Annotated in this window: 76 protein-coding genes and 2 pseudogenes (1 of these 78 running past the window's edge); 28 read left to right on the forward strand and 50 right to left on the reverse strand. The window is 72.6% G+C overall.

Annotation, left to right across the window (positions count from 1 at the left end; all coding sequences use genetic code 11):
- Window positions 1-325 (forward strand): IS3 family transposase (locus tag BLT23_RS35070; RefSeq protein WP_143036146.1); only part of this gene is annotated, 325 nt, incomplete at its 5' end.
- A gap of 142 nt (window positions 326-467) precedes the next feature.
- Here the strand turns inward: BLT23_RS35070 and BLT23_RS42210 are convergent.
- The 3 genes and pseudogenes from BLT23_RS42210 to BLT23_RS35080 form a co-directional block, all read right to left on the reverse strand.
- The gene (locus BLT23_RS42210; protein ID WP_425434447.1) at window positions 468-1,160 is read right to left on the reverse strand and encodes a cold shock domain-containing protein; all 693 of its coding nucleotides are present in this window, start codon (window positions 1,158-1,160) and stop codon (window positions 468-470) included.
- Window positions 1,161-1,190: 30 nt separating this feature from the next.
- Window positions 1,191-1,394, reverse strand: a pseudogene (locus BLT23_RS41920) (cold-shock protein); the annotation flags it as partial.
- Window positions 1,395-1,490: 96 nt separating this feature from the next.
- Window positions 1,491-2,798 carry a serine/threonine-protein kinase gene (locus BLT23_RS35080; RefSeq protein WP_090058244.1) on the reverse strand — a complete coding sequence of 436 codons (1,308 nt, stop codon included), beginning with the start codon at window positions 2,796-2,798 and terminating at the stop codon, window positions 1,491-1,493.
- 214 nt (window positions 2,799-3,012) lie between these two features.
- Between BLT23_RS35080 and BLT23_RS35085 the strand changes: the two genes are divergently transcribed.
- Window positions 3,013-3,363: a hypothetical protein gene (locus tag BLT23_RS35085; protein WP_090058247.1), complete on the forward strand. Its 351-nt coding sequence runs from the start codon at window positions 3,013-3,015 to the stop codon at window positions 3,361-3,363.
- Window positions 3,364-3,422: 59 nt separating this feature from the next.
- A complete protein-coding gene (locus BLT23_RS35090; protein WP_218133976.1) occupies window positions 3,423-4,421 on the forward strand; it encodes an EcsC family protein in 999 nt (332 codons plus the stop codon).
- 35 nt (window positions 4,422-4,456) lie between these two features.
- Here the strand turns inward: BLT23_RS35090 and BLT23_RS35095 are convergent, their stop codons facing one another.
- The 5 genes from BLT23_RS35095 to BLT23_RS35105 all read right to left on the reverse strand — a co-directional run bounded on the left by BLT23_RS35095 (window position 4,457) and on the right by BLT23_RS35105 (window position 8,392).
- Window positions 4,457-6,091: a PLL family lectin gene (locus BLT23_RS35095; RefSeq protein ID WP_143036147.1), complete on the reverse strand. Its 1,635-nt coding sequence runs from the start codon at window positions 6,089-6,091 to the stop codon at window positions 4,457-4,459.
- Between the two features lie 48 nt (window positions 6,092-6,139).
- The gene (locus BLT23_RS42145) at window positions 6,140-6,268 is read right to left on the reverse strand and encodes a hypothetical protein (protein WP_281248939.1); all 129 of its coding nucleotides are present in this window, start codon (window positions 6,266-6,268) and stop codon (window positions 6,140-6,142) included.
- Between the two features lie 111 nt (window positions 6,269-6,379).
- Window positions 6,380-6,808: a hypothetical protein gene (locus tag BLT23_RS40330; protein ID WP_143036148.1), complete on the reverse strand. Its 429-nt coding sequence runs from the start codon at window positions 6,806-6,808 to the stop codon at window positions 6,380-6,382.
- Window positions 6,809-6,935: 127 nt separating this feature from the next.
- The gene (locus tag BLT23_RS35100) at window positions 6,936-7,232 is read right to left on the reverse strand and encodes a hypothetical protein (RefSeq protein WP_090058255.1); all 297 of its coding nucleotides are present in this window, start codon (window positions 7,230-7,232) and stop codon (window positions 6,936-6,938) included.
- On the reverse strand, window positions 7,229-8,392 hold the full coding sequence (locus BLT23_RS35105; RefSeq protein WP_090058258.1) for an FAD-dependent oxidoreductase: 1,164 nt from the start codon (window positions 8,390-8,392) through the stop codon (window positions 7,229-7,231). The genes BLT23_RS35100 and BLT23_RS35105 overlap by 4 nt, the downstream gene beginning before the upstream one ends.
- A 110-nt stretch (window positions 8,393-8,502) precedes the next feature.
- Here BLT23_RS35105 and BLT23_RS35110 point away from each other — a divergent pair, with 110 nt between their 5' ends.
- The gene (locus tag BLT23_RS35110) at window positions 8,503-9,099 is read left to right on the forward strand and encodes a TetR/AcrR family transcriptional regulator (RefSeq protein WP_090058579.1); all 597 of its coding nucleotides are present in this window, start codon (window positions 8,503-8,505) and stop codon (window positions 9,097-9,099) included.
- Window positions 9,100-9,175: 76 nt separating this feature from the next.
- Here BLT23_RS35110 and BLT23_RS35115 read toward each other — a convergent pair whose 3' ends face one another.
- The 8 genes from BLT23_RS35115 to BLT23_RS35150 form a co-directional block, all read right to left on the reverse strand.
- Window positions 9,176-10,768 carry a hypothetical protein gene (locus BLT23_RS35115; protein WP_090058264.1) on the reverse strand — a complete coding sequence of 531 codons (1,593 nt, stop codon included), beginning with the start codon at window positions 10,766-10,768 and terminating at the stop codon, window positions 9,176-9,178.
- Between the two features lie 50 nt (window positions 10,769-10,818).
- On the reverse strand, window positions 10,819-11,652 hold the full coding sequence (locus BLT23_RS35120; RefSeq protein ID WP_176947066.1) for a phosphatidylinositol-specific phospholipase C/glycerophosphodiester phosphodiesterase family protein: 834 nt from the start codon (window positions 11,650-11,652) through the stop codon (window positions 10,819-10,821).
- Between the two features lie 155 nt (window positions 11,653-11,807).
- On the reverse strand, window positions 11,808-12,713 hold the full coding sequence (locus BLT23_RS35125) for an NAD-dependent epimerase/dehydratase family protein (RefSeq protein WP_090058268.1): 906 nt from the start codon (window positions 12,711-12,713) through the stop codon (window positions 11,808-11,810).
- A 69-nt stretch (window positions 12,714-12,782) separates the two neighbouring features.
- Window positions 12,783-13,163 carry a VOC family protein gene (locus BLT23_RS35130; RefSeq protein ID WP_090058271.1) on the reverse strand — a complete coding sequence of 127 codons (381 nt, stop codon included), beginning with the start codon at window positions 13,161-13,163 and terminating at the stop codon, window positions 12,783-12,785.
- 23 nt (window positions 13,164-13,186) lie between these two features.
- Window positions 13,187-17,617 carry a non-ribosomal peptide synthetase gene (locus BLT23_RS35135; RefSeq protein ID WP_090058275.1) on the reverse strand — a complete coding sequence of 1,477 codons (4,431 nt, stop codon included), beginning with the start codon at window positions 17,615-17,617 and terminating at the stop codon, window positions 13,187-13,189.
- A complete protein-coding gene (locus tag BLT23_RS35140) occupies window positions 17,614-25,809 on the reverse strand; it encodes a non-ribosomal peptide synthetase (RefSeq protein ID WP_090058279.1) in 8,196 nt (2,731 codons plus the stop codon). The genes BLT23_RS35135 and BLT23_RS35140 overlap by 4 nt, the downstream gene beginning before the upstream one ends.
- A 9-nt stretch (window positions 25,810-25,818) precedes the next feature.
- Window positions 25,819-26,853, reverse strand: a complete 1,035-nt coding sequence (locus BLT23_RS35145) for a BtrH N-terminal domain-containing protein (RefSeq protein WP_090058282.1) — start codon at window positions 26,851-26,853, stop codon at window positions 25,819-25,821.
- Between the two features lies 1 nt (window position 26,854).
- On the reverse strand, window positions 26,855-27,427 hold the full coding sequence (locus BLT23_RS35150) for a hypothetical protein (protein ID WP_218133977.1): 573 nt from the start codon (window positions 27,425-27,427) through the stop codon (window positions 26,855-26,857).
- Between the two features lie 338 nt (window positions 27,428-27,765).
- Here BLT23_RS35150 and BLT23_RS35155 point away from each other — a divergent pair, with 338 nt between their 5' ends.
- The 7 genes from BLT23_RS35155 (at window position 27,766) to BLT23_RS35185 (ending at window position 44,871) form a co-directional block, all read left to right on the forward strand.
- The gene (locus tag BLT23_RS35155) at window positions 27,766-32,235 is read left to right on the forward strand and encodes a non-ribosomal peptide synthetase (RefSeq protein WP_176947067.1); all 4,470 of its coding nucleotides are present in this window, start codon (window positions 27,766-27,768) and stop codon (window positions 32,233-32,235) included.
- Window positions 32,192-33,733, forward strand: coding sequence for a histidine ammonia-lyase (hutH, locus tag BLT23_RS35160; RefSeq protein WP_090058293.1), 1,542 nt, complete (start codon window positions 32,192-32,194; stop codon window positions 33,731-33,733). The genes BLT23_RS35155 and hutH overlap by 44 nt, the downstream gene beginning before the upstream one ends.
- Before the next feature lie 11 nt (window positions 33,734-33,744).
- Entirely contained in the window at window positions 33,745-37,053 is a 3,309-nt protein-coding gene (locus BLT23_RS35165) for a non-ribosomal peptide synthetase (RefSeq protein WP_090058296.1), read from the forward strand.
- The gene (locus BLT23_RS35170; protein ID WP_245744514.1) at window positions 37,050-40,052 is read left to right on the forward strand and encodes a type I polyketide synthase; all 3,003 of its coding nucleotides are present in this window, start codon (window positions 37,050-37,052) and stop codon (window positions 40,050-40,052) included. The genes BLT23_RS35165 and BLT23_RS35170 overlap by 4 nt, the downstream gene beginning before the upstream one ends.
- A gap of 108 nt (window positions 40,053-40,160) precedes the next feature.
- Window positions 40,161-42,392: an acyl-CoA dehydrogenase family protein gene (locus BLT23_RS35175; RefSeq protein ID WP_090058299.1), complete on the forward strand. Its 2,232-nt coding sequence runs from the start codon at window positions 40,161-40,163 to the stop codon at window positions 42,390-42,392.
- On the forward strand, window positions 42,380-43,621 hold the full coding sequence (locus BLT23_RS35180; protein WP_143036150.1) for a glycosyltransferase family 4 protein: 1,242 nt from the start codon (window positions 42,380-42,382) through the stop codon (window positions 43,619-43,621). Before BLT23_RS35175 ends, BLT23_RS35180 begins: the two co-directional genes overlap by 13 nt.
- Before the next feature lie 56 nt (window positions 43,622-43,677).
- Window positions 43,678-44,871, forward strand: a complete 1,194-nt coding sequence (locus BLT23_RS35185) for a S53 family peptidase (protein WP_090058306.1) — start codon at window positions 43,678-43,680, stop codon at window positions 44,869-44,871.
- Between the two features lie 39 nt (window positions 44,872-44,910).
- Here the strand turns inward: BLT23_RS35185 and BLT23_RS35190 are convergent, their stop codons facing one another.
- The 21 genes and pseudogenes from BLT23_RS35190 to BLT23_RS35290 all read right to left on the reverse strand — a co-directional run bounded on the left by BLT23_RS35190 (window position 44,911) and on the right by BLT23_RS35290 (window position 71,215).
- Window positions 44,911-45,864: a transketolase family protein gene (locus BLT23_RS35190; RefSeq protein ID WP_245744515.1), complete on the reverse strand. Its 954-nt coding sequence runs from the start codon at window positions 45,862-45,864 to the stop codon at window positions 44,911-44,913.
- Entirely contained in the window at window positions 45,861-46,709 is an 849-nt protein-coding gene (locus BLT23_RS35195; RefSeq protein WP_090058308.1) for a transketolase, read from the reverse strand. Before BLT23_RS35195 ends, BLT23_RS35190 begins: the two co-directional genes overlap by 4 nt.
- Window position 46,710: 1 nt before the next feature.
- Entirely contained in the window at window positions 46,711-47,823 is a 1,113-nt protein-coding gene (locus BLT23_RS35200) for a M20/M25/M40 family metallo-hydrolase (RefSeq protein ID WP_090058312.1), read from the reverse strand.
- Window positions 47,820-48,653 carry a [LysW]-aminoadipate kinase gene (locus BLT23_RS35205; protein ID WP_090058316.1) on the reverse strand — a complete coding sequence of 278 codons (834 nt, stop codon included), beginning with the start codon at window positions 48,651-48,653 and terminating at the stop codon, window positions 47,820-47,822. The genes BLT23_RS35200 and BLT23_RS35205 overlap by 4 nt, the downstream gene beginning before the upstream one ends.
- Window positions 48,654-48,663: 10 nt before the next feature.
- Window positions 48,664-49,689 carry an N-acetyl-gamma-glutamyl-phosphate reductase gene (argC, locus tag BLT23_RS35210; RefSeq protein WP_090058319.1) on the reverse strand — a complete coding sequence of 342 codons (1,026 nt, stop codon included), beginning with the start codon at window positions 49,687-49,689 and terminating at the stop codon, window positions 48,664-48,666.
- The gene (locus tag BLT23_RS35215; RefSeq protein WP_245744516.1) at window positions 49,686-50,531 is read right to left on the reverse strand and encodes a RimK family alpha-L-glutamate ligase; all 846 of its coding nucleotides are present in this window, start codon (window positions 50,529-50,531) and stop codon (window positions 49,686-49,688) included. The genes argC and BLT23_RS35215 overlap by 4 nt, the downstream gene beginning before the upstream one ends.
- A 183-nt stretch (window positions 50,532-50,714) precedes the next feature.
- Window positions 50,715-52,505 carry an ABC transporter ATP-binding protein gene (locus tag BLT23_RS35220; RefSeq protein ID WP_090058327.1) on the reverse strand — a complete coding sequence of 597 codons (1,791 nt, stop codon included), beginning with the start codon at window positions 52,503-52,505 and terminating at the stop codon, window positions 50,715-50,717.
- On the reverse strand, window positions 52,502-54,376 hold the full coding sequence (locus BLT23_RS35225) for an ABC transporter ATP-binding protein (protein ID WP_245744517.1): 1,875 nt from the start codon (window positions 54,374-54,376) through the stop codon (window positions 52,502-52,504). The genes BLT23_RS35220 and BLT23_RS35225 overlap by 4 nt, the downstream gene beginning before the upstream one ends.
- Entirely contained in the window at window positions 54,373-55,809 is a 1,437-nt protein-coding gene (locus BLT23_RS35230) for a cytochrome P450 (protein ID WP_176947068.1), read from the reverse strand. Before BLT23_RS35230 ends, BLT23_RS35225 begins: the two co-directional genes overlap by 4 nt.
- Window positions 55,810-55,954: 145 nt before the next feature.
- Window positions 55,955-56,998, reverse strand: a complete 1,044-nt coding sequence (locus BLT23_RS35235) for a glycosyltransferase family 2 protein (RefSeq protein WP_176947069.1) — start codon at window positions 56,996-56,998, stop codon at window positions 55,955-55,957.
- A 394-nt stretch (window positions 56,999-57,392) separates the two neighbouring features.
- Window positions 57,393-57,596 (reverse strand): annotated as a pseudogene (locus BLT23_RS41925) (MbtH family protein); the annotation flags it as partial.
- Between the two features lie 35 nt (window positions 57,597-57,631).
- Window positions 57,632-58,297, reverse strand: coding sequence for a LuxR C-terminal-related transcriptional regulator (locus BLT23_RS35245; RefSeq protein ID WP_090058341.1), 666 nt, complete (start codon window positions 58,295-58,297; stop codon window positions 57,632-57,634).
- Between the two features lie 36 nt (window positions 58,298-58,333).
- Complete coding sequence (gene cysC / locus BLT23_RS35250) at window positions 58,334-58,924, reverse strand: adenylyl-sulfate kinase (protein WP_245744518.1); 591 nt, start codon at window positions 58,922-58,924, stop codon at window positions 58,334-58,336.
- 19 nt (window positions 58,925-58,943) lie between these two features.
- Window positions 58,944-59,669, reverse strand: a complete 726-nt coding sequence (locus BLT23_RS35255) for a sulfotransferase-like domain-containing protein (protein ID WP_218133978.1) — start codon at window positions 59,667-59,669, stop codon at window positions 58,944-58,946.
- A complete protein-coding gene (locus BLT23_RS35260; protein WP_090058345.1) occupies window positions 59,666-60,937 on the reverse strand; it encodes a DegT/DnrJ/EryC1/StrS family aminotransferase in 1,272 nt (423 codons plus the stop codon). The genes BLT23_RS35255 and BLT23_RS35260 overlap by 4 nt, the downstream gene beginning before the upstream one ends.
- A gap of 40 nt (window positions 60,938-60,977) precedes the next feature.
- Window positions 60,978-61,172, reverse strand: coding sequence for a lysine biosynthesis protein LysW (locus tag BLT23_RS35265; RefSeq protein WP_342713725.1), 195 nt, complete (start codon window positions 61,170-61,172; stop codon window positions 60,978-60,980).
- A gap of 292 nt (window positions 61,173-61,464) precedes the next feature.
- Window positions 61,465-62,388, reverse strand: a complete 924-nt coding sequence (locus BLT23_RS35270) for a ParB/RepB/Spo0J family partition protein (RefSeq protein ID WP_245744520.1) — start codon at window positions 62,386-62,388, stop codon at window positions 61,465-61,467.
- A 770-nt stretch (window positions 62,389-63,158) separates the two neighbouring features.
- Window positions 63,159-64,517 carry an alpha/beta hydrolase family protein gene (locus tag BLT23_RS35275; RefSeq protein WP_090058354.1) on the reverse strand — a complete coding sequence of 453 codons (1,359 nt, stop codon included), beginning with the start codon at window positions 64,515-64,517 and terminating at the stop codon, window positions 63,159-63,161.
- 254 nt (window positions 64,518-64,771) lie between these two features.
- Window positions 64,772-64,975, reverse strand: coding sequence for a hypothetical protein (locus tag BLT23_RS35280; protein ID WP_090058357.1), 204 nt, complete (start codon window positions 64,973-64,975; stop codon window positions 64,772-64,774).
- Window positions 64,976-65,073: 98 nt separating this feature from the next.
- The gene (locus tag BLT23_RS35285) at window positions 65,074-67,716 is read right to left on the reverse strand and encodes a DEAD/DEAH box helicase (protein ID WP_090058361.1); all 2,643 of its coding nucleotides are present in this window, start codon (window positions 67,714-67,716) and stop codon (window positions 65,074-65,076) included.
- 88 nt (window positions 67,717-67,804) lie between these two features.
- Window positions 67,805-71,215, reverse strand: coding sequence for a helicase-related protein (locus tag BLT23_RS35290; protein WP_090058364.1), 3,411 nt, complete (start codon window positions 71,213-71,215; stop codon window positions 67,805-67,807).
- Window positions 71,216-71,520: 305 nt separating this feature from the next.
- On the opposite strand from BLT23_RS35290, the gene BLT23_RS35295 reads away from it, so the two are divergent.
- Window positions 71,521-72,435 carry a phosphorothioated DNA-binding restriction endonuclease gene (locus BLT23_RS35295; protein ID WP_218133979.1) on the forward strand — a complete coding sequence of 305 codons (915 nt, stop codon included), beginning with the start codon at window positions 71,521-71,523 and terminating at the stop codon, window positions 72,433-72,435.
- Window positions 72,436-72,482: 47 nt separating this feature from the next.
- Window positions 72,483-73,310 carry an SDR family NAD(P)-dependent oxidoreductase gene (locus BLT23_RS35300; protein WP_090058367.1) on the forward strand — a complete coding sequence of 276 codons (828 nt, stop codon included), beginning with the start codon at window positions 72,483-72,485 and terminating at the stop codon, window positions 73,308-73,310.
- Between the two features lie 268 nt (window positions 73,311-73,578).
- Here the strand turns inward: BLT23_RS35300 and BLT23_RS35305 are convergent, their stop codons facing one another.
- The 3 genes from BLT23_RS35305 to BLT23_RS35315 form a co-directional block, all read right to left on the reverse strand.
- Window positions 73,579-75,507: a glycoside hydrolase family 44 protein gene (locus BLT23_RS35305; RefSeq protein ID WP_245744521.1), complete on the reverse strand. Its 1,929-nt coding sequence runs from the start codon at window positions 75,505-75,507 to the stop codon at window positions 73,579-73,581.
- 149 nt (window positions 75,508-75,656) lie between these two features.
- Window positions 75,657-76,835: a cellulose binding domain-containing protein gene (locus BLT23_RS35310; protein ID WP_218133980.1), complete on the reverse strand. Its 1,179-nt coding sequence runs from the start codon at window positions 76,833-76,835 to the stop codon at window positions 75,657-75,659.
- Window positions 76,836-77,173: 338 nt separating this feature from the next.
- Window positions 77,174-77,959: an AraC family transcriptional regulator gene (locus BLT23_RS35315; protein ID WP_090058375.1), complete on the reverse strand. Its 786-nt coding sequence runs from the start codon at window positions 77,957-77,959 to the stop codon at window positions 77,174-77,176.
- A 128-nt stretch (window positions 77,960-78,087) separates the two neighbouring features.
- Here BLT23_RS35315 and BLT23_RS35320 point away from each other — a divergent pair, with 128 nt between their 5' ends.
- The gene (locus tag BLT23_RS35320) at window positions 78,088-78,993 is read left to right on the forward strand and encodes an NmrA/HSCARG family protein (RefSeq protein ID WP_090058379.1); all 906 of its coding nucleotides are present in this window, start codon (window positions 78,088-78,090) and stop codon (window positions 78,991-78,993) included.
- Entirely contained in the window at window positions 78,993-79,889 is an 897-nt protein-coding gene (locus BLT23_RS35325) for an NADP-dependent oxidoreductase (RefSeq protein WP_090058382.1), read from the forward strand. Before BLT23_RS35320 ends, BLT23_RS35325 begins: the two co-directional genes overlap by 1 nt.
- Window positions 79,890-79,902: 13 nt before the next feature.
- Here BLT23_RS35325 and BLT23_RS35330 read toward each other — a convergent pair whose 3' ends face one another.
- Complete coding sequence (locus BLT23_RS35330) at window positions 79,903-80,937, reverse strand: GlxA family transcriptional regulator (RefSeq protein WP_218133981.1); 1,035 nt, start codon at window positions 80,935-80,937, stop codon at window positions 79,903-79,905.
- A gap of 70 nt (window positions 80,938-81,007) precedes the next feature.
- Between BLT23_RS35330 and BLT23_RS35335 the strand changes: the two genes are divergently transcribed.
- The 3 genes from BLT23_RS35335 to BLT23_RS35345 all read left to right on the forward strand — a co-directional run bounded on the left by BLT23_RS35335 (window position 81,008) and on the right by BLT23_RS35345 (window position 84,753).
- On the forward strand, window positions 81,008-81,694 hold the full coding sequence (locus BLT23_RS35335; protein WP_090058386.1) for a DJ-1/PfpI family protein: 687 nt from the start codon (window positions 81,008-81,010) through the stop codon (window positions 81,692-81,694).
- Window positions 81,695-81,815: 121 nt separating this feature from the next.
- A complete protein-coding gene (locus BLT23_RS35340) occupies window positions 81,816-82,271 on the forward strand; it encodes a DUF5980 family protein (protein ID WP_143036151.1) in 456 nt (151 codons plus the stop codon).
- A 304-nt stretch (window positions 82,272-82,575) separates the two neighbouring features.
- The gene (locus BLT23_RS35345) at window positions 82,576-84,753 is read left to right on the forward strand and encodes a peptidase domain-containing ABC transporter (protein WP_090058394.1); all 2,178 of its coding nucleotides are present in this window, start codon (window positions 82,576-82,578) and stop codon (window positions 84,751-84,753) included.
- Here the strand turns inward: BLT23_RS35345 and BLT23_RS35350 are convergent, their stop codons facing one another.
- The 7 genes from BLT23_RS35350 to BLT23_RS35375 all read right to left on the reverse strand — a co-directional run bounded on the left by BLT23_RS35350 (window position 84,754) and on the right by BLT23_RS35375 (window position 94,910).
- Complete coding sequence (locus BLT23_RS35350) at window positions 84,754-85,263, reverse strand: ParB N-terminal domain-containing protein (protein WP_143036152.1); 510 nt, start codon at window positions 85,261-85,263, stop codon at window positions 84,754-84,756.
- On the reverse strand, window positions 85,263-85,739 hold the full coding sequence (locus BLT23_RS35355) for an NUDIX domain-containing protein (protein WP_218133982.1): 477 nt from the start codon (window positions 85,737-85,739) through the stop codon (window positions 85,263-85,265). Before BLT23_RS35355 ends, BLT23_RS35350 begins: the two co-directional genes overlap by 1 nt.
- The gene (locus BLT23_RS35360; RefSeq protein WP_176947070.1) at window positions 85,733-86,647 is read right to left on the reverse strand and encodes an NAD(P)H-binding protein; all 915 of its coding nucleotides are present in this window, start codon (window positions 86,645-86,647) and stop codon (window positions 85,733-85,735) included. The genes BLT23_RS35355 and BLT23_RS35360 overlap by 7 nt, the downstream gene beginning before the upstream one ends.
- On the reverse strand, window positions 86,644-88,674 hold the full coding sequence (locus tag BLT23_RS35365) for an NAD(+) synthase (RefSeq protein WP_090058407.1): 2,031 nt from the start codon (window positions 88,672-88,674) through the stop codon (window positions 86,644-86,646). Before BLT23_RS35365 ends, BLT23_RS35360 begins: the two co-directional genes overlap by 4 nt.
- A 311-nt stretch (window positions 88,675-88,985) precedes the next feature.
- The gene (locus BLT23_RS41130) at window positions 88,986-89,132 is read right to left on the reverse strand and encodes a hypothetical protein (protein ID WP_176947071.1); all 147 of its coding nucleotides are present in this window, start codon (window positions 89,130-89,132) and stop codon (window positions 88,986-88,988) included.
- Window positions 89,133-90,473: 1,341 nt separating this feature from the next.
- Complete coding sequence (locus BLT23_RS35370) at window positions 90,474-91,835, reverse strand: alpha/beta hydrolase (protein ID WP_245744523.1); 1,362 nt, start codon at window positions 91,833-91,835, stop codon at window positions 90,474-90,476.
- Between the two features lie 150 nt (window positions 91,836-91,985).
- A complete protein-coding gene (locus BLT23_RS35375) occupies window positions 91,986-94,910 on the reverse strand; it encodes an AfsR/SARP family transcriptional regulator (protein ID WP_090058411.1) in 2,925 nt (974 codons plus the stop codon).
- 309 nt (window positions 94,911-95,219) lie between these two features.
- Here BLT23_RS35375 and BLT23_RS35380 point away from each other — a divergent pair, with 309 nt between their 5' ends.
- The 4 genes from BLT23_RS35380 to BLT23_RS35395 all read left to right on the forward strand — a co-directional run bounded on the left by BLT23_RS35380 (window position 95,220) and on the right by BLT23_RS35395 (window position 100,365).
- The gene (locus tag BLT23_RS35380; RefSeq protein ID WP_090058415.1) at window positions 95,220-96,458 is read left to right on the forward strand and encodes an MFS transporter; all 1,239 of its coding nucleotides are present in this window, start codon (window positions 95,220-95,222) and stop codon (window positions 96,456-96,458) included.
- Between the two features lie 28 nt (window positions 96,459-96,486).
- Window positions 96,487-98,916 carry an ATP-grasp domain-containing protein gene (locus BLT23_RS41450; protein ID WP_218133983.1) on the forward strand — a complete coding sequence of 810 codons (2,430 nt, stop codon included), beginning with the start codon at window positions 96,487-96,489 and terminating at the stop codon, window positions 98,914-98,916.
- 61 nt (window positions 98,917-98,977) lie between these two features.
- On the forward strand, window positions 98,978-99,685 hold the full coding sequence (locus BLT23_RS35390; RefSeq protein WP_090058418.1) for a DUF6875 domain-containing protein: 708 nt from the start codon (window positions 98,978-98,980) through the stop codon (window positions 99,683-99,685).
- Between the two features lie 191 nt (window positions 99,686-99,876).
- Window positions 99,877-100,365, forward strand: a complete 489-nt coding sequence (locus BLT23_RS35395; protein WP_090058422.1) for a ricin-type beta-trefoil lectin domain protein — start codon at window positions 99,877-99,879, stop codon at window positions 100,363-100,365.
- 457 nt (window positions 100,366-100,822) lie between these two features.
- On the opposite strand, the gene BLT23_RS35400 is transcribed toward BLT23_RS35395, so the two are convergent.
- Together BLT23_RS35400 and BLT23_RS35405 are read right to left on the reverse strand one after the other, a co-directional pair.
- A complete protein-coding gene (locus BLT23_RS35400; protein ID WP_090058426.1) occupies window positions 100,823-101,311 on the reverse strand; it encodes a MarR family winged helix-turn-helix transcriptional regulator in 489 nt (162 codons plus the stop codon).
- Between the two features lie 107 nt (window positions 101,312-101,418).
- The gene (locus tag BLT23_RS35405) at window positions 101,419-102,582 is read right to left on the reverse strand and encodes an FAD-dependent monooxygenase (RefSeq protein WP_090058430.1); all 1,164 of its coding nucleotides are present in this window, start codon (window positions 102,580-102,582) and stop codon (window positions 101,419-101,421) included.
- A 253-nt stretch (window positions 102,583-102,835) separates the two neighbouring features.
- Here BLT23_RS35405 and BLT23_RS35410 point away from each other — a divergent pair, with 253 nt between their 5' ends.
- The 6 genes from BLT23_RS35410 to BLT23_RS35435 all read left to right on the forward strand — a co-directional run.
- Entirely contained in the window at window positions 102,836-104,668 is a 1,833-nt protein-coding gene (locus BLT23_RS35410) for a chorismate-binding protein (RefSeq protein ID WP_176947072.1), read from the forward strand.
- Window positions 104,669-105,248: 580 nt separating this feature from the next.
- Window positions 105,249-107,036, forward strand: a complete 1,788-nt coding sequence (locus BLT23_RS35415; RefSeq protein WP_176947073.1) for a non-ribosomal peptide synthetase — start codon at window positions 105,249-105,251, stop codon at window positions 107,034-107,036.
- Window positions 107,037-107,087: 51 nt separating this feature from the next.
- A complete protein-coding gene (locus BLT23_RS35420; RefSeq protein ID WP_090058444.1) occupies window positions 107,088-111,698 on the forward strand; it encodes a non-ribosomal peptide synthetase family protein in 4,611 nt (1,536 codons plus the stop codon).
- A gap of 75 nt (window positions 111,699-111,773) precedes the next feature.
- Entirely contained in the window at window positions 111,774-112,988 is a 1,215-nt protein-coding gene (locus tag BLT23_RS35425; RefSeq protein WP_245744524.1) for a 3-deoxy-7-phosphoheptulonate synthase, read from the forward strand.
- Entirely contained in the window at window positions 112,985-114,904 is a 1,920-nt protein-coding gene (locus BLT23_RS35430) for a chorismate-binding protein (RefSeq protein WP_090058449.1), read from the forward strand. The genes BLT23_RS35425 and BLT23_RS35430 overlap by 4 nt, the downstream gene beginning before the upstream one ends.
- Window positions 114,891-115,343, forward strand: partial view of a flavin reductase family protein gene (locus tag BLT23_RS35435; protein ID WP_090058453.1) — the 5' portion only. The gene runs 93 nt beyond the window's last position; 453 of the gene's 546 nt are visible here — the first part of the coding sequence; its start codon is at window positions 114,891-114,893; its stop codon lies beyond the right edge, outside the window. Before BLT23_RS35430 ends, BLT23_RS35435 begins: the two co-directional genes overlap by 14 nt.

A 115,343-nucleotide genomic window follows, 5' to 3' on the forward strand; every position in this document is an offset into this window, starting at 1 on the left:
CGCCACCCTGCCCGACGGCGCCACACCGCTGGTGCACTCCGACCAGGGCTTTCAGTACCAGCACGCCTCCTGGCGCACCCTGCTCGACGACGCGGGCCTGACCCAGTCGATGTCACGGCGGGCCAACTGCCTGGACAACTCGATGGCCGAGAACTTCTTCGGCCACCTGAAGGCAGAACTGTTCCACCACAACAGGTTCGACACCGTCGAGGAGTTCACCGCGGCACTGGACGACTACATCAGCTGGTACAACACCACCCGCATCTCCACCACGCTCGAGGGCCTGAGCCCGGTCGAATACCGAGCCCAGGCCCTCGCGGCCTAACCTTCAGTTAGCCAGTCCAACCTTCGGGGAGCGGTTCAGGATTGCCCTCAGGAACCGGCCCTTCTCGTGCTCTGTGGTGGCGGAACACGACCTGCGGATCTACCACCCGGGTGGTCGGGCGTCGTAGGGCTGTCCCGGACGGTCAGGCGCGCTCGACGGCGTCGGCCTGCGGGCCCCGGTCGCTCTGCCGGATGCGGAACCGCACCCGCTCGCCGGCCACCAGGGGCTCGCCGGAGACCACCGAGACGTGCACGAAGAGGTCGGGCCCGCCCGCGTCGGGGGTGATGAAGCCGAAGCCGCGGTCGGCGTCGTAGCGGGCCACCGTGCCGTCGCCGGACCGGGCGGCCGAACGGGACTGGCTGGGGGCCGGGGCGGCCTCCACCGGCTCGCCGGCGGCCACGAACCGCACGTCGCGCGCCTGACGGCCCTGGTCCGCGGTGACCGCGGTGAACGAGACCCGGTCGCCCTCGAACGGCAGGTACCGGTCGTCGACCAGGGCGCGCACGTGCAGGAAGACGTCGCCCTCCCCGTCGTCGGCGGCCACGAAGCCGAACGCCTTCTCCTCGTCGAACCACAGCACGGTGCCATCGGCGCCGTCGCCGGGCGCGACGAGAGGGCCCTTGCGGACCCCGGCGTCGAAGCTCAGCGGCACCACGTGCTGGGCCTGCGGCCCCTTCTCCCCCGAGGTGACGACGAAGGCCACCCGCTGCCCTGCCGCGAGGACGCCCCCGGTGACGATGGCGGAGGAGTGCACGAACACCTCCGCGCCCCCGCCGTCGGGCGCGGCGAACCCGTAGCCCTTGGCCGGTTCGTACCAGGAGACGGTGGCGAGCACGCCCAAGGTCGCGCCGGGCGAGGAGTCCCCCGTGACGGTGACGCGCAGCGCCTGCGGACCGCGAGGGCCCTCACCGGCCTCGAACTCCACCGTCTGGCCCTCGCGGAGGGCCCGGGCCGCGCCCTCGCCCTGCACCTGCGAGACGTGCACGAAGATGTCGTCGCTGCCGTCGTCGGGGGCGAGGAAGCCGAAGCCTCGCTCGAGGTCGTACCAACGGACGGTTCCCTGCTGCACGGTGCACTCCTGGTCTAGCGGATGATCGAGGGGTCCAGTGTCCCAGGCGCCGCGGGACACCGCCGCCTCGCTTCCGCCGACCGGTGAGCCGACGTCTCAGTTGACGGCGGAGCAGGTCACGGCCGGGCTGGCGGGTTCAGGACCGGCGGCGACGAACCCGAACGAGGTGGTTCCCCCGGCGGTGAGCACGGCGTTGTGGCCGGCGTTGCTGACGGTCACCGCGGTCGTGTCCTGGGTCAGGGTGCCGTTCCACAGGTTGCCGATGGTGTGGTCCGCGACCGGCTCCCACGTGATGGTCCAGCCGGTCAGGCCATCTGAGCTGGTGTTGCGCACTGTCACCTCGACCTGGTAGCCGCCCGGCCACGAGTTGGTCACCTCGTAACGGGCATCACAGGCGGTCGTGACCGTGGTCGTCGCCGTGGTGGAGCCGGCCTGGGCGGTGCTGCCGGGCCGGTCGCCCTGCACGACGATGCCGATCACGACACCGGCGGCGACCAGGGCGGCCGCACCGGTGACCAGCGCGATCACCCGGCGCGGCGGGTGGCGGCGGACGGTCAGCACCCTCGTCCCGCTCTTCGGGGGCGCGGCGGGCAGCGGCAGTCCCTCCGCGACCGCCGCCAGCAGCTTGTGGGCCTCGGCCATCGTCGGGCGTTGGGCCGCGTCACGACGCAGGAGGCGCAGGAGCACGTCGCCGAGCGGGCCACCCACCCGTGGCGGCTCGAACTCCCCGCGGACCACGCGTTGCAGGAGCGCGTAGGGGTTGTCGTCCACCCCGAACGGCGGCGTGCCCTCCAGTGCCGCGTAGAGGGTCGCGCCGAGGGAGAACACGTCCGAGGCGAACGTCGCCGCCTCGCCCGCCGCCACCTCCGGCGCCAGGAAGGCCGGCGTGCCGACGATCAGGCGGGCGTCGGTCACCGTGCCCTCGCCGACCGCGCGGGCGATGCCGAAGTCGGTGATCTTCGCGATGCCGTCCTCGGCCAGCAGGACGTTGAACGTCGAGACGTCCCGGTGCACGATGCCCTCCGCGTGCGCCGCCGCCAGCGCGGCGGCGACCTGCCTGCCCACGGCCGCGACCACCCCCGGCGGCAGCGCGCCCCGCTCGGCGATCAGCGCCGCGAGACTGCGGGAGGGCAGGTACTCCAGCACCAGACAGGGCTTGCCGTCGTGCTCGACGACCTCGTACACGCTGATCGCGTGCGGGTGCCGCAGCCGACCGGCGACCCGGCCCTCGCGCAGCATCTGCGCCACCGCGTCCGGGGACCGCCGCTCCGTGTTGAGCAGCTTGACCGCGACCACGCGGTCCGACTGCTCGTCGCGCGCCTGCCAGACCACCCCCATGGAGCCCTGGCCGATCGGCGACACCAGCCGGTACTTCCCGGCGATGACCTCACCCTCTTCTGGCACACGCCGACGCTACTTGGCCGAGCCGATCATCGGCCACCTTCGAACGCGCGAGCGGGGTTCGAGAGCCGCACTTGCAGCGTGACGCGACCTTTGCCGTCACGGTTTCCGTGTCCGATATTCCCTCCGACACGAAACCCCGTCGTCGGCGGTCAGCCGTAATAGGTCGGCCTCGTGCGGCGACAAGCAGGCAGTCACCTCACCTCGTGGAGTAGCTGTGCGCACCGCGTCCGTTCTCACCCTCATCGCACTACTCGCTCTGACCGGGTGCAGCGCAGTGCCCACCTCAAGCACCTCCGGCGGCGGGACTACCTCGGTCGCGACTACATCCACCACCAGCTCGCCCGCACCGTCCTCAGCCGGCATCGGACAGACCGTCAGCAACCGAGGGATCACCATCACCGTGACCGAGGCACGTGCGGTGAACTCCGTCCTGATGAACGAGTCCGACCACCGTTCAGGCTCGGGTTATGTGCCGCAAGCGGCTACCGTCATCGGCTGGGGCTTCCAGGACACCACCGGCTTCTCGGGAACGACCAACTTCACCACAGTCCGCTTTGACGCCTGAACTTCGCAGCCGGACAGCCGGCACGACCCAGTGATCACGGTCAAGACAGGGAGCTTTGGTTGACCAGGCACTTCGACCCAGTCGACGACGGCCTCGAATCCATGAGTTCGTACGAAAGACAGGTGTGGGACAGGCTCAACGAGCACTGGGAGCGTCGCGACAGCCGCCGTGGCCTGCCGAACTGGGCGAGCGCTGCCGTCAAACGCACCGGAGAGGTCACGCGAGGTGCCCTGAGCGGTGTCGCGGACGCTGTGCCGGAAGGCGTGAAGCGGCCGATTCGTCAGGCAGGCGGCGCGGTGGCCGGTACGGCCATCAGGCCGGCCCTCGAAGCCGCGACGAGGTTGCTGGAACTGGTCAACGTCTGGGCCGTGGAGCTCAACGATCCGCACAGCCTCGAGAAACTCGCCCGCAAGCGTGGCTTGGAACTGCACAGCTTCACCGACCTGCGGAAGCAGGACCTCAAAGTCTGCGACCGGCTCCTGACGCGCAACACCCTCAAGTGGAGGACCGCCGGGGCCCTCGAGGGTGGCGCCTTGGGCTTGTTGGCGATGGTGCCTGTCGCCGGCATCCCGCTGGCGATAACAGCCGACATTCTCGTCATCCAGGTATTGAGCGCGTCGATCGCTTCGCGCATCGCGTACTCCTACGGGTACGACGCCAAGGACCCGGCCGAGCGGATCTTCATCGAACGCCTGGTGCAGCGATCCTTCGTGGCGCAGGCGGCGAAGGTCAAGCCGTTGCACGAGACGGCACGCGCGGCGAGCGCGGTCAAGGGACGTGTCAGGTGGTCGCCCAAGCTCCGCGCGGATCATCGTCTCCTGGCTGCCCTTGAGAAGCTGATGCAGCAGATAGGCCCGGCCGGCTCCAGAGTCGCTGTGAAGGATGTCGCCAAGGCCCTGCCCGTGGTGGGCGTCCTCATCGGTGCCGGCATGAATGCCGCGATCCTCGGCAACGTGGCGGCCGACGCTCAGCGGTACTGCCAGACCCGATTCTTGTGCGACAGATATGGACTGCCGTTGCCAGCCGCGCTCGCGACGAACCGCGACGATGACGTGTAACGGTCTGCGCGCCGAAAGTGGCCGAGTGAACGGTTTCAGCGTTCGAACGGCTCCCATGCGCTCCATCCGTCACCGTGGCGGTACGAGCGGCTCAAGAGGGTGCCACTCGTGCTGGTGCCGAACAACTCCAAACGCCCACTGGCCGGTGATGAGCAGGTGAGCGCCACGACAGCTTCGTCTCCTGGCAGTGCCGTCCATTCCGGTTCCCAGCCATGGCGGCCGTAGTACAAGGCGAGAACGGCGCTACTGTCCACCGCGACGATGACGTGTTGCCGCGACTGCTGATGCGATCCGGCGGTCAAGGTCCGGACGTGACCAGGAACGTCCATACTGGACCAATCGCTCCAGACACCACCCGCTCTGTACCACCTGTGCAGGAGGTTCCCTGATGCCGTGGCTGCGAACAGTTCCTGGTGACCGGTGGTCCGGTTCATCCCCGCCCAGGCCACCGCACTGATGGGCTCCGGCACGCGGATTTCTCGCCAGGGCGACCATTGCCGAAGTTCACCGTCGGGAAAGCACCGGCTGAAGATCCCGCCTTCGACGGTGACGGCGAACAGGTTCTGCTCGCCGTCCCGCGGTGAGCCCCCGGCGATCCAGCTCACCTGATCGGGAGTGGCCATCACGCGCCACGGTTGCCAGCGTCCCGGCTCTCCCTCGTACCAGCGGTGCACGAGTCCCTGACCACCGGTGACGCCGAAGACCTCCAGATGACCAGGACCCAGGCTGGAACTCGCGACGCGGTGCAGCGGTTCGGGTTCGTCCATCGGCCACCACCCCGAGTCGTCCCACCGGCGCACCAGCCGACCGTGCCGATCGATCGCGAACAACACCGGGTGGCCGTCCCGCACCGCCCCGGCCGCGATGGTGCTCCGTCGAGCCATCCCGGAGACGGACGGGAAGTCCGCCGCGCCCTTCACGTGCAGCCTCAAGTAGCTCATCCAGTCCACGGCCCGGTTGGTGACCAGGTGCTCGCAGGCCCGCAGCAGGGACCGAGGTGAACCGCAGACCACCGCGGCGACCGCCCGAGCCGCGTGCTCCGGCAGACCTTCGGCCACGTCCAGCAGGAGATCCGCGGACGCGCCGAGATCCAGCGGCTTCACCTCGATCACGGGATGAGGCCGCCACACGGCCGTCGGACTGGTGATGATCACGTCGCCCGGCCCGGCCGCGGGAACAAGCCGCCTCACGTCCAGGGGCGAGACATCATCCAGGACCAGCAGCCACCGGTCGTTCTTGGTGGCCAGCACGCCGTGCAGCACGTCCACCGGGTTCACCACGGCGCTTTCACCGGGAGCCAGCACGTTCAGCAGGTTGCGGCACTGCTCGTCCGGCTCACGGCCGCCGATCCACAGCATGGACCCGTAGCGGTCCTGGTGGGCACACCCGTAAGCCGCGGCCAGTGCCGACTTGCCGACGCCGCTCTCACCGGTGAGCACCCGCACGATCGGCTTCGACGGGCGGCCGGTGAAAACATCCGACAGGGCGGCGAGGTCGCCCTCTCGGCCGATCAGGTCCGGGACACCGGAGAAGTCAACCGAGACGAACTCGCGGGACCGTGAGCCGTTGACGACGACGATGCCGTGTACCGATCCCGCCTGCACGATGGCGCCGTACACCGGACCGGTGTTGCTGTTGGCCGTGTCACTTGCAGGGAGATCGCCAGTCATGCCCACCTGTCGATCTGGAGCGCGTGAGCGTTTCCACGTGCTGACCGCCTACCTGATGCCCTGAGTTCTGGCACCCGACAGGTGGACTTCTCCACGAGCGCACTCGTCCTCGGTGCCGTTCTCGTCGGCGAGGGCCAAGACCGAGGTCTCGGCCAGGACGAGGGCGAGACGCCTCACCGCGGCGCAGGTCGCGCGGCCACGGCGAACGGCCCGCCGCACGATCGTGTGCGACGGGCCGCCTGCCGGGTCAAGCCCGGTACGGCTCGCAGTTGTAGCCGCTGTGGAACTTCATCCGGTTGCGCGTGTTGGGCCCGTAGATCCCGTCGGGCGCGGAGCGGAGGTCTGCACGCCCTTCACCGCGGCTTCCGTGCGCGGGCCGAAGCTGCCGTCCCGGTCGAGGTCGCACACGAACTCGCCGCTGTACGGCGCTGCTGGGCGGACTCCGGGACAACACTGGATCAGCCCGCGCTGCAGGCCGGTCACGACGGCGGTGTTCGCGGCCAGCCCGCGACCGGTGTCCACGGCCCAGATCACACCGGCGACGCTGTCGGCGGAGTACGGGGTCCCGGCCGTTCGGGTGCAGGGCCAGCCCATTGAGGAATGCGGCGCCGGGCATTGCGGCGACACGTACGGGTTGCCGGTGGGAGCTTCCAGACGCCGGCGCGCAGCGGTCAGCGAGTTGAGGTTGTAGTAGATGGTCCCGTCGTCGGCGCGCACGTTCCGGTCAGCATCTCGCCGTTCTCGCTGCGGACGAGCGTCGTGACCGCGCCCGATCGCCGAAGGCGTACGAGCGAAGCTCCGGCGAGTTGCGCCACCGCCGCGGCTACGACCAGGAAGGCCGCTCTCATGTCGGATCTCCGGACACGCGCGTGGCCGTGAACGGGACCGTCAGGAAGACCGCCTTCGCTTTGCCCGTCATCGCGTCTCCGTCCAGCGTGGCCGCGCACTTCAGCTTCGCTTTGAGGGGTGAGGTGATGGAGGCGGTGAAGGTGACCTCGACACCCTTGAGCTTGCCTTCACTGATGGGACGGCCGTCGAAGGTGCCGTCCAGGGCGTCGCCCGCCGACCGCAGGACCAGTTCGACGGTGTCCTCGCCGCCCCCGGTGACCATGGTGAGCCGCCACGTTCCGTCGATGTTCATCGGTTGATCTCCTCCTTGAGCTCTCGCATCTTGTCGCCGCCCTCGTGGCTGTCGTCCCGGTCGAACAGGAAGCCGGCCGCGCCGTCGAGGGCGGTGGACCACTCCGCGGAGCGCGGCAGCATCGTCTCCTCGTAAGCGCGCACGGCCTCGCCCACCGTGTCGGCACGACTCAGGGCCATGGCCAGCTCGTACGCGTCGAGCATCGCCAGGTTGACGCCGACGCCCACCGGCGGCATGAGGTGGGCGGCGTCGCCGAGCAGGGTCGCGGTCGGCGAGTGTTCCCAGGTGTGCGCCGCGGGCAGCACGAACAGGGGGCGGTCGACGTACGGGCCGTCGTTGTCGGCGATCAGGCGGAGCACCTCCGGCGACCAGCCGGCGAACTGGTCGAGCAGGTGGGCCCGCAGACCGGCGGTGTCGTCGATGCTCAGCCCCGCCTCCGAGATCCAGTGCAGCGGGGCGCGCTGGACGATGTAGACCCGGATGTGGTCGCCGCTGTTGCGCTGGGCGGCCAGGGCGCGTTCGCCGTCCGTGCCGGTCGCGAGGCCGTGGCCGACCAGCTCGGCGATGCCCGGATGACGCTTCTCGACGTCGTCGAAGCGGGCCTCCAGGAAGTTCACGCCGGTGTAGAGCGGCACCGCGGAGGAGACCGCCGGGCGCACCCGGGAGAACGCTCCGTCCGCGCCGATGACCAGGTCGGTCTCGACCGTGCCGCCGTCGGAGAAGTGCAGCCGCCGAGGTCCGTCGGTGGGGCCGTTGACCGATTGGAGGGCGCGGCCCCACTGGACGGTGCCCGGCTCGAGGGAGTCGAGCAGCAGGTCGCGCAGCACGCCGCGGTCGATCTCCGGCTTGTACCGGTCGTCGGGCTCCGGCAGCTGGCGGAACACCACGTTGCCCTTGGTGTCGAAGCGCCGCATCTCCTGGCCCTCCGGGCGGGCGAGGGCGAAGAACTGGTCGAGCAGCCCGGCCTCGCGCAGCGCCAGCTGACCGTCGTCGGCGTGCAGGTCGAGGCTGCCGCCCTGGTTGCGGGCGTGCACGTCGGCGTCGCGGTCGTAGACCGTGACCGGGATGCCGTGCCGCTGCAGGATCCGGGCGCAGGTCAGGCCGCCGGGGCCGGCCCCGATGATGCTGATCCTGGCCTCGGCCGGTCGGGGGTTCGTCATCGCGTCTTCCTCTCGTGGGTTCGTCGCCCCGTCACCATAAACAGAACAAGACCAAACTTGCAACTGTTCCAAGTTTCGATCGAGCCCAAGTTCGACGTAGACTGGTGGACATGAGCGACTCGGACCGGCGGCCCGCGGGCTTGCGGGAGCGCAAGAAGGCGGCCACCCGCAAGGCGATCGCCGAGACGGCACTGCAGCTGTTCCTGGCGCACGGCTACGAGCAGGTGGGCATCCGGCAGATCGCCGAAGCCGCAGACGTCTCCGTGTCGACGCTGTTCAACTACTTCCCCGGCGGCAAGGAAGCGCTGGTCTTCGACGAGGAGACGGACAACGAGGCGGCGCTGATCGCCGCCGTGACCGACCGCCCGGCGGGCCGGACCATCACCGAGGCCCTGCGGACCTACCTGACCGGCTTCGCCTCGAAGCCGTCCGGCCCCGGCTCCCGGTTCGCCGAGTTCCAGGCGTTCGTGCAGCGGACACCGGCCCTGCGGGAGTACGCCCGCACGATGTGGCTACGCCACGAGGAGGCGCTGGCCCGTGCCATCGCCGCCGAGTCCGGCCGTCCCGCGGACGATCTGACGTGCGCTGCCCTCGCCCGCTTCGCCCTGGAGACGGTGGCCTTCGCCCGCTCCCGTCCTGACCCGGCCGCGGCCTTCGCCCACGCCTGGGAGCTGCTCGACCGGGGCTGGGCGGCGATCACCGCCTGAGCCGGGAGCGCGGCTCGGGCGGACAGCACCGGTGAAACCGAAACCCCCGGCCACCGGCGCCGTCGCGGCGGGCAGGTCAGGTCCGCCGCGCGTTCAACTGGGCGCTGATCTCGGCGAGCCGCTGGTCGAGCGGCGCGTTCCGGGCGTTGTCGAGGCGTTGCAGGACTCGGACGAGTGAGGGGCACTCGGCCATGCGCCTGCGCGCGAGTTCCGTCGCGTCGATGACGTGGGGGAACGGCGCGAGCAACGGGTGGTCTGCCGTGAGTCGTTCGCCGCCTTCGCGTGGCAGGAACACCTGCGACACGGGGTCCTCCATGCCGTCCAGCACCACGAGCGTGTCCTCGGTTCGCTGCCGGGACACGAGGAAGTCCAGCTCCCGCGCCAGTCCCGGGGTGAGCTCCGCCGCCCAGACGACGACCTGGTCGGCGACCGAGAGCAACGTCGAGACGGTGTCGAACCACGTCTCGTCCGGCAGGTAGAGCTTGACCGGGGCGGTGAACTGGCCCCAGTCCTGGCCCAGCTCCAGTTCGGCCGCGGTCGTGCTGGCCACCAGGACCAGCGGCACCGAGACGGCGAGCTCCCTCAACGCGGGCCCCGCGCCGCTCAGGTTGATCACCTGGACGTGGTCGGCCGGCTCGGTGTCGTCCAGCGGGAACTTGGTGGTCCCGGACCGTTCGGTGAGCTCGAAGTTGCGCAGCAGCACCACGAACGGCTCACCGGAGCACAGCCAGCTCCGCACCGCGTCCGCGGACTTGCGGTGCTCGGCCTGGGCGCGGCGGACCAGCCCTCGCATCCGGTTGCGCGGCGCGCCCGCCAGCAGCCAGGACACGAACCCCCGCCCGGAGCGCCGCCGCCGGTCCCAGTGCCGTTGCCGTTCGAGGTAGTCGAGCTTCAGCTGCGGCTCGTCGAGGCGGAACCGGTCCAGCACCCCGGCGGCGTGCCGGGCGCGCAGGAGCCACACGTCGACGTCCTCGGACGAGCCCGGTGGGTCCGCCGCGAACTCCTCGATGATCGCGGCGAACAGCCGGCGGGCCGCGGGCTCGCGGTCGGACTGGAGCAGCACGAGCGCCTCGTTGCCCATCCCGTGCGCCCACCACCCGCGCAGTTCGGGGTCCGTGGCGCCGCGGCACCGTCCGGCGAGCTCGCGCCACGGCGAGGCGAGCGTTTCGATCGCGGCGTGGTCCACCGCGGCGTCCCGGCTGCTCAGCTGCCCGAGGCTCGACAACGCACGGCACACCGCGCGCTCCACCCGCACGTCGTCCGGCGCGCGGACCGCGTCGGCCACGGCGCGCAACACCCGCACCGCGTGTGCGCTGGTCTCCCGGTCGACAGCCCACGCGAGGCACGTGGCGGTCAGCGCCATGACAGTGCGCGCCACGACGTCACCGTCGGGTTCGCGCCCGATGTGCCAGGCCAGCCAGCTCAGCAGCAGAAACCCGTCGGCGGCGCATCCCCGTGCCGACAGTTCCACCGCCGCCTCGAACGTCAGGAACGCGAAGGTGTCCGGATCGCCGTACCCCGAGACGGTCGTGAAGTACCAGCTCCGGAACTGCTCGTCGCCTGCCCGTCCTGCCTCGTGCCGCATCGCGTCCCACCTCGCGATCGCGGCCACCGCGACCTCCGCCACGGTGAACTCGTCCTCCCCCATCACCACACCCCCGGTGGCCATCCTTTCTCAACGCCGTTGAAGAAGGAACCACCGCCGCGGCGACCGCGGGTTCAGCGCAGGAAGGCGGCCAGACCTTCCAGGTCGTCGGTGTTGATGTGGTCGACGTCGGCCGCGACGAGCTCTCGCCAGACCGCGTCCCGCTCGGGCCCCAGCACGTCCGGGGTGGCCCAGAACCGCACCCGCTGCCCGGCCCGGTGCGCGGTCCGCACGATCGACCGCAGCCCGGCCCGCTCGTCCGCGGGCATCGGGCCCGCGCCGGTCCACGAGAACAGCTTGGTCCAGTTGTCCGACACCAGCGGCGTCAGTCGCGCGTCCGAGCCCGGCCCCAGGTCGCTCGCGTCGGCGATCCGGCCGTCGTAGAAGGCGAACCTCGTGCGCTGCGCCTCCATCGTGGCGCGAGGCCGGTTTCCGGACACGACCGCGGTCACCGGGCCGTGCCACACCCGTCCGAACGCGTACCTGGTCCACAGGAACGCGTACCTCGGGCTGCGCAGAAGCTCGTCCAGCGCGGCGTAGGTCGCCTCGCCCTCGGTCTTGATGTCGATCAGGAGCTGGAAGTCCCGGAAGCCGGGACAGACGCCATGGTTGCGCAGAACCCGTTCCCGCAAGGGGTCCAGGTACAGCGACCGCAACGTGCGCGACGGGTCGAGGTCCTCCGGGTCGTGCGCGACGAGCAGCTCGCCGCCGACGAGGTAGATGTCGGCCTCCACACTGGTGAAGCCCTGGGCCAGTGCGTCGAAGAGCGGGCGGGTGTGTTCGTAGTCGTTGTGCGCGTGGGCCCGGGCGAGCGGGCGGACGCGGTCGCGGTCCGGCGCGGCGGCGGCGGGTGCGGCACCGGCGACCAGGCCGAGAACGGTGAGCAGGAACAGCAGGGAGCGGCCCACGGTTGTACCTCCGAAGTCAGGGCGCCGCCACGGTAGAGCACGGAGCGGAACACGGCGTGAACACCGCCGGGTGTTCCGGTGACGTGCTCAGGCCGTCGTCGCCGGTGGCTGTGCGGTTCCGGCGAGGACGGCCGCCTTCGGCGTGACCAGCCGCGTCACGTCTCCCCCGCCATCAGCCGAAGTCCTCGTCCCAGCGGGATCTCCGGCTCCCAGCCGAGCAGCTCCCGCGCCTTGGTGATGTCGGGCCTGCGACGCCGCGGGTCGTCGGTCATCGCACCGACGTGCGTGATCTCGGAGCCGCTGCCGGTCACCTCGATGACCCTCTTGGCCACCTCCAGCACCGTCACCTCCTCGGGGTTGCCGAGGTTGACCGGCCCCGCCTCCGCACTGTCCATCATGGACAGCACGCCGCGCACGAGGTCGTCGACGTAGCAGAGCGACCGCGTCTGCGAGCCGTCGCCGTGCACGGTCAGCGGCTCGTTCTTCCTGGCCTGCGCGAAGAACGTGGGCAACATGCGCCCGTCGCCGGACTTCATCCGCGGCCCGTAGGTGTTGAAGATCCTGACCACGCCGACGTCGAGCCCGTGCTGCTGCCGGTACGCGAACGCGAGCGCCTCACCGAAGCGCTTCGCCTCGTCGTAGACGCTGCGCGGCCCGATCGGATTGACGTTGCCCCAGTAGGTTTCGCGTTGTGGGTGCTCCAGCGGGTCGCCGTAGACCTCGCTGGTGGAGGCGATGACCACCCGCGCGCTGTGTCGTCTGGCTTCCTCCAGCACGTGATAGGTGCCGAACCCGCCCGTCTCCAGCGTGCGGATCGGCGACGCCAGATAGGCCGACGGCGACGCGGGACACGCGAAGTGCAGCACCACTTCGCTGGGCGGCAACCGGAGCGGTTTGCTCACGTCGGCCTGCACGACCTCCACGTCCGGCGGCACGTTGGCGGGCTCACCCGTGCTGAAGTCGTCGATGCAGACGACCTGCACGCCACGCGCCACGAGGGCCTCGCAGAGGTGCGAGCCGAGAAAGCCCCCACCTCCGGTCACCACCGCGCGTTTCACCATCGAATGACCTCCTGATCAACGGCAAGCATGAGGAGAATCGAGATGGCGCAACGGATGCCGGGCTTCGGGTCAGCGCAGGACGCAGAACTCGTTGCCCTCCGGGTCGGCCATCTGGACCCAGCCCTCGTACTCCCGCACGGCCACCGCGCCGAGGGACACGAGGCGGTCGACCTCGGCGGCCGGGTCGTCGGCGCTCAGGTCCAGGTGGACGCGGTTCTTGGCCACCTTGTCCTCGGGCACCAGCACGAAGAAGTAGCGGGGCTGCCCGGGACCTGCCTCCACGAGCACCGTGGGGTCGTCCTCGGGATCGTCGATTCCCTTTTCCTTCAGGCGTTGCAGCTCCTCCTCGTCGTACGGCGCCACCTGGTAGCCGTCCAGGACGGCGGCCCAGAAACGGGCCAGCGACGCCGGGTGCCTGCAATCGAAGACGATGTCGTGAACACGGGACACGGCCGCACCTTAACTGAGAACCCTCATCCGGCAAGCACTTCCCGCACCAGCACCGCCACGTAGGCTTCGGCGAGCCCGCGCACCGCCTCCGGCGGGTACACCTCGGTGGCGTATCTGATCTGAGCGTGCAGGCCGTCGCGGCGGCGCTCCACCGCGAGCGTCAGCTCGAAGTCGGCGTGGCCGGTGTCCACCTCGACGGGCTCGATCTCCACCCCCACCGCGGCGGGCAGCTCCGCCGCGGCCTCCAGCAGGTCGAAGGTCATCGCCGGCGCCTCGGCCGGGGGTGGTGCCTGCTGGTGCTCGCTCGCCTCCGCGATGGCGGCACGCACCGCCCGCACCACCGCGCCGAACCCGGCCCCGCGCGGCACCTCGGGCCGGATCGGCGCGGTGGTGACGAAGTGGCCCACCGTCTCACCCGCCCCGGCCACCACGCGGTTGGCCAGCGGCACGCCGGCCACGACGTCGTCCTGTCCGGTCAGCTCGCGCAGCGCCGTCACGAACGCCGCCAGCAGCACGTGATGCGGTGTGGCGTTCTCCCTGCGCGCCACCGCCGCCACGCCCGCGTCCGTGCCCTCGGGCAGCTCCACGGGGTGCCGCGCGCCGGGTCCGGGCACGATTCCCGGCCGGTGTCCCGGCAGTCTCGGCGCGGACGCGCCCGCCAGCCTGGTCTCCCAGTACCGGGTGGAGCGGACGCACTCCTCGCCGGTGAGCCAGTCGCGTTGCCAGGCGGCGTAGTCCACGTAGCGCAGGGACGGCGGCGGGAGCTCGCCGTCCGCGATGTCGCCGAGCACCAGCAGGTCGCGGGCGAGGATGCCGCGGGATGCCCCGTCCCACAGCACCGGGTGGAGGCTGACGACCAGCAGGTGGTCGAAGTCTCCCAGCCGCACCAGGGTGACCCGCGCCGGCGGTCCGGTGGCGAGGTCGAACCCGTGCCGCACCTCCTCGGCCACGACGCGGAGTGCCTCGTCCACGCCGGCCGCGCCGACCACGGCGAACGCGGGCCGCACCGCCGGGTCGACCAGCTGGACCGGCTCGGGCCCGGAGGTGTCGAACACGGTGCGCAGGGCCTCGTGCCGGTCGGCCAGCCGGTCGACGGCCTCCCGGACCACGTCCGCGTCGAGCCAGCCCCTGATCCGGGCGGCCAGCGGCTTGGCGACCGCGCCCCGCTCCCACAGCCGCCGCTGCTGCCAGGTCAGCGGCGCCCTGGTGGCCCCCGCCGGTGCGGCCTCGGCCGTCGCGACGCCCAGCGCCTCCAGGTGGCGGGCCAGCTGCGCCACGGACGGGCCTTCGAACAGCACCCTCAGCGGGACCCGGACGTCGAAGCGCTCGGCGATCCTGGACTGGAGCCTGGCCAGCTCCAGCGAGTTGCCGCCGAGCTGGAAGAAGCTGTCGTGCGGCGACACCCGGTCCACGCCGAGGACCTCGGCGAACACCTGCTCGCCGAGCTCGCGTTCGAGGCCACCGCCCGCCGCGGCGGCGGGTTCGGCAACGGCCTCCAGCGCGCTCGCCGGATCGGGCAGGGCGGCCCTGTCCACCTTCCCGCTGGGGGTCAGCGGGAACCGCTCCAGCGGTACGACGACCTGCGGCAGCAGGTACGCGGGCAGCTTGCCGGCGAGCCACGAGCGCAGCTCCGCGGCGAAGTCGCCGGTGGTCCGGCCGGTGTGGACGTAGGCGACCAGCTGCTTCGCGCCGCCTGCCGGTTCGTGGACCACTGCCACGGCGTGCCGCACGTCGGGATGGGCCTTCAGCGCCTCCTCGATCTCGCCCGGCTCGATCCGCAGCCCGCGGATCTTGACCTGCTGGTCGGCGCGGCCCAGGAACTCGAGCGTGCCGTCCGGCTGGTAGCGCGCCAGGTCGCCGGTGCGGTACAGCCGGCCGCCCCGGTCGCGCCCGAACGGGTCGGGCACGAACCGGTCCGCGGTCATCCCCGGTTTGCCGAGGTAGCCCCTGGCCAGGCCGGTGCCGCCGATGTGCAGCTCGCCGGGGACCCCCACGGGCACCGGAGCACCGTCCCGGTTCAGCAGGTACACTTGGTGGTTGGGCATGGGCCTGCCGATCGGCGGCATCCGGGTGTACGGGCGGTCCAGCTCCATCAGGGTCATCATCACGGTGGCCTCGGTGGGGCCGTAGCCGTTGATGAGCCTGCGGTGCGGGCGCTGCCATCGAGTGGCCAGCTCTCCGCCGAACGCCTCGCAGCCGATGAACTGCACGCGCAGCGAGGGGACCCCGTCGGGCGGGAGCAGCTCCAGCACGGCGGGCGGGATGTCGAACGTGGTGACCTGCTCGCGGGCCATCAGCGCGGTGAGCGCGACGGGGTCGAGCAGGGTCTCCCGGTCCGGGATGACCAGCCGGGCCCCGGAGCACAGGGCGGCGAAGACCTCCAGCACCGAGACGTCGAAGCACATCGTCGCGAACTGGAGGACGGCGTCGCCCACTCCGATGCCGATGTCGTCCAGCGTCGAGATGATCATGTTCGCGGCGGCGCGGTGGGTGATCATCACGCCCTTGGGCCTGCCGGTGGAGCCGGAGGTGTGGATGACGTAGGCCAGGCAGTCCGGCGTGGGGTCCGCGCCGGTGGCGGACCGGCCGCCGTGGGGCCGGTCCAGCAGGACGAGAGGGCCGTCGTACGCGCCGAGCAGGCCGGTGAGCGCGCTGGTGGTCACCACGACCGGCACCCTGGCGTCGGCGACGACGTCCGCGATCCGGCCGGGCGGGTAGGTGGGGTCGAGCGGTACGTACCCGCCGCCCGCCTGGAGGATGCCCAGCACGCCGACGGGCAGCAGCGCCGAGCGGTCGACCAGCAGCCCCACCGGGGTGTCGGGTCCGACGCCCAGCTCGCGCAGCGCGCCGGCGAGCCGCGCGGCACGCCGGGCCAGCTCCCCGTAGGTGAGCTGGCCGTCCGGCGCGGAGACGGCGACGGCCGAGGGGTGTTCGGCCGTCCGGTCGGCGATGATCCGGTGCAGGCACCGCTCCGGGCGCTCCCGCGCGGTGTCGTTCCAGCCCAGGAGCACCTGGTCCAGCTCGGCCGCGCTCATCAGCGGCAGCTCGGACAGCCGCCGGTCGGGGCCGGCGACGACGCCCGCGAGCAGCGTGCGCAGGTGCCTGGTCATCCGGTCGCGCGTGTCCTGGCCGAACAGGTCGCTGTCGTACTGGACGCGGCCGGTCAGCTCGCCCTCGTACTCGCGCAGGTCGATGGTGATGTCGAACTTGGCCACGCCGTTGTCGACCTCGATGGGCTCCAGCCGGAACCCGCCGAACTCCAGCGCCCGCGGCGGGCTGTTCTGCACGGCGACCATGACCTGGAACAGGGGGTTGCGGGAGGTGTCGCGGACGGGCTGCAGCTCCTCGACCAGGCGCTCGAACGGCAGCTCCTGGTGGGTGTAGGCACCGAGCGTGGCGGAGCGGACCCGGCCGAGCAGCTCGCGGAAGGTCGGGTCGCCGCCCAGGTCGGTGCGCAGGACGAGGGTGTTGACGAAACAGCCGATGAGGTCTTCGGTGGCGGGCACGGTGCGGCCGGCGACCGGTGAGCCCACGAGGATGTCCCGCTGTCCCGAGTAGTGGGCCAGCAGGACGTTCACCGCGGCGAGCACCGTCATGAACAGCGTGGCGCCCTCGGCGCGGGCGAGGTCCTTGAGCCCGGTGGTGACGTCCGCGGGGATCGTCAGCGGGCAGGTCGCGGCGATGAACCGCTGCGTGGTGGGGCGCGGATGGTCGGTGGGCAGCTCCAGCGCGGTGGGCGCGCCCTCCAGCCGGGTGCGCCAGTGGTCGAGCAGGTCCCGCAGCGCCTGGCCGGTGAGACGGCCGCGCTGCCACTCGGCGTAGTCGGCGTACTGGACGGGCAGAGGCGGCTCGACCGGTTCCCTGCCCTCGGACAGGGCGAGGTAGGCGGTGGCGATCTCGCGGATGAGCACGTCGTCGGACCAGCCGTCGGACACGATGTGGTGGGTCAGGTGCAGCAGGACGTGCTCCCGCTCCCCCACCCGGAACAACCGGGTGCTGAACAGCGGACCGGTGGACAGGTCGAACGGCGTGCCCCTGGCCGCCACCGCGCGGCGCAGCGCCTCGGCCTCCGGGTCGGCCTCGCCGCGCAGGTCGACGAGCTCCACGTGGACCGGCGCGCCGGGGTCGACGACCTGCCTCGGCTGCCCGTCGACGGTGATGAACCGCGACCGGAGCACCTCGTGCCTGGCGACGACCAGGCGCAGCGCGTGCTCCAGCAGACCGACGTCCAGCGGGCCGGTGAGGCGGGCGGCGAGCGGGATGGTGTTGTAGGCGTTGCCGGGGCCCAGGAACTGGTCGAGCACCCACAACCGCTCCTGGGCGAACGACAGCACGGCAGGACCCGTCCCGGCGCGGCGGGGGATGGTGGGCGCGGGGACCGCGGCGGTGCGTCCGCGGCGCCACCGGCGCAGCAGTTCCGCACGCGCCGGGGAGAGCCCTTTGTCTCCGATCACCTGGTGTCCTTCCGGTCCGCGTGAGCGGCCAACGAGGTCAGCCGGTCGTCCTCGAAGACCACCCGGATCGGCAGGTCGGTGCCGAGCCGCGAGTTGACCCTGGTGGTCATCCTGGCGGCGAGCAGCGAGTCGCCGCCGAGGTCGAAGAACCGCGCCGAACGGGGAATGGCGGGCAGTCCGAGCAGCTCCCGCCAGACCTCGGCGATCTCGGTCTCGGTGCCGGGCCGGGGTCCCTCCGCGGCGTCCTCACCCGGTCCGCCGACCGGGACGCGGGCCAGTGCGGCGCGGTCGAGCTTGCCCGACGGCGTGCGGGGCATGGCGGGAACGGCCGCGAACGCCGAGGGGACCATGTAGTCGGGCAGTGTCCGGCGCAGGGCCGCGCGCAGCCTGCCGGGGTCCACCGGGCCGTCGCCGGTGTGCCGGACGTAGCCGACGAGGCGTGGACCGGCAGCGGAGGCCACGACCAGTGCGGCGGCCTCGGCGACGCCGTCGACCGCGCGCAGCGCCGCCTCCACCTCCCCCAGCTCCACCCGGTGGCCGCGGATCTTGACCTGGTCGTCGCGCCTGCCCGCCATCCGCAGGCCGCGCGGCGTCCAGCGACCGCGGTCACCGGTGAGGTAGCGCCGGGAGCCGGGCGGGCCCGCCGGGTCGGGGCGGTAGGCGGCCGCGGTGAGGCCGGGCCGGCCGAGGTAGCCGCGGGAGACGCCGACACCTGCCACGACGACGTCGCCGGGCGTCCCCGGCGGCACCGGATCGAGCCCGGCGTCGACGACGCCGACCGTGGTACCGGGCAGCGGACGGCCGACGGTGACGTCGTCGTCGACCAGGGTGGTCCAGGTCGAGCAGAAGCTGTCCTCGGTGGTGCCGTAGAGGTTGACCGCCCGCTCGGGGGCCAGGGCGCGGGCCCGCGCGGCCAGCGGCGCGGGCAGGGGCTCACCGCCGAGGCCGATCGTGCGCACCGACTCCGGCCAGCCGCCCAGGTCGAGGACCGCGGCCATGCTGGACGGGACGGCGGTGACCATGCTGATCCGGGCCCGGTCGGGCAGCACCGGCAGCTCCAGGACGTTCTCGGCGAGCACGGCCGCACCGCCCGCGGCCAGCGGGGCGAGCAGCTCGAACAGCGACAGGTCGAAGCCCAGCGAGGTCGCGGCGAGCACACCGGCGAGCTCCCGCTCGGTGAACGAGGTGCGGGCCCACACGATGCGGGCGAGCGCGCCTCGGTGGGTGACCGCGACACCCTTGGGCTTGCCGGTGGAGCCGGAGGTGTAGAGGACGTACGCCAGCTGCGAGTCGTTGACGAGCGGCGGTGGCAGCGCCCCCGCGGGCGCCTCGGCGACGACCTCGTCCACGGTGGCGAGCGGGACGTCCCAGGTGTCGAGCCAGGTGCTGGTCTCGGGGTCGCAGAGCACGAGCCGCACGCCGGCGTCGGCCAGCACCTCGGCGCGGCGTTCGGCCGGGTCGGTGAGCCGGACCGGCAGGTAGGCCGCGCCGGCGGCGAGGACGCCGAGCAGGGCCACCACCAGCGACGAGGTGCGCTCGTGGCAGAGGGCGACGCGGTCTTCCGCGCCGATCCCGCGGTGCCGCAGGCCGACGGCGAGGCGGTGGACCCGTGCGGCGAGCGCGCCGTAGCTCAGCGCGCCGTCGCGGGCGGTGACCGCGACGGCGTCCGGGGTCCTGGCCGCCTGGGCGAGGACGATCTCGTGCAGGAAGGTCGCGCCGAGCCGCGGCACCGGGCCGCCGTCGCCCCACCGCAGCAGTTCGGCGCGTTCGCCGGGATCGATGAGCGCGGCGCCGGTGGGGACGACGTCCGGGTCGGCGGCCACGGCGGCGGCGAGGCGGCCGAGCCGGGTGGCGACGCCCCGCACCGCGGCCTCGTCGAACAGGGTCGTGTCGTACTCGAAGGCGATCTCCGGTTCCGCGCCCGCGCCGAGCAGAACGCTCAGGTCGAACTTGGCGGTGGTGTTGTCCAGCGGTTCCAGCTCACAGCGCACCCCCTCCAGGGTGAGCGTCACGCCGCGGGGCTGGTCGGCGACCATGACCTGGAACAGCGGGTTGCCGTCCGATCCGCCGGCGGCCAGGTCGCGCACCACGCGGGCGAACGGCACGTCCTGATGGGTGACGGCGTCGCGGATCTGCGTCCAGGTGCGCCGCAGCAGCACGCGGAACGTGGGCCGCCCGGTCAGGTCGGCCCGCAGCACGACCGTGTTGGCCACACAGCCGAACACCTCGGCCTCGGCGGCGGTCGTGCGACCGGAGACCGGAGTGCCGATGCCGAACTCGTCCTGGCCGCTCTGGATCGCCAGGACGGCGGTGAGCAGCGCGGTCAGCGCGGCGAACCGGGTGGTGCGCTCCCGGGCGCACAGCACGTCGAGTGCGGCGGTCGTGGAGGCGGGCAGGGTGGTCCTGACGACGGCGGCCGTCCTGGGGGCGCCGGGTTCGCGAACCCGGTCGGCGGGCAGGCGCAGGTCCGGCAGGCCCGCCAGGCGTCCGCGCCACCAGGCGAGTCCGTCGCCGTCGTCGCCGGTCCACCGCCGCCACTGCTCACCGGCCCAGGCGGCGAAAGAAGGCGCGGGATCGCCCGGCGAGTCCGCCGTGTAGGCCGCGCCGAGATCGCGAGCCAGCAGTTCCAGCGACCACCCGTCGCAGATGATGTGGTGCGCGGCGAAGACCAGCCGGTGCTCGCCGGGGGCCGTGCGCAGCAGCCTGGCCCGCCACGCCGGTCCGGCGGTCAGGTCGAACGGCGTGCGCGCGGTCGCGGCGGCGACCGCCCGAGCCCCTTCCTCGTCCACTTCGGACACCGGGAGCGCGACGGGCCCGGCGGGCAGCACCTCTTGGCGCACTTCGCCTTCGGCGGTGGTGAACCGGGTGCGCAGTCCCTCGTGGCGGGCGACGACAGCGGTGAACGCGCGTTCCAGGCGCGCGGTGTCCAGCGGACCGTGCAACCGCAGGACGCCCGCGACGGTGTAGGAGGTGTCGACCGGGTCCAGCGCCTGGATGAGCCAGAACCGCTCCTGGGTCGGGGACAGCGGAGACGAGCCGGTGGTGCCGGGGGCGGCCGGGCCTGCCGGGACCGCGGTGCCGTCAGCCAGCTGCTCGGCCAGGCCCGCGATGGTGGGCCGGGCGAACAGGCCGCCCAGCGGAACCCGGACGCCCGTGCGGGTCTCCAGGGCGGCCAGCAGCCGCGTGGCGAGCAGGGAGTGCCCGCCGCGCAGGAAGAAGTCGGCGTCCGGGTCGTGCTCGGCAGCGCCCAGCACGGCCGACCAGACCTCGGCGACCAGCCGTTCGGCCGGGGTCATGGCACGGGCGGCGGGCTTCGGTGGCCCCGGGGCCGGGACGTGGTCGAGCGCGTCGCGGTCGAGCTTGTCGCTCGCTGTCCTGGGCAGCCGGTGCACCGTGACGTACTGACGGGGCACAAGTGCCGACGGCAGCTCACGCGCCGCGTGCCCGCGCACCTCTTCGGCAGTGGCCTCGCCCGCGTAGTAGGCGACGAGGGCGGCGTCGGGGCGTCCGGCGTGGTGCACCCGGACGGCGACCTCGCGCACCCCCCGGCACCTCGCGAGCACCGACTCGACCTCGGCCGGCTCGATCCGCACGCCGCGCAGCTTGACCTGCCGGTCGCCGCGGCCGAGGAACAGCAGCTCTCCGTCGTGGCGCGAGCGCACCCGGTCCCCGGTGCGGTAGGCACGCGCGCCGGGCTCCCCGCCGGGGTCGGCGACGAACCTCTGCGCGGTGAGGCCGGGGGCGCCCAGGTAGCCGCGGGCCAGCTTGGGGCCGGTCAGCAGCAGCTCACCGGGTGCCGCCGAGCCGACGAACCGGCCCGCGGCCGTGACGACGTGCGCACCGCACCGGGGCAGCGGACGGCCGATGGCGACCGGGCCGCCGTCCACCGGGTCGATCTCCGCGGTGGTGGAGTAGGTGGTGTCCTCGGCCGGGCCGTACAGGTTGACCACCCGATCCACACCCGCGGCCGCGAGGTCGCGCACGAGCGGCAACGGCAGCGGTTCGCCCGCGAGGTTGGCCGTGCGCACGCCTCCCGGCAGGCCGCGGGTCAGCAGTTCCGCCGCCACGGACGGCACGGTGTTCAGCAACGTCACGTGCTCGCGCTCGCGGAGGCGAGGCAGGTCGAGCGTGTGCTCGGCGAGGACGACCGTGCCGCCCGCGGCGAGCGTCACGAGCAGTTCGAAGACCGACAGGTCGAACACCAGCGGTGTGCCCGCCAGCACCGAGGACATCTCCGCCGGTGCATGGGCGTTCACCGCCCACTCGGCGAGCGCGGCGAGGCCACCCCTGGTCAGCGCCACGCTCTTGGGACGCCCGGTGGACCCGGAGGTGAACAGCACGTAGGCGAGCTGACCGGGGTGGACCAGGTGGTTGACCGGGTCCGCCGGGGCCTGCGGAGCCTCCGGCACGAGCCGGGGCACCTCGGCGGGCAGGAGGTCACCGGCCGAGGTGATCACGACGACGGGCCTGGTCTGCTCCAGCAACGCGCGCCTGCGGGCCTCGGGCAGCGTCACGTCCAGGGGGAAGTAGGCGCCGCCCGCCTGGAGCACGGCGAGCAACGCGACCAGGAGACCGGGGGTGCGGGGCAGGGCGATGCCGACCAGCGCCTCCGGTCCCACTCCGAGATCGCGCAGCCGGCGGGCCAGACCACCGCCCGCCTCGACCAGTCCCCGGTAGCTGAGGACGTGCTCGCCCTGCCGCACGGCGATCGCGTCGGGGGTGGTCCGGGCGTGCGCGAGGATCCTGGCGACGACGTCGTCCGGCTGCCCGTCCACCGCGGGGCCTGCCAGGGGCGCGGGGTCCGGGGAACCGAGCAGCTCGGCGACGCGTGCACCGGGGTCGGCCAGCACGGCGCGGAGCACCGCCACGTACTCGTCGAGCAGCGATCCGGCAGTGCTCCCGGCGAACACCTCGCGGGCGTACCTCAGCGCGACCGCCGTCTCCTCCTCGCCGAGGTCGATCTCCAGCGTGACGCCGACCGGTGAGTCCGGCGACGGCAACGGCACCGACCGCAGGGCCAGCGTGCCGAGTCCGAACGCCGTGCCACCCAGGCCGAGCGCCATCGCGGCGGTCCCCGGCGGGGCGAACCCCGGCGGCTGGTGCAGCACGAACAACGCGTCGAACAGCGGGGTGCGCCCGTCCGGCCGGGACGCGCCGGTCTCCCGCACCACCGTGCTGAAGGGCAGCTCCTGGTGGTCGAGCGCGGCGAGCACGGTGCCGTGCACGCGCACGGCCAGTTCGGTGAACGTCGAGCTCCCGCTCACCTCGGTGCGCAGCGGCAGCGGGTTGGCCAGGAACCCGACGACCGCGCGGGAGCGGGGATCGGTCCGGCAGGAGGCGGGTGCGCCGACGGTGATCGGGGCCGCGGCCGGACCGGCAGGGTCGTGGCCGAACAGCACGGCCTTCCAGCCGGCGAGCAGCAGGCTGAACGGGCTCACGCCGAGCCCGGCGGCGAGGTCGCGCACCGCCTTGGCGGTGAGGTCGGGCAGGGCGCGCGAGACCAGCGCGGTCGCCCGCACCGCGCCGCCGGGCCGCGGCCGGTCCTCGGGCAACGCGGGCACCGGGTGCTCGGTGCCGAGTGCGTCCCGCCACCACCGCCGCGACCGTTCCGGATCGGCGGGACCGGACCGCGCGGCGGCCGGCACGGGAGGCAGCCCGGGGTCTGTTCCCGCCGCCAGCGCCCGGTGGACGACGTCGAACTCGGCCAGCAGCAGCGAGGCCGACCACAGGTCGACCGCCGCGTGGTGGGCGGCGAGCACGAGCAGGTCACCCTCGGCCCGGCGCAGCACCGCGGCGCGCACCAGTGGTTGCGCGGCCAGGTCGAACGGGGCCAGCGCCACCCGGTCGAGCTCGGCGTCCACTTCGGACGGAGACCAGCCGGAGGAGTCCACGACGGACACCCGGACGGCGGTGGGCGGCAGCAGTCGTCCGGTGGGGACGCCGTCGACGACGTCGAGGGCGGTGCGCAACGCCGGGTGCCGCCGGGCGAGGTGCCGCAGCGTGGCCTCCAGCAGAGGCACGTCGACCGGTCCCCCGGCGCGGAACGCGCGCGACAGCACGTTCACCGTGGTGCCGGGGTGCGCCTGCTCCTGGTACCAGGCCGCGACCTGGGCGGGGGTCAGCTCGGCCGGGGAGCCGGTGACGGCGGACGCCGGATCGGCGGGTGCGGGCGCATCGGCAGCGGACTCGCTGGCAGCGGGAGCAACGGCCACAGGAACCGCGGACGCGGACACAGCCGTCGCGGGGTCGGCCTTCGCGCGGTCGGGCGTCGCAGGACCGGCGGGCACAGCCGGGAGCAGGTCCGCGAGCACGTTCCCCAGCGCGTCCAGCGACTCGGCTTCGGCGAGCGCCGCGAGGGGCAGCCGGATGCCCAGGCGCGCGGCGATGTCGCCCTGGAGCTGGGCCAGCAGCAGCGAGTCGACCCCGGCGGCGAGCAGTGACCGGGACGGGTCCACGCGGTGGGCGGCCACGCCCGTCGCCGCGGCCAGCCACGCGCGCAGGGACGCGGTGAGGGCGGCGGTCCGCTCGCCGGGGTCCAGGGCGTGCACCGACCGCGCGGTGAGCATCGGCGGCAGGGCGGTGCCGTCACCGTCCGCGGTGCCCGTCCTGTCCTCGGCCAGCAGGCGCAGCGCCCCACCGAGGTAGGCGGCCCTGGTGGCTCCTCGCCGCACCTTGCCGCTGGTGGTGCGGGGCAGTCCGCCGCGGCGGGCGAACGCGACCGCGGCGGGGTTGACGCCCGTGGCGGCGGTGACGGCGGCGCGGACGGCCGCGGCGAGCGCGGTGCGGGTCTCGTCGGCGTCGTCGCGGCCGGTGGGGATCTCGACCACGACCACGAGGCGTTCGCCGTCGTCGGTGTCCACGCCGAACGCGGCCGCGGCGGTGCCGCGCAGGACCGGGTCGGCCGCCCGCACGGCCTCCTCCACGTCCTCGGGGAAGAGGTTGCGGCCGCGGATGACCACGGAGTCCTTGCGCCTGCCGTGCACGCACAGCTCGCCGTCCAGTACCAGGCCGAGGTCACCGGTGCGCAGCCAGCCGTCCGGGGTGAACGCCTGCTCGGTGGCATCCGGCCTGCCCCAGTAGCCCGAGGTGACGCTGCCGCCCCGCACCAGCACCTCGCCGGTGGCACCGGGCGGCAGAGCGGCGCCGGTCTCCGGGTCGGCGATCTTGAGCTCCTGGCCGCCGAGGACCGTTCCGCAGCCGGTGAGCTCGACGTCGTCCGCGGGGTGCCGCGCGGTCCGCAAGCCCTCGCCGCGGCGACCGCCGGACACGATCAGCGTCGACTCAGCCAGGCCGTAGCACGGGTACAGCGCCTCCCGCCGGAAACCCGCGGGGGCGAACGCCTCGGCGAAGCGGCGCAGCGTGGCGGGCCGCACCGGTTCCGAGCCGGTGAACGCGACCTGCCAGCAGGACAGGTCGAGCGCGGCGCGCTGCTCCGGTGTGGTGCGGTCCACGCACATGTCGAAGGCGAAGTTGGGGCCGCCGGACACCGTCGCCCGGTGCTCGGCGATGGCCTCCAGCCAGGTCAGCGGGCGGCGGGCGAACGCCTGCGGGGGCATCAGCGTCCCGGGCACCCCCGCCCACAGCGGTTCGAGGACGCCGCCGATGAGGCCCATGTCGTGGTAGGGCGGCAACCAGCCGAGGATGTGGTCGTCCCGGCCGATGGACATGCCGTCGCGGATGGCGCCGAGGTTGTGCGCGAGGTTGGCGTGGGTGACCACCACGCCTTTGGGCGTGCCGGTCGACCCGGACGTGTACTGGAGGAACGCGACGTCTTCCACCCGGTCGTGCCGCGGCTGTCGCGGGGTGTCCAGCTCGACCAGGCCGTCCGCGGTCAGCGCGGCGACGGCGCCGCAGTCGACCGCCAGCGGGTGACCGGACAGTCCGGCCCCGGCGGTGCGCAGGCCCGGCCTGGGTTGCAGCGGCACGGCGACGACCCCGGCCGCCAGGCACCCCAGGAACGCCGTCACGTAGGCGATCCCGGGCGGCAGCGACAGCACCACGCGGGCGCCGCGCCCGGCGGGGGCGAGCGACGCCGCGGTCTCGGCCACCGCGTCGGCCAGCCGCCGGTAGGAGATCTCGGCGGACGCGCCGGGCTCGTCGGTGAGGTAGCGGTAGGCCAGGTCGCCAGGGCGCCGCTCGGCGAGCTCGCCGAGCCGGGCGACGAGTGGGGGCGCGCTGTCCCGCGGTGCCATCCGTGCCGCCTACTTCACCAGCGCCGCGGCTGCCGCCTCCAGCCGCGCCACCGCGTCGCGGTGGCCGGCGGTGAACCGCCGCACCCGGTCCCGCAGCTGGTCGGTGTGGCGGTGGCCGGTGGTGGAGCCGTGAGCACCGAGGATGCGTAGCGGTGTCCACTGGTTGGCGAGCCGGTCGACCTGGCGCCCGGCGTGCACCAGCGGGTCGCAGCCGAACCGGTTGCCCATGTCCCGCAGGAAGTCCGCGTGCAGCGCGGCGGCCGACTGGGCGGCCCAGCCGGCGGTGTACAGCTCGGCGAGCGCGACGCCCGCATCCTCGATGTCGTCGGCGCGGTCGCACACCCCCTCCAGCCAGGTGGTCAGCCCGGTCAGGCCGGACCAGCCGGGGCCGGGGGCGGGTTCGGCGAAGCCACGTGCGTTGGCGGTCACGACGTCGGCCACCCATTCCCGTTCCACGGCGGGAAACGCCCCGTCGACGGTGACGTCGATCCAGCGGCCCCTGATGCCCGCCCCCGCGAAGAAGTAGTCCCTGGTGTCGGGCCGGGAGTCGTTGGCGGACGACCGGGCGCGCTGGAAGTCGGCGAGCGAGACCGGGCCCGAGTACTGGGGCGGCGTCGACTCCAGGACGTACACCTCCCCGGCCTCGTCGTCGAAGCCCCACACCACCATCAGGTGCGCGGCGTGCACGTCGCCGTAGGCGGGGCGGATCGGCATGTGGAAGTTGTCCACCGCGGCGATCGCCGGCCTGCCGTCGATGATCGAGGCGCGGATGTCCTGCCAGGACGACTCCACGTCCTCCTGTTCACGCCAGGTCGCCCGCACCGGGTGGTGCGGCATGAGGTTGTCGCCGAGCGTCGGCCGGGGCGCGGGGTGGTAGAACTCCTCGGTGGCCACCGGTCCGGGCGCGTGGTGGAACTCCCAGGCCGCGCCCATCACCGCGACCGGGTCCTGGCCGTGGCGCAACAGCAAGGTGCCGAAGCAGTCCTGGAGACAGCTGCACAGGTCGTGGAACCAGAAGTCCAGGTCGTCCAGCAGAACCCTCATGTCAGCACCACCCCATCGACACCGCGGTCATCGCGAAGACGTGGATCGCGATGTTGTCCGGCAGCCTCAGGTAGGCCAGCGGTTGCTGGCGCGGCACGGGAAGGCGCTGCTGCCAGATCCTCGGGGCGATCCCCCGCTGCACGTGCCGCGGGAAGTGGATGCGGCTGCAAGGCACCGCCTCGACCTCGCCGAAGTGCGACGGGGCGGCGGCCCAGAAGTCGGAGACGCGCAGCCACTCGTCGTCGGCCTCGCCGCTCGCGTAGTGCAGGTGCACGACGTCCTCGGAACGACGTTCGGAGCACGCCAGCAGGTAGATCCAGTCGTAGCGGCCGGGCGGCAGGTCCACCCGCTGCCCCTCGCAGCGCACGTTGTCCGGCAGGCCCGACCCCACCTCCGGGAAGCGGAACGGCACGTCGGTGTACCGGAAGAGCGATCCGGCGGCCGGCAGGTCCGCGGCGGGCAGCGAATTCTTCCAGACGTTCAGGCCACCCCGGCCGAGGTCGGTTTCCACGGTCGCGCCGATGTTGTTGAACAACGGCCCCAGATCGATCGGAACCGCACGTGCCGTGCCCACGATGGAATGTTCATCCACAGCCGCGAACGCCATCTCTTCTCCCGCCGTGCCGGACTCCGGGGATTACACCGCACCAGTCGACCGAGCCAGTCTCACCGGCGATGAACAGCGGCGTCAAGAGCAGAAAAGCGGTAATCACAACGCTTACCCACCACTCGCCGAACTGCTTACCCACAGAGTGGACGGACTTTGCCGACTCGTCTTCGAACAGCGTTGAGAATGGCGTCCAAAAGCCGGTAAACGGGTACGCGAAATGATGACCCTCCGCTGCGGCCGACCATGTTAGCTTCGATTTCACGTGGCAGTCAGGAATGCGGTTCGGCGGAGGTGGTCCACCGGTGTTCCCCGTTCGGCGCGACCCGGTCCCGGTGTCCTCCGCGCAGGAGCGGTTCTGGTTCGTCGACCAGCTCCGGCCGGGCACGGGCCTGCACAACCTCGCCTTCGGCGTGGACGTGGCGGGTGAGCTGGACACAGGGGCGGTCGAACGGGCGCTGACCCGGATCGTGCGGCGGCACGAGGTGCTGCGCACCCGGTTCGAGGTGCACGACGGCGCACTGACGCAGAGGTTCGCGGCCGGCCCCGGCGACGTGGTGGAGGTGCTCGAGGTCGGCGACGTGGCGCGGCTGGAGGACCTGACCTCCGAACTGGCGCACCGGCCGTTCGACTACGACGGCGGGCCGATGCTGCGGATGGCGCTGCTGCGTTCGGCGGCGGACCGGCACCGGCTCGTGCTCGTGGCGCACCACGCGGTCTTCGACGGCTGGTCGCTCGGGGTGTTCCTGGCCGAGTTCGCCGAGCTCTACCGCGCCGAGTCGACCGGCCGGTCCGCCGTGCTGCCGGAGCTGGAGCTGCACCACACCGACTACGCGGTGTGGGAGAGCCAGGCGCGGGAGAGCGGCGCTTTCGCCGAGGACCAGGCGTACTGGACCGCGCTGCTGGGCGCGGGCGGCGGGTCTCCACCCCTGGAGCAGGCCACCGACTTCCCCCGCCCGGCGCGGCCCCGGATGCGGGGACGGGCTCACCGGTTCACCGTGCCGGCCGAGCTGGCAGAGCGGGTCGGGCGGCTGGCCGCGGAGGAGTCGGCGACGCCGTTCACCGCGTGGCTGGCGCTGTTCGCGCTGCTGCTGCACCGCCGCGGCGGGCAGGAGGACCTCTGCGTGGGCGGGCCGGTGTCCCACCGCCCCGACGAGCGGTTCGAGCACGTGATCGGCCCCTTCCTCAACGTGCTGGTCTTCCGCTGCGACCTGAGCGGCGACCCGACGTTCCGCGAGCTGCTGGGCCGGCTGCGCGGCACGGTGACCGGAGCGCTGGCCCATCAGGGACTGCCGCTCCAAGCGTGGTCCGACGGTGCGGGCAGGCCGCGCGGGGCGGGTGCTCCGCCGTTCCGGGCCGCGCTGGCGTTCCAGCCCTCCGGCGGCGCCGAGGTCGATCTGGGCGAGGGCCTGGAGGTCAGGACGTTCCCGATCGAGGTCCGGCACGCGCAGAACGACCTGTCGCTGTTCCTCTCCCCCGCTGCTCAGGGCTTCGACGCGATGGCGCTCTACGACACCGACCTGTTCCGGGCGGACACGGTGGAACGGCTGTGCGGCGATCTGCTGGACCTGGCGCGGCGGCTGACCCGCGACCCCGACCTTCCTCTGCGCAGGGTGCGGGGCCGTACCGCCGAACGCCCGGAGCGCGCCGGCCGGGACGGGCTGTTCCCGCTGGCGCGCCAGCAGTACCGCTGGTGGGCCGCTGAGCGGGACCGGCCGGGCGACCCCGCGTGGAAGTCGGCCCGCGTCGTGACGGGCGCGTTCGACCCGGACGTGCTGAGAACCGCCCTCGCGGGGGTGGAGTGGCGCCACGAGGTGCTGCGCACGAGGCTGTGCGAGCAGGAGGGCGAGCCGCGGCTGCGGATCGCCGAACCCGGCGGGCTGGTCCTGCGCGAGCACGACCTGGAGTCGGAGGAGGAGCTGGCGACACTGGTGCGGCGGGTCGTCTCGGCTCCCGTCGACCTCACCGCCGACGCACCCGTCACCGCGGACCTGGCTCGGGTCGGCGGCAGGAGCGTGCTGCTACTGGCCGCACACCGGTTCGCCCTCGACGAGAACTCACTCGGCACGCTGCTGTCCGACCTCGTGGCCGGCCGTGCCGACGAGCAGGAGCTGGGGTTCGCGGACTACACGCTGTGGCAGCAAAGGCGATCGGGGAACGCCGGGCACCGGCTCGGCGCTCCCCCGGTGCTCACCCTGCCCGCGCCTCAGGGCGGGCAGGGCGCTGCCCGGCTTCCGCTGAGCGTTCCGGCCGAACGGCTGGACGCGTTGTGCGAGAGCGAGAACGTGCCGCTGCACGCGGTGGTGACCGCAGGGCTGGCCGTGGTGCTGGCGCGCTACGCGGGACGGCACGACCTCGTCATCGGCGCGTGCTCGGTGGACCGCGTGCTGCCGGGTGTCGCCGGCTGCTTCACCGACGTGCTGCCGGTCCGCGTCGAGGTGCGGGAGGAGGCGTCCTTCCGGGACCTGGTCCTCGCGACCGCGGCCGCGTGGGCGGACGCCGAGGCGGACCGGGACGTGCCCGCCGGCGCGGCGCCCTCGCCCACCGCGGTGGTGCGCCTGTCCGAGCCCGACCCGGCGGAGGTCGCGGACGCGAACCCGGGCACGCCGTTCGACCTCCTGGTCGACGTGCGGCGGCACCCCGGCGTGCTGGCGGGCGAGGTGCGCTACCGCGCTGACGCCGTGGCCGTGCCGGGGCTGGCCGGTCATCTCGCTCATCTGCTGACCGAGCTCGCCGCGCATCCCGACCGGCCGACCGGGCGGACGCCGACCTTGCCGCCGGCGGAACACCGCGCCGTGCTCGGCGCGCTCGCCACACCGGATCTTCCCGGTGGTGACGCGACGCTGCACGGCGGGTTCGAGGACTTCGCCGCCCGCACACCGGACGCGCCCGCGCTGGACGACGGCGGTCGCGAGTGGACCTACCGCGAGCTGAACGCGTGGGCCAACCGGATCGCACACGGCCTGATGCGAGCCGGGGTGACCGCCGGACGGCCGGTGGTGCTGCTGATGCGCAACGGACCGGTGGCGGTGGCCGCGTTGCTCGGGGTGCTGAAGGCGGGAGGGGCGTTCGCCTGCCTGGACCCGCGCACCCCCTCCGCCCGGCTGGAGCAGGTCCTCGCCGGCCTCGCTCCCGCACTGGTGCTCACCGACCAGGACACCGCGGCCGAACACGGCGCACTCGCGGACCTCGTGCTCGCGGAACACGCGGCCGGGCCGGGCGTCGCCGACTTCGCCGGGCAGCCGGCGGTCGATCCCGGCCTCGGCGTGAGACCCGGCGACCTGGCCTACGTCGCACACACGTCCGGGTCGACCGGCAGGCCCAAGGCGATCCCCCACCGCCACCGCGACCTGGCGCAGTTCGTCCGCTGGCAGAGCGAGGAGTTCGGCATCGGCCCCGGCGCCAGGGTCGGCCAGCTCGCGGCGCCGGCCTTCGACGTGGCGTACTGCGAGATCTTCGGCGCGCTGTGCCACGGCGCCACCCTGTGCCTCCGTCCGGCGGAGGGCGCCGCCGACCCGGCGGTGATCGGCGCGTGGCTGCACGAACGGCGGATCACCCTGCTCCAGATCATCCCCCGGCTGTTCCGGGAGGTTCTGCGGGCACTGGACGCGCACGGGCTCGCCGAACGGCACCTCGCCGGTGTGCGCACCGTGCTGTTCGTGGGCGAGGCACTGCCGGCGGAGCTGGTGACCGGGCTGCTGCGGCGGTTCGACCGGCTGCGGCCGGTGAACGTGTACGGGCCGACCGAGGTGGTCGCGGCGACCTTCCACCCGGTCGAGCGGCCACCGGAGGGCACGGCCACCGTGCCGGTCGGGCGGCCCGTCCCCGGCAGGACCCTGGTGCTGTGCGACGAGGCGGGCCGGCTGTGCCCGCCGGGGGTGGCGGGCGAGATCTGGATCGGCAGCCGCTACCTGTCCGACGGCTACCGCGGCGACGAGGAGCAGACCCGGTCGCGCTACCGGTCCAGCCCGTTTCCCGAGCTGCCCGGTGTGCTCTACCGGACCGGCGACCTGGCGGTGCTGCGGCCGGACGGCCTGCTGACCTTCGTGGGCCGCACGGACAACCAGGTGAAGCTGTCCGGCGTCCGGGTGGAGCTGGAGGAGGTCGAGGCCGCGGTGACCGCGCACCCCGGTGTGCGGGAGTGCGTCGCGCAGGTGCGCGTCCACGGCGAGTCCCAGCGGCTCGTCGTCCACGTGGTCGCCGACGGCCCGATCGACGACCTGACCGCGTTCCTGCGCCGCACGGCGCCACCGCAGCTGGTCCCCGCCGACGTCGTGCCGCTGGAGTCGTTGCCGCGCAACGCCAACGGCAAGGTCGACCGGGCCGCGCTGCCCGAGCCGCCCGCCCGCGCGTCCTCCGGCGGAGCCGAGCCCGGCACGCCGCTGGAGCGGCATCTGGCCGAGCTGGCCCGCGAGGTGCTGGGCGTGGACCGGGTCGGCCCCGCCGACGACCTGTTCGACCTGGGCGGCAACTCGTTGCAGGCCGCCCGGTTCGTCAACCGGATCAGGGACGCCTACGGCGTGGACGTCCCGCTCCAGGCCCTGCTGGAGAACCCGACCGTCGCCGCGACCGCCGCCGCGGTCGAGGACGCCCGGCGGGAACTGGGCCACGCCGACCGGCTGGCCAGGATCGAGCACGACCTCGACCGGCTGTCCGACGACGAGGTGCACGCCCTGCTCGCCCGCCACCGGGCGGCGCAGACCGACCACGAACTGGAGAAGCGCGACCGCCATGGCACAGTCCCCAGCGGCACCAGCCGACCGGCCGGTGCGTGAGATCACCTCCGCGAACCACAGCCTCGCCGAACTGGGCGCGATCGCACGTGAGCGGCCGTTGCTGCGGCTGTCCGACGAGGTCGCCAAGACCATCGACGACGGCGCGCGGTACGTGCTGTCCATCTCCCGGCAGGACCGGCACATCTACGGCGTGAACACCGGGTTCGGCTCGCTGTGCGAGACCCGCATCCCGCCGGACCGGATGTCCGACCTCCAGCACAAGCACCTGATGTCGCACGCGTGCGGGGTGGGCGATCCGGTGCCGGAGCACATCTCCCGGCTGGTGATGCTGGTCAAGCTGCTCACCTTCCGGGCAGGGCACTCCGGGGTCTCCCTGGCCACCGTCGAGCGGATGATCGAGCACTGGAACGCGGGCGTCATCCCGGTGATCCCCCAGCGCGGCACGGTGGGGGCGAGCGGCGACCTCGCACCGCTGGCGCATCTGGCGCTGCCGCTGATCGGGCTGGGCGAGGTGTACCACCGCGGCCGGCGCGTCCCCGCGGCCGAGGCGCTGGCGGAGCTGGGCTGGCAGCCTCTCCGGCTGGGTCCCAAGGAGGGCCTGGCGCTGACCAACGGCGTGCAGTACATCAACTCGCTGGCCGCCGACTCGATCCTGCGCGCGGGCGAGCTGATCAAGTGCGCGGACGTGGTCTGCGCGCTGAGCATCCAGGCGTTCAGCTGCGCGGAGACGTTCTACCAGAAGGTCCTGCACGACACCTCGCGGCACGAGGAGCGCGGTGTGGTCGCCGCGAACCTGCGCAAGCTGCTGGAGGACAGCAACCACCACACGCTCCCCGGCTGCAACGCGGCCAAGGAGGACCCGTACTCGTTCCGATGCGCTCCCCAGGTGCACGCCGCGGTCCGCCAGACCCACGGCTTCGCCGACGGCGTGGTGGAGCGCGAGTGCAACAGCGTCTCGGACAACCCGCTGTTCTTCGCCGACACCGACCAGGTGATCCTCGGCGGCAACCTGCACGGCGAGTCCACCGCGTTCGCGCTGGACTTCCTGGCCATCGCGATGAGCGAGCTGGCCAACATCTCGGAGCGGCGGACCTACCAGCTGCTGTCCGGCCAGCACGGGCTGCCCAGCTTCCTGGCCGCCGAGCCCGGTCTGGACTCCGGGCTGATGATCCCGCAGTACACCTCGGCGGCGCTGGTCAACGAGAACAAGGTGCTGGCCACCCCCGCCAGCGTGGACACCATCCCGACCTGCCAGCTCCAGGAGGACCACGTCAGCATGGGCGGCACCAGCGCCTACAAGCTCGACCGGATCATCCGCAACACCGAGTACGTGCTGGCGATCGAGCTGCTGACCGCGGTGCAGGCCATCGACCTCAACCCGGGTCTACGCCTGTCGGCGGCAACGCGGTCCATTGTGGACGAGTTCAGGGAGCGCGTGCCCTTCCTGGCCGAGGACCGGTTGCAGGCTGCCGACGTCGAGCAGGCCCGTGCGCACCTGCGCGCCCACCGGTCCGACTGGGCCGCCGCACTGGCGTGAGGGAGACGGACATGACTTCGGCGGCGGAGGAACGGCGGGCACTGGCCGAACTGCTGCTGCGCGAGCAGCTGGCGGCCGAACGGGCGGAAGCGGGAATCCGGCGGCGCCCGGACCCGCGGGATCCCGTGCCGTTGTCCCCCGCGCAGCAGCGCATCTGGCTCGTCGAGCGGCTCAACCCCGGCACCGGGCTGCACAACGAGCTGGTCGCGGTGCGGCTGCGCGGTCCGTTCGACGCCGGCCGGATCGCCCCGTGCGTGGCGGAGGTGGTGCGCCGCCACGAGGCGCTGCGCACCGCCTTCACCACGGTCGGCGGCGAACCGGTGCAGGTGGTGACGGACGAGGTGGTGCCGGACGTGCGGGTCGAGTCCGTGACGCACCTGCCCGCCGATGCCCGGGAGTCCGCCGCGCACGGGATGGTGCGGGAGTCGGCCACCCGGCTCTTCGACCTGAGCCGCCCTCCGCTGCTGCGGGTGCTGGTCGTCGCACTGGCCGACGACGACCACCTGCTCGCGGTCACCGCGCACCACGTCGTGTCCGACGGCTGGTCCATCCGCATCGTGCTGAACGAGCTGATGGCCCACTACCGCGGCGGGCCGCGACCGGCCGACCCGCCGGTGCAGTTCGCCGACTACGCGGTCTGGCAGCGCGAGCAGCTGGAGAGCGGGGCGCTGGCCGGGCAGCTCGACTACTGGCGGCAGCGGCTCGGCGGCGCGCCACCGGAGCTGGAGCTGCCGGCCGACCGCGAACGGCCGCACGTGCCCACCCACCGCGGCGGCGAGCACACCTTCACCGTGCCCGCGGCCACGGTCGCGGCGCTCACCAGGCTCGCCCGCGACGCGAACGCCACGGTGTTCATGGTGCTGGTGGCCGCGTTCCAGGCCCTGCTGGCCCGGTACTCCGGACAGGACGACATCGTCGTCGGCACCCCCACCGCCGGGCGTCCGCGCACCGAGACCGAAGGCGTGGTCGGCTGCTTCATCAACCCCGTGGCGCTGCGCGTCTCCCTGGAGGGCGACCCGGCGTTCCGGGAGCTGCTCGACCGGGTGCGGACGGCGGTGCTCGGCGCGTTCGCCCACCAGGACGTGCCGTTCGAGCAGGTGGTGGAGCAGGCCCAGGCACGCAGGCAGCCCGGCCTCAACCCGCTCTACCAGGTCATGATCACCCTGCACAACACGCCGCTCGACGTCCGGGCCCCGGCCGGGGTGCGGGCCGAGCTGGTGCCGGGCCTGGGCGGGCACGCGAAGCTGGACCTCACGCTCGGCCTGGTCGAGGAACGCGGCGGGCTGACCGGTCACCTCGAGTACAGCACCGACCTGTTCGACCACGGCACCGCGGAACGGCTGGCCGGCCACTTCACCACGCTGCTCGACGGCGTGGCCGCCGACCCCGGCCGGCGGCTGGGCGACCTGCCGCTGCTCACCGCGGACGAGCGGGCCGCCCTGCTCGCGGGCTGGACCCGGCCGATCACCACCCCCGAGCCCGAGCGGTGCCTGCACGAGATCGTCGCCGAGCACGCGCGTGCCACGCCGGACGCGGTGGCCGTGGTCGACGGCGACCGGCGGATCGGCTACGCCGAGCTCGACGCGCGGGCCGAGCGGCTGGCCGCGTGGCTGCGCTCGCTGGGCGTGCGCCGCGGCACCCCGGTGGTGCTGTGCCTGCCGCGCGGTGCCGAGCAGGTCATCGCGATCCTGGGAGTGCTCAAGGCGGGCGGCGCGTACGTGCCGGTGGCCGCGGACGACCCGGCGGAGCGGGTGCGGCTGGTGCTCGAGAGCACCGGTGCGCCGCTGCTGCTGACCACCACCGCGCTGCTGGAGGGGATTTCCCGGACGCCCGTGCCGGTGCTGGCGGTGGAGGCCACCCCCGCCGAGGTCGACGCGCCACCGGCGGAGCGGGGCGACCCGGCCGACCTGGCCTACGTGTTCCACACCTCCGGCTCCACCGGCAGGCCCAAGGGGGTGCAGATCGAGCACCGCAACGTCGTGCGGCTGGTCCGGGATCTCGGTGAGCTCTACGGGATATCGGCGCACGACACCTGGTCGATGTTCCACTACTACGGCTTCGACGTGTCCGTGTGGGAGATGTTCGGTGCCCTGCTGCACGGCGGACGGCTCGTGCTCGTGCCGCAGAACGCCGTCCACTTCCCCGAGGCGCTGCATCGGTTGCTGGCCGCCGAAGGCGTCACCGTGCTGTCCCAGACGCCCACCGCGTTCGCCGGGCTGATCGCCGCCGACCGGAGCTCGGCCCAGCGGCTGGACCGCCTGCGGCTGCTCGTCCTCGGCGGGGAGCGGCTGGACTTCCGGCTGCTGGCCGACTGGTACGAGCGGTACCCGGCGGACGCGCCCCTGGTGGCCAACCTGTACGGCCCCACGGAGACCACGATCTGGGTGACCCACCGCGCGATGTCCCCCGCCGACACCGGCTCCGCCCGCAGCTTCCTCGGCGGGCCGCTGCCCTCGGGGCGGCTGCTGGTGGCCGACGACCGGCTGGAGCCGGTCCCGACCGGCGTACCCGGCGAGCTGATCATCGCGGGTCCCCTGGTCGGCCGCGGCTACCTCGACCGGCCCGAGGAGCAACGACTGCGGTTCGTGCCGGACCCGCACGTCCCCGGCAGGCTGTGCTACCGCTCCGGTGACCTGGTCCGCCTCACCGCGAACGGTGACCTGGAGTTCCTGCGCCGGATCGACGACCAGGTCAAGGTGCGCGGCTTCCGGATCGAGCTCGGCGAGGTCGAGGTGGCGCTGCGGGCACACCCGGACGTGGTCGACGCCGTCGCCGCGGTGCACCGGGACGACGACGGGTCCGCGTCGCTGGTGGCCTACGTGGTGAGCACGTCCGTGCCGCCGCCCGGTGCCCGGGACCTGCGTGCCTTCCTGGCGGACAGGCTGCCCGGCTACCTGGTGCCCTCCCGGATCGGTCACCTGGACCGGGTGCCGGCCACGGCGAGCGGCAAGGTCGACCGCCGCTCGCTGCCGCCGATCGCGGCGGAGCGACGCGACCACGTGCCGCCCGCCAACGCCATCGAGGCGGTGCTGGCCGAGGCGTGGTCGCGACTGCTCGGCGCGGAGCGGGTCAGCGTGGTGGACAACGTCTTCGAGCTGGGCGCGCACTCACTGCTGGCACTGCGGTTGCACCGGATGGTGCGCGACGAGCTGCCCGGCTTCGACGCCATCGACATCTTCCAGCACCCCACCGTCCGCGGCCTGGCCGAGCACGTGACCTCCGCGCCGGCCACGGCGCACCTGGACGAGGCGCGCGAGCGGGCGGCCCGTCGCAAGTGGGCACGGGAAGACCGGCGCGGGAGCGAGGAGGGACAGCGGTGACCGACGCGTACGCGCCCGACCCGGAGGACAGCGTCGCCGTCGTCGGCATGGCGGGCCGGTTCCCCGGCGCCGCCGACACCGGCGAGCTGTGGCGGAACCTGACCGAGGGCCGGGAGACCATCACGTTCTTCGACCACGCCGAGCTGCTGGCCGGCGGGGTGCCACCGGAGGTGGCCGCCGATCCCCGGTACGTGCCCGCGCGGGGCGTGCTGCGCGACGTCGAGCTGTTCGACGCGGCCTTCTTCGGCTACAGCGCCCGTGACGCGCAGATCATCGACCCGCAGCAGCGGCTGTTCCTGGAGTGCGCGTGGGAGGCGGTCGAGCACGCGGGCCACGACACCACCCGCTTCGACGGCCAGGTCGGCGTGTACGCCGGGTCGAGCCTGAGCGGCTACCTGCTGCACCTGCTCACCGACCGGCACCTGCTGACGACGGTGGGCCCGTACCGGATCATGCTGGCCAACGACAAGGACCACCTGACCATGCGGGTGGCGCACAAGCTGAACCTGCGCGGGCCCGCGATCACCGTGCAGACGGCGTGCTCCACGTCGCTGGTCGCGGTCCACCAGGCGTGCCAGGCGCTGCTCGCGCGGGAGTGCGACATGGCGCTGGCGGGCGGCGTCACCATCGCCCTGCCGCAGGTCTCCGGCTACCGTTACGAGGACGAGGGCATCATGTCCCCGGACGGCCACTGCCGGGCGTTCGACGCCGCGGCGGCGGGCACCGTCGCGGGCAGTGGCGCGGGCGTGGTCGTGCTGCGCAGGCTGGCCGACGCGCTGCGCGACGGCGACACCGTGCACGCGGTGGTGCTGGGGTCGGCGGTGAACAACGACGGTTCCGGCAAGGCGGGCTACACCAGCCCCAGCAGCGAGGGACAGGCCGCGGTGATCGCCGAGGCGCTGGCGGTCGCGGGCGTCGACCCGGCGTCGGTCTCCTACGTCGAGGCCCACGGCACCGGGACGGCGCTGGGCGACCCGATCGAGGTCTCCGCGCTGGGCGCCGCGCTGGGCAGGCCGGCCGGCGGCTCACGGGTGATCGGGTCGGTGAAGACGAACATCGGTCACCTGGACTGCGCCGCCGGGGTGGCCGGACTGATCAAGGCGGTGCTGGCGCTGCGCCACCGCGCGCTGCCCGGCACGCTGCACTTCACCGAGCCCAACCCTGGCGCCGCGTTCGCCGCGGCGGGACTGCGGGTCACTTCCTCGCTGACGGCGTGGGAGCCGCCGCACGGCCTGCCGCGGCGCGCCGGCGTCAGCTCGTTCGGCATGGGCGGCACCAACGCGCACGTGGTGCTCCAGGAGGCCGCACCCGTCACCCCGGCCGAACCCGCGCGGGAGTGGCAGGTGCTGGTGCTGTCGGCGGCGACCCCCACCGCGCTGCGGACAGCGGGCGAGAACCTGGCCGGGCACCTGGCGGCGCACCCGCACGAGCTGGCCGACGCCGCCTACACCCTCCAGGTCGGCCGCCGGGTGCTGCGGCACCGGCGGGCGGTGGTCTGCCGCGACGCCGCGGGGGCCGTGACGTCCCTGCGCGGCGGCGAGCCGGGACCGGTGGCCGAGGGTGACGGCCCGGCCGGTCGGCGGCCGGTGTTCATGTTCCCGGGCCAGGGTGTTCCCGGGTCGGACGCGGTCGCGGAGCTCTACGCGGGTGAACCCGTGTTCCGCGAGCACGTCGACCGGGCCGCGAAGCTGGCCTCGGCGGAGCTCGGCCGCGATCTCCGCGACGTGGTGCTCGCCGGGGACGTGGACGCGCTGCGGGACACGGGTGTGGCCCAGCCCGCCCTGTTCACCCTCCAGCACGCGCTGGCGCGGTTGTGGATGTCCTGGGGTGTGCTGCCCGAGGCGGTGATCGGGCACAGCGTGGGCGAGTTCGCCGCCGCCTGCCTGGCCGGTGTGCTGGACTTCGAGGACGCGCTGGGCCTCCTGGTCGCGCGGGGCGCGCTGATGCGGGGTCTGGAACCCGGCGTCATGCTCAGCGTGCCGCTGCCGGAGGAGGAGCTGGCGGCGCTGGTCTCCGACGACGTGGCGCTCGCCGCGGTGAACGCGCCGGAGCTCGGCGTGCTGTCCGGGCCGGAAGGCGCGATCGCCGCCCGCGAGGCGGAACTGGCCGCGCGTGGCGTGCCCACCCGGCGACTCCACACCGGGCTCGCGTTCCACTCCCCGCTGGTGGAACCGGCCGTGGCCGGGCTGCGGACCGCGGCGGAGCGGGTGTCCGCGCGTCCGCCGGGGCTGCCGTTCGTGTCCACGGTCACCGGGACCTGGCTCACCAGTGCCACCGGCCCTGATCACTGGACGCGACACCTGCGCGCGACCGTCCGGTTCTCCGCGGGCGTGCGAACCCTGCTCGACGCGGCGCCGCGCGTGCTGCTGGAGGTCGGTACGGGCGGCACGCTGTCCGCGCTGGCCCGCCGGCACCGGGTGGCCGGCACGGCCGTCGTCACCTCGCTGCCCGCCCGGTCCGGCGCCGGCCTGGCGCCCGCCGTGGCCGGGCTGTGGGCGGCGGGCGCGGACGTCGACTGGGCCGCCTACCACCACGACGGCGGTCGGCGACGCGTGCCGCTGCCGACGTACCCGTTCGAGCGCGAGCGGCACTGGGTCGACGGCGGGGCACCACCGGCCGCCGGGTGGGCGGCGCCGGTCTCCACGACCGGGGTCACCGCCCCCGTCCCGGACGGCGAGGCTCCCGCGCCTGCCGGGCGGGCGCCCGGCGAGGAGGACGTGGACGAGCTGGAGCAGGCGGTGCTGGACATCTGGCGGGACATGCTCGGCACCGACCGGGTCGGCCCGCACGACAGCTTCGTCGACCTCGGCGGGCACTCGTTGCTCGCCATGCAGATCACCGCGCGGCTGAGAGAGGCGTTCGTGGTGGCCGTGTCGGTGGAGCGGCTGTTCGAGCTGGGCACCCCCGCCCGGCTGGCGGCCGAGCTGGAGCGGCTGCTGGTCCAGGAGCTGGAGTCGCTGAGCGACGAGGAGGTCCGGCGGCTGTCCGAACCGGACTGAGAACACCCGGCGACCGGCTCACCGTCCGTCCGAGCGCTCCCCCACCGGCCCGTCACCACGAGGCGTGTGCCGGACGGCCCGCTCCCAGAACTGGTTAGGACACCGCAGATGATCCCGGTCCTCACGGCCGAACAACGCGAGCTGCGGAACGTGGTGCGCGCCCTGCTGGACACCCCGGAAGCCGTCCGGATCCGCGAGCGGCACGCCTGTGCCGCGCCCGGTGAGGAGATCGACGTGCGGCCCGTGCACCGCCTGCTCGGCGAACGCGGGTTGCTCGCGGTCAGCTGGCCCCACGAGTACGGCGGCGGCGGGCGCACCGCCGTGGAGGCGGCGATCGTGCACGAGGAGATCGTCCGAAGTGGACTGCCGGATCTCAGCTACGTGGTGTCCATCTGTTACGTCGGCGACTTCCTGCTGACGGCGGCCGGTGAGGCGCTGCGCGCGGCCTACCTGCCCCTGCTGGCGAGCGGCGAGATCAACGCCTGCACGCTCTACAGCGAGCCCGGCGCCGGTTCGGACCTGGGTGCGCTGGCCGGCCGGGCCGAGCCGGTCGGCGGCGGGTACCGGCTGCACGCGACCAAGGTGCACGCCCAGGCCACCCGGTACGCCGACCACGCCCTGGTGGCGGCCAGGATCGGCGAGCGCGGCGAGGCCAAGCACGACGGGATCACGCTGTTCTGGGTGCCGCTGCACGCGCCGGGGGTGCGCGTGGAGCAGGTCATGGGGCTCGACGACCACCCGTACAGCAGGGTCGAGCTGGACGGGGTCGAGGTGCCCGCCGACCACGTCATCGGCCCGCCCGGGCAGGGCTGGCCGCTGCTCAACGCGGCGCTGACCGTGGAGCGGACCGGGTTCGAGGCACACCTGAAGACCCGGTCGTGGCTCGAGGCGGTGGCCCGGCGGGCGCGGCGGACCGGCCTGGCGGAGGACCCGCTGGTCGCCGACCGGCTGGCGGCGCTGGAGGTCGAGGTGACGGCGGGCGGTGTGCTGGCCTGGGAGATGGTGGGCAAGCAGGCGCGCCGCGAGGTCGACCACGTCGGCTCGGCGATGTCCAAGTGGTACAACACCGAGCTGGGCACGCCGATCGCCCGGCTGGCGCTGGAGGTCGAAGGGCCGGCCGGCGTGCTGAACGGCCGCTACCCCGGCGAACCCGGTCCGGGCCGCGCCGAGCAGTTCCTCCGGCAGAGCCCCGGGCTGACGTTGTCCGCCGGCACGTCCGAGATCATGCTGTACGCGATCAGCACCGGGCACCTGCGGGTGCACGCGGAGCAGGGCGGGCCGAGCGCGCTCGACGACCCCCACGCCGGGTTCCGCCGCAGGCTGGCCGGTTTCCTGGCGGGTGGCGGGTCCGGGTGGGCCGCGCTGAGCGGGGCGAACGTCGTGCGGCTCACGCTGCCCCCGCCCGCGGGCGGTCTCGGCGGGCGGCTCGGCGAGTCGCTGACGGCGGCCGAGGAGATGGGCAAGGTGCTGCTGCGGCACCCGTGGGCGGGCACGGTCGCCCTGGCCGAGGCGGTGGCGGCGGACGGTCCTGACAGTCCGTGGTGGCCCCTGGTGTGCGCGGTGGCCGACGGCAAGTGCTCCGTCGCCGTCACCGCGGACCTGACCGGGCAACGCGACGCGCTGGAGCTGACACCGGCGGACGGGGGGTTCGTGCTGACCGGCACAGCCGAGTGCGTCCCGCTCGCCGACGACGCGGACCTGCTGCTCGTCGTCGCGACCACCGCGAGCGGCCCGCGGTTCGCGCTGGTGGACCGGACGGCACCGGGGGTGTCGGTGGACCCGCGGCCCGACGTGAGCGACGGGCGGCTGTGCCGGGTGGTGTTCGACGCCGCGCCCGTGGCCGCCGGGGAGGTGCTGTGGTCCCCCGGCGAGCCGGGCGGGCGGGACCTGCTGACCCGGCTGTGGCTGCGGCAGGCGGGCCACCTGCTCGGCGTCGCGCAGCGCGCGCTGGACCTGGCGCTCGCGCACACCAGGCGCCGCAGGCAGTTCGACGCCGCGATCGCCACCTTCCAGCACGTGTCCTTCCGGATGGCAGCGCTGGCGACCCGGCTGCACGCCGCGCGGCGGCTGCTGCACCGGCTCGCGGACGACCACGACCACACCAGGCCCGACCACCGGCGGGCCGCGTGCGCGCTGGCCCTGGTCGCCGAGCTCGCCGCGGACACCACGACCGACGCGCTGCACCTGCACGGTGCGAGCGGGCTGACCGGCTCGGCCGAGGTCCAGCGCCACTACCGCACCGCCGCGGTGGAGGGCCTGCTGTTCGGCTCCCCCAGGGCGTTGCGGTCGGTGGCTTCCCCTTCCGGCACGACCCCGGCGAGGCGCCCGTGCGAGTCCTGATGATCACCAGCGACCACCTGAGCACCCAGAGCGGAACCGGTGCACACGTGCAGTTCCTGAGCGGCGCGCTGCGCCGGGCCGGGGTGGAGGTGGTCGTGGCCGCGATGCCCGTGCTGACCGGAGAGGACGGCTCTCCCGCGGACGACGTGCTGCGGTACCCGCAGATCGGGCCGAGGATCGTCTGGCACGAGCAGGGCGGTGACGGCCTGGCCGGCGGGAGGCCCGCACCCGAGTGGACGGTGGCCCGCCAGGCCCAGCTCAACCTCGGGCTGGTCGCGGGCATCGACCGGGACCAGCGGTTCGACCTGGTGCACTGCCACGGGTTCCGGCCGGTACCGGCGGCGGTCGCGCTCTGCGGGATCTTCGGCGCGCCGCTGGTGATGTCCAAGCACGGCTCGGTGCTCGGGGTCCGGCTCGGCGACGGCACCGTGGTGGAGAGCGTCGGCGGCTGGTCCCCGTTCAGCGGCTGGTCTCCGTTCATCCTGGAGTACGTGCGCGCGACCGACCACTACGGGGTGGCGAACGCCGAGAAGGTCATCGTGGTCAGCGACGCCGTCCGGCGGGACCTGCTGTCCGATGTGGACAGCGCGGCCAAGGTCGTGGTCATCCACAACGGGGCGGGCCTCGCGAAGTGCGCGCGGGACTGCGCCGCGCGTCCGGAACCCGGTGCGGACGCGGTGATCGGCCTGGTCGGCAGGCTCGTGCCGCAGAAGGGCGTCGACGTGGCCGTGGAGGCGCTAGCCCTGCTGGGCCGCGAGAACGTGCGGCTCAGGGTGGCGGGCGCCGGCCCGATGCTGGAACCGCTGCGGCGCCGCGCCGAGGAGCTGGGCGTCGGCAAGCGCGTGGAGTTCGCCGGCACTCTCGACCGCGACCGGCTGCACAGGTTCCTGCACGACAGCGATCTCATCGCCGCGCCGAGCCGGTGGGACGCCTTCCCGCAGTCGGTGTGCGAGGCGCAGGCGGTGGGCAAGCTCGTGGTCGGCACGGCCGTGGACGGCATCGTCGAGCAGATCACCGACCGGGAGACGGGGCTGCTGTGCCCGCCGGGCGACGCCCGCGCGCTGGCCGGCGCGTTCGCCTGGGCGCTGGACCATCCCGCTGAGGCGGCGCGCATCGGCTCGGCCGCGGCCGCGGCGGCCCGAGGTGCCTACTCCTGGGACGCCGTCGCGGCTCGGACGCTCGAGGTCTACGGGGAAGCGGTGGACCGGTTCCACCTGTCGCGCGGCTGACCTGCCCCGCGCAACGGTCCCCCGTGCCAAACGGGTCCCCGTGCATTGGAGGGAACATGCGTCGAAGCACACGTCTGGTGTCGCTGGCCGCGGTCGCCGCGGTGCTGCTGGGGGTCGCGCCGGCGACCGCGGGGGCGCGGGCCGCGCCGGCACCGGCCGCGGTGCCCACCTGCGCCGCACCGGCCGAGGGCCGGTTCACCTGCCTGTCGCTCAAGCGGGTGTCAGCCGCGGACCGCACGGCGCCGCACGGGAAGCCGAAGGGCTACGGCCCGGCGGAGCTCAGGTCGGCCTACCGCCTGCCGCCGAGCCGGTCCACCGAGACGGTCGCGGTGGTGGCCGCGTACGACCACCCGAACGCCGAGTCGGACCTGGCCGTCTACCGCAGGACGTTCGGACTGCCCCCGTGCACCGCGGCGAGCGGCTGCTTCCGCAAGGTCAACCAGAACGGGCTGCCCGCCCCGCTGCCCCCGCCCGACCCGGCGTGGGCCGGGGAGATCTCGCTGGACATCGACATGGTGTCGGCGATCTGCCCCACCTGCCGCATCCTGCTGGTGGAGGCCGACGACGCGTCGCCCAACCTGCTCACCGCCGTGCGGACGGCCGTGGCGCTGGGCGCCCGGTACGTGTCGATGAGCTGGGGCGCGCCCGAGGAGCCGCTGGAGGTGGAGCTGGACCCGCTGGTGTTCGACCAGCCGGGGGTGGTGTTCACCGCCGCCAGCGGCGACCTCGGGCACCAGGGCGGGGTGCTGTACCCGGCGGCCTCGCCCCACGTGGTCGCGGTGGGCGGGACGTCGTTGCTCCCGGCGCGCAACCACCGCGGGTGGACGGAGAGCGCGTGGGCGGGGTCGGGCAGCGGATGTTCGGCGTACCTGCCCAAACCCGCGTTCCAGCACCGGATCTCGGCGTGCTCGTCGCGGGCCGACAGCGACGTGGCGGCGGTGGCCGACCCGGACACCGGGGTGGCGGTGTACCAGACCTACGGACAGGACGGGTGGAGTGTGGACGGTGGCACCAGCGCCGCCGCGCCGATCATCGCCGCCGTCTACGCCCTGGCCGGGAAGGTGCGCCACGGGGACCGGCCGAACGAGTACCCGTACGCGCGGCCGGGCGCGCTGTTCGACGTGACCACCGGGACGAACGGGGAGTGCGCGAACGCGGTGCTGTGCCGGGCAGGACGGGGCTGGGACGGGCCGACCGGGCTGGGCACCCCCAACGGCACCGCCGCCTTCACCCCACCCCGGCGGCGCTGACGGGAAGCACCGGCCGACCGGGCCACCCCGCCCGGCCGGTCAGTCCCGGCAGCCCAGACCTCTCCGCGCCGCGGCCACGATCCGCGCGCTGTCCACACCCGCGCGCGCCAGCAGCCACCGCTGGCTGCCCGCGACCGGGAAGAACTCGTCGGCCGCGGTCACCCGCAGCACGCGCACGGGGGCGTGCTCGGCCAGCACCTCGGCCACCGCCGACCCGAGGCCGCCCGCGCCCCAGTGCTCCTCGGCGGTCACCACCACCCGCGCGTTCCGCGCCGCGCTCACCAGCGCCCCGACGTCCAGCGGCTTGACGGTGTGCATGTTGAGCACGGTGACGCCCACTCCCCGGCTCTCCAGTTCGGCGGCGGCTTCCAGTGCGGCCAGCACCGGGTGCGGCCCGCAGGCCACGAGCACCGCTGCGGCGCCGGGGACGCGTCGCAGCACCTGCGCCTCACCCAGCCGGACCTGGGGCGCGTCGCCCGGCAGGTCCGGGGTCGGCCCGCGACCCAGCCGGACGTAGACCGGCCCGTCGACGTCCAGCGCGGCGGTGAACAGCTCCCGCGTCTGCCCGGCGTCGGCGGGCACCACCACCGTCATGTTCGGCAGCACCCGCATCACTGCCAGGTCCTCCAGGCTGTGGTGGGTCGGGCCTAGGTGCCCGGCGGCCAGACCGCCGTGGGTGGCCGCGATCCGCACCGGCAGCCGGGTCAGCGCGATGTCCACCTTCACGCTCTCCAGCGCCCTGGTGGCGGCGAAGGTGGCCATGGTGTTGACCACCGGAACCCGTCCCGAGCGGGCCAGCCCGGCGGCGATGCCCATCATGTTCTGCTCGGCGATGCCCACGTTGACGTACCGTCCGGCGGTCTCGCCGAAGTCCACCCCGGTGAACAGCCCGGTGTCGCTGTCCACGCACACGAGCCGCTCGTCGGAGGCCATCAGCTCCACGAGCAGGTCGCGGTACACCTCCCGGCCGGACGGGGACGCGGTGGCGGTCACCGGGCGGCCCTCCTGGCCTGGGCCCGCAGCACCGCCAGTGCCCGGTCCCGCTGCTTCTCGCCCATCCGCGTGTAATGGCTGCGCGCCTGGCCCTCCACCAGGGGCAGGCCCTTGCCCTTGACCGTCCGCGCGATCACGGCGGTCGGCCTGCCGGGCTGCGGCGAGGCGAGCAGGGCGGCGGTCACCGCACCGGCGTCGTGCCCGTCGACCTCCACGGGGTTCCACCCGAACGCCCGCCACTTCTCGGCGAGCGGTTCCAGCTCCGCCGCCGCCTCGGTCGGGCCGGTGATCTGCAACCCGTTGCGGTCCACCACCGCGGTCAGCGAGTCCAGGCCCAGCGTGCCCGCGGCCATCGCCGCCTCCCACACCGAGCCCTCCTGGAGCTCGCCGTCGCCGAGGACCACGAAGCACCGCCGGTCGGTGCCGTCCAGCCGCGCCGCCAGGGCGAACCCGACGCCGAGCGACAGGCCGTGCCCGAGGGCGCCGGAGGGCATCTCCACGCCGGGCACGGCCGTGGCCGGGTGGGCCGTCAGGTCGCTGCCGGGCAGGCAGTACTCGGCCAGCCGCTCCACCGGGAAGTAGCCCTGCTCCGCGAGCACGGCGTACAGGGCGACCGCCCCGTGTCCCTTGCTGAGCAGCAGCACGTCGCGCTCCGGTGCCCGCGGGTCCCGCGGGTCGGCCCGCAGGACCCGCCGGTAGAGCACGAGCAGGATCTCCACCAGCGACATCGAGCCGCCCAGGTGGCCGCCTTCCGGGCCGCCGCACATCCGCACCACGTGCTCCCTCACCCGCAGCGCGGCAGCGGCCAGGCCGGGGTCGGACACCGGACCGGTCACCGCGGCCATGTCACCGCACGTCCTTTCCCGAGATCAGGCGCAGCCTCGCCGGGGGTGCGATCGCGCCCGGCGCGCCCAGCTGCTCGACAGCGGCTCGCAGCACCTGTATCCCCCTGGTGTAGTCGGCGAGGTTGATGTGCTCGTCGGGCGTGTGGTCGAGCTTGCTGTCCCCCGGGCCGTACGTGGCCATCGGGACGCCGCTCCACGCCTCGGCGAGCGTGTTCATGTCCGACGTGGCGGTCTTGACCTTCATCACGGGCCTGCCGCGCTGCTGCCGGATGCCGTGCACCAGGGCCCGGACGACCGGGTCGGTGCGGCCCACCCGGCAGGCGGCCACGGAGTTGACCACGGTCAGCTCACCCTCCGGCAGCCGCCGCCGCAGCTCCGCCAGCAGCGCGGCCAGGTCGAACCCGATCGGGGTGCGCACGCTGAGCTCGGCCTCGGCGGAGGTCAGCTCGCCGGTGATCGAGGTGAGGGTGGCTCCCGGCTGGTCGAACCGCGTGTGCCCGGTGCCGGGACCGAGTGCGTCCAGCAGCGCGGGCCACGCGCGCACGACCAGCTCGGCGGCCTTCGGGTCGGGGTGGGTCGGGTGCACGGAGGACCGCTGGACCCGGTAGCGCAGGTCGGCCTTCCCCTTGTAGCCGAGCACGACGGAGGACCAGCCGCTGGGCTCCCCGACGACCAGGGCGTCCGGCGGGCGGTGGCGCTCCCGGATGGCGGTGGCGCCGCGCGAGCCGGGGGTCTCCTCCTCCACGACGCCCGCCACGATCACCCGGCCGCGCAGGCCGGTGGCGCTCGCCGCGGCGCAGATCATGGCCGCGAGCGGCCCTTTGGCGTCCACCGCGCCGCACCCGTAGAGCCTGCCGCCCTCCGAGCGCACCGGCAGGTCGCCGGGGACCGTGTCCAGGTGTCCCAGCAGCATCACCGTCGGACCGCTACCGCGGCGGATCTCGCCGATGGCGTTGCCCGTCTCGTCGATGTGCGTGTCGAAGCCGAGCTCCGCCATGGCGTCGACCAGGAAGGTGGCCAGCGCGGCCTCGCCGTAGGAGGGCGAGGGGATCTCCAGCATCCGGCGCAGCAGACCGACCGCGTGGGTGTCGCTCACCCGGTGCCCCGGCGTCATCCGGCCACCCTGGCCGGTGTCACGAGTCTGGTCCCCGCGCCGCCGAGCGCCGCGCTGACCGGGCGGCCGCGTCTGCCGTCGGCGACGATCACGGCGGGCACGCCGGCGGTGAGCGCTTCCCGTGCGGCGACGAGCTTCACGGCCATCCCGCCCCGCACACCGCCGGGCAGGCCGCCTCCCTCGGCCAGTTCGAGGACCGGTCTGGTGGAGCGCTCGTCATCGGGGTCGGCCAGCACGCCCGGCGCGCCGGTGAGCAGCACCAGGGCGGTCGCGCCGATCCCGGCGGCGACGGCCGCGGCGGCCCGGTCGGCGTCGGTGTTGACCGGGCGGCCGTCCTCGGCCAGCGCGGGCGGGGACACCACCGGCACGTGGCCCGCTTCCAGCAGCAGGCGCAGCAGCTCCCGGTTGACGCCGGTGATCCGCCCGCTGTGGTCGTCGCGGACCACGACGGTGCGGCCGTCGACGACGGCGCGGCGCACGCCTTTGCGGCGGGCGGTCAGCAGTCCGCCGTCCAGCCCGGTGAGACCGACCGCGGACACCCCGGCACGCCCGAGCTCCGCCACCAGCCGGGGTTTGACGGCGCCGCCGAGGGCCAGCTGAAGGACCTCGAGCGCGGCGTCGTCGGTGTAGCGGGTGGACACGCCGTCCGGCGCGACCATGCGGCGCGGTTCCGTTCCCAGCCTGCGGGCCAGGCCGTCGATGTCGGCCGAGCCACCGTGCACCAGCACCACCCTGCGGCCGGCCAGGACCAGCTCGGCCACGTCCAGGCAGACCGCGACCGGGTCCACCGCGGCGTGGCCGCCGCACTTGACCACGAGCGTTCCCGACATCGTCCTCCGATCAACTCGGGTGCAGGCCGGCGAACTCCAGACCGTCCGTCTCGGGCAGCCCGAACCTGATGTTCACGCACTGCATGGCGTTCCCGGCCCCGCCCTTGACGAGGTTGTCCAGGGCCGCGACGAGGAGGCCCTCCCCGCCCGGCCCGTCCACGGCGAACCCGACGTCGCAGAAGTTCGACCCGGCGAGGATCTTCGGCTCCGGGAGGCGGTACAGCCCGCGGCGCTCGGCGACCACCCGCACGAACGGCTCGTCCCGGTAGCGGTCGCGGTAGGCGGCGCGGACGGTGCTCTCGGCGACGCCCTCGGCGAGCCGCACGCGGCACAGCACCTGGACACCGCGCACCGCCTCCACCCCGGTCGCGGTCATCCGGACCGCGAGCCCCGTCTCCTGGGCGATCTCGGCCTCGTGCCGGTGGCCGAGGGGCGCGAACACCCGGAAGGCGCCGGACCGTTCGGCGTGCAGGTTCTCCGGCCCTGCCGAGGCGCCGGACCCGCTGGAGCCGGTGCGCGCGTCCACCGCGACCTCGCCTTCCACCAGACCGGCCTCGGCCAGCGGGGCGAGCGCGAGCACACCCGCCGTCGCCATGCAGCCGGGCACGCTGATCCGGTCGGCGGTGCGGAGGCGGTCGCGGTACCGCTCCGGCAGCCCGGTGGTGAACGTGCCGAGCAGGCCGGGCGCGGTGTGCTCCACGCCGTAGTGGCGGTGGTAGAGCTCCGGGTCCGCCAGCCGGAAGTCTCCGGACAGGTCGACCACCACGTCCGCGTGGCCGAGCAGGCCGGGCAGCACGCGCATGGTCTCGCGGTGCCGCGAGGCGAGGAACAGCACGTCGTAGTGGTCCAGTTCGGACATCGGGCGGAAGGTGAGGCCGGTGTGGCCGCGCAGGTTGGGGTGGGCGCCGTCGACGCGGCGGCCGGCCAGGCGCTCGGAGGTGGCGCGCACCACCCGCACCGCGGGGTGGCCCAGCAGGATGCGCAGCAGCTCGCCACCGAGGTAGCCCGCCGCGCCCACCACGGCGGCGGTGATCACGCCGCCACCCTGGAGAGCAGGTGGTCGGCCACCCGGCCGGCCACGTCGACGCGCCCGCCGTGCGCGGCCTGGAAACCACCGAACTCCACCCGGTGGTTGACCTCCAGCACCTGGAGTCCGCCGTCACGGCCTTCGACCAGGTCGACACCCGCGATGTCCGCTCCGGCGGCAGCGGCCGCGGCGAGCGCCAGCCCGGCCAGGTCCGGGGTGACCGGGCACGGTTCGCTCCGCGCGCCGCGGGCGACGTTCGCCCGCCAGCCGGAGGCGCGGCGGTAGGTCGCTCCGACCACCTCGCCGCCGATGACGATCACCCGCAGGTCGCGGTCCAGGCCGGGCACGCACTCCTGCACGTACACCACGTGGGACTGCGGGGAGGGCAGCGCGGCGACGTACTCCAGGACGGTCTCCGCGGTGTGCCGGTCGGGCACCAGCGTCACGAGCCTGCCCCACGAACCGACCAGCGGTTTGATCACCGCCGGGTAGCCCATGTCCTCCACGGCGGTCAGCGCCGCATCGGGCGTCAGGGCGAGGGCGGTGCGCGGGGTGGGCACCCCGGCGGCGTGCAGGGCCAGGGAGGTGCGCCACTTGTCACCGCACACGTCGGTGGCCGCCGCGGAGTTCACCACAACGCACCCCATCGCTTCCAGTGTGCGCGCCGCGTAGACGGCCCTGGTGTGGCTGATCTCCCGGTTGAGCACGGTGCCCCAGCCCTGCGTGGCCCGCGCCCCCAGCACCGCCCGCAGCCGCCGCGGGTCCACCTGCTCGTAGGCGGCTCCGCGCCGGTCCAGCGCGGCCAGGAGCAGCCGCTCCTCCAGTCGCACCTGTGATGCGAGGACCGCCACCGCACGCTCCATCTCTCCCCCGCGTTCGCTCCGCACCCGACCCCGCAACCACAGTAGGCAGCAACCGGGTCGCCGGACGTCCTCGCTGTGGTGAGCACCGGGTCACCGATCCGGCCACGCCGGGATCAACGCCGCGCGTACCCGTGCCGCGGCATCGCACGGCGGTTCGTCCGGGAGTGCTCGTCAGCGGTACGCCCTGGCCTGCAACCCGTACAGCTGCGAGTAGAGGCCGCCGCGGGCCACCAGCTCCGCGTGGGTGCCCGCTTCGGCGATCCGGCCGCCGTCCACGACGACGATCAGGTCGGCCATCCGCACGGTGGAGAAGCGGTGGGACACCAGGACCGTGACCGTGCCGCACTCGGCGGCGTACCGGGTGGCCTGGGCGGCGTAGCGGCTGAACAGGGCGTGCTCGGCCTTCGCGTCCAGCGCCGCGGTCGGCTCGTCGAGCACCAGCAGCAGCGGCCGTTCCCGCATGAAGGCCCGGCCGAGGGCGAGCTTCTGCCACTGCCCGCCGGAGAGGTCCACGCCCGGCGCGTAGCTCGTGCCGAGCCGGGTGTCGAGGCCGTCTGGCAGCCGGGGCACCAGGTCCTGTGCGCCCGCCCGGCCCAGCGCCTCCTCGACCTCGCGGTGTGAGTCGATGCGCGGCAGGTCGCCGAGGCCGACCGCCTCGCGGGCGGTGAACTCGTAGCGCACGAAGTCCTGGAACCCGGCGGCGATGCGCTCGCGCCACGCGGTGACGCCGATGTCCGCGAGGTCCACCCCGTCGACGGTGATCGTGCCGCCGGTCGGGCGGTGGAAGCCGCACAGCAGCTTCACCAGGCTGGTCTTGCCCGCACCGTTCTCCCCGACCACCGCGACGGTCGTGCCCGCCGCCAGGGTGAGGTCCACGTCGCGCAGGACCGGTGCGGCACCGCCGGGGTAGGTGAGGGACACGCCGTCGAGCCGGATGCCCTCCCGCAGCCGGTCCGGTGGCGGGACGGCGCCACCGGGCCGTTCGTGCTCGTTGCCCGACACCGCGGCGCGCAGCTCGCGCATCCGCTGGTCGACGAAAGCGAACCGGCGCAGCGCCGGCAGCAGCGCGACGGCGGTGGCCACCTGGACGTTGACCTGGAAGGCCAGCACGACGACCAGCACCACGGCACCGGCGGACAGCCTGCCGGTGGTGGCCTCCCACACCACCAGCAGCACGGCGCCGACGTAGCCGATGGCGAACCACAGCTGACCGAAGGCGCGCAGCAGCGTCGCCTTCGAGTGCGCCTTGCCGAGCACGTCCGTGGCGGCGTCCCACAGCTCGGCGTGCCTGCGGCGGACGTCGGCACCCAGCCGGTAGACGCGCAGCTCCTTGGCGGAGGAGGCGCTGACCGCGAGCCGGAACGCGCTGCGCGCCAGCCTGCTCGGCTCCGCCGCGGCGGTGCGGGCGTCGTCCACGACCTGCTCGGCGCGCTTGCCAGCGAGCAAGGCGGGCACCGCCACCACCGGCAGCGCCAGCAGCAGCGGGTGCACGACGGCCAGGAGCACGGCGGTCAGCGACATGGCGACCAGCAGGCTCGCGGTGGTCATCAGCGCCTTCATCGCCATGCGGACGTTCGGGACCTCCTCCTCCAGCACCGCCAGCCGGTCGGCGTGCTCGGGCGTCTCGTGCACGTCGAGGCCGGACGAGCCGTTGGCCAGCCCGATCAGCTCGACGTCGTAGTCCACGAGGTCGCGCTCGGCCAGCTCGAAGTAGGCGATGTGGGCGAAGTGCGACAGCGTCACGCCGCCCATCAGCAGCACGGCCACCACCACACCCGTGGTGATCGCCGTGCCGCGCTGCCCGGCCAGTGCGGCGTCCAGCAGCGTTCCGGTGGTCAACGCGGCCAGCGGCAGCATGGCGCCGGAGGCGAGCATGAGCACGACGGCGGTCCAGGTCTTGAGCGGGCTCTGGCGGTGGCCGCGGGCCAGCAGGTCCCTCGCGGCGATGAGCACGGACCTCATCCGACTGCCTCCCGTTCACCGTGAGCCGCCACGTCGTCGCCGAACTGGCCGGCCTGGAGGTGGAACAACTCGGCGTAGCGCCCGCCCAGGGACAGCAGCTCGTCGTGGGTGCCCTCCTCGACGACCTCGCCGCCTGCGATCACCACGATGTGGTCGGCGTGCCGCACGGTGGAGAACCGGTGCGAGATGAGCAAGCTGGTGCGGCCCGCGGCGACGCGCTGGAACTCCTCGAAGAACCGGGCCTCCGCGCGCACGTCCAGACTGGCGGTCGGCTCGTCCAGGACGAGCAGCGCGCCCTCGTGCCGCAACCGGAACAGGGCGCGGGCCAGTGCGACGCGCTGCCACTGCCCGCCGGACAGGTCGGCGCCACCGGTCACGTGCCCGGCCAGCGGGGTGTCCAGCCCGGAGGGCAAGGCGTCCAGCGCGGGCAGCACACCGGCGTCCCCGGCGGCGGCGCGGATGCCGTCCTCGTCGTCGAGGTGCTCCACCGCCCCCAGGCCGATGTTGTCGCGGGCGCTGCGCTCGTGCCGGACGAAGTCCTGGAACACCACGGCGAGCCGGGCGCGCCAGTCGTCCACCGCGAACCGCCGGATGTCCACGCCGTCGGCGGTGATCACGCCGCGGTCCGGCTCGTACAGCCGGGTCAGCAGCTTCACCAGGGTGGTCTTGCCGACGCCGTTGACGCCGATGACCGCGGTGCAGCGGCCGGCCCGCAGGGTCAGGTCCAGATCCGTGAACACGGGCCTGGCCGCGCCGGGGTAGCCGAAGGCCAGCCCGCGGAAGGCGATCTCCGAACGGGGGTGCGGCACCGGTCCGGTTCCGCCCCCGGCCGGCTCGTCGCCGGTCATGCCCCGCTCGAACGCCAGGACGGCGTCGTAGGCGTCGGCCCCGTACTCGGTCTGCAGGTCCGCCTCCGGGTAGTGCTCGGCCAGCCGCAAGGCGCCCATCACGGCCTGCACCACCAGCGCGATCTCGGCCGTGGACAGGCTTGCCGCGCCGAGCGCGCCCAGCACAGCCGCGACCGCCAGCACTCCGAACGCCGTGTAGCCGTAGAAGGGCCGCACCATGATCCGGCGGCGCTCCCACCACGACGGCAGCAGCCACGACAGGTAGCTCGTGCGATACCGGTCGGTGAGCCAGCCGTGCGTCCCGAAGATCCGGATCTCCTTGGCCGCGGTCGCGCCCATCGCCAGGTCCCGCAGGTAGTCGCCCTCGCGGCGGACCGCGGCGTTGGCGCGGAAGAGGTTGGAGAAGCGGTGCAGGCCGCGGCGGTGCCCGTAGCGGAACGCCAGCACGGTGGCCAGCAAGGCGACCGCCGCGAGCCACGAGAACACGATGCCCACCAGCGCGGCGAACCCGGCGAGCTGCGTCACCCTGGCGATCAGGTGCAGCATTCCCGCACACCCCTTGCCGGGGCTCTGGAAACCCCTCTCCAGCTCGCGCCGTGCGCGGCTGAGCAGGTCGAGCTGCCGCTGGTCCTCCAGGCCACCGATGCCGGGTGCGCGCAGGGCCGCGGCCATCAGCTGGTCGAGCACTTCGCCGTCGATCCGCCGGGCGATCACCTCGCCCAGGCCGGCCTGCACCGGCACCAGCACCTGCTGGCCCGCGAACGCGAGCGACGCCACGACGAGCGCGCTCAGCGCGCCGGTCCAGGCCGCCCCGTTCGCGGCGGCCTCGGGGACGTGGCCGACCACCGCGCTGGTGGCCACCACGAACACCACCGGCAGGACGCCCAGGGCGAGGTCGCACACCGCGGTGGCCAGCACCAGCGGCCACCCCGCGCGGGACAGCAGCCCGGCCAGCCGCCGGCGGGCGACGACGATCCCCCGCAGCTCCGCGCAGCGCCCTCCCCGCACCGGCACGGTCGTCACGAGCGCCTCCGCGGGCCTGGCACGGCCCCGACCACCGAGCCGCGCACCACCGCCGGCGCCCGCCCGGCCACCCCGTCCTGGGCGGCGAGCACCACCCGCACGCCGGGCCGTGGCAGCACCCGGTTGCCCAGCAGCCCCGGGTCGGGGTCGATCCGCTGGCCGGGTTCGAGCTCCAGCCGGAACCGCTGGGTGATGCCACCGACGATGGAACGGAAGGCGTTGCGCGCCAGCTGCTTGCCGATGCAGGACCGCTCGCCGGTCCCCCACGGCTGGAACGCGCCGGAGGGGTAGTCGGCCCGGCCGAGGAAACGCTCCGGCCGGAACTCCAGCGGGTCGGGGAACGACTCGCCGCGCTGGGTCACCCACGGCACCAGCATCAGCGCGGTCCCGGAGGGGAGCAGGGTGCCGCCGACCTCCAGCGGGCCGACCGTGCGCTTGACCTCCCACGCCGCGGCCGGGTAGAGCCGCATGGTCTCGTCGAGCACGGCCTCCAGGTAGGGCAAGGACTTCACGTCGGCGGGCACCGGGACCCGGCCGCCGACGGCGCCGCGCAGCTCGTCGAGCAGGGTCCGGGCACGATCCGGGTGCAGCGAGAGCAGCAGCAGCGCCCACACGACCGCCGAGGCGAGCGAGGTGAGGCCCGCGAAGTGCAGCTGGAGCATGAAGTCGCGGACGAGCCCGGGGTCGCGGGGCAGGTCCGCCCGGTCCGTCTCCTCCAGCAACGCCAAGGCGAGTGGGTGGTCGGGCGGCTGAGCCCGACCGGCGGCGATGGCGTCGATCTCGGTGTCCACGGCCTCCAGCGCGGTGCGCAGCTTGCGGCGCTGGGCCAGACCGGGGACGTCGACCGGGAGGAACGTCGAGGCCAACCGGCGCGGGGTCGACTCCAGGACGTCGATGTAGAGGTCCACGGCGGCGTCGGCGGCGGGCGAGCGCAGCGCCGGGTCCGCGCCGACCATGTACCGCTTGAAGATCCGCTTGGTCAGACCGGTGGCCACCGGCACCAGGTCGAGCCGGTCACCCGGCGACCAGGACGCCAGCAGCCGTTCCGTCTCGTCCGCGGCGATGGCCGAGTAGGAGGCCAGCGACCGCCCGCCGAGCGCGCGGTGGCAGATCCGGCGGTACAACGCGTGCTCGGCGCCGGTGGAGTTGAGCACGCCGCGGCCCTGGACGCTGTCCCGGGGCGGCAGGTCCACCCCGCCGCCGCCGTCGATCTCGACCCGCTCGCCCAGCCCTTCGGCGACCGCGCCGGCCTCGTCCGGCCCGAACGCGGCGACCGGCGCGCCGATCAGCGGCAGCCGCACCAGGTCGCCGTGGTCGCGGTGCGCCCGTTCCAGGAATCCCAGCGGGTCGCGCAGGAACCGCCACTGGCCGGCGATCGGGTTGCCGCCCGGTCCCGGCGGTCGCCGTCCCGGTCGCGTCGCGTCGGATGTCACGCCTCGGCCTCCTTCGTGCTGGGGGTGCTCGGGGTGCCGGCTGCGGTGGTGCGTCACGCGACGCCGGCGGCGTGGTCCACGCTCGGCAGGACGCCTCGGGGCAGCCTGACCGCGAGTTCCACCGGCGGCGTCGCGAGCCTCACCACTAGTCCGGCTCGGGGATGCCGAACAGCGCGCGGGTGCGGCGCGGCGCGATCCGCAGCGACAGGTTGACCAGCGCGCCGACCGCGCCCAGCACGCGCAGCGGCCCGAACACCGCAGCCGCCGCCCTGAACGGCGCGGGACCGGGCAGCCGCGGCGAGATCTCCCGCGCCACCCGCAGGTAGCGGGCCGCGTGCTCGCGCCGGCCGTGCCGGGCGCACTCCAGCGCGGCGATCCACACCAGGAACCGCAACGAGAAACGCTCGACCTCGCCGGACATCCGGCCGTGGCGGCGCGCCAGCTCGATCATCTTGAGCACGGTCCGGAAGTAGGCTTCCTTGTCGAACCCGTACCCCGCGGTGACCCGTTCGCCGGGGTGGTCGCGGTAGATCACGCCGACGGTCTCCACGTGCCGGAAGACAGCCCCTGTCAAGGCCATCCGGCAGGCCAGCTCGGTGTCCTCCAGCATGGTCAGCTCTTCGTCCCAGCCACCGCGGTCGACCAGCGCGCCGCGGCGGTACAGCGGCTGGCCGGTCTCCAGCGCGGGGATCCCCGTCCCCGGCAGGACCAGGTCGTAGGCGCGCCACATCATCCGGGCCGTGGTGGCGGCCAGCTCCTCCTCGGTGAACGCGGACTCGTCGGCGAACTCGTGGTTCTTCGGCTCGTGGAGGGCGGTGAACACCAGGTCGGTCTCCGGCTCCCGGAGCATCAGCTCCACCGAGACGGCGATCTTGTGCCGGGTCAGGACGTTGTCGGCGTCGAGGAACTGCACGAACTCGCCCTTGGTGGCCGACAGCCCGGTGTTGCGGGCCGCGGACGCGCCGGCGTTCTCGGTGACGATGACGTCGATCCGGTCGCCGAACTCGGAGCGCAGCAGGTCGGCGCTGCCGTCGGTGGAGCCGTCGTCGACCACGGCCACCTCGATGTGCGGGTAGGTCTGCTCCAGCGCGCTGCGCACGGCGTGGCACACGTAGTCGGCGCCGTTGTAGCACGGCACGATGACGCTCACCAGCGGCTTGCAGTCCGCTTCGGACTCGATGTCGGACACGTTCACTCCCCTGTCTTCGCTCCGCGGGAACCACTCAGACCGGGCGCAGCGAGCCGACTCCGGTCAGGTCTGCGACCTCCACCGAGATCTCGCACCGCAACCGGTGGAAGTCCAGGGTCAGCTCGCCCGCCAGCCGGGCCGTGCCCGTGCCCGCGGCGAGGTCGGCGGCGGAGAGGTCGGTGGCGGCGTGGTCGAGGAGGACGCCGAGCTCGGTGCCTCCGCCGGTGTCCGGGAAGAGCACGTGCACGTAGCCGTCACCGATGGCCGCGGCCAGCCGCTCCGGCGAGGCGGCCGGCCGCAGCACGACCCTCACCCGGTGCTCCCCCGCGCACAGCCTGGTCACCAGGTCCGGCCCCTCCGGGAGCACGACCTCCGCGGCGGCGGGCCGGTCGGCGGCCTCGGTGAGGGCCTTGCGCAGGCTCAGCGGGCGCATGTCGGTCCACACCTCGTCGATGTGCCCGAGACAGTCCTGCTCCGGCCCCCGGAAGCCCTCGTCGTGCCAGCCGGGCGGGAGGTCGCGGTGGGCGGGCCAGATCGAGTACTGCTCCTCGTCGTTGCGGACCACCAGATAGGTCTCGTCGGTGGTGCGGCCGGTCATGGCTCCTCCTGCTCCGTCGCGTGCGTCGAGTGGTCTCAGGCCGAGCGCATCAGGCCCGCCCGGTAGGCGAAGGACACCAGCTGGGTGCGGTCGCGGACGTTGAGCTTGCAGCGCAAGCGGTAGACGTGCGTGCGCACGGTGGTGATGCCGATCGCCAGGTCCCTGGCGATCTCACCGGTGGACTTGCCGCCCGCGAGCATCACCAGCACCTGGTGCTCCCTCGGGGTCAGCTCGGTGACCACGGCGCGCAGCGGCTCCTCGGTCTGCCCGCCGCCGTGGTTGAACCAGTCGACCAGGCGCTGCGCCACCAGCGGTGCCAGCATCGTCTGGCCGCGGGCGGCCGCACGCACCGCCACGGTGATCTCCTCCCTGGTGGCGTCGGTCAGCAGGAGGCCGTTGGCACCCGCGCCGAGCACCGAGCGCACCACCTCGTCGCTGCCGTTGTCGGCGAAGGCGATCACGCGCGGCCCGGAGTCGGCGAACTCCTTCGTGAACCTGCGGATCAGCTCCACACCGGACATGCCGTCCAGGGCCAGGCCGGTGATCACCACGTCGGGCCTGCGGGTGCGGGCCAGCATCAGCGCCTGGAGGCCGCTGCTGGTGCAGTCCAGCACGGTGATGTCGGGCGCGGCGCCCAGCAGGGTGGACAGGCCGTCGCGGACGATGGGCAGCTGGTCGCAGATCAGCACTTGCAGAGACACAACGAAACCCCCAGGTGGGCCTTGGCCGGAGTCTGTCTACAGCGGACGGTTCAGGGTTCGCCCGCTCGGGACCGGTGGGGAGGCGGCGGTCCAGTGCGCCACGCGTTCGACGAGCAGCTGTGCACACCGCTCGACCGGGTCGTGCACGGTCTCGATGCGCAGGTCGGGGTCCTCGGGAGCCTCGTAGGGCGCGTCCACGCCGGTCAACCCGGTGATCTCGCCGCGGGCGTGCCTGGCGTACAGGCCCTTCACGTCGCGCTCCCGGCACACCGCGAGCGGCGTCGCGACATGGATCTCGTAGCACGGCAGACCTTCGACGGCGTGTGAGTCGCGGAAGGCCCGCCGTGCCGCGGCGTACGGCGCGATGGCCGAGACCAGCACGACCACGCCGTTGCGGGCGATCGTCCTGGCCAGCACGCCGATGCGCGTCAGGTTGCGCTCCCGGTCCGCGCGGGACAGGCCCAGCTCCGGCCACAGGTTCCGCCGCACCTCGTCGCCGTCCAGCACCTCGGCACGCCGCCCGGCGGCCAGCAGCCCGACCAGCGCCGCGGAGGCGATGCTCGTCTTGCCCGCACCGGACAGACCGGTCAGCAGCAGGGTCATGCCCCCGCCGGTGTGCACTGGCACCACAGACCCCTCCCGTTGTTCAGACCGTCAGCCGGTGCTCTCGCAGCGCCTCGTAGAACGGCAGCTGGCGTTCCAGGTGGACGCGCAGGTGGCCGAGGTCGGCCATGGTCAGCCGGTGCCGCGACGGCCGGTCCTCGAACCCGGTCGTCTCGGCGACGTCCCGGTGCCACCTCCCGGTGGCCCGCCACTCGGCGCGGTCGCCCGCGGGCCAGGACAGCGCTTCCGGCAGGTGCGGCAGGCCCAGCCGCTCGAAGTAGGCGTGCACCACCGCACCGGGGTCGCGCACGAGATCGGCGGCGTCGATGACGACCGGCCGCTCACCGGTGACCTGCCACACGAGGGTGAACAGCTCGTGCAGGTGCTCGAACCCGATCTGCTCCGGCCGCACGTCCGGGTTGATCGCGTAGTAGGACGGGATGGTCTCGGCGGGATCCCGGATGAGGAACGTGCTGCACACGTCGCGGGCGAGGAACGCGCGGTCGGCCAGCACAGCCGGGTAGCGCTCGTCGGCAGTGTCCTTGAAGAACAACGGCTGTTCGCGCGCCAGTGCGCGCAGCCGGCCCACCACCCCGGTCTCGGAACGCACGCACTCACCGCCGAGGTCGACCGAGCCGAGCTCCGCCAGGGTCGAGAACGGCTCGTGCACGGCCTGGAAGTCCGGTCGCTGGAGCACCATCCGGAAGAACGCGGTCGACCGGCTGCGCGGCACGCTCCACAGCGCCACGATCCGCCGGCCCGCGCTCACGCCGGCTCCCGGTCGCGGGTGCGCGCGCCGACCACGCTCGCCAGCAGGTCGCGGTGCTCCCAGACCTTGGCGAGCGCCTCGGCCACGAGGTCCAGCAGCGGTCGTGCCTCCGGGTTGAGGTGGACCCGTTGCACCACGAAGGAGTCGTCGAGCACGGCGCGGGTGACCGGCAGGTCCAACGCCCTGCCGTGCGCCGCGCGGCCGGCGAACACCGGCTGCTCGGACAGCGGCACGGTCTGGTAGCGCGACACCGGGACCCCTTCGGCGCGCAGCGCGCGCATGACCACCTCCCGCAGCACGGGAGCCTGGCGCGGGGTGAGGCCGAAGGCGTCCGGGCGCACCCGGAAACGCAGGATGTGCCAACCGTGCCCCCGGTCCGGCAGTGCGGCGGGCACGATGAACCCCGGTAGCTGCGCGACCGACGCCAGCAGCCGCCGGACGTTCTGCTCACGACGTCGCTGCGTCTCGTCCAGCCGGGCGAGCTGGGTGCGGGTGAACGCGGCCTGAACGGCGTTGATCTTGGCGTTCCAGCCCAGCACCTCCGAGACGTACGGGCGCTCGCCCCGGTCGGGCAGCCGCTCGCCGAACTGGCGCATCATCCCCGCCCGCTCGGCGAGCGCCGGGTCACCGGTCGTGATCAGGCCGCCCTCCCCGCAGGTGGGCAGGTTCTTGGAGACGTTGAGGCTGAAGGCGCCCAAGTCGCCCAGCGAGCCGGTGACCCGCCCCCGGTAGGCGACGCCGTGCGACTGCGCGGCGTCCTCGACCACGACCAGTCCGCGGTGCCGGGCGAAGGCGAGCACCTCGTCCATGTCCGCGGGCAGGCCGTGCAGGTGCACCGGCAGCACCGCGGCCGTGCGGCCGGACACGGCGGTGGCCAGCTGCGCGGTGTCCAGGGTGAACGTGGCCGGGTCTACGTCGACGAACACCGGTACCGCGCCCAGGTGGACGGGGGCCAGCGCGGTACCGACGAAGCTGAGCGCGGGCACGATGACCTCGTCGCCGGGTCCGACACCGGCCGCGGCCAGCGCGATGGACAGCGCGGCCGTGCCGTTGGCCACCGCGAGGCAGTGCGCCGCACCGACCCGCTGGGCCCACTCCCGCTCCAGCGCACGGATCTCCTGTTCGCCCGCGGACGCCGCGGTGAACCGGCCGCTGCGCAGCACGCCCAGGACGGCCTCGTTGTCGTCGTCCGTCACCACCGGCCAGACCGGCGGTGGGGTGCCCCTCGGCACCGCCGGTCTGCCGCCGAACATGGCGAGCTTGGGCATCGTGTCTCCCGATCCGAGTCGTGGCCAGACCTGCGGGCGGCTACTCGCCCCAGTCCTCCTCGATCGTCGGCGCCAATGCGAGCAATACCGGTTCGGTGGTGACGACCTCCAGTTCACTGCGGCAATCACCGCATTCGACGATCTCATTGGGCAGCACCGCGTCGTCGACCACGACACTCGCTTCGCAAGCCGGGCACTCAGTGGCAGTCACAACTCTCCTCAACGGTGCGTCCACGCTGTGCGGAAATGGGTCAACGACGGTTGTCAACGCGGCGATTACCTGCCGCCCCTCGTCGACACACTTTGCAATCAGCCTCGGAACCGGTGAACTGGCCAAACCATAGACCTGGCTCACGCCGGGGCGTCAAGCGTGATCGACGGGCTGTTCGAACAAAAAGCCGAATGCTTTCGCCAAGCCGCGAAACCCGATAGCTTCGGAGTAATCTACCCGCATCTCGGACGCGTGCAATCGTCGACGAATGCCGGTGGCGCGCCGCTGGACGGGCGGCGTCGCCCACCGGTCCCCGCTACTTCCCGGCCCGTCCCCGTTTCTTCTCACCGGCGATCCGCTCGGCGGCGTCACGCAGGCTGTCCGCACATCCCAGCGCCAGGTCGGCGACCACCGCGGCGCAGTGCGGGGGCACCGCCTCCAGCATCCTGATCTGCTCGTCGCCGCTGATCGTGTGGATGGCGTCGAGCCAGCGCAGCAGCGCCCGGCCGGCGTCGGTGAACCGCAGGGCCGGGTCCTGTTTGAGCGCCCGCAGCGCCGCCTCGCGGTCGTGCGCCTGGCGCGGGAAGGGCCGCCCCGTCCGGTCGCGGACCTGTCGCCACCAGCGCTCGGGCACCGGACTCTCCCCGCGCCGGACCCGTTCGCGGACGTCGCGGGCGGTACCGATGGCGATGCCCGCCGCGCTGGCGATCTCGCGCAGCGACGCGTCGGGTCTGCCCGCCAGGAACTCGACCGCGCGATTGCGCCCGGCGGCGATGTCGACCGGCCTCCTGCGCCCGTCCCTGCCGATCCGCGTGCCACCGATCAAGTGCCCGGTTCCGACAGTTGAACGCCTGCGGATCACGCCCACGGTGTCGGCCGACAGCCCGGTGCCGCGGGCGATGGACCGGTCGGAGCGGTCGGGATAGATCTCGATCAGCCGCGCGGCCGCCGCCTCGCGGTCGGCGAGCGGCAGCGGCAGGCCGTGCGCGATGTTGGCCTCCACGGCCAACGCGAAGGCGGCGTCCTCGTCACCGTCGAAGAACTCGACCTCGATCGTGGTCCTTCCGCACAGGACGGCAGCCAGCAACCGGTGCATCCCGTCGACCACCCGCATGGTGGGCCGGTGCACGATGATCGGCGGCAGCTCGGCGTCGATGCGCGCCAGCGCCCGGACGTGCTCCAGGTTCTCCCCCGCGAGCCGCGGCGAGCAGGACCCGGCGAGCTCGTCGATCTCGATCACGGCGAACCGGTCAGCGCGGCCGTTCTCTCGTTGTCTCCGCGGCGCGGGGACGGATCCGGTGGAACCTGCCTCCATTGCCGCTGCACTCGTGTCGTCCAACTACTCAGGTCCCCTCGGCTTCAGCAGTACGTGGAGCGGTGAACTCGGGAACGCGCCGAGACCGAGCGGCTGATCACGGGCGCGAAACCACCGGGCAGTGCACTCCGGGATCCGGTCGGAAGGAACTCAGAAAGAGTCGCCGATCATCCGGGTGACCTTCCGAAGAGAACGCCGTCCCGGCAACACGAAGGCGGTTCAGAAGCGATCGGGCATCGTCCGATCGGGATAGGTCTCCGGAAAGTCGAGATCAACAGCAGCCCCCAGTGGTGACCATCGAAATGACTCCTTATCGCTACAGAACCACAACCCCGCCACGCATTCAAGGTCTGCCGAAGCAGTCGCCGGAGAAGTGCCGACCGCACGACACGGACTCGTCTCCGACTAACCGTCTTCCAGCCCATCGGGCCTCGCGCTCGGCGGTAGCAACGGCAGTGAGCAACTCCTACAATCACTAGCCCATCGACACGGTCCCCATAGGCCCTCCAGCCGGAGAAGCTCGACGGGCGCACCAATTGAGCAGCGCATTTCCGCGCTTGCGCCGGCGGTTTCGCCGGGTTTGCCGGGTTGCCCCCGACGTGCGCGAGGGCCGCTTCCCGACCGGAAGCGGCCCTCGTTCGACGGGATCGACGCCGGGGAGCTCCCCGACCGGCTGAGCGCCAGTGGGGTCGTCCTCAGCCCGCGTACTGCCGGTTGAACCGGGGCGGGACGAAGTCGACGAACCGGCCGTCGCCCGCGAGCCGGTTCATGGCCCTCGGCGAGACATCGGGCCAGTGGCCCGTCCGAAGTCGTTGCCACATCTGGTCGATAGCAGCCACCTGCTCCCCGACCGTGAACGTGCAGTGCCCGGCCGTCCGCACGTACGTCTGCCGCACGAGCCCGCCGTTGCCCGCGCGGCGAGCCAGGTCCCCGTAGGAGTGCTGCTGTGCCACCGTCGAGATCTGGTCACCCAAGCCGTTGACGGTCAGGACGGGAACCCGCACGTCACCCGTGAACACGATGCCGCGCGAGAAGGCGTCGACCGCGGCGGTGTCGGCGGCGACGCGCGGAGCGGCGGACAACCGCCTCAGGTCGGACCCGAGATCCAGCCCGGCTTCGGCGTACAGGCGCAGCACCGCGAGCCGCTGAGCCGGCTCGGCCGACAGCAGCTGCCGCCCGTAGTCGACCCCGGTGTTCCAGGACGGGTTCCCGCCGGTCAGCTGTTCGATCGCGCGCCTGCTGCTCATCGCCTGGCCGATGTAGGGCAGCGGACCGCCCGCGAGCGCCAGGTACATGCCGTTCTCGATGCCCGCCGCGTCCCACCGGTCCGGCACCGGGGTGGCACTGCCGTCGGCCGCGAGCCCCCACGCCGGGAGCTGGCCGATCGCGGAGGCGAGGGCGATCCGAGCCCGCCCCTCCGCCGTGGACTGCGCACCGGCCAGCGCCGAGATCCACTGCTGCTGCGCACCCGGCACGTCCTCGGGGATCCCCGTGACGGGCAAGGCCGTGTCGCGGAACAACAGCGTCTTCAACGTGAAGACCGTGTCGAGCTTCTGGTTCCACTGCCCGACCGAACCACCAAGCCCACCGCACATCGGCACGGCGGCGTCGAACCGTCCAGGATGGACCTGCGCCGCACCGGCGGCGACGAACCCGCCCATGGACCGACCTTCGGCGATCGCCCAGCGAGCCGGCCCGAACGCCGCCTCGAACCGGTCGAGCGCGGCGGCCTGGTTGTCGATCGCCTGAGCGATCCGCCACCCGGTGACGGCCCTGGTCGTCCCACCCACCGCGTAGCCCCGTCCGACGAGGCTGCCGGTGAGCGACGAGGTCAACCCTCCCGCGGCGAAGTCCATGTCCACCAGGACCACGCCGTTCCACCGCTGCGGCTTCGCGAACTCGTACGGGGTGCCGTCCGGGAGCTGCCCGGACGTGCAGGTCGTCGTGCCGAGGCACGGCACGACGTCCGGTGGCGCCGCGCTCACGGCGGGCGCGGCAGCTACGAGAAGCGCCGCGGCCGCCAAGACGGTGCCGAGGTCACGCGTTGCGGACATTCGAGCCTCCAGTCCCGGGGAACCCTGCCGGGGACCAATAGTGGGCTTTAGCCGCAACGCACGTCAACGTTTATGTCTAATGATTTCTATGACGACCTGCGTGTCCAGCTCAATTCGGAGACACCAGCGAGGTCGCGCACCCGCAGGTTCCAGCTGAACAGGCCCATGTCGACGAGCCACTCACGACGACCCCTCGACGCGCTCCACCCGCGTCGGCCGGACGGGCGTGATCCGCTGACCGTTCCTCACCCTGCTCACGAGACACGGCATGGCTGGTTATCCCGAATGGACAGTCGCGGCGCTGACTCGACGTTGGTCATCCCGAGGTCACACAACGGGGTGTTCACGTCCATCTCGTCGCCCTGATGCCGGAGGGGAAACGGGTCGTGCGCGTCATCGGCGTTCGCCTCGGTCCGGCGTGTGGTCAGGCCGTTCTCCGCCGCCACCGCCGTGATCACGCCCTCGATCGCGGACTTGCTGAAGCAGCACCGGTCGCGGCCGTTCGCGAAAATGTGCGTGCCGAAACCACCGATCGACGGCGAGCTGGCGCTGGGATCTACGAGGCCGGGCCGCCGAGCAGTCGTTTCCGCTCAGCGGCGACGATCTCGCGGGCGATCTCGGCGTCGGAGATGTCGAACGCCTCCGGAGCACTGTCCGCGGTTGCGGAAACACGTGCGAAGTCGTCGAAGAGCTCGCGCTTGCGCCCGAGGATGTCGGTGATCCGGCGGTCGACGCCCTCCTCGGACAGCAGCCGGTGGACCTGGACCGTCTCGAGCTGGCCCATCCGGCGCGCCCGCGCGATCGCCTGCCACTCCGTGGTGGGCTTGAGCTGGGGCTCGCAGATGACGACCACGGAGGCGGACTGGATGTTGAGACCGACGCCGCCTGCCACGATCTGGGCGACCAGGACCGCGCCGCGGGGTGCCTCGGAGAACTCGTCGACCAGCGCTTGGCGCTTGGCGGCGGGCACCGACCCGGTGAGCGGCCCGAACACCTTGCCGGGCAGGATTCTGGCGACGTCGTCCAAGACCTCCCGGAAGTGGGAGAAGACCAACACCTTGCGGTGGTTCTCCTCTGCTTCCTCCACGATGTCGATCAGCCTGCGAATTTTCTCGGACCTGGGGCCCGCCCGCATCGCGGCCTGGCGCATCGCCATGAAGTTCGACTGGGCGACAGACGCGCGGTAGGCCCGCTGGTCTTCGTCCGAGAGCGGCAGCCATTCCTCGACCTCGACCAGCTCCGGCAGCTCCGTGAGCACGTCCTCCTGGTTGCGCCGCAGGTAGGCGGGGGCGACCTGCTTGCGGAACTGGCGCGGGGCGTGTTCCCCCGCGTCGACCGTGAGGTCGGGGCGCAGGTAGTCGACGAGGTTGCGGAACTCCTCGATCCGGTTCTCCAACGGAGTGCCGGTCAGCAGGATCGCGCGCGGGGCCCTGTTGATGAGCGCCCGCGACCTCGCCGTCCGCTTGGCTGCGGGGTTCTTGATGTAGTGCGCTTCGTCGAACACCAAGCAAGAAGGCGCGGCCTTCGCGGGAACCTTTCCCTCCAGCCATGCCAGGCTGTCGTACGTCGTGACGGCCACGCCGCCATCCCGGATCCACTGCTTGAGCGAGTCGTCGCGGCCCTGGCCGTGCAGCCGGAACGCCCACAGGTCCGACTTGGACCGGACCTCGCGGATCCAGTTCGTCACCACGGCCGCGGGGCAGACGACCAGGAAGTGGTGGGAGCCCTTGGCGCGCAGGTGCGTGAGCACGGCGAGCGCCTCGACGGTCTTCCCGAGCCCCATCTCGTCGCCGATGATGACCTTGCGCTGCACGATCGCGAACCGCGCGCCGAACGACTGGTAGCCGCGCAGCGAGGCGCCGAGGTGGGCCGTCTCCAGCTTGAGGTCGCGGACCGCGTCGAGGATCTCGTCCGGGAGATCGCTGCCGGCGCCTTCCTCGTCATCGCTCAGGAAACCCAACTCGGAGAGCATCGCGTAGTAGTCGGCAGGACGTGCGAAGAAGTCCTCCCACGGATCCGCCGGACCGCCCGGCGCCCCGCCGCCCTCGTGGTGCCCGAGCACGCCCGCCCAGTTCGTGACCCTGTCGCGGACCGACCGGAGATCCGCGACCTGCCGTTCAGCGGGGATCACCACCAGGTGGGTGGCGCCGTTGACGACGGTGCTCATGATGGCGCGCAGCTCTTCCACTGCCGCCAGCTCGGCAGAGGCCGTGCCGATGGACCGGACCGCGTCCCAGGCGCGCAGGGCACGGAGCAGTTCGGTGGCCGCGGGCGTCCGCTTGGCGATGTCGATGCGGACCGGCATCTCGTCCAAGGTTGTCTGCCAGATGGTGCGCGCGGCGCCGATCATCCGCTTGCCGGTCACCTCGCCCACGCCGGGGAGCACGGGAATCGCCTGCTCGTGTCGCAGGGCCTCACCGACGGTGTTGATCCCCGCTTCACGGAGCGCGCCGAGGCGAAGCTGTCCGCTGGTGGCCTCCCGCAAGCGCTCGATCGGCATCTCCGCGACCATCGCCATGGTCTCGTCCTGGCGCAGTGCTTCGGCGGCGGTGGCGACGACGGCCTGGACCTGGTTCACCTCGCGCAGCGACCGGTCGATCGCGGCCAAGGCCGCCCGTGCCGGTGCCAGGAACTCCACGTCGATCACCTGCGAACCGGCCGGAAGCCGGTGGGCGAAGCCGACTTCGGGCGCCAGCAGCCCGGTCTCCTGGACGTCGGGCGTCAGCGCCGGGTCCCACCGCTCCAGCCGCACGAGTTCGTTCAAGGCACCGGAACTGGTCAGCCAGCCGTCGAGCTCGGCGAGGTACCGCACGCTGCCCGCGGCTTTCTCCTTGCGGACCTTGGAGGCGAACAGGCGTCGGGCGCCGAACGCCGATCTGCTGTCGGCCAGCGCCATGCGGACCCGGTCGTCCGTGAGACCGGTCAGCGCCTGGTGCGCCAGCTCGGAGAGCTTCGGCATCTCGTGTGCCCGCCGCAGCGCAGTGGCTCGGGCGCGGTCGTCGAAGCGCAGGCTGATGGTCTTCCACAGGACGGTCCGTCCGACGCCGCACCGGCAGATGCGGCGCTCGAACTCCCTGGCCGCGGCCGCGGCCTCGTCCGTGACGGCCTTGCGGATCGCGCGCACGCTCGCCGCCCGGTGAGACCACTGCTTGAGGCTGGCCGCGTTTTCCTTGGCGTGCTCGCGTTCGACCTTGTCCATCGTTCTCTCTCGTCACCCTGCCTGCCGACGCTGCCCGGCGGGCGCTGCGGTGGTCAACGGCTGCTGTCTCCTGGCGGACGTGCCCTGGTCAGAAGGGCGCTGCCCCTCTTGCCCACGACTGGATCCAATCCCCGCGGACGCCCGTCGCCGAGAAGCTTCCCAGGTCGGTGGTCCTGAAGGGATCGGCGAGGTAGCGCACCTGGTCGTGCGCCGGGCCGCGGGGATCGACCGAGACGAGGGCGAGGCGGTACTGGGGTGCCGCGTTCTTGCCTGTCATGACCTCGTTGTGGGTCACGAAGAAGTCCTCCGCACCTGCCATGCGCGCCTTCACCTCGATCCGGATCGTGGTGCCGTCCGGGGCGGCGGAGAGCACGTCGAAGCCAGGGTTGGTGAACGCCTGCTCCTCGGGTGCGCGTCCGAGCTTCCGCTCGATCTCCAGGACGAGGTCGATCCCGCGCCGCTCGACCTCCTTGGTCTCCTTGGCGTGCAGAGGCGCGTTCCGGTCGATCTCACCGGCGACCGCGGAAAGCGGCAGAACCAGGGCGGCAGTGACGAACCGCGGTGGCGGCGTCGACATGTGGCTCTGCCGATCCAGCAGTTCCATGCGCTTCGCGAGCCGGACATCCAACTCGGCCGCCTTGGTGGTCAGGCTGGCGGCCGTCTCCTTGACCTTCTCCCCGCGCCGCTGCTTCTCCTGAGCGGCGGACGCGTCCCGGAGCAGGCGTTCCCGCTCAGCGACCAGGCGTTCCCGCACCTGTTGCCGCGCACGCTCCAGCTCGGCGGCACGGGCCGGCCGGACCTCGTCGAGGTACTCGCGGAGCCGGTGAGCGCTGATCCAGCTGAGCGCCTTGGTCTCGGCGTCGGCGAGCCACGCTGCCGCCTTGACCTGATCCACCTGGTTGCCGCGAGGAGCGGCCACGCAGTCCAGGTACGGCGCCGGGCCCGCAGAGCTCACGGTGCCGTGCTCATCCACGAACACGTACCCGAAGCGGCGTGCCACGGACGCGCCCGTACCGTCGTTCACGGTCTCCTCGACGCCGACGAGGAGATGCGGTTTCTCCAGCGTGGCCGACACCAGCACCGTGCCGGCGTTGAGGGAACCGGAGAACTGCTTGATCGCCAGGTCCATCACCGCGTCGTGCAGCGGATGGCCCGGCGCGAGCAGGTCGGCCCGGATTGCTTCCTCGTCCCCGATGTGGTCAAGCGCGAAGCACACCCGCTCGTACTGCGACGCGACCGGAGCGTGCGCTTGGGCGCGGACCGCAGCCGGAACGTGGGAGAGCTCGAAGCGCCCTTTCTCCCGCCGGGCGATCTTGCCGCCCAGCCGGGTGAACGCGACCTTGAACGCCATCTCGATGTAGTGCGGCTGCAGGCGCTTGGCCCTGGCTTCGTCCATGGCCGCTCGCATCGTCCGGAGGTCGTCGTCCGAGAAGCTGGTCGCGGCCAGCGCACGCTCGGTGAGCAGGTGCCGCACCCGCTTTCCGGCCGTCTCGTCGATGACCTCGTGCATGCGTGCCCGCACCTCGGGCTGCTCGCCGTACTGGATGGCGCGCAGCAACAGGTCGCGCAGCGGCGTCTCCGCGAACGCCTCGCCGAGGACGTCGAAGACCTTCCCGCCGTAGGCTTCGCTCATCTGCTCCAGCTTCCGCAGCAAGGTGGTGAAGACGTCGCCCTCACGGGTGTTGGTGGCCACCAGGTTCCACAGCCGGCACACCTCGGTCTGGCCGATGCGGTGCACACGTCCGAACCGCTGCTCGATGCGGTTCGGGTTCCACGGCAGGTCGTAGTTGACCATCAGATGCGCGGCTTGGAGGTTCAGGCCCTCACCTGCGGCGTCCGTCGCCAGCAGCACCTGGCACCCCGGGTTCTTGGTGAACTCCTCGGTGATCCTGCGGCGGTCCAGCCTCTGCACACCGCCGTGGATGGCCACGACCGCCTCAGGCCGCCCCAGCAGGGCGGTGATACGTCCTCGCAGGTAGTCCAGGGTGTCCCGGTGTTCGGTGAAGACGATCAGCTTGCGCTGCACGCCCCTGGCGTCGGTCGTGAGCGTGTGGTCGTGGAGGATGCGGGACAGCTCCGACCACTTGCGGTCCGTGCCGGACGCGCGAACCTGGGACGCGGCCTGGATGAGCACGTCAAGCTCCTTGAGCTCGTCGCCGAGTTCGGCGACGGTCTGGGCCGCCGTCGCGGCGTCCATGACCTGCTCTTCGAGGGACTCCAGTTCCTCGGCGCTCAGCTCGTCGTCGTCGAGGTCCGCGAGGTCGACGTTCGGAAGCGGCTCGGCGAACGAGCCCTCTTCGATCTCGCGCTTCTTGCGTTCGAGCCGCTCGGCACGGCGGACCAGGGACTTGTAGATCGCCTCGGGGCTCGAAGCCAGCCGCCGCTGGAGAACGGTCATCGCGAACCCGACTGTGTTCCGCCGCTTCCCATCCAGGCGCTCGGCCCGGTTCATCCCGGTGCGCACGTACTCGGTGACGTCCTCGTACAGCTCCTGCTCCAACGAGGTCAGCTCGTACGGGACCGTCTCGGCGACGCGTTCGGGGAACAGCCGCTTCCCCTCGAAGGTGAGCAGGTCCTCCTTGACCATGCGGCGCATGAGCCCCGCGGTGTCGACCGAGGTCTTCTTCCTGCCGGCGAACCTGTCCCGGTCGAGCAGGGTGAGGAACGCCTGGAAGTCCTCCTCCTTGCCCGAGTGCGGAGTAGCGGTCATCAGCAGCAGGTGCCGGGCGATCTCGCCGAGCTTCTCCCCCAGCAGGAACCGCTTCGTCTTGCGCAGCTCGCCGCCGAACCAGTTGGCGCCCATGCGATGTGCCTCGTCGACGACGACGAGGTCCCATCGGCTCTCCAGCAGTTTGCGCTGGAGTTCCTCGTTGCGGGAGAGCTGGTCCATCCGCGCGATCACGAGGTTCTTCGTCTCGAAGACGTTGACGTTGACGTTCGCGTCGATCAGCTGGTTGGTGAGCAGGTCGAAGTTGAGGCCGAACTTGAAGAAGAGCTCGTCCTGCCACTGCTCGACCAGTCCACCCGGTGCCACGATGAGACATCGCTGCACGTCGTCGCGGAGCACGAGCTCCTTGACGTACAGGCCCGCCATGATCGTCTTACCGGCGCCGGGGTCGTCTGCCAGCAGGAAGCGCAGCGGCGTGCGCGGCAGCAGCTCGCGGTACACGGCGGAGATCTGGTGCGGCAACGGGCGGACGTTGCTGGTCGCCACCGCGAGCATGGGGTCGAAGAGGCCGGCCAACTGGATACGCTTGGCCTCTGCCGCCAGCTTGAAGTCCTCCGCGGGAGCATCGAACGCACGCGCTCCGGTGTCGGCGACGGTGAGCGAGTGCTCGTCGTCGCGGAAGACCATGCGCTGACCCAAGGAGCCGTTGACGCGCTTGTAGGCCAGCTCGACAGCGTCGGCACCGTGCGGCTGAGCGAAGAGAACGGTGACCGTCTCGCCTGGCTCCACCCCGTTCAACCGGACACCCGACGTCAACGACTCCAACCGCACGCGCAACTCCCGTCGACCGCCATGACCTTCCCCACGGCATGTCGGGGCCCCAGCAGGAGGTGTTACTCGGACAACATGCGTTCAACCGAGACAAACCTCACGGGCTGATCGCCATGAAACACTCGCTCATACTCCCCACAGCCCCATCGAACCAGGCTCCTCAGGCGATGCCGCTGGACGGCGATGCCCAGTCAACGCGCCAACCGGTTCAGCAGTTGGCCTGTACCTCCGCGTCACAGCGCGACCAAATCCGCGGCGATGGACTTGGCAACGGTTTCCTGCACCCGGCCGCCGAGCGATCGGTCATGATTCACGCCGTGGTCGACGAGTCGATGTCCTCTGACGAAGTGCTGTCCCGGCTGTCCTCGCTGCGGCAGCACAGCCGGGGAGGGAAACGGTCACCGCACAAGCCGCTCCTGGTGCTGCTCGCGTTGGGCCGGTTGACGACGACAGGCACGAGCGCCCTGTCCTGGGCCGCGGACGCCGGGAAGCTGGCGGACCTGATCCGGGACTTCGGACCGGCCTCGACCACCCAACCCGCGCAGGCCGCCGCGTACCCGTTCACCCGCCTGCGCTCGGACGGCATCTGGACGCTCGACCGCGACGTGCCCATGGACCGCGTGCAGCCGCTCACCACACAGGCGGTGTCAGGCCGGCTCGCTCCGGGGCTCGAACGCGCTCTGCTCGACCCGGACCTCGCCGCCGCGGCGGCACGGCGCCTGGTCGAGTCCGAGTTCCCGCCCACCGTCGCACCAGACGTCCTCGCCGCGGTCGGCATGGACCCCGACACGGTCCTCGGCACCGCTGGTGTGCCGGTGACCCGACGGCAGCGTCAAAGTTCGTGGCCTGCCACCATTCTGCAAGCGTGGGACCGGCAGTGCGCCTTCTGCGGCTTCGACGGACAGCTGGGCGCCGCCACCGTCGGCGTCGAGGCCGCGCACATCCGCTGGTTCGCCTTCGACGGACCCGACACCCCCGACAACGGCTTGGCCCTGTGCTCCCTGCACCACAAACTGTTCGACCACGGTGTCCTCGGCCTGAACCACGACCTGCGCATCACCGTGTCCGCCAAGTTCACCAGTCGCACCACCACCGGACGAGCCGTCTACGAGTTGCACGAGCGCCCACTCGACCCCAGACCCGGCACCACCCCGCCCGCGGCAGACCACATCAGCTGGCACACCCGCGAAGTCTTCAAGAGTCCCGCGCTGAGTGCCTGACCAGCGGAAGATCATCGCCGGCCCCGGACGCTGGTAGGACAGTGGGTATGACGGAGTCGCGCACGATCGTGATCACCGGTGCGAGCTCGGGCATCGGGCTCGCCGCCGCGCAGCAGTTCGCCGAGCGTGGCGACCGGGTCGTCCTGGTCGGCCGTGACGAGCACCGCCTGGCCGCCGCCGTCGAGCGGGTCCGCGCGGCCGGGCGGGGTGTCGAGCCCGGTCACTTCCGGGCCGACTTCGAACGCCTGGCCGACGTGCGGGCGCTCGCGGACCACCTCCTCGGCACCTGTCCGAAGATCGACGTGCTGGCGAACAACGCCGGCATGATCTCGATGTCGCACCGGCGCACCGTCGACGGTCACGAGGCCACCGTCCAGGCCAACCACCTGGCGCACTTCGCGCTCAGCGTGCTGCTGCGGGACAGGCTGCGCGGAGGCCGGATCGTCACCACCTCGGTGCGGCCTGGGCCCAACGTGCGGTTCGACCCCGACGACCTGGACGGCGACCGACGGCGCTACCAGGGCGTCGCCGCCTACCAAGCATCCAAAGCGGCGAACGTGCTCTTCTCGATGGAGGCCGCACGGCGGTGGCCCGACGTTCTGAGCGTCAGCCTGCACCCCGGTCTGGTCCGCACCGACATCGGCCGCGGCACGGCGCTGCGCCACGTCTTCCGCTACGCGCCGTTCCTCATCAGCCCCGAGAAGTCTGCCCGGCGGCTTGTGCGGCTTGCCACGAGCCCGGCCGCCGAACTGACCAACGGCGCCCTCCATGGCCCCGGCGAGCCCCTCTCGCTGAACTCGCGGGTCTTCAACGCCGACAACGCTGTGCGGCTCTGGGCGAGGCCTGAGGTAGCGATTTCCGATCTGGCGACGTGACCACTTGGAGGCATACTTTTAGTCAACACTGAAGCTATGAAGAAAGTCGGACGTACGAAGCGGTCACACCATGACGCCGGTCGACGCTCCGGCAGCCCCGGCGCCCGAACCCGGCCGCCCGGCCGAAGCCCCACGTCAGCGCCTGGGCCGGGGAGCGCACGGCGTCACGCGTGGAGGCCGTGTACTGGCACCCTCAGACCACCGCGAGCCCTGCCCACCAATGGCTCCGCGAACAGCTCCGCCAGATCGCCGCGAGTCTGTGACCCGCTCAGGTGGGGGTGCAGGTCAGCTTCGGCGCGGCCGCTCTCCCCGCGGCCTCGAACCCGAAGGTCGTGCTCCCACCGGCACCGATCGAACCGTTCCACCCGGCATCCGTGGCCACGACACCGGTGGCGTCCTGCCGCAGGGTGGCGTTCCACGAGTTCGTGAGCCGCTGACCGGCCGGCCACGTCCAGCTGACCCGCCATCCGGCCGTCGCCGTGGCGCGGTTGTTGGTGACGGTCACCGTCGCGACGTGCCCGCTGCTCCAGTCTCCGTTGACCTGCAGACTGGCCGAGCACCCCGCGGGTGGCAGGACCAGCAGCGTGACGGAGTTCGCCGGATACGTCGCCTCCACCCGCCCGTCCGCCACCGGAAGGTCGGTGCCGCGCACGATGGCACCGAGGTCGGCCGAGCCGTAGGTGAACCGCTGCGCCACGCCCGTGCCGTCGAACCCGGCCACCGACAACGGCGAGGTCAGCTCCTCACCGGTCTTGTTGACGACCATGACGGTCAGCGCCTTGTCCGACGAGCGTTCCGCTGCGTACACCGACAACCGGCCCTGGTCGGCTGAGGCCGCCGCCACGCTGACGTCACCGAACCGGCCGCCCGCGCCGTCGTAGTTGCGGTACATCCGGAACGCGTACGCGCCCGGATCGGTCGGCTTGGGCTCACCCCACATCGTGGCGAGGTCAAGACCTTCGCGCCCGAAGACACCCAGGATGTCGGCCTGCGCCAGCGCCCCGTTGATGTCGTCCAGCGCTCCCCAGTTGTACTCGGTGATCGCGGTCTTGGTGCCGGGGTAGTACTGGGCGATCCACGACTTCATCGTGCGGATGAACTGCAGCGGCGGCGCGTTGACCCCGCCAGGCCCGATCCACGACTCCTCGACGTACGTCGGGTCCCACAACGACCGGACCGACCGCAGCCGCAAGGCGTTGGCCTCCGGCGTCTTGTCACCGCTGATCTGCGGGTAGAAGTGCTGGTCGAAGTAGTCCAGGTAGCGCTTGCCGCCGTGCGCGTCGCTGAAGTCCTTCATGTTCTTCAGGTACCACTGGGAAAGGTTGAGCCCACCGTGCGCGGCCGAGTCGGCCCCCGGCCCGCAACCGTCCACACCGGACGCGACCCACTCGCAGTACCCCCAGCCGGAAGGGCCGAGCACCGCCGCACTGGGATCGGCGGCCTTGATAGCCGCGGCGGTCGCGGTGCCCTTGTCACCTAGCTCGTCGTACGAGACCAGCTCGGGATGCACGTCCCGATGGGTGTGCGCCCACAGCACAGGTTCGTTGTCGAGCTCGTAGATCGGCACACCACCCTCCGCCGCCGTGCCGAACCGGTCCACGAGATGCGACACCATCTCACCGGCGAACGCCGCGTCCGCCCTGACCGACGTGTCGGTGGGCACGCCGGCGAGGTTCTCCCCGTTCAGCAAACCGTTGCCGCAGTTGGGATCCCACTCGTCGAACCCGTCCTGCTGAGGGAACCGGGTCGCCGGGAACCCGCAGTTGAACGGGTGGGAGGAAGGCGAGTCCTTGGACACCCAGCCGATCAAGGGCACGGTGACGACCGGCTTGATGCCGCGACCGAGGTTGGAGCCGACGACACCCTCGAGGGAATGCGCATCGTCGGCGACGATGTTCTCGAAGAACCAGTCGCTGCCCGTGTTGTAGGTGCGGTTCTTGAAGTTGTAGCGGCTGGTCGCGTTACCGCCCCAGCGGGCCACCGTCTGGCCGATCTCGGCGTTGAAGGCCGGATCGCCACCGTTCAGGCCGTAGATGCCGGGACTGATCGCATGCCTCGCCGCAGCCACATCCACCGACAGTTCGGGCCCGTCGGCCGCCGGCGCACTCCAGGCCGTCTCGGCGGTGAACGCCGCCGCGACCAGAGACGCCACCGCCCCCGCGGCCACGAGCGTCCGCAATCGCCGAATGTTCGCCACGGAGTCTTCCTTTCGCGCCCTCACCGCAATCCACACTGACGCTCGTGCGAAATCAGGCGCAGGTCAAGACACTCATGACGCTTCGACGACATTCGATTCGAACGACAGATCGGCACGGACCGCGGTCCGTGCCGATCTGCGCGCCCCGGTCAGAAGTTCTTCTTCGAGACCGTCCAGGGATACTTGGACGCGAGCCCGGACGGGTCCAGGATGTACGAGCGGGCCGTCTGGTTGCCGTTGAGCACCATGTCGAGGAACTGGACGACCGTGGTCATGCCGTCGGTCATCTGGCTGCCGGTGATGAAGCCGACGTGCCCGGCCTGGGGGTGCATGGCCTGCACGGCCGGAACGGTGACCAGGTCGTAGTTGGCCCGCGTGTTGTCGTAGGCGACGTCAGAAGGCCCTCCGGCCATGAACAGGACCGGCGAGTGGAGCCGGGCGAGCTCGGCGCGGGAGTACCCGAAGGAACCGTCGGCGAAAAGACCGCTGTCCAGCGACACCACGGCGGACACCCGCCTGTCCTGCGCGGCGATCAGGGCCTCGATCCCACCGCAGGAATGGCCCGCGGCGGCGACCTTCGTCAAGTCGAGCCGCTGGGAAAGCGGTGCCCCGGAACGGTTCTGCTCCCGCTCCGCCCACGAGATCGCGTCGGTCAGCAAAGAGGGAATGGGAGATCCGCTCGGCACACCGTTGGGCGAACCGTTCGCCGAACCGGTGTTCACCACGACGACACCCTTCGACGCGATGAACGTCAACGCCCTGGTGACCTCGCTGTTGTCCGTGTGCGCGCAAGCGCCGTTGCCGAACACCAGCACCGGCATCGACACTCCCACCTCTTGCGGGTTCGCCGGCCGGAACACGGTGTAGCGGTTGTCGCCGTATGCGGCCTCCCGGGTGACCGAGAAGTTGTTGTCCACCAAGGAACCGTCCTCCGGCGGGGGCTCCGTCGTCTCCGATCCGTTGCAGACCACGCCGTTGAGCGTGAACGCCGACGGAACAGCAGGGCTGCCACCGGAGTTGGCGTTGAAGCCGAAGGAAACCGTCGCCCCGGTGCCCACAGCACCGTTCCACGACGCGTTGCTCACCGACACCCGCGTGCCCGACTGGGAGACAGAACCGTTCCACAGCTGGGTGATCCGCTCGTCACCGGCGAACGTCCACCCCACCTGCCAGCCGTTGACAGGACTGCCGAGGTTCGTCACCGTCACGGCCGCGCCGAACCCACCCGGCCACTGCGAACCGATCGTGTAATCCACCTGGCATCCGGCGGCGGACGACGTCGTTGCCGATACCGCACCGCCCGTGGCCAGCGCGGTGGTCGCAGCCACCGCGGCCACCACCGCCAACGTGGACCGGACACGGGGAACCGTCGAGAGCACAACCATCTCCTCGCTCGGGACCGAAAGGGAAGCCAACAGACCGGGGGAACCTTCGAACTGGGAACGCTCCCAACCAGCCTTCGCACTGTGTGCTGATGTCGGCACGCCCGTCAAGAGATGTGTCTGCTAAAAATTCGGGTTTCACCCGATCAGTCCAGGCGCGTTGGGCGAGGTGCCGTGCAACGCGCCGCAAGGCTCAGCGGACCAACAGCACCGGCTACTGCCGCGGACATCCGCCTTCGATGTACAGCCTCGTGGTCGGCTGCTCGGTCGTGCAGTCGGGCGTCTCACCGGTAGGAGCCGCCGGAGGACCGAGCCGACGACCGGTAGCTCCCTGGCGTCTGACCGACCAGCTCGGTGAAGGCGTCGATGAAGCTGCTGGGGTTCGACCAGCCCAGCCGGATCGCCGTGTCGGTGACCGAGGCACCGGCGGCCAGCTCGATCAGCGCCCGTTGGATGCGCAGCAGGGTGCGCCAGCGGTGGAAGCTCATCGACAGCTCGTTGCCGAACAGCCTGCTCAGGGTGCGTTCGCTGGCGCCGGTGCGGTGGCCCAGCTCGGCCAGGGTCGCCGGGCTTGCCGGGTTGGCGTGGAGCAGGTCGGTGACCGCCTTGAGGCGTCGGTCGGTGGGTTCGGGGAGGCGTAGCGGCTCCTGTGCGGCGCGAGCGAGCTCGGCGAGTACGACGTCGGTCAGCAGTCGCGCGCGGGGGCTCTCCAGCGGTTCGCCTTCGCTCATCAGCGCCAGGTATGCCTCGCGCAGCAACGCGCTCGCCGCGTAGACCGAGGGTTCGCCCGGCAGTTGCCCGGTCAGTGTCACGGGCAGCGACAGGACGCGGATGTCCGTTTCGCCGTACGCCTTGCTGCTGTGCACCGCGAAGGGCGGCACCCACATGATCCGGCTGGCCGGCGCCACCCAGGTGCCCATCTCGGTCGTGGTGACCAGGGCTCCACGTGCGGCGTAGCGGAGCTGGCCGTAGTCGTGGAAGTGCGCGGGCACGTCGGCACCGTGGGCCAGCGATGCCGACAACGGCGCGTCGTCGGTGCAGAAGCTCGGTTCGCCGCTGGGGATGGACACGCAATCGAGGCTACCCACCCGTTGGCGGGTTATCGGAAAAACCTGGCGTGATACCGGTGGCACGCCTGCCACCGCAGACCGCACCGTGAAGACATGACACAACAGCTCAAGTTCAGTGAAGGCCAGCGATGAGCCCGAAAAGGACCGGCACGATCGCAGTTTTCGGCGCTACAGGGCGACAAGGCGGGGCGGTGGTCGACGCGCTGCTGGATCACAAGGCGCGGGTGCGGGCTTTGGTCCGCGACCCGCGGTCCGGCCGGGCTCAGGCGCTGGCCGACCGCGGCGTCGAACTGGTGGGCATCCGGGCCGATGACCCGGCGTCGTTGGGTGCCGCGCTGGCGGCGGCCGAGGGGTTCTTCTTCATGACCCCGGAGGCGAACAGCCTCAAAGAAGTCGAGGCGGAGATCCGCATCGGAACCGCGCTCGTCGACGCGGCGGCCGAGGCGGGCGTTCCGCACGTCGTGTTCAACTCGGTCCTCGGAGCGGACCGGGAGTCGGGTGTGCCGCACCACGACTCGAAGCACCGGATCGAGGAGTACCTGGGGAAGTCAGGTCTGAGGGCCACGGTGGTCCGCCCGGCGCCCTTCATGGAGGAGATGGCACCGCGGCTGGAGCACGGGGAGATCGTGCTGAGGCTGCCGCTGCCGGAGGACGTCGCACTGAAGATGGTCTCGGTCAGGGACGTCGGCCGGGTCGCCGCCGCGCTGCTGCTCGGCATCGCGGAAGCACCCGGCGGAGCCGTCGAACTGGTCGGGGACGAGCTGACGGGGCCTCAGATCGCCGCGGCGTTCGGCGTTCACGCCGGGCTTCCGGCGCGGTATGAGGCACTTCCGTTGAGCGTGCTTCCCAGCGACCTCGACCAGGCGATGTTCCGCGAGTTCGCGGAGGCGGCGGAACGTCCCGCGGATCTTGCGGTGGTGCGGGCGATCGAGCCGGCCGCCCTGGACCTGGCCGGGTGGATCCGGGTCACCGGCTGGACCACGCCCCGGCTTCCTGACCATCCGAAGGCACGACGCGAGGAGTGCGAAACCTGATGCGAGCGATCACTTTCTCCGGCTACGGCGGGCCGGAAGTCCTGCGGCTGTCCGAAGTCCCGGTGCCGGAACCCGGCCCCGGGCAGGTGCGGCTGGCCGTCCGGGCCGCCGGGATCAACCCGCTCGACTGGAAGATCCGCAACGGCGGCAAGCAGCAGATTCCGGTGTCCTTCCCGCACATCCCGGGTTTGGAGGTGGCCGGTGTCGTCGACGCCGTTGGTGCGGGCGCGGAGTTCGCTGTCGGCGACGAGGTGTTCGGCTGGCCCGAGACCGGCTCCTACGCCGAGTACGCGCTGGCGACGACGCTCGCGCCCAAGCCCGCCGGCATCTCGTGGGCGGACGCGGCGGCGCTGCCAGTCGCCGGCGAGACCGCGCTTCGTGTCCTCGGACTGCTCGATGTCCGCGAAGGCGAGACGCTGCTCGTGCACGGCGCCAGCGGCACGGTCGAGCGCTTCGCCGCGCAGGTGGCCGTTGCGCGGGGCGTTACCGTCATCGGCACCGCCGGCAGCCGGAACCTCGACGACCTGAAGTCGCTGGGGGTTGTGCCCGTCCTTTACGGCGATGGCTGGGAGGGACGGGTTCGCGAGGCCACGCCGGGAGCGGTGGACGCCGTGTTCGACGCCGCGGGCTTCGGGGTGTTACCCGGGTCGGTGGAGCTGCGGGGGTCGAAGGAGCGGATCGTCACCATCGCCGACGGGGCCGCGTTCGAGCTGGGAATCCCGTACTCGGGTCCGGAGCAGTCGCGGGAGGTGCTGATCGAGGCCGCCGGCTGGGTCACCGGCCGTGGGGTCCAGATCGCGCAAGGCAAGAGCTACCCGCTCGAGGACGCGGCTGCCGCGCAGATCGAGAGCGAGGACGGTCACCCCGGCGGGAAGCTCACGCTCGCGGTCAGCTGAACGGGAACGCGGCTTACTGCCCTCTCAAGGTCGGGTGCAGCTCCGCCAGCTCTTCGTCCGGCGAGGCAGCGGCACCGGAGGTGGTGCGGGACGAGAAGGTGCGGCGGTAGTCGGTCGGGGTGGTTCCTGTCGCGACCCGGAAGTGGTGGCGGAAGTTCGCCGGGCTTCCCAGGCCGCACATCCGGCCGATGTGGTCGATGCCGGCGTCGGTCGTCTCCAGCAGTTCCCGGGCGCGGCTGACCCTGGCGGCCGTGAGCCACCTGATCGGGCTCACTCCGAGCTGTGCGGTGAACATGCGGGCGAACGTGCGCTCGGCGACCGCGGCGTGTGCGGCCAGGTCGGCGACTGCCAGCGGGGTGTCGAGGCGGTGCAGGGCCCACTCCAGGGTCGCGCTCAGCTCGATGCGGTTCGGTGGCGCCGGCGGGCGGGTCACGTACTGGGCCTGGCCGCCCTCGCGGTGTGGGGCGGCCACGATGCCGCGGGCGATCGACGTGGCCGTGGCCGCGCCGCAGTCCCGGCGCAGGAGGTGCAGGCAGAGGTCGATGCCGCTGGCCACCCCGGCCGAGGTGAGCAGGGAGCCGTTGTCGACGTAGAGCACTCCGGGGTCCACGTCGATGCGCGGGTGGCGGCGGGCCAGCTCGTCGGTGAGCAGCCAGTGGGTGGTCGCTCGCTTGCCGTCGAGCAGGCCGGTGGAGGCCAGGGCGAACGCGCCCGTGCAGATGGTGGCGATCCGCGCGCCCCGGGAGTGCGCCTCACGGAGCGCGTCCCGCACGTCCGGAGTGGCGTCCGGTGGGGTGTCCCGCTCCGAGCCCCGGTAAGCGGGCACGACCACCGTGTCCGCCTTGACCACCTCGTCGAGGCCGTGCGGCGCGACGAGCGACCAGCCGTTGAGGGTCTCGACCGGTCCGGCGGACCGCCCGCACAGGATGACGTCGTAGTGGCGGTGGTGGAGGCCGAAGGTCTGGAACGGCATGCCGACCTCCATCGGCTGCACACCGTCGAGGGCCAGTACCGCGACGCGATGCCGCCGCCGAGACGAACCGGTCATGGCGGAATCCTATCGAGCATGGGCATTCCTGCTACTCGTCGTGACAGGGCGGGACGCGAAGGATGAAGGCATGACAGACACTCGTCCCTTCCGCATCACCGTGCTCCTCTTCGACGGCGTCGAGGAGCTGGACTTCACCGGCCCGTGGGAGACGCTCCGGATCTGGCAGACGGTGGCGGCCCGTCCGGTGGACGTGCGCACGGCCAGCCTCGACGGGGCGCCCGTGCGCTGCTCGCTGGGGCTGACGGTCACGCCGGACGGCGGGATCGACGACGAGCCCCTGCCCGACCTCGTCGTGCACCCCGGCGGCGCGGGCATCGACGCGCTCCACGCCGACCAGGCCCACCTCGCCCGGATGCGGGCCCTGGCCGAGCGCGGCACGATCATGACCTCGGTCTGCAACGGCGCGATGGTCTACGCCGCGGCCGGGCTGCTCGACGGCCGGGCCGCCACCTCCCACTGGCTCGTCCTGGACGAGCTGGCCGGGCAGCACCCGGAGGTCGAGGTCGTCCGCGACCGGCGGTGGGTGGACACCGGACCGGTGGTGACCAGCGCGGGCGTCACCGCCGGCATCGACATGGCGCTGCACCTGGTCGACCGGCTGGAGAACACCGGCGCGGCCCGGGCAGTGGCGGGCGTGCTCGAGCACCCGTGGGACCCGGAGGTGGACCTCGTCTCGGCCACCAGTCCCGAGAACCGCCGGCACACGCTCGCCACGATCGCCCCGGTCATGCAGGCGGCCCGCGGGGGCGCTTGACCGCGACCTCGGAGGACCGACCGTGGTGGGCTCCTGCGAGCGCCGTCGATCCCAGAGTTCTCTGAGATCCGACCGCTAGCGTCGGCCGGATCTCGTTCCCACCAGCTCAGGAGGGATTGACGTGAAGGTACGAACCACCAGATCGGTGCTCGCGCTGGCCGCGGTGTTCCTGCTGGCCTTCGCCGGGACACCGGCTGTCGCGGCGGCACAGACGTGGCAGCTGGAGCAGTTCACGCGGACCAGCCGGATGTGCGTCCAGCAGGGCGACCGGAACCACGGCTCCTACTTCATCTACATCGTGACCGGGACCTGGTCCACGGATCTCAAGGTGGGGATGCTGGGACTCCCGCCCGGCTGGACCGCCACGGAGTACTCCCTCCCGCCGGGCGAGAACCACAAGGACCCCGACGGCTCGGTCATGGTCAACGGGTTCATCGGTGTGCAGGGACCCGCGTCCGTCGAGCTCGGGACCTACTACGCCTACATCTGGGTCACCGACGGGGTCGTGCTCGAGAAGCTCCCGACCGACATCATCGTCACCACCGACGACTGGGTCACCTGCATGAACAAGTCCTGACGACCGCGTCAGGGCACTGTGCGCCGGCCTGGGTCCGGGCTCTGGCCCAGGCCGGCGTTTTGAATCAGCCGCACCCGTTCACGCTCGTGTGCTCCGGCAATCGTTCAATTTTGGTCAACACTGAAGACATAGTGGTCACGAGGCTCGCGCGGGAGCGTGGTTCACGAGACCTCCACACCTTCTCCACGTGCGGCTCGCCGCCCGTCCCTAGGCTCCGAAGCCGACGTCCCGGGGTGGAGGAGGAGCGAATGCCGAGGCTGGTGCGATCCGAGGACGCCTGCCCGGCCGACCCGGCATCCCGTCGATGATCTCGCTCCAGAACCTCTTCCGTCCCGAGGCGGTGCGGCATCGTGCCGAGTGGCACCTGGGCGAGCCGCGTCATCGGTTCCCGCACACCGCGTTCCGGCGGCGGCGCCGGGTGCCGGTCGTCCACCAGACCGAGGCGACGGACTGCGGTCTGGCGTGTCTGACGATGGTGTTGCGGTGGCACGGCACGGAAGTCACGCTCCACGGGCTTCGGGAGAGGTTCCCGATCTCGGTTCGGGGCACCACCGTCGCGGACCTGGTGGCGATGGGGTCCGCGCTGGGCATGGCGCCGCGTGCGGTCAAAGCCGAACTTGGGCTGCTCCGGCAGCTCGCGGTGCCGTGCGTCCTGCACTGGGACATGAACCACTACGTGGTCCTGGAGTCCGCCGACCGTCGATATGCGTACGTCGTCGACCCCGCCGCCGGGCCGCGGCGGATGCCGCTCGCGGAGGTCTCGAAGCACTTCACCGGGGTCGCGCTGGAACTCAGTGCCCCGGCTTCCTGGCAGCCGCTGCCGACGCGGACCCGGTTCGGGTTCGGTGCTCTGCTGTCGCCGCTGCGGGCCCTCCGCGGGGTCATGCTGGCCGTCTTCCTCGCCGCGTGCCTCGTCGAGGGCGCGGCGCTGGTCGCCCCGTTCTACCTGCAGACGGTCATCGACAAGGTGGTCCGGATCGGGGACACGGGCCTGTTGCCGGTGCTCGCGGCCGGTTTCGGCGCGGTCGTCGTGGCCCAGGGCGCGCTCACCTTGGCGCGGTCGCTTCTGCTCAGCCGGTTGGGGTTGCGGTTCACCGAGCACTGGCTGGCGCGTGCCTACGCGACGCTGCTGACGTTGCCGATGTCGTTCTTCCAAGCGCGCTACGTCAGCGACGTCATCTCCAGGTTCCGCAGCGTCCGGGAGATCCAGACCCGGCTGTCGGTCGCGGCCATCGAGTCCATCGTGGACGGTGCGATGGGGGTGGTCACCGTCGTCATCCTCTTCGTCTACGACGCCCGGCTCGCGCTGGTCCCCACCGGGGCGTTCGTGCTGTACGCCGTCGTCAGGCGGCAGGTCGCGCTCCGGCAGCTCGACGCCGAGACCGAGCTGCTCCAGCACAACATCGGTCAGCAGGCGTACCTGCACGAGACCATCAAGGGCATCCAGGCCGTCAAGATGTTCGTGGCGGAGCCGTTCCGGCTGTCCGCGTGGTCGAACCACCTCGTCAAGTCGTCCAACCGCGAGGCACGGGTGCAGCGCCTGGTCGCGCTCAGCACGTCCGCCAAGGTCCTGATCGGCGGGGTGGAGAACATCGCCTCGATCGGCTTCGGCTCGGCCATGGTGATCGGCGGGCAGTGGAGCCTCGGCATGCTCTTCTCGTTCTACGGCTTCAAGGTGCTGTTCCAGAGCCGGTCGTACGCGCTGGTCGACAAGCTGGCCGAGGTGGCGTTGCTGCGACCGCATCTCGACCAGCTGGCGGACGTCATCTGCGCGAAGCCGGAGCCGGACCAGGGCGGTGAGCACGGTCGTGGCCGGATCGAGTCGCTGGAGCTGCGTGACGTCGGCTTCAGCTACTCGCCGCTGGACCGACCGGTCCTGGTGTCGTGCTCGTTCAAGGTCGAGCAGGGCGAGACGCTGGCGATCTCCGGCAGCTCCGGAGCCGGCAAGAGCACGCTCATCCGCGTGCTGGTCGGGCTCCTGACGCCCACGCACGGCCGGATCGTCGTCAACGGCGCGGAGCTGACCGACGAGGACCGGCGGTGGTACCGCGGCCGTCTCGGTGCGGTGATGCAGGACGACCAGCTGCTCGGCGGCACGATCAGGGAGAACATCTGCTTCGCGGACTCCGCGCCGGACCTGGAGCACATGCGGCGGTGCGCCGAGATCGCGTGCATCGCCGAAGATATCGAGCGGATGCCACTGGGGTTCGACACGCCGTGCGGCGACATGGGCTCCACGCTGTCCGGTGGCCAGCGCCAGCGGATCCTCCTGGCCAGAGCGCTCTACAAGCGACCGGACGTCCTGGTCCTCGACGAGGCGACCAGCAACCTCGACCCCCGCAACGAGGGGCGGGTGTTCGAGAACCTGCGGGCGTTGCCCATGATCAAGATCCTGGTCGCCCACCGCCAGGAGACGCTGCGGATGGCCGAGCGCACCCTGCCGCTGCGGCGGGGACGGCTCGGCACGACCGACCCCGCCTGATCACCCGAAGGTGTCCGGGAGCAGCCAGTGGCGGGCGAAGGACTCGAACGTGTCGGTCGGCCGGCGGTCCCGGCAGTACCGCCACCGGTTCGACCGGATGAACGGGTGCGGGTCCCTGCCCTCGGCGAGCAGGGCGGCGACCCCGGCCTTGAACTCCGCGACGTCGGGGAGCCGGACCTCCGTGCGCGGGTCGAACGGCGTGAACCAGGAGTCGGCCACGTCCGCGGTCGTGTACATCGGGTAGGTCATGTCGCAGATCCGGTACTCCCCCGTCCACAGCCGGGGCTCCGCACGCCCGAGGCGGATCGCCGTCACCCGGTGCAGCCCGTCCCGCACGAACAGGCGGCCATCGGGAAACCGGTCGACGACGATCGGGGCGGGGCGGCCGGAGGGCGACCGCACGTCACGGAAGTCGCCGCCGCTTCGCACGTGCGCCGTCATCGCCCGCCGCGTCGCCGGCGGCAGGCGGAAACCGGACTGGGTGGGGATCAGGGCGTCGAGTTCCAGCATCACCGCTCCGTGCCGGGCCACAGCTCGCGGACCAGGTGCCGGTCCAGCTCCCCCGTCCGCGCGGGCAGGCGGTCGGCTGGCCGCGCGATCACGGCCGAGATCTCCGGTGACTCGAACGGGACGGGCACCGCGGGGTGCTCGGCCAGGAAGACCGCGCCGCACTCCTCGCGGCGAAAGGGCTTGCGGGGTGAGGGCCGGAGGTCCAGGGTCATCACGGCGACGAGGCGCACGGCGACAGGGCCGATCCCCGTCTCCTCCCGCAGTTCGCGGCTCGCGCACTCGGCCGGCGACTCCCCCGCGTCACGCAGACCACCGGGCAGCTCCCAGCAGTCGCGCTGACGGTTGTGCACGAGCACCACCCCTCCGGGGACGCTCAGCAGGACGAGCGCGTGCGTGATCGGCCCGAAGCGCTCGGCGTCCTGGTCGACGCGCTCCAGGTGTACGAGACGGTCTCCCCGCTCGCCGAAGGTCAGCACGTCGTGACCCGGCGCCGCAGCGATGCACAACTGGCGAGGAGCGCGGGCAGGTTGTCGTGGAGCGCGTCGAGCACCCCTCGGGGCCGTTTCCCGGTGAGGTCCTCGAAGTCGGTACTCACGACCGCGTGCCGCCCCTCGGCCACCGCCAGTTCGATGTCGACCAGAGCGTCGGCCACGTGCTCCCACATGCCGAGCCTGAGCAGGTTTTGCCGCAGCACCACCGGTTCGGTCGTTACAGGGACGACCTCCCGGCCGCACAGTTCGCCCGCGACGGTCGCGATGGTCTGCCGGTCGATCACCGCGCTGCCGGTGATGTCGAGGACCCTGCGCCCACCGGTCTCCGCCGACAGTGCCGCCGCACAGGCACGTGCGCAGTCGTCGCGCAGGACGTAGCCGACCGGTGCGGCCGGGGCGATGGCGGTCAGCCTCCCGAACTCGACCACCACGGGAAGGGTGTCGAAGAACTGGTCGGCGTAGAGGTTGTTGCGCAGCACGGTCCAGTCGAGCGCGCTTTCCGCGAGGCACCGCTCGGTCTGCCAGTGGTCGTCGAACAACGACGGCTCCGGCGTCGGCCGAGGCGAGCTGATCGACGTGTAGACGACGTGCGTGACGCCACTGCGTTGTGCTGCCTCGATCACGGCCCGGTGCCGCGCGAGCCGACGCCTGCGGGTCGGGTCGGAACCGGTGCTGATGAGCAGCAGGCGATCGACACCGGCGAACGCGCGGTCCAGGGAGCCGGGCTGGTCGAAGTCGGCGAAGCGGATTTCGACGCCGTCGCGCACGAGGTCGGCGGCCCGTTCCGGCGAGCGCGTCGTGGCCACCACGCGCTCGCCGGTCCGCAACAGCTCGACGACCCGGCGACCGAGGCGTCCGTTCGCTCCCGCCACCAGCAACGTCCGCCCGCTCACACCGCCACCTGAGCGGCGTCGACGCGCTCCTTGCCGGACAACGCCCGCAGGTCCGCGATCTCGCGCAACCACAGCGTCGAGACCGCGTCGCTCGGCATGCGCCAGTCTGCCCTGGGGGACAGTCCGACCACCGTGACCTTCGGTCCGTCCGGCATCGCCGACCGCTTGTACTGGCTGTTGAAGAAGGCGTAGTAGAAGATCCCCATCCACTTGAGGATCTGCTCCGGTGTGTACCGGCCGTCGAACGCCCGCTCCGCGAGCCGGAACACCTTCGTCGGCGAGAACCCCGAACGCACCGTGTGGAACAGGAAGAAGTCCTGGAGCTCGTCGGGGCCGACGATCTCCTCCGTGGTCTGCGAGGAGCGGCCGTCCGCGGTCGGCGGCAACAGCTCCGCGGTGCTCGGCGTGGCGCAGATGTCGCGCAGGACCGCCGCGGTCTCGTCGTCGAACAGGTTGTCCGCACACCACTCCACCAGCTGCCGCACGAGCGTCTTGGGCACTCCGGCGTTGACGTGGTACATCGACATGTGGTCGCCGTTGAACGTGCAGTAGCCCAGCGCCAGCTCGGAGAGGTCTCCGGTGCCGAGGTTGAAACCACCGTGCAGACCGGCGACGTCCATCAGTATCCGGGTCCGCTCCCGCGCCTGCGCGTTCTGGAACGTCGCGTCGTGGCGTCCGGAGTGCCCGATCGCGCCGAGGTGGTGCCTGGTCGACTCCCCGATCGGGACCACCTCGCACGTGACGCCCAGGAGCCGGGCCAGCGCCTCGGCGTTGCCCCGCGTCCGGCTGGTCGTCCCGGGGCCGGGCATCGTGACCGCGACGATGCCCCGCCGGTCGACCACCAGCCGGTCGAAGGACGCCGCCGCGACCAGCAGGGCCAGGGTCGAGTCGAGGCCACCGGACAGGCCGATGCTCACCACCGGCCCGCGACCGCCTCGCCCCGCTGTCAGGTGCCTCAGGCGCGTGCACAGCGCCGTGGTCTGGATCGTGAACGCCTCGAAGCAGTGCTCCGCCCGATCGTCGGGGTCCTCCGGGACGAACGGCGTTCGTGACGGCACCGGTCTCAGCGCACCGGGGGCGGGACCGGCGGAGTCCGGCCGCGGCAGGTGGAAGTCGACCCTGCGCAGCGGCCCGCCGGTGGAGGAGGAGAACCCGGAGCCGCGCGCCCGCTCCGCGTTGAGGTGCTGGAGGTCCACATCGGTCACGACCTGCTCGGTCTCGAAGCCGAACCGGCGCGACTCGGCCAGGGTGACACCGTTCTCGGCGATCATCGAGTGGCCGCCGAACACGACGTCGGTCGAGGACTCGCCCGGACCGGCAGCGGCGTAGACGTAGGCCGCCGCACACCGCGCGGCCTGCTCGCGGACCAGGTCACGACGGCGACGGGCCTTGCCCGCCAGCTCGTTGCTCGCCGAAGGGTTGACCAGGACCGTCGCGCCGCCGAGCGCCAACCGGCCGCTCGCCGGTTGCGGTGTCCACAGGTCTTCGCAGATCTCGACGCCGATCGCGCACCCCGGTAGGTTGCGGGCCGTGAACACCAGGTCCTCGCCGAACGGGGCCTGGCGGCCCGCGATCTCCACCTCGTCGTGCGTCCGCAGCGCACCGGAGGTGAACCAGCGCTGCTCGTAGTACTCCCCCGCTGTGGGCAGGCAGACCTTGGGCACGACGCCGGCGAGCCTGCCGCCGGACACGAGGGCTGCGCAGTTGTAGAGGCGTCCGCCCACCCGGACCGGGAGACCGACGACGGCCGCGACGCCCAGCCGCCTGCTCACCCGGAGCACCTCGCGCAGCCCTTGCTCCGCGGCGTCGAGCAGCACCTCCTGGTGGAACAGGTCGGCGCACGTGTACCCGGTGAGCCCCAGCTCGGGAAACACGGCGAGCCGGCAGCCGCGAGCGGCGACCCGTTCCAGCGCCTCGACGGTGGCGCGCGTGTTGTGGGCGACGTCGGCCACCCGCACCGACGGCGACACCGCGGCCAGGCGAAGGTAGCCGAGGTCGTCGCCGGTGAGGTCTTCGTTGCGTTCCATGATGTTCGGCTCCCCCGTTCGGCGCGGGTACGACGGGAAGGGGAGGACCGCCGCAGGTAACCGCCGGTCCTCCCCCGCGCGTTCGCCCGGTCCAAGCACGCTTCCAGAACTGCTGTCCGTAACGCCCCGCCCCGCTCGCGACTATCTTTCGTGTTTCCCGTGTAGTACGCGGGGGCCCTACGTCCCATGTACGGAAACGTAGGGCCCCCGCGTTCCCAAGACACGTCACGCAGCGCAGGCGGGACCGCCTGGGTGGGTGACGCGCGGGCGGGTGTTTGGCGGGAGAAGGGACAGAACCGCTGGCGGAGTGCTTAGTGGATGGCCTCGCCGAGCGCGCCGCCGACCTCGCGCAGCAGCTCGGCGGGCACCTCCTGCAGAGCGCTCATCCGGCCGGTCGCCTCGGTCGTGTCGGCGATGTAGGACTCGATCGCGCCCGTGTCGAGCGACTTGTTGTCCACGATGTCGGCTCCTTTCGATCTCGTTGGCACCGGTGTGCGCCACCAGTGCGGCGGAACTGGCTTCTGCACGTTAACTCCTTGCAGGGCAACGGTTCGCGACTCGATCCGTGGACCATCCGGGTCCTCGCGGCTCCACGGATCTCCACGGGATCTCCATGAACCGCCGCCGCCCGCGCTGGTTCGCTGAGAGGCGATGACGACAAGATCAGGTGGGTTCAGGGATCGCCAGCTGGGGCCGACGCTGTCGCACGCCGCGCGTCACCCGTTCTACCGCGACCACTGGGCTCCGCACCTCGGCGCACCCAGCGCCCGTGACCCGTGGGCGCTGCTCGACGCCCTGCCGCCGACCGAGCGGCGGCACCTGAGCGAGGACGTCACGCCGATGCTCGACGACGGGGACGAGATCGTCGCTGTCGGTTTCTCGTCCGGCTCGACCGGATCGGCCATGACCCGGTACTTCACCGCGCGCGAGCGGGAGCTCGCAGGCATGTTCACCAAGGCCGGACCCGCGCGGACAGGCGCGGTGAGGCCGTTGCGGCTGGACTTCCCGTCCACGTGGCACGGGGTGGGCGGCGCCGACACGCCGGGTGCGGTGCTGATCCCGGGAACCGTGGTGGACGACGAACACGCCGAGCGCACCGTCCACATGCTGCGCAGGAGGTTCACCGCACCGGGGGTCGCCTCCCGCGTGTCCATGCTGTCGGGCGGGGTCATCGGCATCCACGCCTTCACCCGGTACGTCGTCGACCACGAGATCCCGGTCTCCGACTTCGCGATCGAGGTCGTCGGGCTCTTCGGCGGCTACCCCGGTCGCCGGCGGCTCGCCTGGCTGGGCGAGTACTGGAAGTGCCCCGTGCTCGACAGCTTCTCCGTCTCGGAGTGCCGCGGGAAAGCGTTGGTGTGCCCGAACTGCGGGTATCTGGAGTTCGACCCGCAACTGGTGGCGCAGGCACTCGCGCTCGACTCCCCCGAGCCGGTCACGTCCGGCACGGCGAGGCTGGCCGTGACGGAGCTCTACCCCTTCGGCATCGCCCAGCCGATCGTCAAGTACCTGACCGGCGACCTCGTCGAGGTGCTCGACGACACCTCCGCGTGCCGTCCCGGCCACGTCGGCGGGCTGCGCCGGATCGGCCGGGCCGAGACCTCGGTCACCGCTTCTGCCAACGGGACGACGACGGTGCTCGTCCCGTCGCAGGTCCTGTTCGACGCCTTCGACCGGCCAGGCGTGTGCCGTGCCGACTTCCGCTCGACGCTGAGCGGAATGACGGTCAACGACCTCGCACAGCCTTACGTCCACGCGTCGCTCAGCGAAACGGAAGGCACGCTGCGCCTCCGGTGCCGCTATCGGCCGGACGGCTCGGGCATCGACTGCACCGCCGACGCCCTCGCGGCGCTGCTGTCGTGGCCTGTGGCCCGCGCCTGGGCGGACAGCGGACGGCTTGTCATCGACCTGGTCGCCGATCCCGCCACGGCGCCACCGCGGTCGAAGTTCGCCTGACGCCCCGCCACCCCGAGGAACGCGTCGAGCTCGCCCGAGAACACCGGCCAGGCCGGATCGTCGTCCGCCAGGAGGTGGCTGTCGCCGGGCATCGCGACGAAAGTGCTTCCCCGCAACAGGTTCGCGAGTTCGAGCCCAGCGGCCAACGGCACGGCTCGGTCGTCCCGGGCGTGCACGACCAGGACCGGGCACCGCACCGCCGCGGCTTCCGCGCGAATGTCCACGTGGGCGAACAGGTTCACGATGTGCACAGCGGTCTCCGGCTCGACGGCCAGCCGGCGGGCCTCGTCGAACCGCTCCCACTCCTCACGGCTGGCCCTCGGCAGCATCCTGGCCGTGAAGACCTGGCGGAGACCGGGCTCGTCGTGCTCCCAGCCCATCCGGGCGAGGTCGAGGTCGAACGCCGCCAGCTCCTTCTCCCGCTGGGTCGTGGCCCTGGCCATCCGTCCCCGCGCGAACGCCCCGTGGAGGACCAGGCCGCCGACCCGCTCCGGGTGGCGGCCTGCGAAGGCGACGGCGACCGCGGCGCCCTCGGACACGCCGAGGAGCGGGAACCTCTCCAGGCCGAGCGCGTCCACGACCGCCAGCAGGTCGTCCACCCAGTCGTCGAGGCTGAAGCGACCGACCTCCCGGTCGGACAGCCCGCAGCCACGCGCGTCGTAGCGGACCAGCGTGTGCCGTTCGGACAGACGCGGCAGCCAGTGCCCCGGCGCCCCCTCGTCCAGGCTCGTCATGCCCCGGGCGGCCTGGACGAGCACCGGACCGGACCCGGTCAGCGCGTGAGCCAGCCGGACGCCGTCCCGCGAGGTGCAGAACCGGATTCCCTGCTGCGGCCACATAACGGGTTCACTCTGCGGCACGCTGACGGCGTCACGCACCTCGCGCACCGGCGCCACCAACTGGTAGCCGCGACCGAACATCGTCCGGATGACGCGCTGGGACGTCCCGTTGTCCCCTACGGCCCGCCGTGCGGCCTTCACACGGGACGCCAGCGCCGAGTCGCTCACGAAGCGGTCGCCCCACACGCTGTCCAGCAGCTCGGTCCGGGGCACCACCCGGTCGCGGTGACGGACCAGGTGGAGCAGCACCTGGAACACCTGCGGCTCCACGTGCAGCCGCTCGCCGCCCCGGCGCAGCTCCAGTCGCGCCGGGTCGAGGGAGTAGTCCTCGAACTCGTAGCGCACCGGTTCCTTCTCCCCCGACACCCACCACACCCTCTCCGCACACGGCACGCGCTCCCCCTCGGCTGTGCCACCGCAGTCAAGCCGCCGGACCCGAAACTCCCAGTCGTGGCTGGACGGCGAGTGGACGTCGTCCGGTCGTGGCTGGACGACGTCTGGACCGACGAGGCGGGATCACGCGTGCTGGTGTGCGACTCCCAGACCTGCTCGGGCGCGGTCCTGCTCGTCCTGGTCGCCGGTGGCGGTGGCGATCCGCAGGGCGCTGGTGTGGGCGTCGCGGGCCTCGTCCAGCCGACCGGCCGTCCGCAGGATCTCGCCGAGACCGTTGAGGGCGCTCGCCTCCCCGTACCGGTGACCGATGTCCCGGAACGTCTCCACGGCGGACGTGTAGCAGCGGTGCGCCTGGGACAGGTCGCCCAGCCGGGTGTGGACGTTGCCCAGGTTGCTCAGGGTCGATGCCACGCCGTAGCTGTGGTCGAGGCGCTGGAACAGCTCGTGTGCCTCGGAGAGGTGACGGACCGCGTCCGGGTAGCGCCGCAGGTTCGCGCACACGTCACCGAGGTTGGCCAGGGCGCTGGCCTCTCCGACCGCGTCGCCGAGACGGCGGAACAGCTCCAGCGCGCGTTCCAGGTACTCGGCGGCATCGGCGTGGTGACCGGGGCGGCTGTACGCGTTGCCGAGGTTGAGCAACGCCGCCGCCTCCCCGTACCGGCTGCCCAGCCGCTGGTGCAGGGCCAGCGCCTCCTGGTGCAGTGACGCCGCTTCCTCGTACTCCCCGAGCCGTTCCTGGACGATGCCGAGGTTCGACAACGCCCGTGCCGCGCCGTAGTGGTCGCCGGTCCGCCGGTGCAGCTCCACCGCCTCGTGCAGGTGCTTGGCCGCTTGGTCGTAGTCGCCGAGCAGGCGGCGCAGTGCGCCGAGGTTGGTCAGTGCCGCGGCCAGCACGCCGTCCTCGCCGGACCGCTGGGCGGCGCGCAACGCGCACTCGTGGATGGCCGACGCGTCCGCGTAGTGACCACCCTCCAGGTAGCGGAACAGCGTGTTCGCCAGGTCGGTCGCGTAGCGGAGCCGGTCGTCCCCCTCGGCGAAACGGCACAGGGCGACGAGCGTGGGCCGTTCGGCGTCGAGCCAGGCACGCGCGGCGTCGGCGGTGGAGAACGCGAGCGGCGGCGTCACGGAGACGCCGGGCCGGTAGGGGCGGTCGGCCGGGTAGAGCAGGTCCATCGCCGCCGACGCGGTCGCCAGGTGGTGGGCGAGCAGCCGCTCGGTAGCGGCGGACCGCTCCGGTGCCGGGTCGTGCTCGCGGGCCAGCTCCTCGGCGTAGGCGCGCAGGAGGTCGTGCATGACGAACCTGCCCGCCGGGACCGGCTGCACGAGGTGGTTGCGGGCCAGCACCTCCAGGGTCCGGCGCGAGGAGTCCTGGTCGCTCCCGGTGAGAGCGGCGAGCGCGAACGGTGTCACGTCCGGGCTCGCGTGCAGCCCCAGTCGCCGGAACGCCAGCGCGACCTGCGTCGGCAACTGGAGGTACGACCACGAGAAGACGGTCCGCACGGCGGCGCGGACGTCGTCTCCGGCGTCGAGCACGTGCAGCCGGCGGCGGCGGTCGGCCAGTTCGCCGGTCAGCTCGGCCAGCGCGCTGTCCGGGCGGGACGCGGCCAGCTCGGCGGCGACCCGCAGAGCGAGCGGCAACCGGCCGCACTGCGCGGCCAGCTCCGCCGCCGCGGCGGGTTCCCTCCGCACCCGCTCGCCGATCAGCGTGCGCAGCAGCGCCGTCGAGTCCGGCTCCGGCAGCAGGTCCAGGTCGAGCCGGTGGGCGCCGTGCAGCGCGACCAGGCCCGCCAGGCTGGTGCGGCTGGTCACCAGCACCAGGCAGCCCGGTGTGCCGGGCAGCAGCGGCCGGACCTGGTCCACCGCCGAGGCGTTGTCGAGCACGACCAGCACCCGCCGGTCGGCCAGCTCGGCGCGGTACCGGGCGGCCCGCTGGTCGGGGTCGACCGGGACGTCCGCCCCGGTGACACCGAGGCCGTCGAGCAGGCGGCTCAGGGCGTCCTCCGCCGTCACCGGCGACCGCGGGTCGTAGCCGCGCAGGTCCACGTACAGCTGCCCGTCGGGGAAGTCCGGCCGGAGGCGGTGGGCGCAGTGCAGCACGAGCGCCGTCTTGCCCACGCCTGCCGTGCCGCACACGACGACGATGGGCACCCCGGTCCGCGCCCCGGTCTGCCCGGCGCCCAGCACCCGGCCGAGCTCGGCGAGCTCCGCGTGCCGGCCGGTGAAGCCGAACACGTCGCCCGGCAGCTGGTTCACGCCGGACGACGCGGGCCGCGGCTCCGCCCGCGGGGCGGGGTCCACGGGCGTCTCCTCGATCGCGTCGAGGTACGCGGCGGTCAGCTCGGGCCCCGGGCTGACCCCCAGCTCCTCCGCGAGGTGCCGCCGCACCAGGTTGTAGGTGTCGAACGCCTGGTCGCGCTGACCGGCCGCCGTGTAGGCCCGGACGAGCAACGCGTGCATCGCCTCGTCGAGACCGTGCGCGGCGACGTCCTCGACCAGTGCGGGCAGGACGTCGCGCGGCGCCCCGATCGCGATCATCACCTCGGCGTGCCGGGCCAGTGCCGCCCGGCGCTCCCCTGCCAGCGTGACGACGGCGGGGTGGGCGTCGAGCACCGGCACGTCGGCCAGCGGACGTCCGTGCCACAACCCCAACGCCTGGCCCAGCAGGTCCGCGGCCTGCCGCGGGTCGTCGCGCGCCACGGGGACGGCGCGGGCGACCAACGAGCGGAACCGGACCACGTCCACCCCGTCCGGCGGCAGGGTCAGCGCGTACCCGTCGCCCACGGCGGGCAGGAACGTGCTGGGCGCACGGGCGCCGCGGTCCGGTTCGAGCACCTGCCGCAGGTGCTTGACGTGGGTGTGGATGACGTTGGACGCGCTGAGCGGCGGTCGTTCCCCCCACAGCGCGTCGACCAGCTCGGCGCGGGTCACCGGCTTGCCGCCGGCGAGGGCGAGCAGGCCGAACACGGCTTTGCGGCCGGCCGGGCCGAGCGCCAGCTCGGTGCCGTCACGCCAGGCCCTGATGGGGCCCAGCACCTGAACGACCAGCACTCACAACCCCTAACACACCGCTCGTCGCGGCGAACGAAACCTCATGCTGGCACGCCGTCCAGAACCGCTCCAGCCGCCATCCAGACCATCTGCCCGGTGGCTCGCCGGACACCGGCCCGGCCGCGGCCGAAGGCCGGTGAGCAGGGCTCGCCGGGTGACGCGGTCACCGCTTCGAGCTCCGGCGACACGCAGGCCGCGTTCCGGTCCAGAGGCCGACCAGTGGCCGTCCAGCCGTGACGGAAAGCATCGAGGCGCGGCGGTGGACCGGACGTGCGGCGTCCACCCGCGCTGACGGGGGGAACAGGCGGAATGCGGTTAGGTGAGCTGCACCCGAACCTGCGGCTGCGCATCACCGTGGCGTTCGTCGAGCGGACCCTCAACACGATCATCACCCCGCTCATGGCCATCTACCTGGCGAGCGAGGTCGGCGCGGTGCGGGCCGGGCTGCTGGTCGGGGCGGCGGTCGTGCTCGCGGTGGTCGCGAGCCTGCTCGGCGGACCGGTCGCGGACGGCAGGGGCAGGCGGTTGCCGCTGCTGGTGGGCACGTCCGGCACGGCGGTCGCGTTCCTGGGCATGGCGGCGGCCAGTTCGCCGTGGTGGGGCTCCGCGGTGGCGGTGTTCGCCTTCTACGTGCTCAACAACGTGGTGTCGAACTTCGCCCTGCCCGCCAACGAGGCGATGATCGTCGACGTCACCCCGGTCCGGCACCGCAAGGCGGTCTACACGATCCAGTACTGGACGGTGAACGCCGCGCTCGCGGTGGGCGCGCTGGTCGCGAGCTTCCTCTACAGCGGGTACTTCACCGCGATGCTGACCGTCGCGGCGGCGGTCGCGGGTGTGGCCGCGCTGGTGAGCCTGAGGTACCTGACCGAGACCATGCCCGAGGCGGACGGACGGCCGCGGTTCGGCGAGCTGCTGCGCGGCTACGCCGACGCGCTCAGGGACCGCCTGTTCCTGCGGCTCGTCGCGGGCATGACGTTGTGGCTGGGCCTGGAAACGCAGCTCGTCGGCTACATCGGTGTGCGCCTCGCGCAGTCGTACCCGCAGCGCCGCGAGTGGCTCGCTCTCGGACCGTGGCACGTCCACCTCAACGGGGTGGAGGTGCTGGGCGTGCTGCGCGCCGAGAACACGCTGCTGATCGTGGCGCTGGCGGCGTTCTCCGGACGGCTGGCGCGCGGGCTCGCCGACCGGCCGCGCGTCTACCTGGGGATCGCCCTGTTCACGACCGGCACCGTGGTCCTCGCCCTCGGCGCCGACCTGGTCGTGCTGATGACCGCGGTGCTGGTGCTGACCATCGGCGAGCTGCTGCACATTCCCGTGATGCAGGCGATGCTCGCCGGCCTGGTCCCCGAACACGCGCGCACCCGCTACATGGCGGTGTTCAAGCTCGACATCCAGGGCGGCCTGCTGATCTCGGCAGCGGGGATCAGCGCGGGCGCGGTGCTGCCGCCGTGGGGCATGGCGGTGGCGTTCTGCGCGCTCGCCGCTCTGATCGTGACGTCCTACCGGCCCGTGCTCGCCCGGCAGGCCGTCGTCTCGTCCACATAGGACCAAAACGGAGAGAGGGAACGCCGCGATGGCAGTCAAGAGCATCGGCGACGCCCACGTCGTCGTGCTGAACCGGTGGCGCGACTCTTTCGCCGAGTACGCCCGTTATCTCGACCACGACATCGCCCGCGTCACCTACGTCACGACCGATGTCGGCCGGGCCGCCGTGCCCGCCAACGCCCGCGAGGTCGTGATCGTCGAGGACCTCCTCGACCACGCCGCGGTGCGGGTCGCGCTGGAACCCGCGGTGCGCGCCCACGGCCGTCCGGAGGCGGTGGTGGCGCTCCAGGAAAGCGACTTCGCCGTAGCGGCGGCGCTGCGGGAGGAGTTCTCCTCGCAGGGCCGCAAGTCCGCCGATCTCCACCACTTCCTGGACAAGCACGCGATGTTGCTGGCCGCGCAACGGACCGGCGTGCCCGTGCCGCGCTTCGAGCTGGTCACCGGCTCCGCCGGGCTCACCGCGTTCGCCGCCGAGTCCGGCTGGCCGGTGGTGGTGAAGTCGTTGCAGGGCCGGGCGAGCACGGGGGTCCGGCGGCTCGGCTCCCCCGACGCCGTCGCCCTGCTGGACCTCCCCCTCGACGCCGAACATCCGCTGGTGGTCCAGGAACACCTGCCACACCGCGTCTTCCACGCCGACGGCGTGCACCTCGGCGGCGGTGTGCTGGGACCGTGGCGGCTCAACGCCTACCAGAACGTGCCCGGCGCGGCGGCTTTCGGACCGCTGGCCTTCGCTTTGGGAGAGCCGGTCGGGTCGGTCGAGATCGACGACCCCGCGCTGCTCGCCGAGGCCGAGAAGTTCCTGCGGGTGCTGGTGCCCGGCATGTCCGCCGACCCGTGGGTGTTCCACCTGGAGCTGTTCCTGACCCCGGACGGCGAGTTCGTGTTCCTGGAGGTCGGCTGCCGGCCGGGCGGCGGTGAGATCCCGTTCGTGTGGCGGGACGTGCACGGCGTCGACCTGATGGAGTGCGAGTTCTCCTTGCAATGCGGCGAAGTTCCGGACCTCGCGCCGTTCGGCGACGACGAGCCGGTGGCCGGCTGCCTGCACGTGCCGCTGGACCGGCCCGCACCGTGCCGGGTCGTGACCGCCACCAGCATGGTTTCCGAGGACGGCCCTTACTCCGAGGCGATCCCTTCTGCCGGCTCCGTCATCCCCCGCACCTCGGGCTCGTACGAGTTCGTCGGCGGCAGGTTCCGGCACCGGGGCACCTCCACCGCAGAGGTCGCCGCACGGGTGATGGCGACGGCCGCGAACTACCGGCTGGTGACCGAACCGGTGCGGGTCGCGGTGATCGGCGGACGCGTCGAGATGCTCCAGGCAGCCGCCGACCTCGGCCTGGACGTGACGCTGGTGCACTTCCCGGACCGTTGCGACCCCCGCTCGGATGCCTTGTGCGAGAACGTCTTCCGCGTCGACCTGATCGCCGAGCCGGACCGGGTCGTTGACCTGCTGCGCCGCGAACACGCCGAGCGGCCGTTCACCAGGGTCCTCACGCTGACCGAGCCGGGTCTGCTGCCCGCCGCGCGGCTCAACGCCGAGTGGGGACTGGGCGGCAACAGCGTCGAGACCGTGCGGCTGTTGAAGGACAAGGCACTGATGCGCGACCGGCTCGCCGAAGCCGGCCTCTCGCCCGTCCGGTACCGGAGCGTGCGCAGCGCGGAGGAGCTGACGGCGTTCCTGGACGAACTGGACGGCGTACCGGCGGTCGTCAAGCCGCTGGACTCGGGCGGCAGCGACGGCGTGACGATGATCGCGACGCCGCGGGACGTACCTCGTGCGTGGCGCCAGGTCGAGGAGTCCGGACGGACCGTCGTGCTCGCCGAGGAGTACCTCGACGGGCCGGAGATCAGCGTCGAGGCGTTCAGCCACGACGGCGTGCACACCGTCGTCGCGCTGACCGACAAGTTCCTGGGCACCGGCTTCATCGAGGTGGGCCACGCGGTGCCCGCCGACCTCGCCGAACCGGTGCGGCGGCAGGTCTGCGAGCTGACCGTCGCGCTGCTGGACGCGGTCGGCCTGGTCGAAGGGCCGACGCACACGGAGATCAAGCTCACCAGGCGCGGGCCGCGCGTCGTGGAGTCGCACAACCGCGTCGGCGGCGACTACATCCCCGACCTCGTCCGGCTCGTCCACGGTGTGGACCTGGTGCGGCTCGCCGTCGGCGTGCCGCTGGGCCTGATGGCGTGGCGCCCGGAACCGCGGCAGGCCGAGGGCGGCGCGGCGGTGCGGTTCCTCCTCGCCGAGCCCGGCACCGTCACCGAGGTGACCGCGCCGGAAATGCCGGACCCGGCCGTGTCGCTGACGCTCACCGCGAAGCCCGGCACCGAGGTGCCGCCGCTGCGGTGGTCCGACGACCGGGTGTGCGGGCACGTGATCGCCACCGGGGCCACCGCCCGCGACGCCGTGGCGCGCTGCGCGGAGACCGTCTCCCGGGTCCGCATCAGCACCCGCGCGGACTGACACCGCCCGCGCACGTCCACGGAGCTCGAAAGCCGATGCCCCCACCGCCGAGAGGTCCGCGATGATCGTCGACCCCGCAGACCCGAACCGCTTCCTGGTCGAGCTGTCCGACCTGCGCGGGCCGCTGCCCGACCAGGTTCGCCGCCACCGGACCGCCCTGTACGCGGTCGTCGGCTGGGCCCACCAGTACCTGGTCAAGCCGCACCCCGACCTCGGCCGCAAAGGCCCGGTCTGCCCGTTCGCGCAAGGCTCCCTGGACAGGGGGCTGCTGTATCTGGCGGTGCACCCCGGCCGGCCGGGCGCGGTCACCGAGATCACCGACGCCCTGTCCCGCTACCGGGAGTGGTACCTGGAGCTGCGGGCGACGGCGGGACGCGCCGCCCAGTACCTGACGTTCCTGGTGCTGTTCCCGGAGAGCGCTTACCGGCTGGTCGACGAGGCCCAGTCGCGGCTCAAGGCCGGCTACGTCGCACAGGGGCTGATGATCGGCGAGTTCCACGACGGGCCGCCGCCGAAGGCCGGGCTGTGGAACCCGGAGTTCCGTCCACTGCACAGTCCGGTGCCGATGCTGGCGATCCGGTCGCTCGTGCCGACGGACTTCCCGTTCCTGCGCGACGACCGGGACTTCGTCGCGGCCTACCTCGACCGCGTCGGACCCGAGGAGGTTCCTTCGCGCTGGCGCGACGAGGTGGCCGAGGTCGCCGCCGGGTTCGGCCTGGAGGTGCCGGCAACCACGCCCGTGCAGTCGCGTGGCGACACTCGTGGGTGACCACGACCTCGATGCCACCTCCCGGTGCGTGATGCCGGCCATCCACTTGTACCGCAACGGGTTTCTTTCCCACCCGCACGTGTCCTCCCACTGGCCGTGGTGGACGGCCCCCGCTCTACTGGACGGGCCGAAGGTGCGGTGATCCGGGCCACCGCTCACGTCGCCCGGAACTGCGGGAAGAGGTGGGTCTCATGGCAATGCGCAGGACGCTGGTCGCTGTCGTGGTCGCGGGTCTGGTGGCGGTGTGCGCTCCGGCCGCGGGAGCGGAGCAGACGAGGACGGAGGGTCTTGCCGCACAGGACACCGTGGCGGTGATCGAAAGCGCGAACGGTTCGGAGGACGTGTGGCTCCAGACGCTCTGGGACACCAAACCGGTCATCGTCGACGACTACCGGGGCAACGACAGGCAGGTCTGGCGGCTCGGCAGCGGCGACAACCTGATCAGAAACGTGGGGACCGGCCTGTGCGCGGCGGCGATCGGCGGCGTGCTGAAGGGTCGCGAGTGCGACGCGGACGATCCCGGTCAGCTGTGGTGGCGCGAGGGCAGCGGCAACTCGAGGGTGTTCGTCAACGACGAGTTCGGCACCTGCCTGGCCTACGACGGGCACGAGCGCAGCCCGCGCCTGGAGAGGTGCGACCTGTCCGACCGTGACCAGCGCTGGTACGTCAACGAGCAGTAACGCGACCGGCGCCGGCCCGGCTTCGCCCCCGCAACGCCGAGCCGGCGCCTTCGGCGGCACCGCCCGCCCGGCCACCACCCGGATGACGGAACGCGGGACCCCGCGTTCGCAGTGGGCGACATGAACGGGAGTGCGGGCGGGGCGGGTTCGTTGCGGACAGCACCCTTCGGAGGCTTCAGTCCATCCACAACGGATTCGCGCTCATGACCGGGCACATCGCCATCGGTCCGGCTCGGCGTCCGGGCGGACCCGACACCGTCCAAAGTGGATTCTGGTGCTCTCTCTCCGAGGAGACGCCTGCGATCGCCCGGGACGCACGCCCTGCCGAACCAGGCCCGCTCGTCAGGTGGCGAGACGGCCGCGGAGGGGTGCCACCCATCGCGGTGTCCGGTCCGTTGCCGGTGCGCGTCGGCGTCACCCGAGACGTCACAGGCGCCCAACGGCCGGCGAGACCGGGTCAGGCGTCGCGTTCCAACGGGGCTTGGGCGCGGTCGTAGAGGGCGTCCGCGACCTTCTTGCACAGCTCGGCGAAGATGCTGCGCTCCCCCGGCGAGAGGACGGAGCCGCTGATGGCCGCCGCGTCCCGGCGGCTGGCGGCGACGCGGTTGAGGAACTGGCGGCCCGCATCCGTCAGGGTGGTGGTGAGCTCCCTGCGGTCCGTGCCGTCTGCGACCTGCGCGACCAGCTCGCGGTCCTTGAGGAAGCGCAGGGCCTTGGACATGCTTTGCCGCGACACGCCGAGGGCCTCACTGAGCTGCGACGGGGTCATCCGGCCCCGCAGACGCAGGTTCTCCAGGACGTCGTACTGCTGCCAGGTGACGTGCTCGGGGTTCGCTCTGGTGCGCCGCGCCACGAGGACGCACTGGAGGTGGGTCAGCGCGTCTTCCAGCTCGTCCGGTTCCGCCGGCGCGAAAGCGGTGGGGTGTGACTCGCTCACGGTGCTCATGGGCGCCTCGCAATGCTCCGCTGCCGCCTCCCCGCGAGACCTGACGTCTCCGGGACCACGACACGGTTTCCACAGGGAAATAGCTTAACACGAGTCGCACCTTCTGATCAGGACGTTGTCGCCAGCGTGAGGGCGAACCAGTTCCGCACGCGCTCGACGTGGTCCCGGTCGAGCAGGGGCAGGTCGCGGTGGCTGATGCGGCCGCTGCGGGTCAGCAGGTGCGAGGTGAACTCGCCGGGCGGGAGGCCGATGCGCTCGTCCACGTGCTCGAACCAGTCGCGGCTCACCTCGGCCACGCGCTGCATCCGCTCCACCGCCGGTTTGCGCTCCGCTTCGTAGGCGGCCAGGGCGTCGGGCAGGTCGCGGTTGTCGGTGAGCGCCATCGCCAGTGCGACCGCGTCCTCCATCGCGAGCTTGGTGCCGGAACCGATCGAGAAGTGGGTGGTGTGCGCGGCGTCGCCGAGGAGCACCGCGTTCCCGTCGCTCCAGCGGTCGTTGCGCACAGAGGTGAACCTGCCCCAGCGCGAACCGGTGCAGATCAGCCGGTGGCCGCCGAGGAGACCTTCGTCCGCTTCGAGCAGTGCGGCGACGGCGCGCGCGGTGTCCTCCGGGGACCGGCCGGGCTGTTCCAGGCCGCCTGCGCGCAGCACCCGGTCGGTGGTCTCCACGATGAAGGTGCTGTGGCCGGGGGCGTAGGGGTAGGCGTGCACCTGGAGCGGGCCGTGCGGTGTCTCCACGACGGCGAAGGTGAGCTCGTCGAACATCCGGTCGGTGCCCATCCAGAGGTAGCGCGAGTCGCGGGGTTCCAGACGGGTGCCGAACGCCTCGGGGCGGCTCGACCTCGTCGCCGACCCGACGCCGTCCGCCGCGACCACGAGGTCGAACTCGGAGCGCAGCACGGGCAGCGGTGGCGCGGCCGACGCGAAGCGCAGCTCCACCCCGCGGTGCGCGCAGCGCTCGCGCAGCAGCCGCAGCAGCGACCGCCGCCCGACGGCTGAGAACCGATAGCCGTCGTGCGAAATCGTGCGCCCGCGGTAGCGCACGCCGACGGACTCCCACCGGACGAACCTGTCGATGACGGAGTCGAACAGCACGGGGTCGGCGGCCTGGACACCGCCCAGCGCGCCGTCGGAGAACACCACGCCGAAGCCGATCGCATCCTCGGCCTCGCCGCGTTCCCACAGCACGACCTCGTGGCCGGGAGCGACCTGCTTGACCAGGGCGGCGAAGTAGAGGCCGCCCGGTCCCCCGCCGATCACCGCGATGCGCATCTGCAGCTCCTTCCACTGGGGTGCGGTTCGCCCCCGGTGGCGCGACGAGGACGCAATCGTTACCCCCAGGAAACCACTTGTGGGCGAACCGTCGCAACACGACGGCGTCACGCCCTTTGACTACCCGGACTTCGTTACGTACCTTGGCCAATCGATCGCCGAGATGCGCGCGGCTCCGCAGGATGCTAAGACTTGGTTACCCATCAGCAAACATCTGACCCTGCCACTCAGGCTGACCGGGGATGACGACCACATGGCGACGCTGCGAACCGATGACGAGGTGCGCGGGCTGCTGGCCGGGCTGACCGGCAGGCGGGCGCCCGCGTTCGCGGTGCTGTGCCGCGGTCCCGGCCACGCCGACGTGCTGGTCGGGGAGACGACCACCGCGCCGTCGACCGGCCACGTCCCGATCGGCCCGGCCGGGTCGGTGGCACTGCTGCCGTTCCGGCAGCTCACCGAGCGCGGGTTGCCCTGCCGGGACGACGGCACACCCCTGCGGGTGCTCGTGGCCACCGAGCGCCACCTCGTGCCGAGGGCGGCGCTGGAGCGGGTGCTTCCCGCGGGCGCCGAGGTCGTCGACGCCCGCTTCGACGAGGACGACGAGTCCTATGCCGCGCGGGTGCGCGAGGTCGTGACCGGGCAGCCGGGTGGCGGGGTGACGCATTGCCTGCTGCGGCGCGGGTTCACCGCGCGGCTGCGCCGGCCCGGCCCCGCCTCGGTGCTGGCGCTGCTGGGCGGTCTGCTGCGCGGCGAGCGGGGCGCGTACTGGACGTTCGCGGTGCACGAGGGCGGGTCCGGCGGTCTGGCTCTGGTCGGCGCGCCGCCGCAGGGCCAGGTCCGGCTCTCCGGCGGCGAGGTGGTGCTGCGCCCGACGTGCGGCACGTACCACCACCCCGGCACTGGGCCCTCGGCCGAGGGCCTGGTGTCGTTCCTGCGTGACGACAAGGAGTTCGGCGAGCTGGTGACGACGGTCGACGCGGAGCTGGCCTCGCTGTGCGCGCTCGGCCCCGCGGAGATCCGGGTGGAGGGCCCTCTCCTGCTGCCGATGAGCCGCCTGACGCACACCGGCTGCGTGCTGCGCGCCACCGGCGTGCCCGACGCGCGGCGGGTGCTGGCGGGCACGATGTTCGCCGCCACCGCGATCGGCAGCCCGCTCACGGGCGCGCTGCGGCTGATCGCGGAGCGCGAGCCGGACGGGCGTGGTCACTACGGCGGCGCGGTGGCGCTGCTGGAGCCGGACGGCTCGCTGGACGCCGCGACCCTGATCCGGACCTGCGAGGTCGAGGGGTCCGGGCGGGTGCGGGTGTCCGTGGGCGCCACCGTCGGCGCCGGTTCCTCCCCCGCCGCGGAGACCGCCGAGACCAGGGTCAAGGTCGACGCCCTGCTGGCCGCGCTGCGCGGGTCCGGCGCCGCGGCCCAGCCCGCGCCACCTCCACGACCCGGGGTGCTCGCCGCGGACGCCGTCCTCGACGCCCTCTCCGCGCGGCGACGGGAGCTCGCCTCGCACTGGACCCACCCGGCGCCGGCGCGGGAGGACGACCGCGGGCCTGTGCTCGTGGTGGACCTGGGCGACCACGGCGCGGCGGCACTGGCGCACCTCGTCCGCCGGTGTGGCTGGCGGCCGGTCGTGCGCACCGCCGCCGACGTGGCGGCCACCGGTCTGGGAGTGCCCGGCGCGACCGTTCTGCTGGGCCCGGGACCGGGACACGCGGACGACCCGGCGCTCGCCGCGGTGCGCGAGCTCGTGGACGCGGCGCTGCGCGCGGGGCGCGAGGTGCGCGGGGTGGGACTGGGCTTCCAGGTACTGGCACGGCTGCTCGGCTTCGGGGTGGCGCTCCGGCGGAGCGCGGACCGGTCGCGGGCGGTGCCGTCCTTCGGCATCCCGGACAACATGCCGCTGCGCAACGCTTTCGCGGTGACCGGACCGGCGCCCGACGGCGTGCAGGCGCACCGCGACGACGTCACCGGAGAGGTGCTGGCGCTGCGCGGCCGGACCGCGGCAGGGGTGCAGTTCCGCCCGGAGTCGGTGGCGGCGGCCGGCGGCGCCGGGGTGCTCGGCGCGCTGCTGCACCCGGCGGCTCGCTAAACCTCTCGGCAAGCGGTTCACCGGATTCTCGCAACCGGGCCGCCACCGCCCTGCTCGAATGGCCGCCAGGCGTCCTCCGAACGGTCCCGACAACGCTGGACCGATCTCACCAATGGTTGTTCTTGTGACGTGGAAAATTTCCTCACGGATATCGTCTCAAGGGTCATTGCGCACGCGTGCGGACCATTAGCCCGCGTCGGCGCCACGCCCGCACGCCCGTCGCGAACCGATGGGGGCGCCCTTCGCCCACCAACCTCACGCGGTACCCAACCACCTCGTCTTTTATGCCGTACGAGCCGATTCTGCCTATGTCGTCCTCGTTTTCCACCGGGCGGTCGAGAATCTCTAGCCCTGTCGGCAGAACACTCCCCCACATTTTTACCTGGATCACTCGATCGTGTTGACACCTCAAGCCAGGAGCAGGAAACTGATTTCCCAGGGACAACCAGATGTCCGGTCGATCAGTTAGACCGATCAGCCGCCGCCACTTCGTCCCGTCAGGAATCCGTCTGTCTCTCCGTGAGGAGGACTTGTAGTGCCGGAACAAGCTGCAGGACCACGCGACCACGGGAGCGGCGCCGTGGCCGCGCCCCCGCCCCCGCTCGTGCTGACCACCCTGTTCGAGCGAGCGGTCGAGCGGTTCTCCGAGCGACCGGCGCTGGTGGAGGGCGAGCGCGTCACCAGCTACGCCGAGCTGGACCGCTGCTCCGACCTCGTCGCCGCGCGGCTGCGTGAGCGGTGGGACGTCGCCCCCGGTGAACCGGTGGGCGTGCACATGGCCCGCCGCACCGAGCTGTACGCGGTGATGCTGGGCATCCTCAAGGCCGGCGCCTGCGTCACGCCGCTCAACCCCGAGCACCCCGAGCGGTTCGTCGGCCGGGTGGTCGCCGAGTCCGGCATGCGGGTGGTGGTGCACGACGGCGAGCTGGACTTCGGACCGGCGGTGCGCACGGCGCCGGTGGCGGTCCTGACCGAGGACGACGGGGGCGAGGTCGCGAAGTCCGATGTGGACCTCGACGGTGACAGCCTCGCGTTCCTGATGTTCACCTCCGGTTCGACCGGCCGCCCCAAGGGCGTGCGGATCGCGCACCGCGGCCTGGCCCGCCTGGGCCCCGGTCAGGGCCCGCTGGCCGTGACCGAACACGACACCCTGGTGCAGCTCGCGGCATACTCGTTCGCCGCGTCGACCATCGAGATCTGGCTGAGCTTGCTGCACGGCGCGAAGCTGGTCGTGCTGCCGCCCGGCCTGCCGTCGCTGCCGGTGCTGTGCGACGCGCTGCTGCGCCACCGGGTGAGCGTGATGAGCATGCCGGGCGGCCTGTTCAACGTCCTCGTCAACGAGGAGCCGGAGGCGCTGTCCGGTCTGCGGGCGGTGCTGCTCAGCGGCGACTTCCCCTCCCCCACCCACCTGGCCAGGGCCGCCGAGCTCACCGACGGTGTCATCTACAACGGCTACGGCTGCACCGAGAACTCGACGATCTCGCTGCTCCACCCGATCCGCACGCCCGAGGACGTCAGCCGGTACGACCGCGTGCCGGTCGGCAGGCCGCTGCCCGGCGTGGCGGTGCACGTGCTGGACGACGACCTGCGGCCGTGCCCGCCCGGCGAGGTCGGGCAGCTGTGCCTGGGCGGTTCCGGCGTGGCACTGGGGTACCTGGACCAGCCGGAGCTGACCGCCGAGAAGTTCGTGTCCGGCCAGGACGGCGCGGTGCTGTACCGGACCGGCGACCTGGCGCGGCTCACCGGCGACGGCGACGTCGTCCTGGTGGGCCGGGCCGACAGCATGGTGAAGGTCCGCGGCTTCCGGGTGGAGCTGAGCGAGGTGGAGCTCGCGCTCCGCGCGCACCCCGCGGTCGAGCAGGCCGTGGTGCGAGCGTTCGGCGGGGCCGCGGAGGAGAAGCACCTGGCCGCGTTCTACTCCACTTCGGACGGACGGGAGGTGCCGGTCGACGACCTGGTGTCCTACCTGTCCGGCGAGGTGCCCCGCTACGCGGTGCCCTCCTCGTTCCACCACATGGACCGGTTGCCGCACAACGTGAACGGGAAGATCGACCGCAGCGCGCTGACGGACCCGTCCGCGCCCCGCACGACGGAGAAAGGCGATGACAGCATGAACGACTCCGCTGCCCTGCTCGAACCGGTGATCCTCCAGGCGTGGAAGGACATCTCGGGCAACGCGCAGTTCACCACCACCGACTCGTTCCTCGGCCACGGCGGCAACTCGCTGCACTTCGTCCAGCTGGCCAACCGGCTCCAGAAGATCTTCGCGGTGGAGATCGAGACCGAGGACGTCTTCCGCCACGGCACCGTCGAGCGCCTCGCCGCGTTCATCGCCGAGGTCCGCGACAGCCAGTCGGTGAGCCGCTGACCCGTGCCGGGAACGCGCGCCGGGTGACCGAGACGGAGGAGACGAGCGACTGTGAACTCACCACTGGAATCCGCGGTGCTGGAGCTGGCGCGGACGGTCACCGGTGTGGCCGACCTGTCCGCCGCCGACTCGCTGTCCCGGCGCTGCGGCGGTCCGGACGCGCTGCCCCGGGTCTGCGCGGCGGTGCGCGCGGTGTTCGCCGCCGGGCTCACCGGCGAGCTGGTGCGCGGCGCCGACACGGTGGGCGAGCTGGCGCGAGCGGTGGAACGGCTGCGCGAGGGCGCGCCGCGGCGGCCCTCGCTGAGCGCCGGGCTGGCGCAGCGGCGCGGTGACTCCGTTCCGGCGTCGTCCGGGCAGAGCGGCATCTGGCTGGCCGACCAGTACGCGCCCTCGTCCACCGCGTACAACGGCCCGTTCCACGTCCTGTTCCCCGAAGCGCTGGATCCGGAGGCGCTGCGCGAAGCGGTGCGGCGCGTGGTGGACCGCCACGAGGTGCTGCGCACCAACCTGCTGCTGCGCGACGGCGTGCTGACCCAGGTGGTCTCGCCCGAGGCGCGGTTCCGCTACGAGGTGCGCGAGTTCTCGTCGGACGACGAGCCGGCCGCCATCGCCTCCGAGGTCGCCCGGACCAGGGTCGACCTCGGCGCCGACCCGGTGGTGACGGTCGTCTGCGCCACGCGCGCCGGTGGGCCGCGGGAGACGGCGGTCGTGTGCAACATCCACCACGCCGCCTCCGACGCCGCCTCCGCCGGGTTGTTCCTCACCGAGCTGATGGCGCGCTACGACGAGGTGGTCACCGGTCTGCCCACCGCGGACCGCGGGGACCGGCCCCAGTACGCGGACTTCGCGCGCTGGCACGAGCTGCGGCTCGCGGGTCCCGAGCTGCCACGTCTGCTCGACCACTGGACCGACCGGCTCGGCGGCGAGCTGCCCGCGCTGGACCTGCCGACGGACCGGCCGCGCCCGGCCACCCGGCGCTTCGCCGGAGACGTGCTGCCGTTCACCGTGCCCGCGCCGCTGGTGCGCGAGCTGCACGCGCTGGGCGCGGCCGAGGGCGTCACGCTCTTCATGATCGCCCATGCCGCGTACGCGCTGCTGTTGTCCCGGTACGCGCGGCAGGACGAGGTCGCGGTCGGCACCCCGGTGTCGCTGCGCGACCCCGCCGAGGCGGAGGACGTCATCGGCTACCTGGTCAACATGGTGGTGCTGCGGCACCGCTTGGACGACACCGCGACCGTGCGCGACCTGCTGCGGGCGGTGCGCGACGAGGCCGCCGACGCGATGCGGCACAAGTGGGCGCCGTTCGAGAAGGTCATCGAGCGGGTGCGGCCCAAGCGGGGCGGCGGCTACTCGCCGCTGATCCAGACCATGCTGGTGCTCACCCCGCCCGGCTCGACCTGCTTCGAGCGCGGCGGGCGGCGGCTGCCCATCCACCGCGACGTCGGCCACGGCGCCAAGTACGACCTGTCCCTGGTGCTGCAGCCCGGTGACGCGGGTGAGCTGGCCGCGTCGTTCGAGTACGACACCGACCTGTTCGACGCCGGCACCGTGCGCGGACTGGGCGAGCGCCTGGTGCACGTGCTGGCGGAGTTCGCGCGCCGGCCCGACGCCGCGCTGGGCGAGGTGCGCCTGTTGTCGCCGCGGGAGGAGCGCGCGCTGCTGGCGCGCGACGACCGGGTGGCCGAGCGCACGCCACCGCGGCCGACCTCGGAGCTGTTCGAGGAACGGGTCGCGAAGGCACCCGACGCCGTCGCCGTGGAGCACGAGGACCGGTCGCTGACCTACCGGGAGCTGAACGAGCAGGCCAACCGCCTCGCCCATCTCCTGCGCGAGCGCGGGACCGGGGTGGGCGACCGCGTCGGCCTGTACCTGCGGCGGTCGGTGGAGTCGGTGGTGGCGCTGCTGGGCGTGCTGAAGTCCGGCGCGGCCTACGTGCCGGTGGACCCGTCCTACCCGCGCGACCGCGTCGAGGACATGCTCGCGGACGCGGGTGTGCGGCTCATCATCACCGACTCCGCTTCCGCGTCCGGCCTGCCCGCCACCGCGCAACGGCTGGAGCTCGACCGCGAGGACCTGTCCGGCCTGCCCGCCGACGACCCCGGCCGGGTCAAGCGGCCGGAGGACGAGGTCTACGTCGTCCACACCTCGGGCTCGACCGGGCGCCCCAAGGGCGTGGTGATCCGCGACGAGACGGTGGCCAACCTGGTCGAGGTGCAGGACCGGGTCTCCCCCGTCGGCGCGACCGGCAGGACGTTGCAGTACATGTCGCTGTCGTTCGACGTGTCGGTGATGGAGATCCTCGGCACGCTGTGCGCGGGCGGCACCCTGGTGCTGATCTCCGAGGAGGTCCGCAAGGACCTGCACGCGCTGGCGGAGTTCCTGCGCCGGCACGACATCGCCCGCGTGTACCTGCCCTACGTCGCGGTGCAGGGGCTCGCGGCCATCGCCGCGGACGCCGGGCTGCGGCTGGAGGCGCTGCGCGAGGTCGCCTCGGTCGGTGAGCAGCTCGTCGTCTCACCGCAGATCCGCCGGTTCTTCGCCGAGCACCCCGATGCCCGCCTGCTGAACATGTACGGCCCGTCCGAGACCCACCTGGCGACCTGGCACGAGGTCGGGGGCGACCCGGCGTCCTGGCCGGAGGCGCCCGCCATCGGCCACGGCATCGCCGGCCTGCGCCTGGCCGTGCTGGACCGGCGCGGCGCGGTCGTGCCGCCGGGCGTGCCGGGAGAGCTGCACCTGGGCGGCCCGGTGCTGTCGCCGGGCTACCACCGGCGGCCGGAGGAGACTGAGCAGCGCTTCCTGCCGGACCCGTTCCACCCCGGCGAGGTGCTGTACCGCACGGGCGACCTGGTGCGGCGCACCCGCGACGGCCTGGAGTACCTGGGCCGCGTGGACGACCAGATCAAGATCAGGGGCTACCGGATCGAGCCCGCCGAGGTCGAGGCCGCCATCGACGCGCTGGACCTGGTCGCGGCGTCGGCGGTCACGGCGGTGGACGTCGCGCCCGGAGACCGGCGGCTGGTGGCGTTCGTCGCGGGCGGTCCCGAAGACCCCCGGGAGGTCGCCCGCGCGCTGACCGGCGTGCTGCCCGACCACATGGTGCCCGCGCACGTCGTGCGGCTGGAGCGGCTGCCGCTGACCCCGAGCGGCAAGGCCGACCGCAAGGCGCTGCGGGGCATGTTCTCCTTGGAGGACACCAGGTCCGACGCGCCGGCCGAACCGCCCGCCACGCCGCTGGAGGAGTCGGTGGCCCGGCAGTGGGCCGAGCTGCTCGGTGGCGGCGCGGTCGGCCGCCACGACGACTTCTTCACCCTCGGCGGCCACTCGATCATGGCGACCGAGCTCGTCTACCGGCTGCGTCGCGAGCACGACGTGGACCTGCCGCTGCGGGTGATGCTGGAGAACCCGACGGTGGCGGGCATGGCGGCCCGCATCGCGGAGATCCGGGACACCGGCACGACGGCCGCGCCACGCGGCCTCGACCTGCCCGCCGAGGTCCGCCTCCCGGAGGGTTTCGCGGTGAGCGGGACCCCGGTGGCCGACGACGAGGTGACCGACGTGCTGCTCACCGGCGCGACCGGGTTCCTCGGCGCGTTCCTGGTGCGCGACCTGCTGCGCACGACGAACCTGCGGGTGCACTGCCTGGTCAGGGCCGGCGACGCGGAGCGGGCGTGGGCCCGGCTGCTGGACACCGCGCGGCGGTACGGCATCGAGGAGGCCCTCGACCCGGCACGCGTGGTGGCCGTCCCCGGCGACCTGACCCGCGAGCGCCTCGGACTGTCCGAAGAGGACCACGACGCGCTGGCGGAGGCGGTCGGCGTGGTGTACCACGCCGCCGCGCACATCAACTTCATGCTGCCCTACAGCTCGGTGAAGGCGACCAATGTGGACGGCACGTCCCGTGTCGTCGCGTTCGCGGCGCACCGCCGGGTGAAGCGGCTGCACCACATGTCCACCATCGCGGTGTTCTCGCCCGCCGAGCCGGAGGGCGTGCTCACCGAGGAGTCCACGCCCCTGGCGCCGGAAGCGCTGGGCATCGGCTACACCCAGAGCAAGTGGGTGGCCGAGCGGATCGTGTCGCAGGCGGGGAACGCGGGCCTGCCGGTCACGATCTACCGCATCGGCCGCGTCTCCGGCGACAGCGCCACCGGCGCGTGCCAGCCGGACGACTTCCTGTGGAGGCAGGTCAAGAGCTTCATCCAGCTCGGCGCCGCCCCTCCCGGCGACACCCTGACCACCGACCTGCTGCCGGTGGACTACGTCGCCCGCGCCGTCGTGGCGCTCTCCCGCGACCCGGGAGCGCACGACAGGACGCTGCACCTGTTCCACCCGCGCGGCTCCGACTTCGACACCGTCTACCAGGGCATCCGGGCCTGCGGCCACGACGTGCGCGTGGTGGCCGAGGACCACTGGTGGGAGCTGCTGGAGCGCTCCGCGGCCGCACCCGGCGGCAACGCGCTGGCGGCGACCGTGCCGCTGTTCCGCGAGGGCGCGCTGGAACTGGGTGACAACACCTACCGCAACGACCTCACCGCGACGCTGCTCGAACGGCTCGGCCTGCCGTTCCCGGACATCGAGCCGGGTGCCGTGGCGCGGATGATCCGCTACTTCGAGGGCGTCGGTGAGCTCGCCGAGGCCGAGGTGCCCGAGCCCGTGGCCTGACCACCCAGGTCGTGCCGTCCCCCCGTCGATTCGACCCTATCCGCCCCGCACCCGTGCGGGTCGTGGAGGAACACGATGACGACCCAGATGATCCGCTTCGATCGGCTGCGAGAGGTTCACGCCGTCGAGTCGCTGCCCGCACGCCAGCAGCCCCGGTGGTGCGACGAGCACCGGCTGGCCGAGGTGCGCACCCGGCTGTCCATCGCCGAACCCATCATCGACCACGAGTCGGTGCGCGAGCTGTCGGCGCTGCTGGCCCGCGCCGTGCACGGCGAGTTCTCCGTGCTCCAGGCCGGCGACTGCGCCGAGGACCCCGCCGAGTGCGGGGCCGACGACATCCGCCCCAAGGTGGAGCTGCTCGACCTGCTCGGCGACATCATGCGCACCGGTGCGGGCACACCGGTGCTGAAGGTCGGCCGCATCGCCGGGCAGTACGCCAAGCCTCGCTCCGCCGAGACCGAGATGTGCGACGGCGTGGAGCTGCCCGTCTACCGCGGTTCGATCGTCAACAGCCCCGTGCCCACCGCGGCGGCGCGCCGCGCCGACCCCGAGCGCGTCCTGCTGGGCCACGTGGCCGCGCGCAGGGCCGTCGGGGTGATCGACGACCTCGGCCGCGGCGCCGGTGCCGCGCCGGAGCAGCGGGTGTGGACCAGCCACGAGGCGCTGCTGCTGGACTACGAGGTGCCGCAGGTCCGCCGGACCGCGACCGGAGAGGTGTACCTCACCGGCACGCACTGGCCGTGGATCGGCGAGCGCACCCGGCAGCTCGACGGCGCGCACGTGCGGCTGCTGTCGCTCGTGGACAACCCGGTGGGGTGCAAGATCGGCCCGACCACGAGCGTGGACGAGGTGCTGGGCCTGTGCTCCGCGCTGGACCCGCACCGCACCCCCGGCAGGCTGACCCTGATCCCCCGCTTCGGCGCGGCGCACATCGACGGCCTGGCGCCGCTGGTGCGCGCGGTCGTGCGCGCGGGACACCCGGTGCTGTGGCTGTGCGACCCCATGCACGGCAACACCGTCGTGGGTGACCACGGCCTCAAGACGCGCCGGCTCGACGACGTGATGACGGAGATCAACCGCTTCGTCTCGGTGGTCGCCGGCAACGGCGGCGTGCCGGCCGGCCTGCACCTGGAGGCGTCCCCCGCGGACGTGTCCGAGTGCGAGGGCGCGGGGGCCGTGGTGCGGCGCGGCGAGCACTACCGGACGCTGTGCGACCCCCGGCTGAACACGACGCAGGCCGTCGCCGCCGTCGCCCACTGGCACCGCGAGTCGCCGCGGGTGGCGGCGTGAGCCGGTCCGCCACGCTCCCCGGCCTGCCCGAGTCCGGTCCGTTCGCGCTGCTGCACCGCCCCGGTGACGGCGTGGACGTGGTCGAGGTGCTCGCCGGCCCGGTGCGCCGCGCCGCCCGGCTCGACGAGCTGGACCTCGACGGTCCGGCGAGCGGGCGCGGCGACGGGCACACCGGTCTGGTCGTCATGCCCTACCGGCAGATCGCCGAGCGCGGCTTCGACTGCCCCGACGACGGCGAACCGCTGCTGCTGATGGAGGTGCGCAGCGAGCACCGGGTGCCGGTGGACGACGCCGTCGCCGCGCTGCCCGCCCGGGTCCCGCAGGTCGAAGGGCTCGCGTTCGACCTGGACGACGACGCCTACGCCGAGACCATCGAGCGCCTCGTCCGGTCGGAGATCGCGACGGGCGAGGGGGCGAACTTCGTGCTGGCGCGCAGCCTGCACGGCCGGTTCCGGCACTTCGGCCGGGAGGCGGCGCTGGCGGTGTTCCGCGGGCTGCTCACCGGCGAGAGCGGCACGTACTGGACGTTCCTGGTGCACACCGGCGACCGGTACCTGGTCGGCAGCTCCCCCGAGCGGCACGTGCGCGTGCACGGCGACGAGCTGGCGATGAACCCCATCAGCGGCACCTACCGGATGCCGGAGGGCGGGGCGGACCACGACGGTCTGCTGCGGTTCCTGCGCGATCCCAAGGAGGTCGACGAGCTCTACATGGTCGTCGACGAGGAGCTGAAGATGATGGCGGCGCTGTGCGACCGGGACGTGGTGGTCTCCGGGCCGTCGCTGACGTGGATGTCGCACGTCGCGCACACCGGCTACCACCTGACCGGACGCTCCGGCCGCCCGCTGGCCGAGGTGCTGCGGCGCACCACGTTCGCGCCGACGGTGACCGGCAGCCCGCTGGAGAACGCCTGCCGGGTGGTCGCGAGGTACGAGCCCGGCGGGCGCGGCTACTACAGCGGCGTGGTCGCGATGGTGGGCGCCGAGCGGGGCCGCCGGTCGCTGGACTCGGCGATCCTGATCCGGATGGCCGACATCGCGGCGGACGGCGCCGTCCGGCTCACCACGGGCGCGACGATCGTGCGCCACTCGGTGCCGGCCGCGGAGGCCGCCGAGACCTCCGCGAAGGCCGCCGCGATGCTGCGGGTGATGACCGGCGGGCGGACGGCTCCGGCCGCCGCGCCGCCGTCCGCCGCGCTGAACGAGGTGCTCCGGTCCCGCAACGACGGTGTGTCGGCGTTCTGGCGGTCGGCGGACGCGCAGCGCGTGACGGACCCGCTGCTGCGGGGCGTGCCGGTGACCGTCGTGGACGCCGAGGACGACTTCAGCGCGATGCTGGCGTACCAGCTGCGGGCGCTGGGCTGCGCGGTGCGGGTGGTGCCGTGGTGGCGGGCGTCCGCCGCCGACGCGGACGAGGGCGTGCTGCTGCTGGGCCCGGGGCCCGGCACGCCGACCGACCTGGGCGATCCCAGGATCGCGGCGTTGCACGACCTCGCCGCCGACGCCCTGGAGCGGTGCCGCCCCCTGGTCGCGGTGTGCCTGGGCCACCAGGTGGTGTGCGACCGGCTGGGACTGCCACCGGTCCGGCTGCCGCGTCCTCACCAGGGGCGGCGCCGACGGGTGCGGGTGCACGACCGGGAACGGTGGCTGGGCTTCTACAACAGCTTCGCGGCGCGGGCCGGTGAGCGGGCGGTGCGCGCGGGCGACCGGCCGGTGCACGTCGAGACCGACCCGGACGGGTGGGTGCTGGCGCTGCGCGCCCCCGGGCTGTCCACGGCCCAGTTCCACGCCGAGTCGTTCCTGACCGAGGACAGTCCCGCGATCCTGCGGACCATGCTGCGCGACGCGCTCGCGCACGACGCCGCGGCACCGGTCGCCCCGCGCACGAGAGGAGAGCACGTCCATGAGCACGTCTAGCCAGGCCGCGCTCCGCGTCGAGCCCCGGGAGCTGCGCCGCTTCCTGGGCAACTTCCCCACCGGTGTCACCGTGGTGACCTGCCGGCGCGGGGACGTGGTGCACGGCGCGACGGTCAACGCCTTCACGTCGGTGTCGCTGACGCCGCCGCTGGTGCTGACCTGTCTGGACCGGCGCAGCCGCGCCTGCGCGCACCTGGCCGAGGGGACGTTCGTGGTGAACGTGCTCGGCGAGGCCCAGCGCGACGTGGCGCTGCACTTCGCGGGCCGCCCGATGGCGGGTCCCGTGCCCTGGGTCGAGCAGGAGGGCGACCTCCCGCGCCTGGACGGCGTGGTCGGCCACCTGTTCTGCCGGGTGTGGCGCAACTACGACGGAGGCGACCACGTGCTGCACGTGGCCGAGGTCGAGGACCTCCGGCTGCACGGCGGCAGGCCGCTGCTG

It is taken from the genome of Lentzea fradiae, assembly GCF_900100955.1.
GTDB lineage: Bacteria > Actinomycetota > Actinomycetes > Mycobacteriales > Pseudonocardiaceae > Lentzea > Lentzea fradiae.

What these genes read in the sequence shown, in the direction of transcription:
- BLT23_RS35095 (WP_143036147.1), bottom strand. Translation starts at nt 6,091, where the DNA reads ATGACTGGCGATCTCCCTGCAAGTGACACGGCCAACAGCAACACCGGT.
- BLT23_RS35100 (WP_090058255.1), bottom strand. Translation starts at nt 7,232, where the DNA reads ATGAACATCGACGGAACGTGGCGGCTCACCATGGTCACCGGGGGCGGC.
- BLT23_RS35105 (WP_090058258.1), bottom strand. Translation starts at nt 8,392, where the DNA reads ATGACGAACCCCCGACCGGCCGAGGCCAGGATCAGCATCATCGGGGCC.
- BLT23_RS35110 (WP_090058579.1), top strand. Translation starts at nt 8,503, where the DNA reads ATGAGCGACTCGGACCGGCGGCCCGCGGGCTTGCGGGAGCGCAAGAAG.
- BLT23_RS35115 (WP_090058264.1), bottom strand. Translation starts at nt 10,768, where the DNA reads ATGGCCACCGGGGGTGTGGTGATGGGGGAGGACGAGTTCACCGTGGCG.
- BLT23_RS35125 (WP_090058268.1), bottom strand. Translation starts at nt 12,713, where the DNA reads ATGGTGAAACGCGCGGTGGTGACCGGAGGTGGGGGCTTTCTCGGCTCG.
- BLT23_RS35140 (WP_090058279.1), bottom strand. Translation starts at nt 25,809, where the DNA reads ATGGCACCGCGGGACAGCGCGCCCCCACTCGTCGCCCGGCTCGGCGAG.
- BLT23_RS35145 (WP_090058282.1), bottom strand. Translation starts at nt 26,853, where the DNA reads ATGAGGGTTCTGCTGGACGACCTGGACTTCTGGTTCCACGACCTGTGC.
- hutH (WP_090058293.1), top strand. Translation starts at nt 32,192, where the DNA reads ATGGCACAGTCCCCAGCGGCACCAGCCGACCGGCCGGTGCGTGAGATC.
- BLT23_RS35165 (WP_090058296.1), top strand. Translation starts at nt 33,745, where the DNA reads ATGACTTCGGCGGCGGAGGAACGGCGGGCACTGGCCGAACTGCTGCTG.
- BLT23_RS35175 (WP_090058299.1), top strand. Translation starts at nt 40,161, where the DNA reads ATGATCCCGGTCCTCACGGCCGAACAACGCGAGCTGCGGAACGTGGTG.
- BLT23_RS35185 (WP_090058306.1), top strand. Translation starts at nt 43,678, where the DNA reads ATGCGTCGAAGCACACGTCTGGTGTCGCTGGCCGCGGTCGCCGCGGTG.
- BLT23_RS35195 (WP_090058308.1), bottom strand. Translation starts at nt 46,709, where the DNA reads ATGGCCGCGGTGACCGGTCCGGTGTCCGACCCCGGCCTGGCCGCTGCC.
- BLT23_RS35200 (WP_090058312.1), bottom strand. Translation starts at nt 47,823, where the DNA reads ATGACGCCGGGGCACCGGGTGAGCGACACCCACGCGGTCGGTCTGCTG.
- BLT23_RS35205 (WP_090058316.1), bottom strand. Translation starts at nt 48,653, where the DNA reads ATGTCGGGAACGCTCGTGGTCAAGTGCGGCGGCCACGCCGCGGTGGAC.
- BLT23_RS35220 (WP_090058327.1), bottom strand. Translation starts at nt 52,505, where the DNA reads ATGAGGTCCGTGCTCATCGCCGCGAGGGACCTGCTGGCCCGCGGCCAC.
- BLT23_RS35260 (WP_090058345.1), bottom strand. Translation starts at nt 60,937, where the DNA reads ATGCCCAAGCTCGCCATGTTCGGCGGCAGACCGGCGGTGCCGAGGGGC.
- BLT23_RS35275 (WP_090058354.1), bottom strand. Translation starts at nt 64,517, where the DNA reads ATGTCCGCAACGCGTGACCTCGGCACCGTCTTGGCGGCCGCGGCGCTT.
- BLT23_RS35285 (WP_090058361.1), bottom strand. Translation starts at nt 67,716, where the DNA reads ATGGACAAGGTCGAACGCGAGCACGCCAAGGAAAACGCGGCCAGCCTC.
- BLT23_RS35295 (WP_218133979.1), top strand. Translation starts at nt 71,521, where the DNA reads ATGATTCACGCCGTGGTCGACGAGTCGATGTCCTCTGACGAAGTGCTG.
- BLT23_RS35300 (WP_090058367.1), top strand. Translation starts at nt 72,483, where the DNA reads ATGACGGAGTCGCGCACGATCGTGATCACCGGTGCGAGCTCGGGCATC.
- BLT23_RS35320 (WP_090058379.1), top strand. Translation starts at nt 78,088, where the DNA reads ATGAGCCCGAAAAGGACCGGCACGATCGCAGTTTTCGGCGCTACAGGG.
- BLT23_RS35325 (WP_090058382.1), top strand. Translation starts at nt 78,993, where the DNA reads ATGCGAGCGATCACTTTCTCCGGCTACGGCGGGCCGGAAGTCCTGCGG.
- BLT23_RS35330 (WP_218133981.1), bottom strand. Translation starts at nt 80,937, where the DNA reads ATGACCGGTTCGTCTCGGCGGCGGCATCGCGTCGCGGTACTGGCCCTC.
- BLT23_RS35335 (WP_090058386.1), top strand. Translation starts at nt 81,008, where the DNA reads ATGACAGACACTCGTCCCTTCCGCATCACCGTGCTCCTCTTCGACGGC.
- BLT23_RS35345 (WP_090058394.1), top strand. Translation starts at nt 82,576, where the DNA reads ATGATCTCGCTCCAGAACCTCTTCCGTCCCGAGGCGGTGCGGCATCGT.
- BLT23_RS35350 (WP_143036152.1), bottom strand. Translation starts at nt 85,263, where the DNA reads ATGCTGGAACTCGACGCCCTGATCCCCACCCAGTCCGGTTTCCGCCTG.
- BLT23_RS35365 (WP_090058407.1), bottom strand. Translation starts at nt 88,674, where the DNA reads ATGGAACGCAACGAAGACCTCACCGGCGACGACCTCGGCTACCTTCGC.
- BLT23_RS35380 (WP_090058415.1), top strand. Translation starts at nt 95,220, where the DNA reads ATGCGGTTAGGTGAGCTGCACCCGAACCTGCGGCTGCGCATCACCGTG.
- BLT23_RS41450 (WP_218133983.1), top strand. Translation starts at nt 96,487, where the DNA reads ATGGCAGTCAAGAGCATCGGCGACGCCCACGTCGTCGTGCTGAACCGG.
- BLT23_RS35390 (WP_090058418.1), top strand. Translation starts at nt 98,978, where the DNA reads ATGATCGTCGACCCCGCAGACCCGAACCGCTTCCTGGTCGAGCTGTCC.
- BLT23_RS35395 (WP_090058422.1), top strand. Translation starts at nt 99,877, where the DNA reads ATGGCAATGCGCAGGACGCTGGTCGCTGTCGTGGTCGCGGGTCTGGTG.
- BLT23_RS35400 (WP_090058426.1), bottom strand. Translation starts at nt 101,311, where the DNA reads ATGAGCACCGTGAGCGAGTCACACCCCACCGCTTTCGCGCCGGCGGAA.
- BLT23_RS35405 (WP_090058430.1), bottom strand. Translation starts at nt 102,582, where the DNA reads ATGCGCATCGCGGTGATCGGCGGGGGACCGGGCGGCCTCTACTTCGCC.
- BLT23_RS35410 (WP_176947072.1), top strand. Translation starts at nt 102,836, where the DNA reads ATGGCGACGCTGCGAACCGATGACGAGGTGCGCGGGCTGCTGGCCGGG.
- BLT23_RS35425 (WP_245744524.1), top strand. Translation starts at nt 111,774, where the DNA reads ATGACGACCCAGATGATCCGCTTCGATCGGCTGCGAGAGGTTCACGCC.